The 112,980-nt window shown below is 57.2% G+C and carries 104 protein-coding genes, 3 pseudogenes and 1 riboswitch (1 of these 108 running past the window's edge); of the genes and pseudogenes, 53 read left to right on the forward strand and 54 right to left on the reverse strand.

Annotation, left to right across the window (positions count from 1 at the left end; genetic code table 11):
• The 12 genes from HYPMC_RS00770 to HYPMC_RS00825 all read right to left on the reverse strand — a co-directional run.
• Positions 1 to 403, reverse strand: the beginning of a protein-coding gene (locus HYPMC_RS00770; RefSeq protein WP_013945826.1) for an ABC transporter permease. 587 nt of this gene lie to the left of the window's left edge; 403 of the gene's 990 nt are visible here — the first part of the coding sequence; it begins with the start codon at positions 401 to 403; its stop codon lies beyond the left edge, outside the window.
• 13 nt (positions 404 to 416) lie between these two features.
• On the reverse strand, positions 417 to 2,000 hold the full coding sequence (locus HYPMC_RS00775) for a sugar ABC transporter ATP-binding protein (RefSeq protein WP_013945827.1): 1,584 nt from the start codon (positions 1,998 to 2,000) through the stop codon (positions 417 to 419).
• 10 nt (positions 2,001 to 2,010) lie between these two features.
• Positions 2,011 to 3,087 carry a substrate-binding domain-containing protein gene (locus HYPMC_RS00780; protein WP_013945828.1) on the reverse strand — a complete coding sequence of 359 codons (1,077 nt, stop codon included), beginning with the start codon at positions 3,085 to 3,087 and terminating at the stop codon, positions 2,011 to 2,013.
• Between the two features lie 77 nt (positions 3,088 to 3,164).
• Positions 3,165 to 4,154: an XdhC family protein gene (locus tag HYPMC_RS23025; protein WP_024275216.1), complete on the reverse strand. Its 990-nt coding sequence runs from the start codon at positions 4,152 to 4,154 to the stop codon at positions 3,165 to 3,167.
• 105 nt (positions 4,155 to 4,259) lie between these two features.
• The gene (locus HYPMC_RS00790) at positions 4,260 to 5,270 is read right to left on the reverse strand and encodes an extradiol dioxygenase (protein ID WP_013945830.1); all 1,011 of its coding nucleotides are present in this window, start codon (positions 5,268 to 5,270) and stop codon (positions 4,260 to 4,262) included.
• Positions 5,271 to 5,370: 100 nt separating this feature from the next.
• Positions 5,371 to 6,525, reverse strand: coding sequence for a VWA domain-containing protein (locus tag HYPMC_RS00795; protein ID WP_013945831.1), 1,155 nt, complete (start codon positions 6,523 to 6,525; stop codon positions 5,371 to 5,373).
• A gap of 4 nt (positions 6,526 to 6,529) precedes the next feature.
• A complete protein-coding gene (locus HYPMC_RS00800) occupies positions 6,530 to 7,420 on the reverse strand; it encodes a MoxR family ATPase (protein WP_197022713.1) in 891 nt (296 codons plus the stop codon).
• A 5-nt stretch (positions 7,421 to 7,425) separates the two neighbouring features.
• Positions 7,426 to 8,007, reverse strand: coding sequence for a (2Fe-2S)-binding protein (locus tag HYPMC_RS00805; protein ID WP_013945833.1), 582 nt, complete (start codon positions 8,005 to 8,007; stop codon positions 7,426 to 7,428).
• On the reverse strand, positions 8,004 to 8,873 hold the full coding sequence (locus HYPMC_RS00810; protein WP_013945834.1) for a xanthine dehydrogenase family protein subunit M: 870 nt from the start codon (positions 8,871 to 8,873) through the stop codon (positions 8,004 to 8,006). The genes HYPMC_RS00805 and HYPMC_RS00810 overlap by 4 nt, the downstream gene beginning before the upstream one ends.
• Positions 8,870 to 11,344: a xanthine dehydrogenase family protein molybdopterin-binding subunit gene (locus tag HYPMC_RS00815; protein WP_013945835.1), complete on the reverse strand. Its 2,475-nt coding sequence runs from the start codon at positions 11,342 to 11,344 to the stop codon at positions 8,870 to 8,872. The genes HYPMC_RS00810 and HYPMC_RS00815 overlap by 4 nt, the downstream gene beginning before the upstream one ends.
• 5 nt (positions 11,345 to 11,349) lie before the next feature.
• Positions 11,350 to 11,751 carry a hypothetical protein gene (locus HYPMC_RS00820; protein WP_013945836.1) on the reverse strand — a complete coding sequence of 134 codons (402 nt, stop codon included), beginning with the start codon at positions 11,749 to 11,751 and terminating at the stop codon, positions 11,350 to 11,352.
• A gap of 59 nt (positions 11,752 to 11,810) precedes the next feature.
• Positions 11,811 to 13,217, reverse strand: a complete 1,407-nt coding sequence (locus HYPMC_RS00825; protein WP_013945837.1) for an APC family permease — start codon at positions 13,215 to 13,217, stop codon at positions 11,811 to 11,813.
• Between the two features lie 234 nt (positions 13,218 to 13,451).
• Between HYPMC_RS00825 and HYPMC_RS00830 the strand changes: the two genes are divergently transcribed.
• Positions 13,452 to 14,567, forward strand: a complete 1,116-nt coding sequence (locus HYPMC_RS00830; protein WP_013945838.1) for an NAD(P)/FAD-dependent oxidoreductase — start codon at positions 13,452 to 13,454, stop codon at positions 14,565 to 14,567.
• Between the two features lie 32 nt (positions 14,568 to 14,599).
• On the opposite strand, the gene HYPMC_RS00835 is transcribed toward HYPMC_RS00830, so the two are convergent.
• Together HYPMC_RS00835 and HYPMC_RS00840 are read right to left on the reverse strand one after the other, a co-directional pair.
• The gene (locus HYPMC_RS00835; protein WP_013945839.1) at positions 14,600 to 15,517 is read right to left on the reverse strand and encodes a fumarylacetoacetate hydrolase family protein; all 918 of its coding nucleotides are present in this window, start codon (positions 15,515 to 15,517) and stop codon (positions 14,600 to 14,602) included.
• A 52-nt stretch (positions 15,518 to 15,569) separates the two neighbouring features.
• Complete coding sequence (locus tag HYPMC_RS00840; protein ID WP_024275217.1) at positions 15,570 to 15,977, reverse strand: RidA family protein; 408 nt, start codon at positions 15,975 to 15,977, stop codon at positions 15,570 to 15,572.
• A 265-nt stretch (positions 15,978 to 16,242) separates the two neighbouring features.
• Between HYPMC_RS00840 and HYPMC_RS24955 the strand changes: the two are divergent.
• From HYPMC_RS24955 to HYPMC_RS00850, 3 genes and pseudogenes are all read left to right on the forward strand, one after another.
• Positions 16,243 to 16,464, forward strand: a pseudogene (locus HYPMC_RS24955) (helix-turn-helix domain-containing protein); the annotation flags it as partial.
• 87 nt (positions 16,465 to 16,551) lie between these two features.
• Positions 16,552 to 17,082, forward strand: coding sequence for an IclR family transcriptional regulator (locus tag HYPMC_RS00845; protein ID WP_244420956.1), 531 nt, complete (start codon positions 16,552 to 16,554; stop codon positions 17,080 to 17,082).
• Between the two features lie 155 nt (positions 17,083 to 17,237).
• On the forward strand, positions 17,238 to 18,056 hold the full coding sequence (locus HYPMC_RS00850) for an alpha/beta fold hydrolase (protein ID WP_013945842.1): 819 nt from the start codon (positions 17,238 to 17,240) through the stop codon (positions 18,054 to 18,056).
• A 541-nt stretch (positions 18,057 to 18,597) separates the two neighbouring features.
• Here HYPMC_RS00850 and HYPMC_RS00860 read toward each other — a convergent pair.
• The 6 genes from HYPMC_RS00860 to HYPMC_RS00885 all read right to left on the reverse strand — a co-directional run bounded on the left by HYPMC_RS00860 (position 18,598) and on the right by HYPMC_RS00885 (position 26,900).
• The gene (locus tag HYPMC_RS00860; protein ID WP_155831137.1) at positions 18,598 to 19,509 is read right to left on the reverse strand and encodes an XdhC family protein; all 912 of its coding nucleotides are present in this window, start codon (positions 19,507 to 19,509) and stop codon (positions 18,598 to 18,600) included.
• A 100-nt stretch (positions 19,510 to 19,609) separates the two neighbouring features.
• Complete coding sequence (locus HYPMC_RS00865) at positions 19,610 to 20,695, reverse strand: glycine betaine/L-proline ABC transporter ATP-binding protein (RefSeq protein WP_013945844.1); 1,086 nt, start codon at positions 20,693 to 20,695, stop codon at positions 19,610 to 19,612.
• Complete coding sequence (locus HYPMC_RS00870) at positions 20,695 to 22,662, reverse strand: proline/glycine betaine ABC transporter permease (RefSeq protein ID WP_024275219.1); 1,968 nt, start codon at positions 22,660 to 22,662, stop codon at positions 20,695 to 20,697. The genes HYPMC_RS00865 and HYPMC_RS00870 overlap by 1 nt, the downstream gene beginning before the upstream one ends.
• Positions 22,663 to 22,682: 20 nt before the next feature.
• Complete coding sequence (locus HYPMC_RS00875; protein ID WP_013945846.1) at positions 22,683 to 23,627, reverse strand: ABC transporter substrate-binding protein; 945 nt, start codon at positions 23,625 to 23,627, stop codon at positions 22,683 to 22,685.
• Positions 23,628 to 23,736: 109 nt separating this feature from the next.
• The gene (locus tag HYPMC_RS00880) at positions 23,737 to 25,236 is read right to left on the reverse strand and encodes an aldehyde dehydrogenase (RefSeq protein WP_013945847.1); all 1,500 of its coding nucleotides are present in this window, start codon (positions 25,234 to 25,236) and stop codon (positions 23,737 to 23,739) included.
• Positions 25,237 to 25,259: 23 nt separating this feature from the next.
• A complete protein-coding gene (locus HYPMC_RS00885; protein WP_013945848.1) occupies positions 25,260 to 26,900 on the reverse strand; it encodes a GMC family oxidoreductase in 1,641 nt (546 codons plus the stop codon).
• A 17-nt stretch (positions 26,901 to 26,917) separates the two neighbouring features.
• Here HYPMC_RS00885 and HYPMC_RS00890 point away from each other — a divergent pair, with 17 nt between their 5' ends.
• Positions 26,918 to 27,157 (forward strand): hypothetical protein, encoded by a 240-nt coding sequence (locus tag HYPMC_RS00890; RefSeq protein WP_155831139.1) that lies wholly within the window; start codon positions 26,918 to 26,920, stop codon positions 27,155 to 27,157.
• 198 nt (positions 27,158 to 27,355) lie between these two features.
• On the opposite strand, the gene HYPMC_RS00895 is transcribed toward HYPMC_RS00890, so the two are convergent.
• Positions 27,356 to 30,904 carry a molybdopterin cofactor-binding domain-containing protein gene (locus tag HYPMC_RS00895; protein WP_013945849.1) on the reverse strand — a complete coding sequence of 1,183 codons (3,549 nt, stop codon included), beginning with the start codon at positions 30,902 to 30,904 and terminating at the stop codon, positions 27,356 to 27,358.
• The gene (locus HYPMC_RS23530) at positions 30,888 to 31,454 is read right to left on the reverse strand and encodes a (2Fe-2S)-binding protein (RefSeq protein WP_081740939.1); all 567 of its coding nucleotides are present in this window, start codon (positions 31,452 to 31,454) and stop codon (positions 30,888 to 30,890) included. Before HYPMC_RS23530 ends, HYPMC_RS00895 begins: the two co-directional genes overlap by 17 nt.
• 300 nt (positions 31,455 to 31,754) lie before the next feature.
• Here HYPMC_RS23530 and HYPMC_RS00905 point away from each other — a divergent pair, with 300 nt between their 5' ends.
• The 6 genes from HYPMC_RS00905 to HYPMC_RS00930 all read left to right on the forward strand — a co-directional run bounded on the left by HYPMC_RS00905 (position 31,755) and on the right by HYPMC_RS00930 (position 36,819).
• On the forward strand, positions 31,755 to 32,900 hold the full coding sequence (locus tag HYPMC_RS00905) for an FAD-dependent monooxygenase (protein ID WP_013945851.1): 1,146 nt from the start codon (positions 31,755 to 31,757) through the stop codon (positions 32,898 to 32,900).
• On the forward strand, positions 32,900 to 33,697 hold the full coding sequence (locus HYPMC_RS00910) for an alpha/beta fold hydrolase (protein ID WP_013945852.1): 798 nt from the start codon (positions 32,900 to 32,902) through the stop codon (positions 33,695 to 33,697). The genes HYPMC_RS00905 and HYPMC_RS00910 overlap by 1 nt, the downstream gene beginning before the upstream one ends.
• Before the next feature lie 56 nt (positions 33,698 to 33,753).
• The gene (locus HYPMC_RS00915; protein WP_013945853.1) at positions 33,754 to 34,500 is read left to right on the forward strand and encodes an Asp/Glu racemase; all 747 of its coding nucleotides are present in this window, start codon (positions 33,754 to 33,756) and stop codon (positions 34,498 to 34,500) included.
• Positions 34,500 to 35,150 carry an N-carbamoylsarcosine amidohydrolase gene (locus HYPMC_RS00920; RefSeq protein WP_013945854.1) on the forward strand — a complete coding sequence of 217 codons (651 nt, stop codon included), beginning with the start codon at positions 34,500 to 34,502 and terminating at the stop codon, positions 35,148 to 35,150. Before HYPMC_RS00915 ends, HYPMC_RS00920 begins: the two co-directional genes overlap by 1 nt.
• 44 nt (positions 35,151 to 35,194) lie before the next feature.
• A complete protein-coding gene (locus tag HYPMC_RS00925; RefSeq protein WP_013945855.1) occupies positions 35,195 to 36,223 on the forward strand; it encodes a hypothetical protein in 1,029 nt (342 codons plus the stop codon).
• Between the two features lie 170 nt (positions 36,224 to 36,393).
• Positions 36,394 to 36,819, forward strand: coding sequence for a MarR family winged helix-turn-helix transcriptional regulator (locus tag HYPMC_RS00930; RefSeq protein ID WP_050976846.1), 426 nt, complete (start codon positions 36,394 to 36,396; stop codon positions 36,817 to 36,819).
• Between the two features lie 561 nt (positions 36,820 to 37,380).
• Here the strand turns inward: HYPMC_RS00930 and HYPMC_RS00935 are convergent.
• The gene (locus HYPMC_RS00935) at positions 37,381 to 37,788 is read right to left on the reverse strand and encodes a site-specific DNA-methyltransferase (protein WP_081740940.1); all 408 of its coding nucleotides are present in this window, start codon (positions 37,786 to 37,788) and stop codon (positions 37,381 to 37,383) included.
• A 143-nt stretch (positions 37,789 to 37,931) separates the two neighbouring features.
• Here HYPMC_RS00935 and HYPMC_RS00940 point away from each other — a divergent pair, with 143 nt between their 5' ends.
• Entirely contained in the window at positions 37,932 to 38,489 is a 558-nt protein-coding gene (locus HYPMC_RS00940; RefSeq protein WP_013945860.1) for a hypothetical protein, read from the forward strand.
• Between the two features lie 125 nt (positions 38,490 to 38,614).
• On the opposite strand, the gene HYPMC_RS00945 is transcribed toward HYPMC_RS00940, so the two are convergent.
• The 3 genes from HYPMC_RS00945 to HYPMC_RS00950 form a co-directional block, all read right to left on the reverse strand.
• Positions 38,615 to 39,031 carry a hypothetical protein gene (locus HYPMC_RS00945; RefSeq protein ID WP_013945861.1) on the reverse strand — a complete coding sequence of 139 codons (417 nt, stop codon included), beginning with the start codon at positions 39,029 to 39,031 and terminating at the stop codon, positions 38,615 to 38,617.
• A 318-nt stretch (positions 39,032 to 39,349) separates the two neighbouring features.
• Positions 39,350 to 39,490, reverse strand: a complete 141-nt coding sequence (locus HYPMC_RS24010; protein ID WP_155831141.1) for a hypothetical protein — start codon at positions 39,488 to 39,490, stop codon at positions 39,350 to 39,352.
• A 29-nt stretch (positions 39,491 to 39,519) separates the two neighbouring features.
• The gene (locus HYPMC_RS00950) at positions 39,520 to 40,416 is read right to left on the reverse strand and encodes a LysR family transcriptional regulator (protein WP_013945863.1); all 897 of its coding nucleotides are present in this window, start codon (positions 40,414 to 40,416) and stop codon (positions 39,520 to 39,522) included.
• 290 nt (positions 40,417 to 40,706) lie between these two features.
• Between HYPMC_RS00950 and HYPMC_RS00955 the strand changes: the two genes are divergently transcribed.
• From HYPMC_RS00955 to HYPMC_RS00970, 4 genes are all read left to right on the forward strand, one after another.
• Positions 40,707 to 41,456 carry a glucose 1-dehydrogenase gene (locus HYPMC_RS00955; protein ID WP_013945864.1) on the forward strand — a complete coding sequence of 250 codons (750 nt, stop codon included), beginning with the start codon at positions 40,707 to 40,709 and terminating at the stop codon, positions 41,454 to 41,456.
• 83 nt (positions 41,457 to 41,539) lie between these two features.
• A complete protein-coding gene (locus HYPMC_RS00960; protein ID WP_013945865.1) occupies positions 41,540 to 42,139 on the forward strand; it encodes an NADPH-dependent F420 reductase in 600 nt (199 codons plus the stop codon).
• A 968-nt stretch (positions 42,140 to 43,107) separates the two neighbouring features.
• Positions 43,108 to 45,711: a TonB-dependent receptor gene (locus tag HYPMC_RS00965; protein WP_013945866.1), complete on the forward strand. Its 2,604-nt coding sequence runs from the start codon at positions 43,108 to 43,110 to the stop codon at positions 45,709 to 45,711.
• Positions 45,712 to 46,022: 311 nt separating this feature from the next.
• Positions 46,023 to 46,319, forward strand: a complete 297-nt coding sequence (locus HYPMC_RS00970; RefSeq protein WP_013945867.1) for a hypothetical protein — start codon at positions 46,023 to 46,025, stop codon at positions 46,317 to 46,319.
• A gap of 343 nt (positions 46,320 to 46,662) precedes the next feature.
• Here HYPMC_RS00970 and HYPMC_RS00975 read toward each other — a convergent pair whose 3' ends face one another.
• Together HYPMC_RS00975 and HYPMC_RS00980 are read right to left on the reverse strand one after the other, a co-directional pair.
• Positions 46,663 to 48,663 (reverse strand): DEAD/DEAH box helicase, encoded by a 2,001-nt coding sequence (locus HYPMC_RS00975; protein WP_013945868.1) that lies wholly within the window; start codon positions 48,661 to 48,663, stop codon positions 46,663 to 46,665.
• Positions 48,664 to 48,992: 329 nt separating this feature from the next.
• Positions 48,993 to 49,475, reverse strand: coding sequence for a helix-turn-helix domain-containing protein (locus HYPMC_RS00980; protein ID WP_013945869.1), 483 nt, complete (start codon positions 49,473 to 49,475; stop codon positions 48,993 to 48,995).
• 78 nt (positions 49,476 to 49,553) lie between these two features.
• Between HYPMC_RS00980 and HYPMC_RS00985 the strand changes: the two genes are divergently transcribed.
• From HYPMC_RS00985 to HYPMC_RS23030, 4 genes are all read left to right on the forward strand, one after another.
• Entirely contained in the window at positions 49,554 to 50,225 is a 672-nt protein-coding gene (locus HYPMC_RS00985; RefSeq protein ID WP_013945870.1) for a cation transporter, read from the forward strand.
• Positions 50,226 to 50,240: 15 nt separating this feature from the next.
• Positions 50,241 to 50,834, forward strand: a complete 594-nt coding sequence (locus HYPMC_RS00990) for a Spy/CpxP family protein refolding chaperone (protein WP_013945871.1) — start codon at positions 50,241 to 50,243, stop codon at positions 50,832 to 50,834.
• Between the two features lie 173 nt (positions 50,835 to 51,007).
• Entirely contained in the window at positions 51,008 to 51,136 is a 129-nt protein-coding gene (locus tag HYPMC_RS24595) for an SHOCT domain-containing protein (RefSeq protein ID WP_244421080.1), read from the forward strand.
• The gene (locus HYPMC_RS23030) at positions 51,075 to 51,878 is read left to right on the forward strand and encodes a pentapeptide repeat-containing protein (RefSeq protein WP_013945873.1); all 804 of its coding nucleotides are present in this window, start codon (positions 51,075 to 51,077) and stop codon (positions 51,876 to 51,878) included. Before HYPMC_RS24595 ends, HYPMC_RS23030 begins: the two co-directional genes overlap by 62 nt.
• Before the next feature lie 384 nt (positions 51,879 to 52,262).
• On the opposite strand, the gene HYPMC_RS01005 is transcribed toward HYPMC_RS23030, so the two are convergent.
• The gene (locus HYPMC_RS01005; RefSeq protein ID WP_013945874.1) at positions 52,263 to 53,789 is read right to left on the reverse strand and encodes a hypothetical protein; all 1,527 of its coding nucleotides are present in this window, start codon (positions 53,787 to 53,789) and stop codon (positions 52,263 to 52,265) included.
• Between the two features lie 600 nt (positions 53,790 to 54,389).
• Between HYPMC_RS01005 and HYPMC_RS01010 the strand changes: the two genes are divergently transcribed.
• Complete coding sequence (locus HYPMC_RS01010) at positions 54,390 to 54,983, forward strand: Crp/Fnr family transcriptional regulator (protein ID WP_210160622.1); 594 nt, start codon at positions 54,390 to 54,392, stop codon at positions 54,981 to 54,983.
• 248 nt (positions 54,984 to 55,231) lie between these two features.
• Positions 55,232 to 55,618, forward strand: a complete 387-nt coding sequence (locus HYPMC_RS01015; protein WP_013945877.1) for a group 1 truncated hemoglobin — start codon at positions 55,232 to 55,234, stop codon at positions 55,616 to 55,618.
• 174 nt (positions 55,619 to 55,792) lie between these two features.
• On the opposite strand, the gene HYPMC_RS01020 is transcribed toward HYPMC_RS01015, so the two are convergent.
• The 5 genes and pseudogenes from HYPMC_RS01020 to HYPMC_RS01040 form a co-directional block, all read right to left on the reverse strand.
• On the reverse strand, positions 55,793 to 56,782 hold the full coding sequence (locus tag HYPMC_RS01020) for an acetamidase/formamidase family protein (RefSeq protein ID WP_013945878.1): 990 nt from the start codon (positions 56,780 to 56,782) through the stop codon (positions 55,793 to 55,795).
• A 1,249-nt stretch (positions 56,783 to 58,031) separates the two neighbouring features.
• Positions 58,032 to 58,223, reverse strand: a pseudogene (locus HYPMC_RS01025) (hypothetical protein); the annotation flags it as partial.
• A gap of 59 nt (positions 58,224 to 58,282) precedes the next feature.
• Positions 58,283 to 59,191, reverse strand: a complete 909-nt coding sequence (locus HYPMC_RS01030; protein ID WP_013945882.1) for a dihydrodipicolinate synthase family protein — start codon at positions 59,189 to 59,191, stop codon at positions 58,283 to 58,285.
• Between the two features lie 24 nt (positions 59,192 to 59,215).
• Complete coding sequence (locus HYPMC_RS01035) at positions 59,216 to 60,007, reverse strand: aldolase (RefSeq protein ID WP_013945883.1); 792 nt, start codon at positions 60,005 to 60,007, stop codon at positions 59,216 to 59,218.
• Between the two features lie 66 nt (positions 60,008 to 60,073).
• Positions 60,074 to 61,501 carry an APC family permease gene (locus HYPMC_RS01040; RefSeq protein ID WP_013945884.1) on the reverse strand — a complete coding sequence of 476 codons (1,428 nt, stop codon included), beginning with the start codon at positions 61,499 to 61,501 and terminating at the stop codon, positions 60,074 to 60,076.
• A 154-nt stretch (positions 61,502 to 61,655) separates the two neighbouring features.
• Between HYPMC_RS01040 and HYPMC_RS01045 the strand changes: the two genes are divergently transcribed.
• Both HYPMC_RS01045 and HYPMC_RS01050 read left to right on the forward strand, forming a co-directional pair.
• Positions 61,656 to 63,131, forward strand: a complete 1,476-nt coding sequence (locus tag HYPMC_RS01045; protein WP_013945885.1) for a PLP-dependent aminotransferase family protein — start codon at positions 61,656 to 61,658, stop codon at positions 63,129 to 63,131.
• Between the two features lie 13 nt (positions 63,132 to 63,144).
• Positions 63,145 to 64,833 carry a bifunctional protein-serine/threonine kinase/phosphatase gene (locus HYPMC_RS01050; RefSeq protein ID WP_013945886.1) on the forward strand — a complete coding sequence of 563 codons (1,689 nt, stop codon included), beginning with the start codon at positions 63,145 to 63,147 and terminating at the stop codon, positions 64,831 to 64,833.
• A gap of 120 nt (positions 64,834 to 64,953) precedes the next feature.
• Here HYPMC_RS01050 and HYPMC_RS01055 read toward each other — a convergent pair whose 3' ends face one another.
• Positions 64,954 to 65,652 (reverse strand): GntR family transcriptional regulator, encoded by a 699-nt coding sequence (locus tag HYPMC_RS01055; RefSeq protein WP_013945887.1) that lies wholly within the window; start codon positions 65,650 to 65,652, stop codon positions 64,954 to 64,956.
• 184 nt (positions 65,653 to 65,836) lie between these two features.
• Here HYPMC_RS01055 and HYPMC_RS01060 point away from each other — a divergent pair, with 184 nt between their 5' ends.
• The 14 genes from HYPMC_RS01060 to HYPMC_RS01125 all read left to right on the forward strand — a co-directional run bounded on the left by HYPMC_RS01060 (position 65,837) and on the right by HYPMC_RS01125 (position 80,252).
• Positions 65,837 to 67,549, forward strand: coding sequence for an FAD-binding protein (locus tag HYPMC_RS01060; RefSeq protein WP_013945888.1), 1,713 nt, complete (start codon positions 65,837 to 65,839; stop codon positions 67,547 to 67,549).
• A gap of 13 nt (positions 67,550 to 67,562) precedes the next feature.
• On the forward strand, positions 67,563 to 67,913 hold the full coding sequence (locus HYPMC_RS01065) for a 2Fe-2S iron-sulfur cluster-binding protein (RefSeq protein WP_013945889.1): 351 nt from the start codon (positions 67,563 to 67,565) through the stop codon (positions 67,911 to 67,913).
• 32 nt (positions 67,914 to 67,945) lie between these two features.
• Positions 67,946 to 68,281, forward strand: a complete 336-nt coding sequence (fdxA, locus tag HYPMC_RS01070; RefSeq protein ID WP_013945890.1) for a ferredoxin FdxA — start codon at positions 67,946 to 67,948, stop codon at positions 68,279 to 68,281.
• 33 nt (positions 68,282 to 68,314) lie between these two features.
• Positions 68,315 to 69,133 (forward strand): creatininase family protein, encoded by an 819-nt coding sequence (locus HYPMC_RS01075; RefSeq protein ID WP_013945891.1) that lies wholly within the window; start codon positions 68,315 to 68,317, stop codon positions 69,131 to 69,133.
• 43 nt (positions 69,134 to 69,176) lie between these two features.
• Positions 69,177 to 70,520: an FAD-dependent oxidoreductase gene (locus HYPMC_RS01080; RefSeq protein ID WP_013945892.1), complete on the forward strand. Its 1,344-nt coding sequence runs from the start codon at positions 69,177 to 69,179 to the stop codon at positions 70,518 to 70,520.
• Positions 70,521 to 70,601: 81 nt separating this feature from the next.
• Complete coding sequence (locus HYPMC_RS01085; protein WP_013945893.1) at positions 70,602 to 72,107, forward strand: aminotransferase class V-fold PLP-dependent enzyme; 1,506 nt, start codon at positions 70,602 to 70,604, stop codon at positions 72,105 to 72,107.
• A 93-nt stretch (positions 72,108 to 72,200) separates the two neighbouring features.
• Entirely contained in the window at positions 72,201 to 72,653 is a 453-nt protein-coding gene (locus tag HYPMC_RS01090) for a CoxG family protein (RefSeq protein WP_013945894.1), read from the forward strand.
• A 332-nt stretch (positions 72,654 to 72,985) separates the two neighbouring features.
• The gene (locus HYPMC_RS01095) at positions 72,986 to 75,373 is read left to right on the forward strand and encodes a xanthine dehydrogenase family protein molybdopterin-binding subunit (protein ID WP_013945895.1); all 2,388 of its coding nucleotides are present in this window, start codon (positions 72,986 to 72,988) and stop codon (positions 75,371 to 75,373) included.
• Entirely contained in the window at positions 75,336 to 76,211 is an 876-nt protein-coding gene (locus tag HYPMC_RS01100) for a xanthine dehydrogenase family protein subunit M (protein WP_013945896.1), read from the forward strand. Before HYPMC_RS01095 ends, HYPMC_RS01100 begins: the two co-directional genes overlap by 38 nt.
• Positions 76,204 to 76,704, forward strand: a complete 501-nt coding sequence (locus tag HYPMC_RS01105) for a (2Fe-2S)-binding protein (RefSeq protein ID WP_013945898.1) — start codon at positions 76,204 to 76,206, stop codon at positions 76,702 to 76,704. The genes HYPMC_RS01100 and HYPMC_RS01105 overlap by 8 nt, the downstream gene beginning before the upstream one ends.
• Positions 76,701 to 77,624, forward strand: coding sequence for an ABC transporter substrate-binding protein (locus tag HYPMC_RS01110; RefSeq protein WP_013945899.1), 924 nt, complete (start codon positions 76,701 to 76,703; stop codon positions 77,622 to 77,624). Before HYPMC_RS01105 ends, HYPMC_RS01110 begins: the two co-directional genes overlap by 4 nt.
• Entirely contained in the window at positions 77,621 to 78,418 is a 798-nt protein-coding gene (locus HYPMC_RS01115) for an ABC transporter permease (protein WP_013945900.1), read from the forward strand. Before HYPMC_RS01110 ends, HYPMC_RS01115 begins: the two co-directional genes overlap by 4 nt.
• Before the next feature lie 44 nt (positions 78,419 to 78,462).
• Positions 78,463 to 79,419: an ABC transporter substrate-binding protein gene (locus HYPMC_RS23035; protein ID WP_013945901.1), complete on the forward strand. Its 957-nt coding sequence runs from the start codon at positions 78,463 to 78,465 to the stop codon at positions 79,417 to 79,419.
• Positions 79,420 to 79,499: 80 nt separating this feature from the next.
• A complete protein-coding gene (locus HYPMC_RS01125) occupies positions 79,500 to 80,252 on the forward strand; it encodes an ABC transporter ATP-binding protein (protein ID WP_024275240.1) in 753 nt (250 codons plus the stop codon).
• A gap of 172 nt (positions 80,253 to 80,424) precedes the next feature.
• On the opposite strand, the gene HYPMC_RS01130 is transcribed toward HYPMC_RS01125, so the two are convergent.
• From HYPMC_RS01130 to HYPMC_RS01140, 3 genes are all read right to left on the reverse strand, one after another.
• A complete protein-coding gene (locus tag HYPMC_RS01130) occupies positions 80,425 to 81,843 on the reverse strand; it encodes an aldehyde dehydrogenase family protein (protein WP_013945903.1) in 1,419 nt (472 codons plus the stop codon).
• A 115-nt stretch (positions 81,844 to 81,958) separates the two neighbouring features.
• Positions 81,959 to 82,687, reverse strand: a complete 729-nt coding sequence (locus HYPMC_RS01135) for a GntR family transcriptional regulator (protein WP_013945904.1) — start codon at positions 82,685 to 82,687, stop codon at positions 81,959 to 81,961.
• Positions 82,684 to 83,346 carry a DUF4286 family protein gene (locus HYPMC_RS01140; RefSeq protein WP_013945905.1) on the reverse strand — a complete coding sequence of 221 codons (663 nt, stop codon included), beginning with the start codon at positions 83,344 to 83,346 and terminating at the stop codon, positions 82,684 to 82,686. The genes HYPMC_RS01135 and HYPMC_RS01140 overlap by 4 nt, the downstream gene beginning before the upstream one ends.
• A 118-nt stretch (positions 83,347 to 83,464) precedes the next feature.
• Between HYPMC_RS01140 and HYPMC_RS01145 the strand changes: the two genes are divergently transcribed.
• The 3 genes from HYPMC_RS01145 to HYPMC_RS01155 all read left to right on the forward strand — a co-directional run bounded on the left by HYPMC_RS01145 (position 83,465) and on the right by HYPMC_RS01155 (position 86,479).
• The gene (locus tag HYPMC_RS01145; protein WP_157135379.1) at positions 83,465 to 84,046 is read left to right on the forward strand and encodes an amino acid synthesis family protein; all 582 of its coding nucleotides are present in this window, start codon (positions 83,465 to 83,467) and stop codon (positions 84,044 to 84,046) included.
• Between the two features lie 225 nt (positions 84,047 to 84,271).
• Positions 84,272 to 85,786: a 4-hydroxyphenylacetate 3-hydroxylase family protein gene (locus HYPMC_RS01150; RefSeq protein WP_013945908.1), complete on the forward strand. Its 1,515-nt coding sequence runs from the start codon at positions 84,272 to 84,274 to the stop codon at positions 85,784 to 85,786.
• A gap of 138 nt (positions 85,787 to 85,924) precedes the next feature.
• Positions 85,925 to 86,479, forward strand: a complete 555-nt coding sequence (locus HYPMC_RS01155) for a flavin reductase family protein (RefSeq protein WP_013945909.1) — start codon at positions 85,925 to 85,927, stop codon at positions 86,477 to 86,479.
• A 194-nt stretch (positions 86,480 to 86,673) separates the two neighbouring features.
• Here HYPMC_RS01155 and HYPMC_RS01160 read toward each other — a convergent pair whose 3' ends face one another.
• A complete protein-coding gene (locus tag HYPMC_RS01160; protein ID WP_013945910.1) occupies positions 86,674 to 87,714 on the reverse strand; it encodes an ABC transporter substrate-binding protein in 1,041 nt (346 codons plus the stop codon).
• Positions 87,715 to 88,052: 338 nt separating this feature from the next.
• Between HYPMC_RS01160 and HYPMC_RS01165 the strand changes: the two genes are divergently transcribed.
• Genes HYPMC_RS01165 through HYPMC_RS01180 form a run of 4 tightly spaced genes read left to right on the forward strand, consistent with a single transcriptional unit; the run spans position 88,053 to position 91,692 of the window.
• A complete protein-coding gene (locus HYPMC_RS01165; RefSeq protein WP_013945911.1) occupies positions 88,053 to 89,477 on the forward strand; it encodes a UbiD family decarboxylase in 1,425 nt (474 codons plus the stop codon).
• A gap of 12 nt (positions 89,478 to 89,489) precedes the next feature.
• A complete protein-coding gene (locus tag HYPMC_RS01170; protein ID WP_013945912.1) occupies positions 89,490 to 90,299 on the forward strand; it encodes an ABC transporter ATP-binding protein in 810 nt (269 codons plus the stop codon).
• Positions 90,296 to 91,072 carry an ABC transporter permease gene (locus HYPMC_RS01175; protein WP_013945913.1) on the forward strand — a complete coding sequence of 259 codons (777 nt, stop codon included), beginning with the start codon at positions 90,296 to 90,298 and terminating at the stop codon, positions 91,070 to 91,072. Before HYPMC_RS01170 ends, HYPMC_RS01175 begins: the two co-directional genes overlap by 4 nt.
• Before the next feature lie 41 nt (positions 91,073 to 91,113).
• Complete coding sequence (locus HYPMC_RS01180; RefSeq protein ID WP_013945914.1) at positions 91,114 to 91,692, forward strand: UbiX family flavin prenyltransferase; 579 nt, start codon at positions 91,114 to 91,116, stop codon at positions 91,690 to 91,692.
• On the opposite strand, the gene HYPMC_RS23040 is transcribed toward HYPMC_RS01180, so the two are convergent.
• The 3 genes from HYPMC_RS23040 to HYPMC_RS01195 form a co-directional block, all read right to left on the reverse strand.
• Positions 91,650 to 92,240: a TIGR02444 family protein gene (locus tag HYPMC_RS23040; RefSeq protein WP_013945915.1), complete on the reverse strand. Its 591-nt coding sequence runs from the start codon at positions 92,238 to 92,240 to the stop codon at positions 91,650 to 91,652. The two genes, HYPMC_RS01180 and HYPMC_RS23040, sit on opposite strands and share 43 nt — an antisense overlap.
• Positions 92,241 to 92,252: 12 nt before the next feature.
• Positions 92,253 to 92,864: a MarR family winged helix-turn-helix transcriptional regulator gene (locus HYPMC_RS24840; protein ID WP_013945916.1), complete on the reverse strand. Its 612-nt coding sequence runs from the start codon at positions 92,862 to 92,864 to the stop codon at positions 92,253 to 92,255.
• Positions 92,865 to 93,085: 221 nt separating this feature from the next.
• A complete protein-coding gene (locus HYPMC_RS01195) occupies positions 93,086 to 94,273 on the reverse strand; it encodes an amidohydrolase family protein (protein ID WP_013945918.1) in 1,188 nt (395 codons plus the stop codon).
• Between HYPMC_RS01195 and HYPMC_RS24020 the strand changes: the two genes are divergently transcribed.
• A complete protein-coding gene (locus HYPMC_RS24020) occupies positions 94,272 to 94,421 on the forward strand; it encodes a hypothetical protein (protein ID WP_155831143.1) in 150 nt (49 codons plus the stop codon). The two genes, HYPMC_RS01195 and HYPMC_RS24020, sit on opposite strands and share 2 nt — an antisense overlap.
• 56 nt (positions 94,422 to 94,477) lie before the next feature.
• Here HYPMC_RS24020 and HYPMC_RS23045 read toward each other — a convergent pair whose 3' ends face one another.
• The 3 genes from HYPMC_RS23045 to HYPMC_RS01215 form a co-directional block, all read right to left on the reverse strand.
• Positions 94,478 to 95,353: a transporter gene (locus tag HYPMC_RS23045; RefSeq protein ID WP_013945919.1), complete on the reverse strand. Its 876-nt coding sequence runs from the start codon at positions 95,351 to 95,353 to the stop codon at positions 94,478 to 94,480.
• A 389-nt stretch (positions 95,354 to 95,742) separates the two neighbouring features.
• The gene (locus HYPMC_RS01210; protein WP_050976736.1) at positions 95,743 to 96,960 is read right to left on the reverse strand and encodes an MFS transporter; all 1,218 of its coding nucleotides are present in this window, start codon (positions 96,958 to 96,960) and stop codon (positions 95,743 to 95,745) included.
• 1,135 nt (positions 96,961 to 98,095) lie between these two features.
• The gene (locus HYPMC_RS01215) at positions 98,096 to 98,458 is read right to left on the reverse strand and encodes a VOC family protein (protein ID WP_013945924.1); all 363 of its coding nucleotides are present in this window, start codon (positions 98,456 to 98,458) and stop codon (positions 98,096 to 98,098) included.
• Between the two features lie 67 nt (positions 98,459 to 98,525).
• Between HYPMC_RS01215 and HYPMC_RS01220 the strand changes: the two genes are divergently transcribed.
• From HYPMC_RS01220 to HYPMC_RS01240, 4 genes are all read left to right on the forward strand, one after another.
• Entirely contained in the window at positions 98,526 to 98,954 is a 429-nt protein-coding gene (locus HYPMC_RS01220; protein WP_013945925.1) for a MarR family winged helix-turn-helix transcriptional regulator, read from the forward strand.
• Between the two features lie 103 nt (positions 98,955 to 99,057).
• Entirely contained in the window at positions 99,058 to 100,362 is a 1,305-nt protein-coding gene (pncB, locus tag HYPMC_RS01225; protein WP_013945926.1) for a nicotinate phosphoribosyltransferase, read from the forward strand.
• A gap of 163 nt (positions 100,363 to 100,525) precedes the next feature.
• A riboswitch (cobalamin riboswitch) is annotated at positions 100,526 to 100,753 on the forward strand.
• Positions 100,754 to 101,013: 260 nt separating this feature from the next.
• A complete protein-coding gene (locus tag HYPMC_RS01235; protein ID WP_244420957.1) occupies positions 101,014 to 103,104 on the forward strand; it encodes a TonB-dependent siderophore receptor in 2,091 nt (696 codons plus the stop codon).
• A 95-nt stretch (positions 103,105 to 103,199) separates the two neighbouring features.
• Positions 103,200 to 103,772, forward strand: coding sequence for a hypothetical protein (locus HYPMC_RS01240; protein ID WP_013945929.1), 573 nt, complete (start codon positions 103,200 to 103,202; stop codon positions 103,770 to 103,772).
• Between the two features lie 152 nt (positions 103,773 to 103,924).
• On the opposite strand, the gene HYPMC_RS01245 is transcribed toward HYPMC_RS01240, so the two are convergent.
• The 9 genes and pseudogenes from HYPMC_RS01245 to HYPMC_RS24535 all read right to left on the reverse strand — a co-directional run bounded on the left by HYPMC_RS01245 (position 103,925) and on the right by HYPMC_RS24535 (position 111,508).
• The gene (locus HYPMC_RS01245; protein WP_013945930.1) at positions 103,925 to 104,848 is read right to left on the reverse strand and encodes a hypothetical protein; all 924 of its coding nucleotides are present in this window, start codon (positions 104,846 to 104,848) and stop codon (positions 103,925 to 103,927) included.
• A gap of 134 nt (positions 104,849 to 104,982) precedes the next feature.
• Entirely contained in the window at positions 104,983 to 105,444 is a 462-nt protein-coding gene (locus tag HYPMC_RS24960) for an alpha/beta fold hydrolase (RefSeq protein WP_371199568.1), read from the reverse strand.
• Positions 105,423 to 105,755 (reverse strand): annotated as a pseudogene (locus HYPMC_RS24965) (alpha/beta fold hydrolase); the annotation flags it as partial. The pseudogene HYPMC_RS24965 and the gene HYPMC_RS24960, both read right to left, overlap by 22 nt.
• Positions 105,692 to 105,868 (reverse strand): alpha/beta fold hydrolase, encoded by a 177-nt coding sequence (locus tag HYPMC_RS24605; protein ID WP_244420958.1) that lies wholly within the window; start codon positions 105,866 to 105,868, stop codon positions 105,692 to 105,694. The gene HYPMC_RS24605 and the pseudogene HYPMC_RS24965, both read right to left, overlap by 64 nt.
• A gap of 274 nt (positions 105,869 to 106,142) precedes the next feature.
• The gene (locus tag HYPMC_RS01255; RefSeq protein ID WP_013945931.1) at positions 106,143 to 107,105 is read right to left on the reverse strand and encodes a cation diffusion facilitator family transporter; all 963 of its coding nucleotides are present in this window, start codon (positions 107,103 to 107,105) and stop codon (positions 106,143 to 106,145) included.
• Between the two features lie 63 nt (positions 107,106 to 107,168).
• Positions 107,169 to 109,580, reverse strand: coding sequence for an endopeptidase La (gene lon / locus HYPMC_RS01260; protein WP_013945932.1), 2,412 nt, complete (start codon positions 109,578 to 109,580; stop codon positions 107,169 to 107,171).
• Between the two features lie 10 nt (positions 109,581 to 109,590).
• Positions 109,591 to 109,998, reverse strand: coding sequence for an Hsp20/alpha crystallin family protein (locus HYPMC_RS01265; protein ID WP_013945933.1), 408 nt, complete (start codon positions 109,996 to 109,998; stop codon positions 109,591 to 109,593).
• A 160-nt stretch (positions 109,999 to 110,158) separates the two neighbouring features.
• The gene (locus HYPMC_RS01270; protein WP_013945934.1) at positions 110,159 to 110,557 is read right to left on the reverse strand and encodes a hypothetical protein; all 399 of its coding nucleotides are present in this window, start codon (positions 110,555 to 110,557) and stop codon (positions 110,159 to 110,161) included.
• A gap of 90 nt (positions 110,558 to 110,647) precedes the next feature.
• Positions 110,648 to 111,508 (reverse strand): hypothetical protein, encoded by an 861-nt coding sequence (locus HYPMC_RS24535; RefSeq protein WP_013945935.1) that lies wholly within the window; start codon positions 111,506 to 111,508, stop codon positions 110,648 to 110,650.
• Between the two features lie 291 nt (positions 111,509 to 111,799).
• Between HYPMC_RS24535 and HYPMC_RS01285 the strand changes: the two genes are divergently transcribed.
• The 3 genes from HYPMC_RS01285 (at position 111,800) to HYPMC_RS01290 (ending at position 112,896) form a co-directional block, all read left to right on the forward strand.
• Positions 111,800 to 112,063, forward strand: a complete 264-nt coding sequence (locus HYPMC_RS01285; protein WP_029670784.1) for a hypothetical protein — start codon at positions 111,800 to 111,802, stop codon at positions 112,061 to 112,063.
• A 132-nt stretch (positions 112,064 to 112,195) separates the two neighbouring features.
• Complete coding sequence (locus HYPMC_RS24025; RefSeq protein ID WP_013945938.1) at positions 112,196 to 112,333, forward strand: hypothetical protein; 138 nt, start codon at positions 112,196 to 112,198, stop codon at positions 112,331 to 112,333.
• A gap of 92 nt (positions 112,334 to 112,425) precedes the next feature.
• Entirely contained in the window at positions 112,426 to 112,896 is a 471-nt protein-coding gene (locus HYPMC_RS01290) for a CreA family protein (RefSeq protein WP_013945939.1), read from the forward strand.
• The last annotated feature ends 84 nt before the right edge of the window (positions 112,897 to 112,980 follow it).

The raw sequence follows: 112,980 nt of genomic DNA on the forward strand, positions 1-112,980 counted from the left end.
GCGGTGTCGTTTTGAAATAAGCGATGATAAAACCGCTGGTCAGGCCGGCAAGTCCGCCGGTCAGAAGCATCACCGCAATGCAGCCGCCAATCCCGACGTGCGGTAATGCCGTGATGCCAGCCACGCCGGCCAGCGACATGACTGCGGCGATGGAAAGGTCGAGACCTCCGCTGATAATGGCGAAGGCTTGGCCGGTCGATGCGATCGCCAACGGAGCGACCTGGCGCGCGAGATTTTCGAAATTGCTCCAACTAAAGAAGCGCGGTTCGATGAGGCCGGCCGTAACGGCAAGCAGGACGATAAAGATAGGAAGCGCCAGATCTCTTATCTTGATGGCAGACAGTCCTGGAATTTGGTTGAGGCGCGCCGTCATCATCGATGCATTCGGTTGCGCGATTTTCATGGCTCATCCGGTCCTATCTCAAATGGTGTACGGCTACGTCGGATCGCGCGTCTCCAAGCACGTCGCCTATAATGGCTGCTTCGTCCGCCGAGGTGGGTGCAACGTATTCGTGAACGACCAAACCGTCGAACATCGTGAAAATAACGTCGCAAAGTCTGATGGTTTCGCCGAGGTCACTTGATGCAACCAGAATTGACAGGCCTTCGCGCACACGTTGGCGAAGAAGTTCATGAATGTCGCTCTTCGCGGAGACGTCGATGCCCGCCGTCGGATCTTCAAGAATGAGAAGCTTTTTCGCGTGGTTCAGACACCGGCCGAGCAGCACCTTTTGCTGGTTCCCGCCGCTCAAGCTGGTGATTGCAGCGTCGTCGTCGCCGAAACGTACGCCAAGTTTTCTGAGCTGATGTTGAGCCGCGGCGCGCTCTGCCTTTATCGAAATAACTCCGGCCCTGCTGAAGCTGCGCAGTTGGGTAAGTGTGAGATTCTCGCGCATGGCGCGCGTGGACAGCACGCCATTGCTAGCGCGCCCCGAAGGTAAATATCCGACACCGGCTGCAGCTGCTTCGGCGGCCGAGCGTGGCGCATATTCGCGGCCTTCCAGGCTTGCTTTCGGACCGGAAAACTTCTGAAGACCTGCGAGGCTTGCAACGATTGTTTCGCGTCCGCAGCCGACAACGCCATAGAGCCCTACGATCTCCCCGCGGGCGATGCGGATTTCGGGAGCGCAGCCCTGACGATTGGGCAAGTCGTGCAGAAGCAGCAATTCATCCTTGGGGCGTTTGTGTCGCGTCGGAGTGCTGAGCGGACGGTCCTGCTTTCCCGAAAGCTTCTGCAACACGTAAGCGGCATCGACGCGGTCATCGACTGCAAAAGAGTCGACTAAGGCGCCATCTTTCATAACGCTTACCCGGTCTCCGGCCTCGATAACCTCATCGATATGGTGCGTGACGAGCACGATTGTCATGCCGGATGTCTTTGCCCGTTCCAAGATTTCGAAGAGCTTTCGCTTCTCGACAGCCCCGAGCATTGCTGTCGGCTCATCCAAGATGAGAACGCGTGGGCGCAGCGCGAGCGCCTTGGCGATCTCGATCAACTGTTGCATGGCAATCGGGAGATGCTTGGTTGGTATATCTAGGTCAATGCTCAATCCGAGACCAGTAAGAAGCTCCCGGCAGCGGTGGCTTTCCTTCGCCGTTCTTAGAAGCGAGAATGGATGAGAGCCGCGCTCGTTGCCCAAACATATGTTCTCTCGAACGGTCAGATCCGGCGCGAGCGAGAGTTCTTGGAAGACAAGCACCACTCCACTTTTTCGGGCGTCGGCAATGGATCGAAAGCGTGTTGCCGTGCCATCGAGAAGGATGAAGCCGTCATCGGCGCGATAGAGGCCACCTACGATCTTTCCGACGGTTGATTTTCCTGCTCCGTTTTCACCGAGCAGGCAGTGAATCTCGCCCGGAAGAAACCTCAATGATACGTCGCGTAGTGCTTGCGTCGCACCAAATCGCTTCGAGACATTGCGAATTTCAACGGCCGGTGCGAGAGCGTTTGGCGCGCTTTCTAGCACTCTGTCGCAATCGGATGCTGATTGGTTTGGCATCGAGGCTACTTCACTGCATAGCCTGGACCGACCACGCTTTGGGCGGAAGTTCGTACATATCGAAAGGATAGCTATCTGCGTTCTCTTGCGTGATCATCGTAATGGGGACCATCAATGCAGGATAAGGCGTTCCGGCTTTTGTCAGGTTGGGCGTCGGGAGACCTTCGTTCTCGCGGATCGCATATTGAACGATGAGGCGCCCCATGATGATTCCGGCCTCCGAGCATATGGCGAGAAGGCGTCCGTCCTTCAGCATTGGAATGGCTTCACGTACGACCGAACTCGAAACGACCTTCGTGGTTTTGCCGAGCTGCCTGGCGGCCTGGACGGCACCCATGCCCAAAGAAATTTCCGGCGTGTAGATGAAGTTTGCGTCCGGATTCTTCAAAAGAAGGTCGGCCGCCTGCGAGAGGCCCTGCTCGATTCCGAGACCGCCGCCTACGGCGCCATCAATGACTTTAAGGCCGGTGCATTTCTTGGCTTCCTCTTCGAAGCCGACGTGCCTGAGATGCGCCCATTCGGCGCCAGCCGGACCTGGGATCGCGATGACGGATGCGTCGGCCGCTCCTTTTGTTTTGCAAATGACATCTTCGAGTGCAGACCCAATCGCTTTGTCGTCTTGGCCTACTCCGAAGGCCACCGCAGAGCTGTTCACGGGAATGCCTGCGGCAACGACTTTGACGCCGGAAGACTTCAGATTCCGAAGGATTGCATTGTAGCCATCGAAGGCGGCGGCGCCGATCACGACGACGTCGGCGCCGAGAGACTTCAAGGTTTCAAGCTGAGCGAACTGTTCTTTGACGTTTCCATAGCCTCCGGCGACCGAGACTTGCAGCACCTTGACGTTCGAGCGTTTGGCTTCGTCGACGATGCCGTAGGCGATGCCTTTCCAGAAGTCGTCGTGCAGATGGACCAAGGTAACGCCGATTTTTAGCGGCTTCTTAGCGACGATGGGAGCAACGATGTTGCGGAGGCGGTCTGGTTCGCCGGCATGCGATCCCGTTGCCGCGACGAGCGATAGCCCGAGGGCCATAGTTGAGATCAGTATTTGCCGAGCCGTGAGTGGGATGAGACCGCGAACAGGCAAAGCGCTTCTCCTGATGAGATGACCCAAAACTGCGTTTCATTTCTCCGGTAATGCTAATCGGCTCGATGTCCTCAACATCACAAGACGAAGCCGCGCAGCTTAGCTTCGCTCACGAGTTCCGAGACCACGCTGACTGCGAGGCTAAGGCGGCTTTTCGTTGCGGGAATGAGGCCAATTGGCGCGCGAATGCGCGCCAGGCTCTCGGGGCTCACGCCAGCATTATGAAGCTCTGCAATCCGTTTTGCGGCGACTGCATTGCTTCCAAGCACGCCGACGTAAAAGCAGGCGGAGTGCAGGAGCGTTTGGATGACTGGGATTTCCCAGTGGTGATCGTGGAATATCAATATCGCGGCTGACCAGGCGTCGACATTCGTGTCGATGGCATGGGAGGGATCAGACATTTGGCGTGCCGGAAGGCCAAAGCTCTGGATATCGCGGTAGGTGGACTGATCGGGCGTCGCGATGTCGAGAATGAAGCCGATGGAGGAGAGCAGATGCGCAATCGCCGCCATGCTCGGCCCGGCGCCGATCAGATGCACCTTGACGGTCGGGATAACAGTGCGGCGAAAGAACGGGCCATCCCTTTGGCTTGCTATTTCCAGAGCGCCGGGAAGCCGATCGACTTGGCTTTCGCCTGTTTCCAGATTGGTTACATGGGACACGAACTCGCGATTTCGATTGGCTTCCATCAGGCGTTCGATAATCCGATCGTCGGGTGCCTGATCTATGAATACATCGATGCCGCTTCCGCACGGAAGCTGCACGTCGAAATACGGAGAGCCTCTTCCATATCTTACGAGCTTGTTTTGGCCGTCGCGGATGCATAGCTGCGCTTCCATCGCGACGGCGCTTTCGAGGCAACCGCCGGAGAGATAGCCGACATAATGGCCCTCTGACGAGACCGCCATCATGGAGCCCAGAGCACGTGGTGAACCGCCCTCGATGTTGACCAGTGTAACGAGCGCGCACTTGAGGCCCATACGCCGCCAAGCAAGAAAGCTTGGCAGTACATCTTCGCCCGTGACGAGATTGCGCTCAATCGCCTGCGTCTGAAACTGCGGATTCATGGGTTTCACGAAAGCAGACACCGCGTGCCTCGGAGCGAAGATCAAAATGACGAAAACTGGCGGAGGACTCGCAAAGAGCTGTCCTGACCTAAGAAACCCCCGGTACTACGCGGCCTGAGCAAGAGGCGGATCGTAGGCGATGTAACCCATGCCGCAGATCCACTCCATCACAGGTTCGTAACCGACGATGTGTGCCGGTGCGCCGCCCATGGCGCCCATGACTGCAACCCAATTGAGGATCTCGTGGCCGCCGTGGCCGCCGCCTTCCTCCACTTCCTCGTAGGTCATGCCCCGAAGCTTCTCGGCGTCGCCCTTTGCGAATGCTTCGATGATCTCACGATCCCAATGCGCATTGACCAGAGGGTGCTGAATGCGCAGCGGCCACTGCATTTTTGAAGCCATTTCGATTTCATAGCTTGCAAGATCTGAATAAAGGCTTGGATCTTCGAGCGCGACCTGGCGGCCCTCCGTCTGGTAGCGCTTCATGCGCATCAGGAACTCGTCGTCTTCTGGGGCGCCCTCTGTCCATACGGGCGGCCAATGTGACAGTCCGCCTGTCGCCAGAAACGCGACACGTAAATCGCTTGGCAAGCCATCGACGATTTTACGGACTGCGACGCCGAAATCGTAGGCTCGATTCATCGTCGGCAACGGCGGCGAGAAGACGTTGATGTAAAGCGGCAGCACAGGGACGTCGAAGTTCGGTGTCAAGAATTTGAGGGGGACGAGAAGGTTGTTGCCATACTCGATCTCACCCATGCGCGCGACGTCGAAGCCCAGACCGACAAGACCGCGCAGCATGGCTTCACCGAGTTCCGGCTGCCCATCGATGACGGCCTTCTTATCGAACTTCAGTGCTTCCATCATGTAGTCGGCAGGGCCGCTATGTGTCTGCGCGATCCCGACTGCGAACGTCGGCATCAGGTTACGGAAGTGGTTCTCGAAATGATCGTCCAGGAAGGCGATGATGACGTCGGGCTTGGCCTCCTGGAGTCGGCGCGCGCATTCGGCATGTGCCGCGGCGACGCTATCTTTCATTTCTTGGCTTGGCGCATCAGGCCACCCAAGTACGCCTGGGGCATGCGACATGCTCAGCGCTGTTACGACTTTTGCCATAGGAGACTCCTATCTTTCGTCCTTCAATAAAGCCACGTTCGTCGGGCGGCCCCAGCCGTTGGGTTTAGAGGTAGCTCCTGCCACTTCGAGGCGGAGGGATTTATCGGATGGTGGAATTCTTCACCTCCCGGCCACGTCGGTGCCCAAAATTTTCACCCATCAAGTTGATCAAGCTCGACAATTCTGCAGCCGAGCTGCCGGCAACGAAATCGTCGATCATCGGCAGCGCCGCCTGCATGCCCTTGGTAAGCGGCTCGAATCCGGGCGTAGATTTGTGCGGGTTTGCCCATATGACCCGGTGGCTCAGCGCCTGCAGCCGTAGCATTTGCTCGCGAAGCAGATCGGCGCCGCCACGTTCCCATCCGTCTGAAGCGATTACGACGATCGCGCCGCGCGCCATGCCGCGCTGACCCCAGATGTCGAGAAACGCGCGTAGCTGATCGCCGAGCCGCGTTCCTCCTGACCAGTCAGGAACGGCACGGGAAGCCGCAAGCATCGCGGCCTCGGAATCTTTCGTATCAAGGTGTTTCGTGATGCGTGTGAGCCGTGTCCCTACCGTGAAAACTTCCGTTCTCCGTCGTGCGCACGAATAGGCTGCATAGCCGAAGCGCAGCAGACCGGGCGCAAACGGCGTCATGGAGCCGCTGACATCGAGGAGAAGGATGCGCTTGCGCGGACGAGAGCGCGGCAGGCTCATGAACAGGCGATCGGGCTCGCCGGCACGGGCGTACGCCGCCTTCACCGTTCGTCGGATATCGATAGGTCCACGGTTCGAACTTTTTCGCCGTCGTCCCCGTTGCATCGCCACGTTTGAACGCAATTGGGCAATGAGTTGGAAGATCAATTCCCGTTCTTCTGCCGAGAGCGCCGAAAGTTTCCGCGTGCGCAGAACTTCGACGGCGCTAGCAGCGCCCATCTCGATCTCGCGATCATCATCTTCTTCTTCATCCAAGGTTTTCTTCATGAACCCGGCCGAGCCTGGGATCATCGGCGCGGCATCAGGATCAGGCAGGATCTCTGTTGCGAGCGTATCGTGGCCAAAAAAGTAGCGGGCGAAACACGCGTCGTATCGTGCCACATCTCCCGGCGAACCGCAGAGCGTCGTGCGACCGCATAGGAACAATGCGTAAAGACCGCCATCCTTGATGGCCGTGGTTGCTTCGAACAGCATTTCGATGCGGCTCGCATTGATGTAAAGGCCGGCGTCCCGCAGCGTGTTGATGAAACCGAGAACCGATTCCTGCGCAGCGTGCATCTGGTCAGGCCCCTTGCGGCACCAATAGACTGTATTTGCCTGCGATCACGCGCGCCTGGTCCTCATGGTATTTGAGAACCGTGCCGAGCGTCAGTGCAGCTTCTCGGGGCGTCATTTCGGTCGCGCCGAGCGCAAGAAGCGACCGCGCCCAGTCGAGACTTTCGGCGATACCGGGAGCCTTGAGCATGCCGGCTCCTCTGAGACGCGCGACCGCCGCCAGAATCTGATCCGCGAGGCGAGTTGGGATCGCTGGAAAGCACCGTTCGATAATGGCGCGTTCGCGGGCTATGTTCGGATGCTCGATCCACTGATAAAGGCAGCGGCGCTTCAATGCGTCGTGAACATCGCGCGTTCGGTTCGAGGTGACAATCACGAACGGGGGGATAGCGGCCTTGATCGTCCCGAGTTGGGGAACGGTGATCGCGTATTCCGACAGTGCTTCGAGAAGGAACGCTTCGAACTCATCGTCGGCGCGGTCGACCTCGTCAATGAGAAGTACGCTCGGCGTCGTCTCGAAAGCCTTGAGGATAGCCCGCGGCTGCAGGAATTTCCGGTCGTAAAGCTCGCTTTCGAGGCCGTCCGCATCCTGTCGTCCGACGGTCTCTGCAACCCGCATGTGCAGGAGCTGACGTGAGAAATCCCAGGCGTAGAGCGCGTCGGATTCGTCGAGACCTTCGTAACATTGCAGCCGGAAGAGCGGCCAACCGAAAGCTTCCGAAACGGCGTGCGCAAGCGCGGTCTTGCCAACGCCCGGCTCGCCTTCGCAGAAGAGCGGGCGATGGAGTTGCAGCGCAAGGAAGACGGACGCACTGACGGTTTCCTCGGCGAAATATCCGACCGCTTCAAGTTCGGAACCGAGAGCTTCGTAGTCGGCCGGGATTTGACGTGACGTCATGACCATCACGCCGTCTCGAGCGCGGACGTCGTCTCTGCTTCACCTCTCATAACGCGGGCGGCCTCCATCGCCGCGTCGACGATGTGCTGATAGCCAGTGCAGCGGCAGAGATTTCCGGAAATCGCAACACGAACCTCGGTGCGGGTCGGATTCGGATTTTCTTCCAAGAAATTTTTCAGAACCATCAGCATGCCAGGCGTGCAAAAACCGCACTGCAGCGCGTGGCATCTATGGAAAGCAGCCTGCAGAGGATGGAGGTCGACGGCATGCGAGCTCATTGCATCGAGCGGCTTATACACGCTCGCGAGCGTTTGCGTCGTGATGTGGGTTACGGGCGCGACGCGCTGCTGTGACAGAGATTCCACCGTATAGACGGTCGCTCCCTCGGCCTGCAGTGCCAACAGGTTGCAGGATTTGACCGTTGAGCCGTTGAGATCCACCGCGCAGCAGCCACAACGCGCTTCGTAGCACCCCGCATGTGTGCCGGTCAGGTGTCCGACATCGCGGATGAAATCGATCAGGAGCGTTCGTTCGTCGACATCACCCATTACAGGCTTTCCGTTGATGGTCATGGTTATCTTGGTCATGCTGGAAGGGCTCCCGTAGACAGGCGGGTCAATACTCTTGTCGCGAGCGAAATAGTCAGTTCGGCTTGATACTTTTGAGCACGTGTAACGGCTTTATCCGGTGGCAGCACTTCCGCCGAGACGCGCTGGGCAATTTCGGCCAGCGACAGGGCTGCGAGGTTCTGACCTTTCAGCGTTTCGGTAACGCCAGTGGCGATGCTCGGAGCCTTTGCAACGCCACCGACGACCAGGCGCAGACGCTCGATTGTACCGTCGGCTGCGAGCGCAATGGCACCCGCGACCGTTACGATCGCCGCGTCAAATGTCCGGAACCGGAATTTCTCGAACGCGACTGCGCTCCAATAAGGGAGTGGAGGAACCGTAATTCCGGTCAGGATCTCATCCGGCGCGATGTTGGTCCCGCCCGATGCGTTGAAGAAGGCATCGGCGCTAAGCATGCGGACGCCTTGCACCGAAGTGAGCTTAAACATTGCTTCGATGCCGCTCAGCAATGTCGGGACGTCGAAGCGAATTCCAGCTTCGCAGACAGCGCCGCCGATCGTCCCCATGTTGCGGACGGATCGATCCGCAAGATTCCCGGCGACAGAAGAAATTTCACTTTGCCAGCCTGGGAGCGTCATTTTTGCGAGCTTAGCGTAAGTCGTGCACGGACCGATGTCGCGCGAGCCGTCTTCCAGTTCGGTAGCGCCAGACAGTCCGGGGACGTCAGCTATGGAGATGACGCTGCTCGGCCGCTTCTGACGCTCTTTGAGAGCCAGGAGGAGGCTTTGTCCGCCAGCGATGATCTTTGCATCCGATCCTGCCTGCGCGAGAACGCCAATGGCATCGTCGAGCGTGGCAGGCCGATAAAAATTGAATGGGGTCAAAAGAAGAGCTCCAATTCGCCTTTGGGTTTCGGCCACGACATCGCATCGCGCGGACCTTCGTAGTCCGGCATGTCGTCGGGGTAGCGGAAGTCTGTTTTGCCGCTCCGTTCCTTCTCGCGAAGGGCAAGAAGCACGCGATCCGGTGTAATCGGAAGTTCCGTGAAGCGGACGCCGATTGCGTTGGCGATGGCATTGCCGATAACGGCAGGGACGGGGCCTGTGCCGGATTCGCCTGCACCTTTTTGGCCGCCAGGAATCGTTTTCGATGGCGCCGGTATTTCGAAAAGCTTCGTCAGTTCCGGCATATCGGCAGCTTGCGGCGCCTGATATTCGGCGAACGTTGCGTTCACCATGTGGCCCATCTGATCGTAGACGTAGTCTTCGCCAAGAGCCATGCCGATGCCCATCAGGAAGCCGCCCTGATGCTGGCCTTCGACGATGAGGGGATTGATCACCGTCCCAGTGTCGTGCGCCATGACGTAGTCGAGAACATCGATGTGTCCAGTCTCCGGACATACGCGGATGTGCGCGGCATGCGCTGCGCCTGCGTATGTCACGGAGAAATTGCCGGAACCGTCTGGAGCCTCACGATCGGTCGGCGTGTCGTAAGTCGCGACGGCTTCAAGCGTCGGTTCGAAGCCTGGCGGCAACTGGTGCGTACGATAGGCCGAGAAGCTCGCTAGGTTTTCGAGATAAAGGCCGCTCTCGCTCAAGCCGCGGACATAAACGCGATCCTGTCCGGTTTCGAGATCCTGCGGATCGGCTTCCAAGACGTGCGCAGCGATGGCGACGATCTTTTCGCGCAGCCGCTCGGCCGCTGTGCGGCATGCCGTACCGAGAACGGCCGCGGCGCGACTTGCGTATGTGCCCAAGCCGAACGGTGCGTTGGCGGTGTCCGGCGGCGCAAGGAAGATTTTCTCGAAGCCGACGCCGAGGACGTCGCTGACGATCTGTCCGAGAAACGTCGCGTGGCCTTGGCCGTGCGTGACGTCGCTCGAAAAGATCGTGACCGTACCGTCGGTTTCGAGACGGAGGCGAATGGCAGACAGGTCCGTGTCGAAGGAGGGGTGGCGGCAGCTCGTGTATTTCATCGAGATCGCCATGCCGACGCCTTCGTATGGCTTCGGGTTAGCGCGCTTTTCCTTCCATCCAATCTCGGCCGCAGCAAGCTGCAAGCATTCGTCGATCGACGTCGTATCCACTTCTTGGCCGATGGGCGTGCGCACAGGGCATTGCTCGCCCCTGATCGTGTTGATTGCGCGGACATCGAGCGGATCGAGACCCAGAGCATTGGCGGCCATATCGACGAGCTGTTCTTTGGCCCAGATGATCTGCGGAATTCCAAAGCCGCGCAACGCGCCACCAGGAGCTGTATTGGTGTGGACGATTTCTCCGTCGATATGAAGGTTGGGGATCGGATAGGGCAGCAGACCAACATTTGTGCCGATATGCACGACCTGATTGCCCCAGAACGACAGCGCGCCGGAATTCTGGATGATGTAGTCGCGATAGCCGATGATTTCTCCCGTCTTCCTGAAGAACATCTCGGCGTGCCTGATCTGGGAATTGCGCGCCGTTCCAACGCGAAAGACATCGGCGCGCGACAGCACGAGATGGACCGGGCGCCCGAGCCGCATCGAGAAGATGCACGCAATGACCTCATGCGGAAACATCTGCACTTTGGAGCCGAAGCCCGCTCCGACTTCGGGCGCAACAACACGCACTTTGTTGCGCGGAAGCTGTAAGACGTCGGCGATGCTGTCGCGGAGCATGAAGATCGACTGCGTCGAAGAATAGAGCGTCAACATTCCGGTGAAGGAATCGAAGCTCGCGACGCAGCCGTGTGGATCAAGCGCAGCACCTGCCTGTCTATTTGACGAGAAGCGTTGACGGACGACAAGATCGGCTTCGTCCTCAGCTGCTGAAATATCGCCAATGCGGACACGGTAGCGATCGAAAATGTTGCCTTCGCCGAACTCGTAGTTGATGCCCTCCTGAATGAGCGGAGCGTCATCGGCGAGCGCGCTCTCGGCGTCGACCATGACCGGAAGGTCGTCGTACTCGACGCTGATCTTTTCGAGCGCATCGAGCGCCTGATATTTCGTATCTGCGACGACTGCCGCGATTTCCTGACCTTCGAACAGGACCTTGTCGGTCGCGAACGGAAAATGATCGCCGACGAGCAGGTCCTGCATCAGGTCGCCCCAGGGCTTGACCTTTCCGACAAGCTCCGGTCCGGCCAAGACGCCGTGAACGCCGGGCATCGTTGCCGCGGCAGATGAATTGACCTTGATCCGGGCGTGCGCATGCGTGCTGCGAAGGATCTTAGCGTAAAGCATTCCAGGAAAGCGCAGATCGTCAATGAAACGTGCTGTACCTGTTAGCAGCGCTAAGTCTTCAGTCCGGGGCACGGATGTACCGACGAGCCGGTCCGATTTGTCCAATAGAGTCGCTTCGACTTTTTTGTCCATGAGCGTCACCACGTCAGGTAGGATATTGCGGCGAGCATGCGCCGACGCTCCGTTTCGTTACCGCGCACTTTAATGCGTCCGGCGATCAGCTCGATCGCGGCGGTCGATTCGTCGTAGTAGATGCGCTGCATAGTCTCGGAGAGCATGATGGTGAGGATCCGGGGATTTTCCGCTAGGCCCGGTGTAACGCTCAGAACGCGGCCTTCGTCAATCATCACCGTGAAATCCTTTTGTAGATCCGGCATGCGGACGATCATGGGCCAGTCCCGCCAAGACTTGACCGAAATGACGGTGTCCTTGTTCGGGTTCCATTTCCGCATGTAGTACTGGTCCATCACCTCGCGCATGTAGTCCGCCGTCACATCGGTCGGCTTCGGCAGGTATTCGTAGGCGGCGGATGCTTCCATGGGCGTATCCTCGAGTTGGATCAGAAGGACGGGTGGCAGGGCCACCCGTCGGATATTCGTTAGAGACGTGCGGCACTTGTCCGTTGTCTAAGGACCTGATCGCGATAGAAGCCGCCGCGTTTCGTCCTCGGGACGATGAAGTGATCGTAAGCCATGAAGGCGAGCACCGTTCCGTACCAAGCCAAGCCTGCCTTCCAGTTCGTCATAAAGATCGCGAAGGCGATGATTCCCGAAAGCACGAGAAGGAAGATTGCAACTGGCATGCCGAACGGCACTTTCAGCGGACGATCCATATTTTTGCGCTGGCGCATGCAGATGAAGAACAGCGCGATGATGAAATAGAGGCTCGCTGACCAATTCGAGAGCATCTCGATGATGAAAAGCGTGTCAGTGATATAGGCGCCGACGAGTGCAAGAACCGCGAGGATAAGGATCGCAACCCACGGCACTGCCTTGGAGGAGTATTGTCCGACCGGACGGGGCAGGGCGCCCTGCTGCGAATAGAGCGCCAGCACCTTGCCTTCTGCCATGAAGTAGACGCTCAGGGTCGTATATGTCGCGATGAGCATACTGGCGAGGGCGAGATAGAAGACCGGTCCGTCGCCGAGCTTTTCATGGATGAGGCCGACGGTTGGAACCGGCATTGCAACTAGTGCCGCCACCGGTGCGGCTGCCAGAATGCCGAGTGCTAAAGGAATTTGGCGAACCCAAAGCTGCCAGGCTGCAGACAGAAGCCCCACGTCACGCGAGACGGTGAAGTCGCTCCATTCATCGACGAGCACCTGCTGCACTTCGAGAACAGCAGCCATGATGCCGATCCAGAAGCCGGCAACCGTGAAGGGCGTCAGCCAGTCGACCGTTGTGCCTGCGGGAAGGCCCCAGTTGGCGGCGAAATCGACTTTATTCGCGAGCAGGTACCAGACGCAGACTGCAGCGATGCCGTCACCGATCAAGGTGAGAACGACGAGAAGCGACTGGACTTTACCGGTTACCTGATTGCCCAAGAGGTTCAGGCCAACGACGGGTCCGATGACGACAAATGGCCAGATCCACGTCGCAACGGTTGGAAAAAGACCTTGGAATAGGCCCGAGGCCACTTGCAGCTCAAGCCACATGAAGACGCCGTAAACAGGGGCGTATCCGACGAAGTAGGTCGTTCCGAGAGAGAAGAGACCGGCTTCGCGTCCATACGATTGGATCGAACCCGGTTCTGGAACAGCCGTGATCATCTCACGGTAGAGCCACCAGGCGCAGTGGATCACCACGACGCCAATTGCAAAGCCGATAATACTCCATTTCAGTCCGTAGAGGCTTGCGATGTAAACGATCCATGCAAAGCCTGCAGTGAAAAGCATCTCGCCCGTACCGATGGCCGAGACGTCGAACCAGTTTAGAGCTTTCTCATTCACAAGTTTTATGTCGTCGCTGGATTCATCGAATTCCGAGCGGGTCGTGTCAGCGGCCATCGTGACCTCCTGGCAAATGGAAATTCGCGTCGTGTGTCGCGGTGTCTTTCACGCTTGCGGTCACATTACGAGGCATTCGCGGACTGCTGGCCGAGTTTCCGGATAGCGGAATTCGCCGTGTGCGGCGGTTGCTCGCCGCGGTATGCCACAGCGAAATGAGGATGCGGTGGCGTCACTATTGGCGAGCAAGCGATGGGCGTTTGCGAAGGGCCGCATCCAAGGAGATGGCCGCAAATGGCAAAGACAGTTGAAATCGCCGGCGCCGGGTTAGCTGGTCTATGCGCCGCCGCCCGGTTCTCTCAGCTCGGATGGAAGGTGACACTTCACGAGCGCGCCAAAGACCTTCGCATGTTCGGTGCCGGGATCTGGTTATGGGAAAGCGGCCTCAAAACGCTCTCGATTCTGGGCGCATATGATCAAGCCGTGGCAAGGGCGCGCCGCATCTACGAATGGCGCATCGTCGATTCGCGAGGCCGTACGCTGATGTCCCGCCCGATGCCGGATCATGACCGTATGTTGCTTCCTCCGCGCGCCGATCTCTATCAAGCTCTCATTGATCGTTGCGTGGCTAATGGTGTTGAAATCATAACTTCTTCGATCGTCACGGAAGTTCGTCCGGAAGGTGCTCTGGTGACGGAAGCCGGCGAGCGGCAGGCCGATCTCGTCTTAATCGCAAACGGCGCGTATTCCGTGCTCAGAGAGCAAATTCTCGGCACTGCATGGATGGATTTTGGTGTCGAAGCCGGAATACGTATGATGATTGGCAACCGTCCGGATGATCCGACGGATGTCATCACCGAATATTGGAACGGCCCGTGGCGGCTTCTCTATAACCCTTGCACCGAGGGCGAGAACTATATCTTCCTGAGCGCACCCGTGGACGATGAGCGCGCCCGCGTTCTGCCGGTCGATCGTGCGCTTTGGGCCGAGAAATTTCCCGCCGCGGCCGGCCTCGTTGAGCGTTTTTCAGAAGCCAGCCGCTGGGATCGCCTCGTCAATGTGCGTTGCCGGCGGTGGTCGCAAGGAAAGGTCGCGATTATCGGCGACGCCGCTCATGCTATGCCTCCCAATCTCGGACAGGCTGCGAATACGGCCTTCACGAACGTCATGGCATTGGCGCTCGCGGCCGATAAGGCGAACGATATGCCGTCAGCGCTTGTCGCCTGGGAGCGACATCAGCGCGCACTAACCAATCATGTTCAATGGTGGTCCTATCTCTACGGTTATGTGCTTAACCGATGGCCGAGGAGCTTCGAATCTTTGCGATCGGACGTTCTGAGCGCGATGTCGAAAACGGAATGGTTTGACGAAGCCTTGAACCGCGGTGCGCGCCACATGCCGTTGGCTTGAGGCGCGTCGCCAGCACGTGAAGAGAAGAAAAATCAGGAAGCGCGCCGGTAACAACCGGCGCGTTTTACTGTATTGCGGATCTTTCCGATGCCGGAGATTTCGCATTCCACGACATCGCCATCGCGCAGGAAGCGTGGCGGCGTGAAGCCGATGCCGACGCCCTCGGGCGTGCCCGTCGCGATAATGTCACCTGGCGAAAGTGTCATGACTTTCGAGATCGTTTCAATCAACACCGGAATATCGAAGATCAGATCCCGCGTACTCGCGTTCTGGCGAACCTCACCATTCACACGGCAAATGACGCGCATGTCGCGATAATCAACTTCATCGGCGGTGATGATCCAGGGTCCCATTGGACAGAACCCGTCGGGGCTTTTTCCGAGAAACCATTGCTTGTGGCGCTGTTGAAGATCGCGGGCCGTGACGTCATTGACGATCGTGTAGCCAAATACGTGCGCCATGGCTTCATCGCGAGGTATCGCGCGGCCGCCTTTGCCAATAACGACTGCAAGTTCGCATTCATAGTCGACGGCTTGATCTAGCCCTGGAACTAAAGGGATGTCGCTCGCCGGCCCGCTGATGGTCGTCGATGGCTTCGTGAAGATGATCGGAAATTCCGGCACTGCGTCGGCCGATGAGGTGCTGCTCGAGTCAAAGCCGCTCTTGGCAAACTCGTTGGCATGAGCGCGATAGTTCTTACCCACGCACATGATATTATGCGGAGGGTTCAAGATCGGGGCCACGAGGTCGCCAAAATCAAGCGGTCTGCCCGGAGGCAAATTCGCTATTGGCTCCGCTTCCATAAGAAGCGGAATGGCCGCCGCAAAATCGCTCATAGCGCCCGCAGGCATCCCTTTGAGCACCTCGCCGAGTGGATAGTACGTCTCGGCGGTGGCATCCAAAAGAACTATGACGTCATTCGATTGGCGTTTGATCGTCGCAAATTTCATTTTTCTCTGAAGACCTTATCGCGTCTGATTGAGGCGGGCGGCTCTTGTTGGTTCAAAGCGCGGCAATCGCCGAGACTTCGATCCTGAACTCGGCGTGGACGAGCCGATTGATCATCAGCAGTGTGTTTGGCGGGTAGGCGCCGTTTGCGAAAAACTTCGGAAATTCGCGAAGGCGATAGGCCATGAATTTCGGAATTTCGTTTGGATCGACCATGTAGGTCGTGAACTGCACGACGTTGGACCAATCCGCATCGCAGCTTTGCAGGGCGGCAAAAAGGTTCGCAAAGATCTGTACGCACTGACCATCGAAATCTTCAGGTGGCACCGCTATGCCATCGGTGGAAATGCCAACTTGGCCGGCGATAAAGATGTACTCCGATGCCTTCACCCGCGTGATCTGCGAGTACTGTCCGAGGGGTTTTCCGAGCGTCGGAGGAGTGAAGATTTTGATGTCAGCCATAACGTGTCCTGTGCGCGTGAAGCTATGAACCGCCAACTTAAGTGGCAGCACGGGCATCGATTTGCCTACTGCACAGGCATGCACTGATCTCACCTCGCGGTGGGAACGCTTTCTGCATCCCGGAAATTACCAATGTGCGACTTGATCGCCCCGTCGTTCAATTGACATCATTCCAAATCCACGACATCCTTTTCAAAAATTCAAAGCAGACTGTACGCAGCTAGGTGAGAGGAAGTCGTCGGTATTAGTCCTGGTAGGCAAAGATATGGGGCCTGACGAACTCGAAGACACAGAGCAGCCATTGAGCGCTCGCCCGACTAAGGCGAGGCGCGCTGACGGCGATCTTGTTCAATCGTTGAACCGAGCCATAGCCATTCTCGAAATTTTGTCGGAAGGAGGCTGTCGGCTGAAGGATGTTTCGGCGCGCGCCAACCTCCCACCCTCGACCACTCATCGTTTGCTCACAACGCTTGAGCAGAAACGTCTCGTTCGTTTCGATCGAGAGGAAAACCTTTGGGACATCGGCAGCAATTGTTTCGCCATTGGAGCGGGCTTTTTGCGCCGAAAGCACTTCATGTCCATTGCTGTTCCGAGGATTGAATGCCTGGCGCTGCAAACAGGCGCTACGGTCAGTCTCGGGGTTCTTGAAAGCGGCAGCATTCTTCTTGTGAAGCAGGCGAAGCGCCTGCAGACCACGCCGGCGGTTCCTCCAGGAAGCAGCTTACCTGTCCACGCAACGGCGATGGGAAAGGTTCTGCTCGCAAGTTCATCGGACCTGCGTCCGTCGGCGAGCTTCGGTTTCGGCAATCTGGCGCGATTGACCGACCGTACGATTTGCGATCCGTCCGTTCTCGCAAAAGAGCTTCACACCGTTCGGGCAGGCGGCATCGCGATCGACGATGAAGAGAGCATGATGGGGCGGCGCTGCATCGCCGCCCCAATCCACAATGAACTGGGCGACTGCGTCGCGGCTGTATCGGTCACAGACACAAGCTCGCAGCTGACCGACGAGGCTGTTCGGAATCTGAGTGCGCAGGTTGCGGCTGCTGCTGCGGAAATTACGCGCAGTTCCGGCGGGTATCTCCGTCGAAAGAACAGCTTCTAATATCGCCGAAAATTTGGATGCGAAAAAGCTATCGTACTGCATTCGTGCGCGTGCGACGCTCTTTCACTGAATTTTCCGCAATCTGGGAAAGATGCCACTCCCTAGCGACACGAGGATTTAATGGAAGCTCCAGAGGAATGCGGAGCTGATGTCTCGTGCTATTTTGCCAAGGAATTAAATTCGAGTTCGAAGGTGTTCCCGTTCACGTTGTCACCGGTGGTAGTGGTTTCCCGTTACTACTGATCCATGGCTCAGGCCCAGGAGCTTCGACCTATGCGAATTGGCGTCTCGTACTCGAGCCGCTGATGCGGCGATATCAAATATTTGGAATGGACCTCATCGGATTCGGTGCCTCCGGGCGACGGGCTGCTCCTCCTTATTTCGATATCGATTTCTGGATTCGACAATGCAGAGCGATGATTGATCGCATGCCGGGGGAAAAGATCGGCGTCGTAGGGCATTCGTTATCTGGCGCACTCGCATTGAAGCTCGCTGCCGAGGAACCTCGCATTTCGAAAGTCCTCACAACCGGATCGATGGGAGCCGCATTTGCGATCAACGAAGGCACGATCCGCTGTTGGAGCTTCCCAAATGATCGCGCCGAACTCGTCGCTTTAGCAGAAACGCTAATCTATGACCGGAAGCACATCACTGAAGCCTATATAGATAATAGGATTGAGACGCTGTGGAAGGACAAAGCTTATCGGGACTATTTTATGGCTATGTTTGCAGGCGATCGACAGCGCTTTGTCAACGAGACGCTGCTGTCGTCGAATGAGCTTCGACGGATCAAAATTCCGGTTTCTATGCTGCATGGGAGAAATGACATAGCATTTCCACCTGACGTTACGATGCGGATCGCGGACGCTTTGCCGCAAGCGGATGTGGCATTGCTTGCTCATTGCTCGCACTCCATTGCATTAGAGTTCCCTGAGAAGCTCCTCTCTGCCTGTCACACACTATTCGGAGAATAGGCGCAGAGCGTCGGATTGTTGCAAGATGAGTTCCGTCCGCGTGCTGGGGTGATTCAAATGGCGGCCTGATCGCAATTCTACAGTCTTTCAAACGCTAAACGGTCTCAAAGCATTCGACGGACAGGCCTCACGCCTGAGCACGTTGGCAGGTGGCCAAGGAGGCCACCCTCGGTCGAGCGCACATCTTTCTTGATGCGCTAGGGCGCGGCATGACGTTTCATCAGGCCCTTCTATTTGCTGCGCAAGTAGGGTCCGTCATGTGCCGGCGGATTGAGGCACTGCAAACTCAAGCTTGCGAATTGAGTAATCCAAGCAGCAGGATGTTCATTCTAAGCCAGGGTACCGATAGGCGTGCATCCAAGGCGGCTTCGTAGAGGAAGCGGCCGAGGAGGAGCGAAGGGATAGCGCGCCGCACATGGCCGAAATGTCCCAATAGCTGCCGTCGCGTTCTGCTCGATCGACGCGGGGAACGCCGCCGACCACGTCCGGTGTCGGAGGTAGAGCGTCAGTCGCTCAAGTATCGATATAGTAGCTTCGGATGTCATTCAATAATTGCGTGATCTTTGGCCGCGCTGACGAGCTCGGCAACAACGCTCACGGCAAAGCTAAGCTTGCTCTTCGCACCCTTTATCAAGCCGACCGGCGCACGCAGTCTTGCTAGCTGATACGGAGCTATTCCCCTTTGGCTGAGTTCTGCAACGCGCCTTTCTGCGACTGCCTTGCTGCCCAGAACGCCTATGTAGAAGCAGTCAGAATCAAGCAATCTCTCAAGGAGAGGAATCTCCCAATCGTGCTCGTGGAAAGCGAGAATGGCTGCCGACCAACGATCGCCCTGCAGGCGTTCGATGGCTTTATCGGTGAGGGCATGGCAGTTGAGGCCGATTGAATGGATATCTTCGCGCGTTGCTGCATCGGGGCACGCGATCTCCGTGCCGAAACCTATCGCCGCCAGGAGGTGTGCAACGGCTGCAAGGGATGGGCCTGATCCTACGAGGTGAACTCTCAGCGCGGGTCTGACCACGCGGCGAAAGATATCGCAGTCGAGACGAGTTCGTTCGTCGCAGTCTTCCGTGACTTGGACGTCGTTAGAGCCCGTCACCAAGTTGGTTGTGTGAATAACAGCTTGGCGTTGATGTGAGAGCATGTGAAGGCGGGTCAGAAGGCCGATATCGATCCCCTGATCTATGAACACGTCAATCCCGCTTCCGCATGGAATTTCGATATCGAAATATGGAGAATCCTTGCTGTAGCGGATCAGGCGATTAGTTCCGCGCGCGATGCACATCCGAGCTTCTTCGACGACAGCTTTCTCCAGGCATCCGCCGGAGAGGTAGCCTGCCGAATGCCCGTCGGAAGAGACCGCCATGACGGAGCCGACGGCTCTAGGTGAGCTGCCGACGATATTCACGAGCGTGATGACGGCAAATTTAAGCCCTGTTCGATGCCAAGCCATAATGCTTGGCAAAATATCCTCTGCCGCGGCTAGGTTGCGGATCGTCGGAGCGAACAAATGGGGTTCGAATTTGTTCAACGCGACAACTCGTTATCAGTCCTCACTGTCTCGCAACTTCTGCGGACGCTCGTTGTCCATTGATGGATGCAAGAACTTTTACGATCTCGGTCATGCTGACCGTGCCGATCGGCTGGTTGGCTTCATCTATGACAACGGCATCCTGGTTCGCCGCAAGCACGACGCCTGCGGCGTTTGCCGCGAGCATTGTTCCGGGAATGCTCGGACCCCCGGCGGCGAACGACTGCGACGGCGACATGATCGATTTGACGGTGATGACGCGCCCGCGATTTACGTTGCGCGTAAAGTTCGCCACGTATTCGTTGCTCGGATTGAGAACGATTTCCTCCGGCGTTCCGATCTGCATAACCTTTCCGTCACGCATGATCGCGACGCGGGTCGCAAGTCGAATGGCTTCGTCAAAATCGTGGGTAATAAAGACCACGGTCTTCTGCATGATCTTTTGAAGTCTCAGAACTTCGTCCTGAAGCTCATGACGGATCAGCGGATCCAGAGCGGAGAATGGTTCGTCGAGAAGCCATAACTCAGGATCGACTGCAAGACTGCGCGCAATGCCGACGCGTTGTTGTTGGCCGCCCGATAACTCGTCGGGATAGGCCTTTTCTTTGCCGCTAAGGCCGACAAGCTTAACGAGTTCCCGTGCGCGCTTGGCTGTAAACGCTTGCGGCGCACCTTGGATCTCAAGCGGGAAGGCGACGTTTTCCAAAACTGTCTTGTGCGGAAGAAGCGCATAGTTCTGGAACACCATGCCCATCTGATGCCGGCGCATTTCGCTCAAGCGGTCCTCGGATGCCGTCACAAGATTTTCGCCACGGAATTCGACGCTGCCGTACGTCGGTGGCGCCAGCTGGCAAATCGCGCGGAGCAGAGTGGACTTTCCCGATCCCGACAGCCCCATGATCACGAACGTCTCGCCGACTTCGATATCGAAGCTGACGTCGCGCACGGCTGCGAACAGACCCATCTGCGTCATCGTATCGACGGACGGGGGAGAGGGATATTTGCCAAGAAGGCCCGGCAGGTTCGCGCCGAAGATTTTCCAAACGTTGCGCATGCTGAGTGCCGGCACGCGCTTGGGCTTTTCGACAGTTACAGATTTCGACTGCATCACAGGGGGTCCTTCATTCCGCGATGTCTTTGCGCAAATCCTCTGAGCAGGCGATCGGCGACAACGCCGATGGCTGCGATGCCGAAGCCAGCTGTCAGCGCTTGGCCGGGATTGGCATGTGAAATGGCGAGGATGGTTTCGTGTCCGAGATCGGTCGTGCCAATCAAGGCGGTGACAACGACTGTCGCGAGAGCCATCAGCATCGATTGGCTGACGCCCAGAAGGAATTGCGGGAGGGCCGCTGGCAGTTCGATCGTCCAAAGCAGCTGCCACGGACTACAACCAACCTGACGTCCGACTTCGCGCAACTCCGAGGGGACGCTGCGGAAAGCCGCTTCGGTGTACCGTATGATCGGACAGATCGCGAAGCAGACGATCGCAAAGATCGACGGCACATCACCCGATCCGAACAGCATGACCGCCGGGATCAGATAGATGAAGGGCGGCATTGTCTGCATCGTGTCGACGATGGGCAGGACGGCTTTTGCGGCACGCGCCGAGCGTCCCGCTATGACGCCGAGAGGCGCGCCGATCAGAATCGACAACAGGACTCCGGCTGCGCACAGATAGAAGGTCTGAATCGCTCGGTCCCAAAGGCCGCTGACCGCTAGGAAAGCCGTTAACGATCCAAGAAATGCTGCTTGCCGCCACCCTCCGGTGCGCCATGCTCCTGCGATGACAAGAAGAACAACGAAGCTCCACGGCAGCGACAGCAGCGCCGCACGTACAGGCATTAGGATATCGAGAAGCAGAAACGTCTTGAGTGCGTCGAGCGGGCCGTAAATCAATCCGACGACGTTATCGACGATATTATCGACGTAGCGCGCCGTCGAGATCGTCCAGCTTTCGGGATAGTGCGCGAGCGGCGGGTAGACGAATGATATTAGTGTCGGAACAAGCAGGCACAGACCGATAACGATCCAGAATGATCGCCGCGATGTTTCCTCGCGCCGATGCTTGCGATTGCTGATGGCTTGGAGATAGCGATCGATGAGGATGGCCATGAGTGTGATGCCGGTACCCGCAACGAGACCGGCACCGAGCGCTAGGCGTTGAAGCGCGAGAAGGACATCGTTACCGATACCGCCTGCTCCGATCAGTGCAGCAAGAATGACCGTCGAGAACGATAGCATGACGACCTGATTGACGCCGAGTTGCAACCTCGGCCACGCTGTCGGCACCAGGACTTTCCATAGAAACTGCGAGCGGCTGCAGCCGAGCGAACGGCCGAGTTCGCCAACGCGCGCTTCCGCTTCCTCTAAGCCGAGCGCGGTGCTACGCACCATCGGAGGCGCCCCAAAGATGACGATCGCGATGATCGCCGGTGCACCACCGAGGCCGAAGAAAATGATGAGCGGCACGAGATAGGAGAAAATCGGGATCGTCTGCGCCTGATCGAGCAGGAACAGGATGGTCGCACGGCGCGACGGATGTCGATAAAGATAAAGGCCGCCGAGAAATCCGAGGGCGATGCCAAGCGGGACAGCGACGATCATCTGGCTGAGCGTCACCATCATGCTGTCCCACAGCCCGAATAGAAGCAGGAACGCGCACGTGATCGCGGCGAGGGCAGCAAGTCCGAACCCGCGAGCGTGATAACAAACGACAGTCGCGGCGAATGTTACGCCAAGCCAGGAAAGCGGTGGCAGGATTTGGACGGCTTGATCGCCGTATCCACGGCTCACGCCGGTCTGCAGCACTGCCTGAAGCAGAGAAATCGGGGCATTGAGAAGCGGAACCGACCATCTGAAGATGGATTGAACGGAAATTCCGAGCGCAATCGGAGCAGAGAGTGCGTTGAAGACCGCATTGATCATCCGGTCGAACGGAATGATCCACGCTTCAGGCCAGGAAGCGAGCGCTGTAAAAGCCCAAGACAAGGGAATAGCCGCAAACGCAGCGACAATAACGATCTTGGACACGAGTGAGAGATACGCGCGCAATTTTGCGCGCGTATCCGTGCCCATTCCTACCCCCGTCAGAATGGTCACTGCGTCCACTTCGACCACCGGTCCTTGTTCGCGGCGATCCAGCCATCGACGACAGTATCAAGAGGTTTGCCTTCGTTGGCGATCTCGCCGGTCAGGTGACCGTATTCATCGTTGGTCATCGTGAACGACTTCATCAGAGCATAGGCTTTTGGCCATTTCTTCTCAGCATCTGCGTTTGCAAACTTGACGATAGGAGCGGCTTTCTTCTCGCAGCCAAACCCCTTCTTGGGGCAATCATCGGTGTAGGGCGGCAGATCGACAAACTCGCCCTTGTACGCAAGCGGCGCCCAATGCGGCGTGTAGAGCCAAGCGAGAATTGGTTGCTTGCGCTGGTATGCGGCTTTCACTTGCGCGAGCAGAGCTGCCTCGGAACCGGCGTGAACGATCTGAAAATTCAGGCCGAGTGTTTTGATCCGTTCATCATCGTTTCCGCCCCAATCTTCCGGGTTGAGAAGCAGGCGGCCTTTGTCACCGGTCTCAGGCGTTGCGAAAAGCTTGGCGCACGCGTTGAGCGCCTTCCAGTCTGGTAGGCCAGGGCATTTGGCTTTGACATATTCGGGGTACCAATAGCGATCCCAGCCAACGAGTCCCGTCGGGCCGATTTCGACTGTTTTCCCGGTTTTAAGGGATGCTTCGGCCATGTCGGCCTCGGACGACATCCAGATTTCGGTGACGAACGTAACGTCGCCCGTTTGCAGTCCGGTGAAAACCGCAGTCGCGTCTACCGGAACGACCTTAACGTTGTAGCCCATCTTTTCGAGCAGCTTCTTCACGATGTTGCTCGTGATCGTGCTCCCGGTCCAATCCTGCTGACCAATGACGATCGGGTCGGTGGATTCGGGACCGGCGTTGGCGATTGAACTTCCGGCGAAGCAGCTTGCCACCATGGCGATGGCCGCCACGCCCCCGCGCATGCGGCGAACGACATCTAAGAACGACATTTTCCGTGTGTCTCCTGTTTAGTTGCGAAGATCTCAGGCGTGCCCCATCGTTCCCGCTCAGGTCATATTCCTGAGCGGGCGGTTTTCGTTTCTCAGCTGTGCGTGCGTTTTAGAGCACGGCGCAGACGGACTTCACTTCAGTGAATGTGCGGATGGCTTCGGAGCCTTCTTCGCGGCCCCAACCGGACTGCTTGAAGCCGCCGAAAGGAAGCGCCGGGTCGTAGAAATTGTGCGCATTGATCCACACGCTACCGGCCTTGATCCGTTTCGCCATCTTGTGCGCGACAGAGATGTCTCGCGTCCAAACGCTGGCGGCGAGGCCATAGATCGTGTTGTTCGCCTTAGCCGCAATCGCGTCGAGCTCATCATCGCTGAACGACTGAGCGCACAGCACCGGCCCGAAAATTTCCTCGCGCACGACCGACATGCTGTCCGTCGTGTTGGCGAGGATTGTCGGCTGCATGAAGAAGCCGGCGCTGCCGATGCGTTCTCCGCCTGTTACGACCTCGGCGCCTTCCTGCTTGCCTTGATCGAGGAAGCCCATGACCTTCTGAAGCTGCGCCGAAGAGATCATCGGGCCCATCGTCGTGTCGGGCTCAAGCCCGTGGCCGATCTTCAGTTTTTTGCTTTCCTCGGCGATGCCTTCGAGCACGCGATCGTGGATCGACTTGTGCACATAAAGCCTAGTGCCCGCCGTACAGACCTGGCCCTGATGGAAGAAGATCGCGCTGGCCAGACCCGGAATGGCCTTATCGAGATCGGCATCCGGAAAGACGACCATAGGCGACTTGCCGCCGAGTTCTAGCGTTACACGTTTGAGGTTGCCCGTTGCGGCTTGCGCGATTTTTCTGCCCGTCGCGACGGAGCCAGTGAAGGCGACCTTGTCGACACCTTCATGTTCGACAAGCGCGGAGCCTGCAGGCGAACCATATCCGGTCACAACGTTGATGACGCCGGGCGGGAAGCCGACCTCTTCCGCGATCTCGGCGAACCGCAGTGTGCTCAGAGGCGTCAGCTCAGATGGCTTGACGACGCACGTGCAGCCGACAGCAAGAAGCGGCGCGAGCTTATAGGCGGTCAGAACCAGCGGGAAGTTCCACGGCGTGATCGCAGCAACTACACCGACTGGCTCACGCTGCGTGAAGGCGTGATACTCGCCTGGAGCCGAGAGCGAAACAGTCTCGCCTGAGGCCTTTCCTGCCCACCCTGCCATATAGTGATAGATATTGGCGGTCAGGCCGACGTCGACATATTTCGCATAGGCGAGCGGCTTGCCGCAGTCGATGGCTTCGATTTCCGCCAATTCATCGCCAAGCTCTTCAAGCCTGCGCGCGAGCTTGCTGATCAGCTTACCGCGTTCGAGACCGGGCATATTGGCCCACACGCCGCTTTCGAAAGCCTTCCGAGCGGCTGCGACGGCCTTATCAATATCGGCGGCAACCGCGGCCGTCGCGCTGCTGATAACGTTTCCCGTTCCGGGATCGACGACGTCGATCCTTTCGCCCGAAACGCCTTCCGTCCACGCGCCGTCGATATAGAGTTTGTGCTTGCGCGCGAAGAACTCTTGGGTCTTGGCCGACGGAGTGGGTATCGTGACATTGATATTCATGGCGGCGTTCCTTTGAGTGCCTCTCAGGCTGCGGCGGCGGATTTTGAGCTGGAGAAATTGTATGCGGCAGCGATGATCTCGGCTGCGCGTTCGCCGATGATGACCGTCGGCGCCATGGTGTTTCCTGTCGAGATTGCCGGCATGATCGACGCATCGGCAATGCGCAGACCTTCGATGCCGTAGACTTTGAGATTGCCGTCAACGACCGACATCGCATCCCGTCCCATCTTTGCCGTGCAGCTCTCGTGGAAGTAGGTGCCGGCGGCATTGCGGACGAAGTTCTCCATGTCTGCGCCCTTGAGATCGCCCGGCATGCATTCGCGCTTGCGGTACGGCGCGCAGAATTCCGAATTGCCGATATCGCGGCACATCTCAACGCAGCGAACCATCGCCTTCATATCGGTATCTGTGCTGAGGAAGTTCGCGAAGATGAGAGGTGCGTCGAACGGATTGGAACTTGCGAGCTTGATCTCGCCGCGGCTGTCGGGACGCGCCAGGCCAGGAGCAAGCGTCCATGCCGATGCCGGTCCGATGGGCAAGTCGAAATCCTTCGCCGTCACTTCGCTGCCGAACGGCGTCTCTTCCAGAACCGGCATGAGGTCCGGTGTCTTGAGACCCGAATGCGATTTCGCATAAAAGACGAATTCAGCAGCGTTGTTCCGCGGCGGCTCGGGCACGATGTATTCCCAGCAGCAACCTGCAAGCAGGATGTGATCCTGGAAATTCTTGCCGACGCCCGGTAGGTGCTGACGAACGTCGATGTTGTGCCGTTTCAGTTCGGCTTCATCACCGATGCCGGAGAGCATCAGTATTTTAGGCGTGTTGATCGCGCCAAGCGACAGCACGACTTCTTTGTCTGCCGAAACCGTGAAGCTCTGTCCGCGACGGACGAAATTCACGCCCGTAACGCGTTTTCCGATGAACGTCAGGCCCGTGATTTCCGCGCACATCAGGATGTGAAGATTGGGGCGATCCATATACGGGTGAAGGTAGGTCGCCGACATCGAAACACGCTGATTGCCGTTTTGAACAAGGACGTTCGGCAGGCCGCAACCGCCGTCACCTTCCATCGCTTCGCCGTTGATGTCTTCGACGAAGGGAATACCGATTGCCTCGGCGCCTTTGATAAGACCTGCAACCAACGGAATGGGATCTTCAGGTTGGAGAATGTTGAGCAGGCCATCGGTACCGCGGCGCTTCGCGTCAGCGGGGCCATTCCATTTTTCAATACGGCGGTAGATCGCCAGGATGGATTCATAATTCCAGTCTTGGTCGCCCGCTTCTTCCGCCCAGAATTCAAAGTCGTGCTTGTGCCCGCGCGCCCAGACCGATCCATTGATCGACGAGCCGCCGCCCAACAGCTTGCCCATCGGAAGCAACGGGGTGCGCCCGTTGACAGTCGGCGAGGGTTGCGCCTTGAAGCCCCAATCGCGTTCGGTGCCGATGTTCCACATCCATTGCGTAGAATCGATGACCGACGGCACCCGATCGCTGCCGCCCGCTTCAAGCAGCAGGACATTGACGTTCGGATTTTCAGCGAGACGCCGTGCGACAACGCACCCAGCCGATCCGCCGCCGCAGACGATAAAGTCGTAAGACGATCTGATCGTCTCCGTCATGATCTCGCGGTCGGGAGAAAGTGCGGAAAGGGGTGAGGATGTCATGACAGGAGTTCCCGTTGGTGAGTTGGTCAGATTTTCGATATCGTTTCGGCGTCGCATGCGGGCGCCGTAATTTTCTTGTGGGCTGGGCGCTGTTTGAGCGCGTGGGAAGAGGTGATGCCGATGTCACATCGCTTCCGGACATATCCGGCGAAGTGAGCGATACGCAGCCCGTTTCGGCGATCAGACAAGCTTTCGTCTCTCTTTCTCAAGACCAGGAATTTAGAGAGTGTACGCTATTTCTCTTGTTCTATATCTGACGCTAAAACTTCGTGCAATATAGGGCCCTGCTCAAATAAAATGCATTTGTGCAAGTAAATATTGCAAATGGTAGGGTAAATGACGGATTCGTAAGATGCCGTGGGTCACAACATATCCGTAAACAGAACAAGCGTAGGCACTATACTGGCGCGATCTGCTGCGACGGAATGGGAAGACGCTACGTTATGAACGGAACTCTAATGCGTCGAAACTGCTCGGGCGGCGCCGATGGCTTCGGGCAAATCGCTCCATGCGGCTTTCGATGGCGCAAAACGGGCACGCAAATATGCCAATAGCTCGGCAAGCTGCTCATCGTCGAGCACGGTTTTGAAGGAGGGCATGGACATGATCTCCGTGCCCTTGCGTCCGACTTTTTGAGCGAGAATCTCGGGCGCATCGACGCCATTCAATATCGCCTGCAGGACGTTGTTCGGCTTGTCGGTGTGCAGGTTGCTATTGAGAAACAACGGCGCGAGGATCTCATCCTGCGTGTGGCAGGAGGCGCAGGCGCCCTTGAAAAGACGCTCGCCGCGTGGAGCGATAAGCGCGGCCTGAGCTTCGGCAGCAGAGCTAGCCGACGCTGCCGCTGCGATCTGGGCAGAGGCATCGGCATTTCCAGCCTCGGGCTTTTGCATGCTTGCGAGATAATGCGCCATCGCTCGTATGTCCTGGTCGGGAAGGGGGACAAGCGATGCGACGACGGGAGCCATCGGTCCGGCAGCGCTGCCATGGTGGGGCGTGTGGCCGGAGCGCAGATAGTCGTAGAACGCTGCTTCCGTCCAGCGAACGGGTGAGCGCGCCTCGCCATTGAGCGCGGGTGCTTCCCAGCCATCGGCAAAGCCGCCTGATAAATGCGCTTTGCCGCCTGTTTCGGCCCCAAGAATATTTCGGGGCGAGTGGCACGCTGAGCAATGGCCGAGCGTTTCGACAAGATACGCGCCGCGATTCCACTCTGTCGTTTCTGTGGAATCATAGGGGAAGGGCTTCGCATTTAGGAACAGCGCGTTCCATCCCGCCATTAGCCCTCGCACATTAAATGGAAAGCGGAGCTTTGTTTCGGGAGCTTTCGTTGAAACCGGGGCTTGCGTCATCAAGTAGGCGTAGAGCGCCTGCAGATCCGCCTCGCTGGTGCCTGCGAAGGACGTGTACGGGTGCGCCGGATAGAGATGATGGCCGTCGCGGCTGATGCCATCGCGCATCGCCTGTTCGAATGCCGGATAGGACCAGCTTCCGACGCCGTTTTTCTCATCCGGTGTGATGTTGGTCGCATAGATTGCGCCGAATGGCGTGTCGAGCCGGCGGCCGCCCGCGAATGCTTCGCCGTTGGGCCCGACATGACAAACGTTGCAAGCGCCTGCGGCTGCGGCGAGCCGCCCGCGCTCGATCGTTGCGGCGCTGTACGTTGTCAAATCGGGGCGAGGAATAGGGTCGATTGCCGGACGCCAGGGCGAGCCAATAGTAAGCAGACCCGCCGCGGCTGCTACGAAACTCGACAGTCCGATGTTTCGCAGCCACTTGAGCTTCTTTTTCGGTTGCGGCTCGGCGCGGAGCGGGGTTCCGCCGAGTGCCGCCAAGACCCGTTCCGGAGTAAGCGGCAGCTCGCGAAAGCGAACCCCTGTTGCATCGAAGACGGCATTGCAGATCGCCGCCGCGCTAGGGACGGACGCAGATTCTCCGACGCCAAGCGGCGGTTCCTCTGGCCGCGGGATCATCAGGACATCGATTTCCGGCACTTCAGGGAACGTGATGAGTGGATACCCACCCCACTCCTGGCTTTTGACGGCGGTCGATGAAAATTCGACCTGCTCCTTCAGCACACGACTGGTCGACTGAATGATGTTGCCGTGAATTTGGTGGCGTACACCGGCGGGATTGATCATCATCCCGGAGTCTTGACCGCATATCACGCGTGTTACGGCGATCTCGCCGGTCTTGCGGTTGACGGCGACGTCGGCGACCCAGGCCGCCCATGCGGCTGCAGTGCCCGGAAATTTGCCATGGACGTAGACGGCATAAGCAAAGCCGCGGCCGTAAAGTAAATCGCCTTCTCCACCGAGCGTCTGCGGCTTCGTGTGCGGAACCCATTTCGCGCGTTCCGCTACGGCACGAACGAGGTCGATTGCACGAGGGTCCGTGAGATAGCGCAAACGATATTCGATCGGATCGACAGCCGCCGAAGTCGCAAGCTCGTCGATGAAGGACTCGTGCGCAAACGAATTCGGTAGCGCAGAAACGCCGCGAAACCATGACGCGCGCGCGATGGGCGGCATGTCGTGAACGGTGACGCGCAGGTTGCTGTAAGCGTAGGGCGGGATCGCCGTTCGATCGCCCATCTGCACCGTATCGGCGACCGCCGCGACCTTGCCCGTCAACAGCAGCGATAGCGTCGGGGAAAGATTGGAGGGATAGCGCGTTTCGAAGTCGTAGGCGGCCGGACCGCCTTCGAGATCAAGGCCGCCCCTGACGTCGATGACCTGCGCGGCGCCTTTCGGCTCCCATGCGTGTTCTTGCTCGCGTGTCAGCTGTACGCGAACCGGTTTGCCAACCGCACGCGATAACAGGGCCGCATCGGCCGTGACGTCGTCGGCGCAATTGCGGCCGTAGCAACCGGCGGCCTCTAGGCGCTCGACCGTGATGCGATCTTCGGGCATGTCGAGCAGAAGGCTCAGATCCCGCCGCATTGGAAAAGGGTTCTGCGTCCCAGACCAGACGGTCAACGCATCATCGCGATAATCGGCGACGGCGCAGGAAGGGCCGATAGAACCGTGCATCTGATAGGGCCAGACGTAGGTCCGATTCATCGGTTCCGTCGCGCCTTCGAGGGCTTGATCGACATTGCCGCGATCCGCCAATTTGCGCGGCGTTGCGGGATTTGCGCGAAGCGCATTCTCGGGAAAGTTTAAATCCGGCTGGCCGGGCGGCGAATGCCACACGGTTTTGAGCTGAGCGGCAGCCAACGCCGCGTTCTCTTCGCGTGTCGCGACGATGCCGACGAAATCTCCGATGATGATGACCGAGACGATGCCCGGAATATGAGCGATCGAATTTCTATCGACGGAAATCAGGCTTCGCCCGACATGCTCTCCATGGTCAAACCCGCCGTAAGGCGGACGCACGACGCGGCCGTGGAGCATGCCGGCGACGCGGACGTCGTGGACGTAGGTCCATCGACCCGTTGCCTTGGCTGGGATATCGACGCGCGCTTGCGATGCGCCGACAATGCGATATTGCGAGACGGGTTTCAGAGGTGCATCGGGATCGATATTTAATCGGATGCGCTGACCGGCGATGAGTTCACCGAACGTCGCGCTCTCATTGCTGCCTGTCGTGCTTCGTATCACGCCTTCTTCGACAACGAGGTCGCTGGGTTCGGCGCGAAGATGGCGAGCGGCGGCCTGCAGAAGGTGATGTTTTGCAGTCGCTGCTGCCCGACGGAGCGGATTAGCTGCAACCTGGATTGTCTCGCTGGCTATTGTCGCACCCTGGTCGGGGGTGACGGACGTGGTGCCGAGCACCATCGAGACGTGCTCGAACCGAACGTCGAGTTCTTCCGCAATGATCTGTGCGAGCGATGTTCTTATGCCCGTACCGAGATCGACGTGACCGTTAAACCCGGTAACGCGGCCCATCGCATCGATGGCGATAAAAAGCTCGAGCGGTCCATCCGGCTGCTTGGTGGCAACGACCGTCAACATGTCGCCCTGATCGAGATAGGCCACCGACGTGCTTTCAATGTTGCCCGGCATTGCCACTCTCGTTTTTGTCGTTATCAGCGGTTTGGTGGATGTCGTGCTGTTCGCTTGGCGATCTTGGCTGCTGTTTGCGCTTGGCGGCTGCGTGCCGGACCGCTGCCAGAATTTCGACGTGCGTACCGCAACGGCACAGATTGTGTTTCAGGGCCGTGCGGATATCCTGATCACTGGGATCGTCGTTTCTCTGCAGAAGAGCGACGGACGAGATGATCATCCCGTTAAGGCAATACCCGCACTGCGCTGCCGACTGCTCAATAAAAGCCTGTTGCACGGGGTGAAGTGCATCATTCTCGCCGAGACCTTCCAGCGTAACGATTCGTCGCGCGCCAACCGATCCTAGCGCGATCGTGCACGATCGCACGGCGCGTCCTTCGATCAATACGCTGCACGCGCCGCATTCACCCAGCCCGCACCCGTACTTGGGGCCGTTGAGCTCGAGGTCGTTCCTTAGGATGTAGAGCAGCGGCGTTTGAGGGTCCGCGCAGACGGTGACCTGCTTGTTATTGACGTGAAGCTCGACGGCGCCAGCCTTAGTCGTGCACAAATTCGTGCATCTCCGTTGCGCTCAGACGACCATGCTTCGATGCGCAAGGTCTCAACCTCTTTGATGCCTCGGATAGCATCGAATATCCAAGCGACGCAATAACAAGCGTATACGCTTTTAATGCCGAGATGCCATTAATGGCGCCCGTCGGCAAAAGTGTCTATAAAAGGCTATTTTGCTAAGTTTATGTGCACTAATGCTAATAGTTAGTCACACAAAGCGCTTGCCAACAATAGTGTGTACGCTTAAATGGCGTCATCGAGACGCCCTGTAGGCGCTTGCACATCCTCTTACTCTGCAATGATTGATATGCCAAAGCACAAGAAGACGATCGCGATTATCGGTGCCGGACTCGGAGGTGCTGCAGCTGCCGCGCTGCTTCAGCATGCCGGTTTCGAGGTGCAGCTCTATGAGCAGGCGTTCGGCTTTTCCCGCCTCGGTGCGGGTATCCACATGGGACCGAACGTTCTCAAGATTTTCCGGCGCATCGGCATCGACCAAAAACTCGCCGAGATCAGCAGCAAGCCGAAATTCTGGTTCAGCCGCGACGGTATAACCGGCAAATACCTATCGCGCATTCCGCTTGAGGGTTACGGCGCGACCTATTGCACTGTTCATCGCGGCGATCTTCATAAGTTGCAGATTGCAGCACTTCAGCCTGGAACGTTGCATTTCGATAAGCGCCTCAAGCAGATCGATGATGGCGGGAACGACGTTTATCTCGAGTTCGAGGATGGCACCTCCGCGCGTGCGGATATCGTCATTGGCGCCGACGGGATTAACTCGCGTGTCCGCGAAATTCTACTTGGCGTCGAAAAACCGAATTATAGCGGCTGGGTCGGTCACCGGGCTGTTATCCCCGCGGACAAACTGAAAAAGTACAATCTCGATTTCGAGGAATGCGTGAAGTGGTGGGGCCCGGACCGTCACATGATGGTCTATTTCACGACCGGCGATCGCAGCGAATACTACTACGTGACGGGCGTTCCGCACGACGCCTGGGATTTTAAAGACCCGTTTGTCCAAAGCAGCCGGGAAGAGATGGCGGATGCCTTCAAAGGCTATCATCCCGTTATCGAGGCACTCATCGACGCGACGGACGAAGTTACGAAGTGGCCGCTTTTTAATCGCAATCCGCTACCGCTCTGGAGCAAGGGAAGGCTGGTTCTGCTCGGCGATGCGTGCCACCCGATGAAGCCGCACATGGCGCAAGGTGCCGCCATGGCGATCGAAGACGGAGCGATGCTTGCACGTTGTCTCGGCGAGACGGGCATCGAGAACTATTCGAGCGCATTCAAGCTTTATGAATCCAATCGTCGAGACCGCGCAACGCGTGTCCAGACAGTATCGAACGCCAACACGTTCCTGCTTACGCAGGAAGACCCGGCCTGGGTCTATGGCTACGATCTTTATGCCGAGCCCTTGAAGAGCGAGGCAATTGCGTGATGGCCGGTCCGCTCCACGGCGCGAACGTCTTCGCAAACGGCATTCGTCAGCATTACTTGCGTTACGGCGGCAAGGGGCGCGCGGTCATTCTCATTCCCGGCATTACGAGCCCGGCGATTACATGGGGGTTCGTTGCCGAACGCTTGGCGAAAGATCATGACGTCTACGTTATAGATGCGCGCGGCCGCGGGCTGTCGTCGACCGGGCCGGATCTCGACTACGGCCTTGATGCGATGGCCGCAGACGTTGTCGAACTCGCAAAGGTCTTGAAGCTAGAGAAGCCGGCACTCCTCGGTCATTCCATGGGTGCCCGTGTTGCGGTTCGTGCGGTTGCCGGTGATAAATCCGCCTTTTCACGCGCCGTTTTGGTCGATCCGCCGGTGTCGGGTCCAGGCCGACGGCCCTATCCGAGCAAGCTTGAGTGGTACGTCGATTCCATTCGTCTCGCCGTGAAGGGCATCGACGCCGAGGGCATGCGTGCTTTCTGCCCGACGTGGACGGACGAACAGCGCGCGCTCCGCGCCGAGTGGCTTCATACCTGCTTCGAGCCTGCGATTGTTACGGCATTCGAGGACTTCCACAAAGACGACATCTTTCCCAGCGTTCCGAGTCTTTCGCTGCCCGCAATGCTCATGGTCGCCGGTCGCGGCGGAGTGATTACCCAGCAGGATGTCGATGAGTTCAGGGCGCTGAAACCGGATATCGAAGTCGTCCGCGTGGAGAACGCCGGTCACATGATTCCATGGGATGACTTCGACGGTTTCTTCGACGCGCTTGGAAATTTCCTCGTTCGATAACTCGACAGCCGAAGAACGAGAAGAAGCTAAAAAATTGGAATAAAGGAACGCAAGCCTTGAATTATCGCATCGGTCAGATCGTGCCGAGTTCGAATACGACGATGGAGACGGAAATTCCGGCGATGCTCCTGGCGCGGCAGGCCATTCGTCCTGAGCGCTTTACCTTCCATTCCAGCCGTATGCGCATGCGCACGGTGAAGAAGGAAGAGCTGAAGGCCATGGATTCCGAGTCGGATCGTTGTGCTGTCGAGCTTTCCGATGCTCGTGTCGATGTCCTGGGTTACGCCTGCCTCGTCGCGATCATGGCGCAGGGCTCAGGATACCATCGTGTTTCCGAGCTGAGGCTGCGCAGTCGTGCCTCTGAGAACGGTGCTGATGTTTCTGTCGTGACCAGTGCCGGTGCGCTTATCACAGGCCTGAAGGCGATGAGGGCAAAGCGCCTCGCGATCGTCGCGCCGTATGTGAAATCCCTCACCGAACTTGTCGTCAATTACATTCGCGACGAGGGCTTCGATGTTCAGGATTGGCGCGCTCTCGAAATTCCGGACAACCTCGAAGTCGGTCGTCATAACCCCGATAAATTGCCGGATATCGTTCGCACGCTCGATCTTGGCGGCGTGGATGCCATCGTGCTGTCGGCGTGTGTGCAGATGCCGTCTCTTTCCGCCATCGCCAAGGTGGAAGCGATCACCGGCAAGCCAGTCATCACCGCGGCGGTTGCTACAACTTATTGCATGCTGAAGGCGCTCAAGATCGAGCCTGTCGTACCAGGTGCCGGCGCATTGCTGTCTGGAGCATACTGATGGGTGGGGCTCCGCAAACCGCAGCAGCAAACTATCAAGGCGTCTGGGGTGAACGTATCGGTTTTGGTGATCGTCCGGCGCTGCTCGTCGTCGATTTTCTCAAGGCCTATACGCGGAAAGAGTCGCCGCTTTTCGCGCCGGGCGTGGTCGATGCCGTCGCGAATACGCCGGAGCTTCTCGCCGCTGCGCGGCAGGCCGGGATTCTTGTCGTCCACACCCGCATTCTGTATTCCGCGCCGGACTGCGCCGACGGCGGCATCTGGGTGAAAAAGGCCCCGGTGATGAAGGCGATGGTTGAAGGCAATGTCCTGGCGGAATTCTGCGAGGGTGTTGAGCCGGAAAAAGATGAGCCGGTCATCGTCAAGCAATACGCGAGCTCTTTCTTCGGCACGAGCCTCGCATCACTTCTTCATACGCAAAAGGTCGACACCGTCGTCATTGCGGGCTGCTCGACGAGCGGCTGTGTTCGCGCCACGGCCGTCGATGCAGTTCAATACGGTTTCCGCACGATAGTCGTCCGCGATTGCGTGGGCGATCGTCATCCTGAACCGCATGCTGCCAATCTCTTCGATATCGACAGCAAGTACGGGGACGTCGTCAGCAAGGCTGACGCGATCGCGGCGATCAAGGCCGCGCAGACAACTCGCTAATATCGATCACAAGTAACCGCAGAGCGCTGAAGGGAGATAAGTCGATGGACCGGAATGTCTTGACGGAAATGTGCCTCGAGCAGCTGACGCTCAGCGGCGTGCATGAAGGTGAGAAAGTCATCGTTTTGTCCCAGGGCGAGGAACGCCTGGATTACGCCGATGCGTTTCTGGCTGCGGGTCAGCGGCTCGGTTGCCAGATGTATCATATGCGTCTCCCCGCTCCGATGCCTGAGACCGGGGCTTGGGCCGTCGGTAAGACTGGGCTTGCCGCCATGCCCGACGCGGTCGAGGCATTGAAGCAGGCCGACATGGTCGTCGATCTGATTTTCTTGTTGTTCAGCGATGAACAGATGGCGATTCAGGCCTCGGGCACGCGCGTGTTGACGGCTGTCGAACCCGCCCCGTTGCTCGCGCGCCTAATGCCGACGAAGCAACTGCGCGAACGCGTCGAAGTCGGAGCCGAACTCCTGGCCAAAGCCAAGACGATGCGGATTACGAGCAAGCACGGCACCGACGTCGTCTATAAGCTCGGCGTATATCCGACGATGAGCGAATATGGCTACACCGATCAACCCGGCCGGTGGGATCACTGGCCGGCGGCTTTCGTCTTTACCGGTGGCGCGGACGATGGCGTTGACGGCACGATCGTTTTGGCGCCGGGCGACGTCCTTCTTCCTTTTAACACGTATGTTCGTGAGCCCGTGACCTACACGATCGAAAAGGGCTTTATTCAGGATATTCGCGGTGGTCTCGACGCTGAGCTGATCAAATCCTATATGGCGACATTCAACGACCCGCGCGGATTCGGTATGTCTCATGTCGGCTGGGGCTTGGATCATCGCGCGCACTGGCATGGATTGACGCAATTCCCTGGCGGTATGGGTATGGAGCTGCGGTCGTTCTACGGAAACGTTATGTTCTCGACCGGCCCGAATAACGAACTCGGCGGCCCGAACAATACCGCGTGCCACCTCGACATCCCGATGCGGAACTGCAGCCTCTTCCTTGACGACCAGCCGATGGTCCTCGACGGCCAGATTGCCGTGAAAGAGATGCTGCACGTTTTCGGCTAGACAGTGAGCGGTGCATGCAGCGCCGCGGCCATCGCCGTCATCGTGGATGTGCCATCAGCTCCTTGTTTGCATCGCTTCAGTTGCGACGTTCTGCAAAGAGCGCTATCGCAAAGGAGAAAACGAGCGGGAGGCTGTGAGTGACGAAAGAGAAGCCTGGCACGCAACGGCGAATGCCGGGAACGTATAAGGTCACCGAGCAGGTGGGGCACCTGATGCGCAAAGCGTATCAGCGTCACCTTGCGATTTTTCAGGAGAACGCCAGCGATCCCGATTTGACGGCCGTGCAATTCACGACGCTCTGTGCGCTTCGGGACAACGGCCCAAGTTCTCAAGCCGAACTCGTTAAAGTGACAGCCATTGATCAGGCAACCATCCGCGGCATCATCGAACGGCTAAAAACACGCGGCCTCATAAAGGTGACGAAAGATGCACAGGACGGCCGCAAGGTCATAATGTCGTTGCTGCCCGCGGGGGAGACCGTTTTGGATGACATGTATCCAAGGGCGTTTCACATCAGCGAATTGACAGTGGCGAACCTTAATCCGGCGGAGCGCATGGCGTTCACATATCTTCTTCAAAAAATCATCGATGGATGAGCCTTACCCGGGATGCTTGCGACTAAACTTCGGCTGCCGGCGCTGAGGGCAAGCTTTGCTGGCCGTAAAGGTCGCGACCGAAAACGGACATCTTTCCGTTCAGACGGCGTCGTCGATCTATGCTAACTGCTAATGTCTGGAATAAGCTCAATCGACATTCGCGATGCTGAACTGCTCGATTTAATGCGCCGACTGCTAATGGCCTGAAGCGTCATTTAGCCGTCGTCCGCTTTCTCGGCAAAGCCGCTGTCCGTCACCGGAGCATGCTGCATTCGCTCAGGTCAGCTTCTGGGGTAAAGCCGATATCGCGTCAGTGCCCAATGGCGGCATTAGTGCTTCTTCATCCTCGAACTACCCCTCGCGCTCCTCGGGACAGGTGTGGTTTGAAGTCGTTGACGATTTAAGCGTCAAGCATCTCGGTTCTGGTAAGGATAACTCGCCATTGATATTGGCGACTATAGGGTTGGGTTATTTTCCTTCGAGGCAGAAGTCGAGGTCCGTTTTTTGCCTAACGTCGAGGTTTAGTTTACGTCGCCCTGACCGGACGATAGCGTGCGCTTATCACTCTGCAGGCCTTGTTTCCTGCATCCGCCGTTCCGCCAGCTCCAAGGCCGTCTCCCCGGTCTCGCGCAGAATTCTTTGCTCACCGGTGACTTCGTGGTAACGACGCAGGATGACATCGACGTAGAGCGGATCGAGCTCGAGGCCATAGCAACAGCGACCGGTCTTTTCGGCGGCGATCAGCGTCGAACCTGAGCCCAGGAACGGGTCAAGCACGATATCATCGCGGTTGGTCATGTCGAGCAATGCGTCTTCGAGCATCGCAACTGGCTTAACGGTCGGATGGTCCTGCAGTCCGCGGCGCGCATCGGAGCCCATGCTGGATGCGCCGGGATAGGTCCAGGTATTCGAGCGCCAGCGGCCGTGCTTACGGAGTTCGATGTTATAGATGTGTGGCGCGGTGCCGATTTAGGAATTCCGTTCGGAAGCGATCACCCATTCACCTACCATGAGGGCAAGAGAATTCTGAGTTTGGCTATGAGTGAGTTGCGACAACGGGGTGATCTCCAGGGGGAACTCGGCATGAACCCGTCAACGCCCGGACGACCATCATGGGAAGGAGCGAAAACTGGGTATGGGATTTTCTTACTCTCGGCACCGCGAATGAAAATGATGCCTTTACGAATAATCCTCATCTCACACTGGGCATCTTGCCAGATACTATTGACGCGATGGTCACTGTTCCGAATGCGGTGAACCGCGCTATGAGAAGTAGGTTGATCGATTTGGGAGAGTCAGGTTTTCGACAGCTCACGAGCCAGATCGTTGCAAACCTGAAGCCTTTGCTCAATGAGCATCCCGGAGCGACCCCGCGCTTCCGCGGCGTTCAGCGACGGCATCCTTCGCAAAGGTCCACGCCCTTCATCGATGCTTTGATAGAGTTTGATCTGCGAACTGCAGTTGATAGCGATGATGCCCCCAAAAGCCAGCCGCGCTGGCTGGCCGCCGGCTACAATTCCTTTGTCAACAAGGAAGGTTCAAATTACCAGATCCAGATGGGCGTACTTTTCCCCTATGAGTATTGTCCCGAGCTAAGCGAACCTGGGGCGATCGAAATGATCGCTAAGGCGTGGCTCTACTGCAAGCCATTGGTCGATTTGGCCCGATAGAGCAGTCAGCAAGCTTGTGCGTTTCACAACTGTCGCGCTTTGACAAGGATAAGCGCGTGCCTGCGTGAATAGCAATGTCATCGGGATACCGATAATGGCGGGCGAACAACATGCAACGGCGACCGCTAACCTATCGAGAATTGGGCTTTGAGACCGGCGATCAAGCTGTCGGCGAAGCGCTGTGCCTTAGCCGGTGTCGGCTTATGAACGGATAGCACATTGACCGCACCACCAAGCTTGATCTTCAAGGCCTTGATCTGAGGAAACTCGGCCGCGGGCAGCGCATCGATGGTACTCGACAGGCTCAAGGACCATTCTGCGGGCGACAGGGACGTTGGGTACGCGCACTCGATCGCGATCATACCGACCAAGCTGCCCATGACTAGATTGAGCGCTATGACCTTTTCGTTCTCGGGGAGACCGGCGAGGCTGAGGGCATAGAGGACACGCTCGACGAGGAGGGGATTCAGATAGTAGTTTGCCGCTATCTCGCGCCCGAACAGCAGAGCGACTTTCCGGTGCTTATAGAAGGCGGAGAACACGGCATCGAATAGGTCCCGAAGGTACCCCTCGCAGGTCTCGTTCGGTTTGGGGGGCGTGCCACATCCGCGAGTACGGTCCGGATCGCTTCGGTATGGATCTCGGCGAGCCTACCCGGAAAATGCGCATATATGGCGGACGGGGCGACGCCGAGTCCCTTGGCAATCCCGGCTATGCCAAGGTCAGGATTGTCATCAAGGAGTGAAAGAGCTTTAGCCGCGCGCTGCGCTCGGGGTGATCTCTGGCGAAAACGCTCTTGGCGATCCCTTCAGGCTGTGCAAGGACCCGGCCGGCGCTGCAACGCGATGCGAGGTTGCGGCTCAGCCCGGCGTGATCGCCGTGGCGCCGAAGGCGTTTACGAGGATGTTGAAGACGAAGATCGAGAGTGCGGCTTTGGCTTTCACCACCTGAGGCCCCCTGGTTAGGACGCCGAGGATGTCCGCTTGCAGGCACTTGTCCACTGCAAGCGTCGCCGGCGACCTGCGGCGCGTCAGTCGCGCGATACGGATAGTCCCGCCAAAAGCGGCGCGTACGCGGCGAGCCTGCGGGATACGAACTCGGTGAAGAGCCGCACGCGCTTCGTCTTGCGTGTCTCCCCTTGCGTGAGAAGCCAGAGCGTTCCGTACATGTGCAGGTCGGTACCCGGCACCCTCACCAGTAGAGGGTCAACGTCTCCGACGAAGCAAGGCAGTGTCGTGATCCCGAGCCCTTGCCGTGCCGCCATGAGCTGCGCCTCGGCGTCGGTGACCCTGAACGGAACCCCCGTGGTGCGAACCTCGCCCTCGCCGGCCCAGTCCGGAATTCCATGAACGCTTATGACGATCCACCGCATGGGATCGGGCGCGCCCGCACGCCACGCGGCTAGGCGACCGCGGGACATGTAGACGGCGCCGAACACCTCCGGTCCCTTCAGACCGTGAAGATTGAGCGGCAGGGTTTTGCGGTCGTAGACGACCCTGATCGCGACGTCGGCCTCTCGGTTGGTCAGATTCGCCAGCTCGCCGGACGACAAGATTTCCATTTCGATGTCCGGATGCAGACGCGCGAAATCGGCGAAGTCCGGCATGAGCAGGTGTGTCGCGAGGGGTGGCGCCAGCGTCACCCGCAGAAGGCCGCGCACGCTCTGGTCGCGCCCGAAGATACGCGTTTCTAGTTGGTGCGATGATTCTTCCATCTGTTTTGCGAGCTCGAGGACCTCCTCGCCCGCGGTCGTTGGGCGGTATCCCGAAGGCAGCTTTTCGAACATGTGCGCCCCAAGACGTTCCTCGAGCTGGGCGATGCGTCGTAGCACGGTCGAGTGATTCACTCCGAGGCGCTCGGCGGCAGCCCGCACCGAGCCTTCGCGCGCGACGGCAAGAAAGTAGCGAACATCGTCCCAGTCGATCATGGTGCATTCTGGCACCGGATGGCGCCCCTTCCAAGCTTATAGCAAACCGTTCGACCGGCTGGTGGGATATGGCCGCTACGGATGATTGTCATAGCCTATGCCGCGAAATGCGGCCCGATTTTCCACCGCGGAGACGTGTGGTCCCCGTCGGCGCCCGCCGTCAACCCGGATCGATTCTGCACCACCGATGTGCGTGCTTCCGCACTCCATGCCCGACGCCAGACAACGTATGTCGAGGTCCTCCGGGGCCTCCCCGGACACGCGAAAAACACAGCTTCGAAGGAGACGTCGTGGGAAAGCTTGAGGGTAAGGTTGCAGTTATTACGGGTGGCAACAGCGGGATTGGCTTCGCTACGGCGAAGCGCTTCGTCGAAGAAGGCGCGCACGTCGTCATCACTGGCCGACGGGACAAAGAGTTAAAAGAGGCCGCATCCTTTATCGGGGGAAACGTCACGACGGTCGCGGGCGACGTAACGCGCCTGGAGGATTTGGACCGGCTCTATGCCGTTGTGAAAGAGAAACACGGTCATATCGACGTGCTATTCGTAAATGCAGGCTGGGGCGAAGTCGCTCCGCTCGCGGCGGCTACCGAAGCTCATTTTGACAAAATCTTCGACTTAAACGCGAAGGGACAGTTCTTCACAGTGCAGAAAGCCCTTCCCCTCTTCAAAGATGGTGGCTCGATTATCCTGAACTCTTCAGTCGCGAACGTGCTGGGAGTGCCAGCGTTTACCGTCTATGCCGCGGCCAAGGCAGCTGTGCGTAGCTTCGCACGTGGCTGGACCATGGAGCTGAAAGACCGCAAAATTCGTGTGAATGCTGTAAGCCCAGGGCCAATCGAGACTCCAGCACTTGAGAAAGCTGGCCTCACTCCTGAACAAGCCCAGCAAGCTGCCGAGCAATTCGTCTCGCAGGTTCCACTCGGTCGCAGAGGTAAGCCTGAGGAAATCGCGGCCGCCGTAGTGTTCCTCGCCTCCGATGAAAGTTCTTACATTGCCGGCGTGGATCTAGCCGTCGATGGGGGCATGGCGCAGGTCTAATCACGGTGTGGTCCTGCGATTGGCCTTCCAGCCCGCCAGTCGTGGGACCACCTTTAATTTTAACATAAGATCAGAGAAGCATTATGAGTTACGCAATTATCGGCTTCGGCAAGATTGGTCACGCTCTTGCCAAGGCATTTGCCCGTAACGGCATTGAAGTGTCTGTTGCAACCACGCGAGACCCGGCAAGCTTTGCGTCCGATGCGGCCATGATCGGACCCACAATCATTCCCCAGAAATTGGCGGATGCTGTCAAGGCGGACGTTATCTTTTTAGCTGTCCGTTTCGAGTCACACCCAGAGGTCGCGAAGGTGCTGTCCAACTGGAGAGGAAAGACTATCGTTGATACGATGAACTCGCAGCTACCCCTCGAAGAAATGGACGGCCTCCTGTCTTCCGCTTTCGTCGCAAAGTCGTTCACCGGGGCCAAGCTCGTGAAAGGGTTCAATCACCTCATTGCAAGCACGCTGGCTACCGATCCGACCATCGAAGGTGGCCACCGGGTCGTCTTTCTGTCGAGCGACGACGAGGACGCGATCGCTCCCGTGGCGGATTTGGCCAAACAACTCGGGTTCGCACCCGTTAAACTGGGCAAGCTCAACGAGGGTGGCGCGCTGGTGCACGCACGCGGCCGCACTTGGGGCCAGCTGATCTTCCAGGACCTGTTCAAGAAGGAACCGTGACCGATTTCGACCATGTGATCTGGCCCGGGCGGGATGATCCGAAGACCTCGGGCATCTCTCGTCGGCCGCAATGAAATGTCCGCCTCCCACCCCGAACCGAATTTCGGAAGGTCGGCTTAACGGACAGCGGCCGTGGCGGCACCATCTCCCTAATCAGGGTTTTTGCACGGCCTGCCTCGAAACGCCCCGCCATTTCCCTGCTGGTGCAGTCGTTGTCCCTGCGGCAGCAGATACGAATTCGCCGCGCGCCGACATCTTGTGATGTCCGCTAACCTGCAGTGAATATTGAGATTTCTCGCGCTTCGCGTCCGTGCAAGGGCGGCGAAATACGCGAAATTCGCTGCTTTTGTTGTGTGAGCAGGGAATGAGTGGTTATGGAGACGGGTTCGCGTCAGACTGCAAGCACCGCCATAAATCACTGAATGCAAATAGAAAAATTCGTATCTCTACGGTCGTCGCAAATTCCTGGGCGCCGTCCGAGACTTAGCGCATGCGGGCCGTCAACGTGTGACCGCGAGACGGGTTTCGGGCCGGAATTGTGAGGCCGTCGTGCCGACAGTCTCTTGTCGGCTGTCAGGTGGTACCGCTGAGTGTCGAAAAGGAGTGGGTCTTAGATGCCAGAATCCACAGGCTCAGCGTAGCCGATTTCCCCACTCTGAGGGTGGGACGTCTCCGTTTTGGAGCAGATCATTTTCTCGTTCGCCCGGCGCACCGGTCCGACAAGCCGGTCAAGAAACACGCAGTGTGCATATCGAATCATATCGAGACCACTGCTTAACTCGGGATAATTTGAATTCGACATTCTCCTTTTCTCGATCGAACGGTTGCGTCCTTACAACCTCCATCAGGAAAAAGATGCAATTTCTGCCAGATCATTTGACCGCTTTCAGGAAGGAAGATTTCCTCCGACGAGGGGTGAATCGGTGGGGAAAAGCCGACTCTAAGAGATCGCACCGGGGGAAATTGGAATGCTGCCGATCTATCGTCTGGCCGCGCTCGCAGCTGCTGTTCTGTTGACGGGGGGCGTCGACAGTGTCTTCGCGCAGCAGACCGGCGGCAGCACGGATATTGCCCCAACCACACCCCCCGCCACGACGACGCAAGCGCCCACCACGCAGCCCCCACCCGCCGCGAGCGGGGCCACGACCACGCCTCCGGCCGCGAATACGCAGCTGCTTCCGGAAGTGGAGGTCATCCAGCAGCAGGCAAAAGCTCCCCCACCGCGAAAGGTCCGGCAGACTGCGAAGCTGAAGAAAGCTCCCGTTGCCCTGGCCCCGGTGACGCCGCCGACGGCACCGGTTGAAAAGGACTTCTCGGTCGCCGAGCCCACGCAGGTGAAGATGTCGCCCGTGGGCGGCAGCGAACTTCCGATCGCGAAGGTTCCGGGGTCGGTCGGTACGGTTTCATCCTCCGACGTGACGCGCAGCGGCGCGATGGCAGTGCAGGACGTGCTCCAATCGCGCATCCCCGGCGTCATCGTGAATGACTTGCAGGGCAATGAGTTCCAGACGAATGTCCAATTCCACGGCTTCGATGCGTCGCCTCTTGACGGCGTTCCCCAGGGCTTAGCCGTCTACGAGAACGGCGTCCGCATCAACGAAGCCTTTGGCGACGTCGTCAACTGGGACTTCCTGCCCTCGATAGCCATCTCTGATATCGCCGTGATGAGCAACAATCCGGCGTTCGGCCTCAATGCGCTCGGTGGCTCGATCAGCATATCGATGAAGGATGGATTTAATTTCCAGGGCGTCGAGACCGACATCCGCGGCGGTTCGTTCGGACGCATACAAGGGTCGGTACAGGCAGGGCAGCAAGTCGGCAATTACGCAGCCTATATCGCGGTCGAAGATATTCACGACGGCGGTTGGCGGCAGTTCTCGCCATCCGATATTCGCCGCACGTTCGCCGATATCGGGTTCAAGAACCATGACGCCGAGTTCCATGCCAACTTCACTGGCGCCGATAACTTCGTCGGGGCCGTTACGGCCTCTCCGGTCCAGCTGCTGGATGAAAGCTACAGCGCCGTCTACACAAATCCGCAAACGACCCAGAACGACATGGCAATGGGATCCGTCAATGGCTCTGTCAATGTCACGGATACATTTAAGGTCTCGGGCGTCAGCTACTATCGCCGGTTTAATCAACATCACGTCGATGCCAACGGCTCCGAAGCGGCGCCCTGCGCGGGCGATACAAGTGTGCTCTGCTTTGACAATCTCGACGGCACGACCGTTCAGCTCGTCGATCAAAATGGCAACTCGGTATTAACGCCGCCTGGCGGCGACAATTACGTCGGCGAAATCGATCGTACCTCGCAGCAGGCCGAAAGTTACGGGGCGTCATTGCAGGGCGTGCAGAAGGCGAAGATCTTCGGCCATACGAACCAATTCTTGTTAGGCGGCAGCATCGATCATGGCCGCGTCGGCTATCAGACCAACGCCGAGATCGGAAGCATCGGTCCCAATTTCACGATAACCGGCGACGGTCAGATCGTCGCCAACTCGGATATCGCTCCGGTCGATATCACGACGACCAACACCTATTACGGCGTCTTCTTTTCCGACACCTTTGATGTAACTGACCGGCTCTCGCTGACGGCCGGCGGCCGTTTCAATTACGCCGATATCCGTCTCAAGGACAACACGGGGCTAGCTCCCGATCTCAATGGCAACAATGTCTATCAGCGTTTCAATCCGATGGCTGGAGGCACCTATCAACTTCTTCCGGGGCTCTCGCTCTACAGCGGATATTCAGAAGCCAACCGCGCGCCGGTCGCGGCTGAGCTTGCCTGCGCAGATCCCAACAATCCCTGTCTCATTTCGAGCTTCCTGACCTCAGACCCTCCATTGAAGCAGGTCGTCTCTCGCACCGCAGAGGCGGGCCTCCGCGGTGAGATCACCAGCTTCGGCGATCATCAAAAGGTCACTTGGACACTTGGCTTCTTTCACGCCATGAATAGCGACGACATTATAAATGTGGCGTCGTCGATCGCCGGCCGAAGCTACTTTCAGAACGCGGGCAACACGCTTCGAGAAGGGCTCGATGCCAGCATCGATTACCGCAACGATCGTCTGTATCTCTTCGCCAATTATAACTTCACCGATGCACGCTTCGAGAGCACATTCGACGTTAATTCGCCGAATAACCCTCAAAACCCATCGAACGGCAATGATTTTATCACCACCGTGCATCCGGGTGATCGCATGCCGGGTATTCCGCAGCACAGGTTCAAGGCGGGTTTCGACTACTGGCTGACGCACCAATGGAAGTTCGGCGGCGATTTGACCGCCGCTTCCGATCAGATTTTCTTCGGCGACGAGGCGAACCTGAATAAGCCGTTAGCCGGATATGGCGTCGTCAATCTTCATACATCCTACGACGTCACTCAAAACGTGCAGCTCTACGCGATCGTGAATAACATTTTCGATCATCAATACGGAACGTATGGCAACTACTTCACGCTTGACGACGCAACCGCAGCATCGCTCGGAACCATAGATTTCACGGATCCGCGCACGATCGTCCCGGCGACACCGCTTGCGGCTTACGGTGGAATGAAGGTCAGATTCTAAGTAATCGTACTCGGGTCACTGGCTTTCGGGTATGTTCCTGTTCCATGATTTGTCTCATTTCTCGATAGACAAACGAACATGGTCCGCGGCAACACCTACGCCTTACTCGACGGCCGGATTCGGGCTAAAACTTCCGTAGCTTGGTTAGTGGTCAACGCTTTTGACCCAAATCGGACACGCATGGATGGTCATGGCGTGTGTGTGGAGAGTCGCATTGCGGAAAATATCTGTGACAGCAACAGTCCTTTACTTGGCAACTGCCAAGCACTCGACTAGCGTTAAACGTGATTTGTCCGCACCGGGGGGTTGCAATGCAGGTTTTCAAGTCAGGCTTCGTGGCCGCGATTATGGTGTGCGCGCTTTCGGCGACGGCTCATGCGGCCGAATGTACGAGGGTCGCCGCCATTGGCGATAACTTCACCCACGATTTGGCGGTGCTGTTCTCCCACAACGCACTTAAGAATACGATCGCCGGGAAAGGGCTTATACCGAAGGGGCCAGTGAAAACCACCTGCAAATCAGGGGCGATGATTGAGTGTTACTCCTCGCAGATGGCCTGTAAGGGCGGGACGCCTGCGGCCTGCTTAGGCCCCTGGCTTTGCTTCTGAACCAGGCACTAGACGTACCCTCAGTTTGATCTGTTCTTGCGGCTCGAACCTCGCAGTTATGCCGAGCACTATCCGAAAAGATGCATCGGGCGCTTTTTGCCCGTAACGGCGCCGCCCGAGTGAAGCTAACGGGATCGCTTCACCTCCGGGAAAGCAGAGCCAGGAGGCGTCGGCGTCTCGGCGGAGCCGACGGTCGGTCCCAATAGCTGTCGCGTGGAGTAGCAGCGATCGGCGATGCGGGAGCCCCGCCGATCATGTCCGCTGTGAGACGAGATAGGTCGAATCTTCGGATGCTCGATCACGTGTTCAAGCCCTGAGTGGACTTGTTCACGTTCGGAAATCGCTATGAGGTCGGGCGATGCTTCTTCTGCTGCTTCTTCCCATGAGCGTATTTTGACACAGGCTTATATTCGCCGCTTGATTTTGATGAACCTGGGCGAGGCCCGGTGCCCTTGGGATGAGTTTTCTGCGCGTCACGCTTTCGATGAGGATGCGCGCCGGCTTTTTCTTTGCTTCGATCCCGCCATGGCGTCTTCGCGTGCCGACCCGTTTGGAGATCAGACAAGGTTGCGGCTTTGGCCTCGTCGTCTTTCTGCTGCCGGGCAGCGAGGGTCGGATTGCCGTGCGTACCAGCGTCGTCACCCATGGAGGCGCCAATGCGCGAAATCCGCCCCTCGTTAGGCTTCATGGAGCGCGCGGTATCCGCGAACGTGTCTGCGGATTCGGCGGCGATCTGGAAGCGCGTGTCGCGGTCGAAGATCTTGATGGAACCGATTTCGGCTTTCGTCACATTGCCGGCGCGGCAGAGAAGCGGCAGCAGCCAGCGGGGCTCGGCGTTACGCTCGCGGCCGATATCGATGCGGAACCAGACCATCTCACGGCCCTGATCACGAACGGCGTGCGTGGAGCGGCCGTCTCTCGGGCGCGCGCTCGCACGCTCGTCTCGGCCTTGCGGCCCTTGGCTGCGTACTTGTCTATGCTCGACCCGCTCCCGAGGTGCTCGCGCATGATCATCGCGCCGCCGCGGCGAGCCCGTATCCTCAGTAAGATCTTCCGGCGCGGGCAGCTGGGCTCGGTGGATCCGGACCAACGCGAGAGCAATCTCTTCTGCCGTGCGGCTGGACTGAAGGGATTGCGCAAGCTTCAGGTCCTCGTCCGTCGCGGGAGCGGTGAAGATAGAGCTGGCCAGAAAGCGCTCCTGATCGCGTGCGCGGATCTCGTCAGCGGTCGGTGCCGGGCCCCACGTGACCTTAAGCTTCGCACCGGCCAGCAACGCATCGGCCTTACGCCGGCGGTTGAAGGGGACAATCAACACACACAGGCCCTTGTTGCCGGCCCGCCCCGTGCGACCCGAGCGGTGAAGGAGTGTCTCTGCATCATTGGGCAGATCGGCGTGAATGACGAGCGAGAGAGCCGGCAAGTCGAGTCCGCGCGCCGCCACATCCGTCGCGACGAGAACGCGCGCGCGGCCATCACGAAGTGCTTGAAGTGCATGCGTGCGCTCGTTCTGCGTCAACTCTCCGGAGAGGGCCACCGCAGAGAAGCCTCGTTCCAAGAGACGCGCGTGCGTCCGCTTTACGGCTTCGCGCGTCGAACAGAACACAATCGCGGCGCCGGCCTCGTGAAACCGAAGCACGTTGACGATGGCGTTTTCAGTATCGCTCGGAACGACGCGAATGGCGCGATAGTCGATGTCGGCATGCTGCTCGTTGCGCTTCACCGTTTCGATGCGAACAGCGTCGCGCTGGTAGCGGCGCGCCAGTGCTTCGATCTCGCGCGGCATGGTGGCCGAGAACAGGAGCGTCTGGCGGCCTTCAGGGGTCGCGTCGAGAATGAATTCCAGATCCTCGCGAAATCCGAGATCGAGCATCTCATCGGCCTCGTCGAGCACAACGGCTGCGAGTTTTGTCAGGTCAAGCCGCCGTCGTTCCAAATGGTCCCGCAGACGTCCGGGCGTGCCGACAACGATATGAGCGCCGAAGCCGAGTTGGCGGGCCTCCGCGCGTGCGTCCATGCCCCCGACGCAGGTCACAACACGCGCCCCGGTGTCTGCATAGAGCCAGTCGAGTTCGCGCTGCACTTGCATCGCAAGCTCACGCGTGGGTGCGATGATCAGCGCCAGCGGTTCAGCGGCTTGCGAGAAACGTTCCGCTTCTCCAAGAAGCGTCGATGCCATCGCAAGTCCGAAGGCGACCGTTTTCCCGGAGCCGGTTTGAGCCGAGACCAGCAAATCACGCCCTACCGTGTTGGCTTCGAGAACCGCTAATTGCACGGCAGTAGGCGCAGAGTAGCCGCGCGCAGAAAGAGCGCGCCCGAGTGCGGGATGAACCGACGGGAAGGTCATGATTGTGAAGACTTTTCGAATGGAGAAGGCCCACCCGGCTCTATTCGAGTGGCAGGCGCACTTCGTCAAGATTATCGTTATTTAGCGTGCGTAGCTGGTATTCGGCGTAAACGCCAGCGGGCAGGTTGGCGCGCTTCGAATGTTGGTTAGCCTGCCGCAAACCCTGCCACGTAAGACTTTCGGCCGGAAGGTCTCAATAGCTGACATTTGGTTGATGCTTGACGAGGTGGCATACACACGATGACGGATGTCTGCTTTAGAGAGCAAAACGGAAGTACTTCAGGCCGCGCCGACGCTCGCTCGTGACCCTAAGCAGAAATCGCTTTGGGTTAAATTCGAAGGATTTTCTTCCCTTTTATTGCAGTTTCTGACGTTCGTGCCGGCGATCGCGCTTTGCCGCCATTTGACTTGGAGGAAGCGCCTGACAAAGCCTCTATGATACGGCAGTCTTTAACGCGCGCGGCGTGGCATGTAGAAATTACAGTTCTAAGTTCGCGACGCACAGCTTGCAGGCGCTTTATCTTGCCGTCGATATGCGCGACCTGACGACGAGCAATCGCATCAACGCGTTGGCAGGGAGCATCCGGACGATCTGCTAGCGTGAGGAGTTCGCGCACTTCATCCATGTCAAAACCGAGATCGCGGGCATGACGGATGAAAGCCAGCCGCGCGACCGCACGGTCATCGTATCGCCGTTGCCCTCCGCTCGTGCGGTCCGGCGTTACCAATAGCCCGATTTGCTCATAAAAGCGGATGGTCGGTACTTTAACGCCGGTCAGTTCCGCGAGCCCGCCAATTCCGATTTCGCCCATGCCCACATACCTCTTGAACCTCTAGCCACTAGAGATCCTATACTACATCCTGGATGTTGCAAATTGCGGCATGAGAAGATGACCGATTGCGTTAAGAGCGGGTGTGGCTGCTCCCAAAATCTGGCCTTCAACGGTCTAGCTCCCGGCTATCAGCGCCGCCTTTGGGCGGTGATCGCAATCAACGCGGTCATGTTTGCCGTCGAGATGGGAGCCGGAGCGATGTCGGGTTCCCAGGCGTTGAAAACAGACGCTCTCGATTTCTTCGGCGACACGCTGACCTACGGTCTCAGTCTCGCCGTCATCGGCCTGCCATTGCGCGTGCGGGCCACAACCGCAGTGGTTAAAGGGATTACTCTCGGGCTCATGGGGCTTTGGATTTTCGGCTCGACAGTTTGGCACGCCTTTGCGCCGGGCGTTCCTGTCGCCGAGATCATGGGATCAATCGGCTTTCTCGCACTCGCAGCCAACTTGGCGAGCGTCTTGATTCTCCTCAAGTACAAGGACGGTGACGCCAACGTACGCTCTGTGTGGCTGTGCTCACGAAACGACGCCGTCGGCAACGTGGCCGTCATCTTGTCAGCATACGTCGTATGGGGCACAGCGAGCGGCTGGCCGGATATACTCGTGGCGGCAATCCTTGCGTCCATATTCTTGCATTCGGCGACCAAGATATTGGGACAGGCGCTCGATGAATGGCGAAGGCAGTCCGATGGCCCCGCTGAAATGATCGCTGTGGTTGGCCGAACCTGAGGAGGAGTATTTAAAATGAGTTTCCGCAAACATCTTATCGCAGGAGCGCTGCTGGCGATGCTGGCGGCACCTTCAATCGCATTCGCGCAAAGTTCGAGCCAGCAGCCCCCTACGACGGGCTACGGAATGATGGGTCACGGGATGATGGGCTACGGCAACGGGATGATGGGGCCAGGAATGATGGGACAGGGCTACGGCATGATGGGTCCAGGCATGATGGGCTATGGCGGCATGGGTCCGGGAATGATGGGTTATGGTATGATGGGCCCCGGCATGATGATGGGCTATGGTCCAATGATGCAAGGGCAGCTCGCCTACCTTAAAGCCGAGCTCGGCATAACGGACGCTCAGAAGGCTGCTTGGCAGGATTATGTTGACGCGGTGCAAGCACGAGTCGCCGCCATGCAGGGAATGCACGCAACGATGATGCAGGCTTGGCAGTCCGGTACCGCGACGGATCGCCTGGACGCACATATCCAGGCGATGCAGAGCATGCTGGACAGCATGAAGGCGATGAAGCCGGCGACCGAAGCCCTCTACAAGACATTAGCCGACGATCAGAAAAAGAAGGCCGACCTGCTGCTTGGTAATGGCTGTTGCATGATGTGAGGTCGCGTGTCGTGCAGACTTTTGGTGCATTCGTAGCGCCATCCGTGTTGGCGCAAATCGGTCCTGTGCAAGGTCCCATGCATGGGTGGTCATTTGGCTGGTGGCCGATGGGCGGTATCTTTTGGATTGCGTTTCTGGTGATTGCCTTTTTTGGCGTCGCCGCGATCATTCGGATGCTGTCCGGCGACGGAAGTCCCCGGCGACACTCGTCATCGGCTCTGGCAATTCTTGAGGAGCGGTATGCGCGAGGAGAGATCGACCGCGAGGAGTACGAACAACGCCGCCGCCATCATGGTGGCTAGGGGTAGTCGTGCTGCTCTTCTGAGCATCCTTGCGGCAGCGAGTTACTACGTCGCTTGGCCCGTTCAGGCCTTCGACACCACGCTTCATGATATTGTCACGGCCTTGCACAACGCGGATCCGTCGCATCCGCTTAACCTTTCGGGCAGAAATCTCCGCTTTTTTGATCTGAGCGGACTTGACTTCAAGCACGCCGATCTCGCCGGGGCAAATCTGCTTGGTGCTGACCTCACGGACGCAAATCTGTCCCATGTCAACTTGAGCGGCGCGAGCCTCGATCGGGCAATCATTGTTCGCACCAATTTCATGGATGCAGATCTATCAGGTGCCAGTCTTTTCACGCCCGTCGCTTACTTGTCGCTCGAAAAGGCCAGGGCGGAAGCCCCGAACTTCACGGGCGCAAACTTCTCCGGAGCGCGGATAGTCGCGCACTTCAGTCAAACAAGCTTTCGGGGGGCGAACTTTACCAACGCGCAGATGCAATGGAAACGAAGGGACCAGCTCAAGACACCTGAGCGCACGCAAATATCGTGGTCCGACCTTAGCGGGGCGACGTTCACCGCAGCGAACCTCGAAAATATCATGATCACGTCGTGCAACCTCAGCAATGCCGACTTTTCAAGGGCCAGCTTGGCGCATGCTGACTTGTCGGATTCGAACATGACTAGAGCCAAATTGGATCGAGCCGATATTGACGGCACCTTGTTTAACGGAGTGGAAGGGCTGGCGAGTGTTCACCGCTAAGTGTCGAGCTGCGGTGCGGGACTTCCGGATTTGGCCCTTAGCCGACAAAGTCATGACGTCTGCATTTAGGGTAAGCAGCAGACGTTCGCGGATGACTGGCAAACGACCAGGTCGGACGTTCTGCCGATATCCGCTATCTCGGCAAAGCTGACTTACGAGGCGCCCCCGAGGTTTCGTACAAATTTCACATGAGCCGTTTTGCAGCTATCTTCGAGCCGAGTGCGGCTTCGCAGAGAAAGCGGACTTGAGTGTTTAACGGCTGGCTCTCGTGCTCTCCTGTCCGCTCCACTCACCGAAGGAGACGTGAGTTACTGAAAAAGCGTCTCCGGCCGATTATCATCCTTTGACTTGAGGAAGCCCCGGAGAATCGGCGCTTATCTATGGTCACTTCGGAGTGATCGGTGCGCCGCCCGGTCCAGGCGTCCCAAACACGCTCACACTGTCGATGGCCTTGCGCTGCAGCCGCGTCCAATCAGCGAGTTGTCCGCAAAGCGAGGGGCGCGGGGATGGCGCGTCCTTTGCACAGCGGAGCGAGACGAAATTCTGCAAGCCCATTGCAAGCTGCAGGGAATAATCGCTCGAATAGAGCTGAGTATCACTGAAGACCGCGCCGCCCGGGACGTTGCCGAAGTACATCATGCGAAGGCCCTGCGCCGTTTCGGGATGCTTTTCCGCGTCGAGCCCGAGGACAGCTCCATTAGGCGCAAATTCCGCGAGGATAGGCACCATCGGAAAGCCGGCTGTCTGATGGCAGCCCATGCACGAACTTTTCGGATTATCTACGGGGCCGGCGAGGCGGCCGCCGAAGCCCAGATGATTGAAGCTCAGTGGTGGAGTGGCCAGGTCCTTGACGGCTTGACGATTGATCCACTGTTCGGTGAGTGGTTTATAATCGCACGGCCCGTTCCGACCTTTGCAAGTTTCGGCGTAGGTCACCTTAGGGTTGTTTCCCCACTGTAGGCCGAGCGGCGTCATGCGTGCCCAAGGTGTTTCGCCTTTGGCGTTCCCGTCATAGCCATAAGTCCCCAGCAACCAGCCCGTAGGGCTGCGCTCGTCGCGCACTTGCAGATCGATCTGAATGAGGCGCACCTTGCCAATACGACGCTCGTACCGTGACAACGGCCCCTCGTTGCGAAAGCGCGGGCTCTTGTTGACGAAGATATCGGCATCCCACTCCAGTGCGCCTTTCACCGTCGGCAATTCCGCTTCGGTCACCGTCGAAAACAGAAGTTTGATGACAAACGCGCCGTCCGGCATGCTGTTCAAACCTGTTGGATCAGGATTGAGCGCGCCAGGCTTCGGGTCATCGGGATCGCAGTAGACTTGGCCTAACGCGAAGGCGTATCGATCGTTGACGTAAGCCTGAGCCCAGGTGTCGACGAACTCAAGCTGCCGCTCACCGAACGTGTTGCCGGCAGAGTCGAATTCATGGGTCAAACCGTGCACGAATTCGCGGCCGTCGGTCCCCGGCCAGTCGGAAGCGACTTCGGTATTCCAGTCCATCCAAGGCGAGCCGTACCATTTACGGATTTTATTGTCTTCGACGTAGAAGTCGACCGCGACGTTGCCTTCCAGCCCGTAGTCCAGGAGCGCGCGCAGATAAGCCTCTGGATCTACCGGACCGCCGTCTCTAAATGGAATTTTTAGCCACGGATATTCTTCCTTCACCGGAAGCTCCGAGGGATAATCTTGGCTGAGCTTGTAAACGCGACCCTTGTAGCTCGACGGAGGATCGCCGCCGTTGCCCTGAAGGTAATAGTCCTTGAACGTGCCCCGACGACAATTCTTCTGCGCGAGCGAATTGCGCAGCGAGTCGCTGGTCGCAGAAGCAGGCGTGGACAACACTCCCTCGCTCGCGCACGTCAATGCGAGCATGGCGCTTATTGCCGACAATCGAGCGAGCATTTGCATTACCAAAACAATCCTTATGCGATTCAAGGCGTACGCTGATCATCAGGCGGCGCGACTGCGAACCGTAATGGATGTTTTTCTAAAATATACTCCAAGCCGTCAGGTAGCTTGGGAACGGGGTTAGAAAAGCGTAAAGGCTGTGCCTGCTGCACGAATCCCAACTGCAACGGTTCCCCGCCACATCGATCCGGCACTTTTTTAGAGGTGACGTTTCGGGATAGGTTGTAGCAGGTGAAGAGACGACAGCATCTCGCTCTTTCAGAAAGCGATAGATATCTTCAACTCGAATGGACCAGCGATTTTGGTAGCCAGAATTAGCGCAAAGGACTCTGGCGTCCGGACGCTAACAGTAACACTGACAGGATTTTCCGTCCGCTTCTGTAGTCAGCGCTACAAGAGCGTAGTCGGTTTTTATTTTACTTTCCCCGCCGCGCTATGGACCAGCGCGTGGTCTGTCGGCAGAGACGAATGATGAACAAAACATGTGCGGCTGGCTCTTGTAAGTGTATGGAACTCGCCGGGCCCGGTGCAGGCCTACATCCGCGTTGTTTCGAACAAATCTGGCTGTTCGATGGAGCGCCACAGGAAACGCTTTGTACTGTGGCCGACGAGCTCGTCCGAAGGAAACTCGATGCCGGTGAGGATCTCTTCCATCAAGGCGAAAGCGCCGACAGCATTCACCTCATCAAAATGGGCTCGGTGAAACTCACGAAGATAAGCGCGGATGGACGTATTATTACCTTAGACATTCGCAAAGCGGGTGCTTTGATTGGTGAAAGCGCACTGCTGGAGGAGGGCGTTTATCCGGTTGGTGCTACTTGCCTCGAAACCACGGTGACCTGCGGGATAGACAAGAAGACATTTGAAGGATTGGTAACAAATCATTCCGATATTGGCCTCGTCGTCATCCGCAATCTATCACGGCGAATTCAACAACTTTCGAGCCGGGTTGGCGCGTTGTCCGAACCCAATCTCGAGGACCGGCTTTACGAGGTGTTGGTCAACGTCGCCCTAGAAGTTGGCGCGCGTGGTGCTGGTGGCTGGACAATCGCATTTCCCTTAACGCATGAAGAAATCAGTTTTCTGGTGGGAGCACACCGTGTCAGCGTCACTCGTGCGTTGTCTCGGCTAAGGGACACCGGAAGAGTTCGCATGTCGGGCAAACAGCTGTTCATCAGCGATAAGGTGATTTAAGCGGGCCGACATCAAACGTTGCAGTAATTTATAAATCGCCCTGCAACCACTCGGCAGATTAGTGCTCATTGAAGAACGCCCGAGGCGACATTCGCATTTCAAAAGATAAATTCCGGTCCTCGTAGCGCCTGCTACGACATTATCCGCGTACTCCTTGCAGAGTGACTGCCATCAGCACGGATCAGCCGTCGATGGTCATTTCCCCAATTGCGGCGGGTGATTGAAAAAAGTTACTGAGCGAGGATGAGATGACGGATAAGACGCTTTATGAACGACTTGGGGGAGCATATGCCATTGCAACGGCGGCCGATTACCTGATCGATCGCTTGCACACCAACGCTACGATCAACAACCTCAATCCGAAGGTCAAAGACTTCCACAGCGCGCAATACAAAGCTGGCTATAAGTTCATGGTCACCGCGTGGTGTATTGAGGCGACCGGCGGACCCAAGTGCTATCCGGGAAGGGACATGTTCGAGTCTCACAAGCATCTGAGCTTGACGGACTATGAGTTCGACGTCACTGCGCACGAAATCCGTAACACGCTCTACCAGCTTGGCGTTCCGCCGCAGGAGATCAGTGAGTTTATGGATATCATTGAGAGGTATCGCGGTAAGGTCCTCTCTCGAGTCTGACAGGGGACGATAACACCATCGGTTTCGCCATGTTGGATCGATGTGATTAGGAAATCAAACTTCGCGGCCCCGTTTGTGCAACCTAGCGGTCTCTTATTTGCAGGCTTCTGAAACGCGAACGGGGCCACATAGGTATGGAGCAGCAGCCCCGTTTCTTCTTAAGTTTAATACCATTTAAGTGAGGAGAGACTTCGCAATCGAGGCCCCCAGCGTATATTTGGGATCGACCATGTTGCCGACGCGAAGCTTGCCCACCTGCGTCAGAAGCATGTATGCCTCAATGGCATCGAAGCCGTAATCCTCCGCCATCCAGTACACGAGCTCTCGATAAGCGATGCGAGCAGCATCCTCCATTGGTTTCGCTGATCCGATCGTCATAATGCGCTCAGCCGTTTCGAGACGTGGCCAGCGGAATTTCCAATTTTTGATGAGATCGATTTGAATCGTGGTGGTCGTTGGATGTTCCAATGCGAAGCCGCAAAGTTCTCCATCGCCCTGAATGGCATGGCAGTCCCCGAGGTAAAGCAAAGCCCCTTCTTTCTGAACGGGCAGATAAATGATGGAGCCCGGAGCGACATCGGGCAGATCCATGTTGCCACCATAGTAATCGGGAACAAGCGATGAAATGGCTTCAATTTCGGGCGATGTGCCGATCGTCCCGATAAAGGGCTGATAGGGTAGTGTGAGCTTATCGCTCCATCGCACTCCTTTAATTGGGTCGACCTCGATCTTTTTCACGATCTCCGGCAGATAGGGCTGCAAATTCGCCGTATCGCCGGTGCCCACGAGCGCACCAAACTCCGGCATGATGCAGGTTGTGCCTACTGGCTGGGGTCCGCGAGGTACGATTTCTTCGATGTATACGGCGAGGCAGTCCCCTTTCTCAGCACCGTTTACATAGATCGGACCATTCTGCGGATTGAGAAACGGGAAATTGAGAATTTGGCTTGGCTTGTCGTCGGTGGACTTAATCTGTCCTTCCATCGCGTCGTGCGTTTCCGCAGAAACGACCGCGCCCGGATCAACTTTCAAAACGGGAGACGCATAGGGACCGTAGACATAGTGATACGTCCCTTGAGAATCTTCTGTAATGGCATGGCTGGTGCCGCGCTTTCCCTTCGCGACGCCGCGCTTCGCCATGATGGAATTTTTTAGCCAAGTCATCGTATTTTTACTCCCCAGTGTCTTTGCGCCATCGCATCAGTCCGTGTGGAATTATCCAAATGGAAAGTCGAAGACCGCGGCGACGATCGTGTCCGCCGATCAAAAGCTCAGGGTCCTGAATAAGCAGCCACGGCTGGGGAACGCTTGGGATTGACGATCAAATCCGAACCCCCCGTGTTTGCCTTCTGCACACATTGCGGTAGAATACAGACCGTTCTGCACACCAATACATAACGGTCTGCATGCAAAGTCTAGGGGGAGCTTTTCGGCCCTTTCAGTCAACATTGACGCAGTCGGGTGCCATTACTTACCGCCGGACTACTCAATGGTTTGAGGGCACAGTCGGCGTAGGACTGCTGTACATGTTGCCTGCATAATTGCGCCCGCTTGGGCAGTAGTCTCGCCCCTAAGCGGCAGAGCGGGATAGGCACGATCGAGATAGAGCATAAGCGACTATGATCTCGTATGTCTGAATTTGGTCCAACGGCGTTATCTCAATGGTCTCATTAGGACAGGCGGTGAATTTCCTCATAAGTTCACACCTTCTGATGCTCCTGTCGTCGCGATCCAGAGCAGGGGGATATCATGTCATCGGACGGTTGCGTTGGCTCAAGGCGCCTCGTCCCTGTCTCGAAAGCATACGCCACCTGAATGACTCGACATATTGCCGACGAGGGTCTCACTGCGATTGGAAACCTTAGCCCGCGCCGCAAATCGCAATTGCTTCATCTCTGTCGAGGATCGTCTCAGCGCAGCACCGAGGCTGCATCCAAACGGCGCTTGCATCTCCACCATCGAAGGCCGTGACTCCAGAAAGCCACGGGGTGACGGTATCGGGATTTTTCTTGAGCTAGGCGCGCGCCGTAGCTTTCGGATCGGCGCCGCTTTTGAGGACGGGCTCCATCATCGCGCCTTTCATGGCGAGCGGAGAACTTCAGGTTCGTGAGAAGCTTACCCAAGTTCGCGCACGCATTGACATAACCAGAGCGAACGACCGTGTTGACCACGGCTGCACCGAAACCCGAGTCGCCCATGCCATCGAGGTAGTGAATTGAAGCGCAAGTCTGGCCGCCCGATAAGCAGGCGTCCGCTCAATAGTTAGAAATTCAGCAAAAGAAGCTCGATAAAAGGCTGGGCTCTTTTGCTCCGCGGTTCGATCTTTTTAGACGTCACACCTGCGGATCTCCGCCGTGCCAACGCGCATCATGGCGTGCGTGCGTTGGGAAGGGCATCGCGTCAACATCACATAGAGATCGCGGTAGCTCAGAACGCCGGCAAGATCATTCCCTGGCGCCGGCAGGACGAATGGCGATGAGCCCGTCGCAATGACAAGTTTATCATAGGACTCGATAATGCCGTGATCCGAGGTAACGGTCTTCGTCACGGCATAACGATCCTGCGCGGCTTCGAGCAAATGCTCGAGCATCCGCCCCGGCGCCATGCCGTTGCCGATGATGATGAGTTTTTCGATCGTCGGATCTTTCTCACAAACTCAGCCGCCTACGCCGCCGCCTTGTAAGGCTCGGCGCTGAGCGTGCGCATGAGATTCGAAAGGATCGCTACGTTTTCGTCCGAAAGAGGCTTCAACGGGCTCCTCGGCTTGCCTGCATCGAGACCTTTGATCTTGAGGCCCGCTTTGATCGTCGGCGGCAACCCTCCGTTGCCGACAATAAACTCAAGCAACGGCAACTGGTCGTAAAACACCTTGCGCGCGCCCAGGAGATCGCCCGCCTCTATCGCACTGAAAAGTTCGATATTGAGCTTTGGAATGAGATTGGGTGCCGCGGTACACCAACCGGTAGCTCCGGCAACGAAAGCTTCGAACGCAAGCGGATTACTACCATTGTAAAATGGGATCTGACCGTCGGAGAGCTTGTAGAGCTGATGCATCCGTTGGATGTCGCCGGTGCTTTCTTTGACCATCGTGATATTGTCGATCTCCTTCACCATTTTCGCGATAAAGTGCGGCCGCATATCGATGCCGCTGGTCGCTGGATTGTTGTAAAGCATGATCGGTATGTTGATGCTCTGCGCAATCGCGGCGTAATGCGCGAAGATCTCTTGCTCGTTGAGCTTCCAATAGGAAATCGGAAGCACCATCACCGCGTCGGCGCCCGCTTGCTCGGCAAATTTCGCCCGGCGGACGGCGTTGCGCGTCGTAAGATCGGAAATGCCGACAACAACCGGAACTCTCTTTCCCACCTGATTGATCGCCGTCTCAGCCGTCTCGTCCCATTCACCGTCGTTGAGATAGGCACTTTCGCCGGTGCTCCCCAATGGCGCAATCGCGTGCACGCCATCGGCGATCATCATGTCGATCGATGCCTTGAGCGCCGCAACGTCGATGCCTTCATTGCTCGTGAAAGGCGTAATCGGATAAGCGATGATGCCCTTAAATTTCGGTGTCATGATGAACCTCTTTTTGACGGTGATTTAGGCTGCGTCTCGGATGGCGTCCGCGTGACTCTTGAGGGCGCGGCGGACGTAATAGTTGAAAGCGACGGAATAGCGCTTGGGCGTCGAAATCCAGTCATGCGCCTCGCGGGCCAAAAGCTCGGGGACAGGCTTGATGTCCGAGACTGGCATGGCAGTTAGCTGAAGCTTTGCTGCTCGCTCCATCAGCAACGCGAGCACACAAGCTTCCTCGACTGTGGAGCCGGTAACGAGCATTCCATGGTGAGAAAGCAAGATGGCGCGCTTTTCCCCCAACGCTCCCGATATGATGATCCCTTCTTCATTACCCACAGGGATACCCGGCCACTTCTCGAGAAACGCGCAGTCCTCATAGAGCGGACACGTATCCATGTGCGAAATAGCCAAAGGAATTTCGAGCATGGAAAGCGCGGAGCAATAGAACGGGTGCGTGTGGATGATGCAGTTGATGCGCGGATGCTCGCGATAAATCCAGGTATGGAACCGATTGGCTGGATTTGGCATCCCTCGACCGTCGACGGTCTCGAGATTCTCATTGACCCGAAGAAGATTGTCTTCGGTGATCTCGTCGAAGCCGTGCCCGAAGGGCTGTGTGTAATAAGTGCCGGGCTCCTCGGCTCGGGCAGTGATCTGGCCAGCAAGGCCTAAATCGTGGCCGCCGTCAAAAAGAATGCGGCAGGTAAGCGCGAGCTTTTGCCTCGTCGAGTAATCGCCATCGGCCAGTTCGGTGCCCATTCTTTGGTGGGCTATCGAGACCAACTCGCTTTTTGAAAGTGTAAGTGTATCGGACATTTATTTCTCTCCTTTGATCGCGCGGTAAAGTGAGAGAGGCCGGTGGCTCGGCCTCTCACGTCGGCGTCAGGGAGCATTGAGGGCCGGGCCGCTCCCAGGAACGAAGCGGTCATGACTGCTCTTGAGGTCGCTGATGATATCTGCAGCGGCCGAGGGTTTGCGGCGGTGGAAGGCCAGGATCCAGACGAGGCCGATCGCGAGATATGCGAGGAAGAGATAGGGGAAGCTGTCTACGGGCGCGGCCGGCACAGGATAGACACTTCCGACAGTCGGGATCGCGAGCAGCATCAACGCGACTATACAAACTGCCACATCTTTCGTTTGAAGTTGGCCGATGGCTTTCAGATAGACGGGTGCAGCGATCGTTATCAACGCGTACGGGACGAGGAAGCCAAACGCTGCGCAGGTGCCCGCATAGTTAAAGAGATCAAGCATCGCGATTCCGCCAGCCGTCGCCGCGATCGGGATGAGAAAGGCTATCGCAGCGAGCACGGTTACGGCCACATGCGGTGTTTCATTCGTTTTGTGCGACGTCGCGGTAACGGGCGGGAGGATGCCGTGACGGCCCATTGTGTAGAGGATGCGTGATCCGGCATTGAGGCAGGATAGTGCGAGCGCGAAGAAGCTGATCATCGCGCCCAGAGAAAGCGGAACTTGAAGAATGCCGACGTGTGCGAGATTGGCGAGAACGTTCAGCGGCGCATCGAGTTTATCAAGAGACGTAGAGTATCCACGCGTTCCGAGGACCATGACATAGGTCACGAAGACAAAGAAGGCGCCGGAAATCAGCAAGCTCATGACGACCGCGCGAGGGATCGTTTTCAGCGGATCTTTGGCTTCATCGCCAAAAGCCGTTGCACACTCGAAGCCGACAAGGCTGAAGATCGCCACTACCACGCCGAGGCCCATGCTAGATGCTGGGAAGGTCGACGTCGCGAACTGAGCGCTGTCGATTGCAAAGTGATGCCGGAAGAGGACAATGAAGCAGAGCAAGCCGATCAGGGCCATCGAGGCGCCTTCGCAGACGAGCATCATGATCGCCGAAAGCTGCACGTTCTTCCATGCCAGGAACCAGGCGGTGGCGACGCAAACGGCGGAAAGCAGCAGCGGCGGCGCACTGATTCCAGCCATCGCCAGAAGTTTGCCCGAGAAGATCGTGAAGCCTGTCACACCTGCGGTGGTGATGCCCATGTACGCCCAGAGCAGCGACCATCCCCCGACGGCGCCAGCATTAAGGCCAAGGCCGCGGCAGATGTAAGCGTACATCGAACCAGAGCCTGTCGATCGGCGCGCGAACTGATTGAGATTGAAGGCGACGAACAGCAGCATGACCGTGCCAAGAGCATAGGACAGCCAACTCCAGTCGCCGGTGTTCGAGTACATGACGGGAATGATTAGCGCTGCCGTCATGGTGGGTGAAATCAAGGCCACAGCTTGGGCCAATAGTTCCGTGAAGCTGAGGCAGTTCGACTTCAGCTGGTTGGTGGTTTGCATCCCATATCTCCTGTTGAGCGCGAGGGGCATCGTTCGGTGCCGCGCGTTTTCTCGCGGCCCGTAATTCGGCTCTTTCCTGCTGCATCTGCGAAAAGGATATGCTAGCAACTGGCCCTATCAACACAGCCAGATCTTAAAAAGCGAGTGGACCAGAATGTTGCGCCCCTGGCACCTCTCTCTAGCTCTCACGCGGGGAAAGAAATCCGTCTCTCAACAGATTGTTCACGCAGTCATCGAGGACGTGAGACGCGGAAGGCTCGCGCCGGGGTTCCCATTGCCAGGAAGCCGTGAACTCGGTGAGACGCTGGGTATCAATCGAAAAACTGTGATGGACGCCTACGCCGAGCTAGAGGCGCAAGGCTGGGTTTCGACGCAAACGCGTCGTGGAACATTCGTCGCGGAAAATCTTCCGCAACTGGAAAATGTCAGCGTTGACAAGCGGTCGCGCTCCAGAACCATTCCGCTGGAGCCATCTTTCAAGCTCTCGCGGCCTGAGGTCACGCTTGCTGCCGATCTGCCGCCATCGAAATGGCTAAGCTTCAATGACGGCGCACCCGAAATACGTCACGTGCCAATCGAGGCCGTAGCGCGCGCCTACAGAAACGGCTTGCGCTCGACACTGCAACTCCGCCGGTTGGGCTATGGCGATCCGCGCGGATCGGAGGGCCTTAGATCTGCGCTCGCGGCGATGTTGACGGCGGACCGGGGCTTGGCTGCCGGCGCCGACAACATCTGTCTGACGCGAGGAAGTCAGATGGGCATTTTTCTCGCAGCGCAGACGCTCATTAACCCTGGAGATACGGTCGTCGTTGAGACGTTGAGCTATCCGCCCGCTCGAGAAGCGTTTCGGCGCGTGGGCGCGGAAATCGCGACGGTTCATGTTGATGACGATGGCATCAATGTCGAGGATCTTGAGCGGGTGTGCCGCAGGAAGCGTGTGCGCGCGGTCTACGTGACGCCGCACCACCACTTTCCAACGACCGTTTGCATGACGCCCGAGCGGCGGATGCGGCTTATTCTGTTGGCGGCTCAGTTCGGCTTCGCGATCATCGAAGATGACTATGAGCATGAATTTCATTTCAGCCATCAACCGATGCTGCCGCTGGCAAGCTTCGATACCGCCGGGCATGTCATTTATGTCGGCTCGCTTTCGAAGCTCCTGAGCCCAAGTTTGCGGCTCGGATACGTTTGTGCGCCGAAGTCACTTATCGATCGGATGGCAGGAGAAGTCATGATGATCGACCGGCAGGGCGATCCGGCGATGGAGGCAGCAATCACGGAGCTGATCGAAGCGGGCGAAATCCATCGCCACACGCGCAAAATGCTTCGCCATTATATCGAGCGGCGGGCGAAGTTTGCTGACGGGCTGAATGCGGTACTTCGAGGGCGAGCAAGATTTAACGTGCCTGACGGTGGTCTCGCCTTTTGGGTTCGCTTTGATGGCATTGACTTGAAGCGTCTGGTCGCGAGGTGCCGGGAGAAGCAGCTCCATATTCAAATGCCGGATGCATTCTCGTCCTCCGGACAAGCGGTCGGCGCGCTTCGGTTGGGTTTTGCGAGCCTCGACGTCAAGGAACTGGCCGCCGCGACAGCGCGATTGGGTGCGGCACTCGCCGAAACGAAACGTTAATTGGGAAATTGTGATGGCGCGCCGCACGAGCATAGAGGTCAGCATAGGTTTCTCCAGCCACTGCGGTGCCCGCCTCGATAATCAGGATTTTGCCGCTGCCGATCTCGGTTCTGAGGAGGAGCGTGCACTTCAGGGCGTGCTCGTGGCTCTCGCCGATGGCGTCGGCGGCAGCAAAGGCGGCCGTATCGCAGCCGAACTTGCAGTCCAAAATTTCTTCGATGGGTATCGTTCGCAAAATCCTCTGGGCAGTGTGGCTTCGGCGGCGACAAAGACCATGGATGGCTTCAATCGATGGCTGAACGCTCAGGCTCGAACACCCACTATGAAGGGCGCCGCAACGACCTTCACGGGCGTCGTCCTTCGCGGTCGAGAGGCACTTGTTTTGCATATCGGCGATAGTCGGGCTTGGCATTTGCGTGGTGCTGCGTTGGCGCTCTTGACCGAAGATCATGTTTCGATCAGTAGCGATGATAGGGCAGTTCTGTTGCGCGCGCTGGGGCTTGAACCGGTGTTGCGGCTAGACTTCATTCGGCAGTCACTTGACGATCACGATCGGCTCCTCCTCACGAGCGACGGCGTACACGGGGTCCTCACGCAGCAAGAGATCGCTCGATTGCTTTGCGCTCGAAAAAGTTCCCAGGCTGACGCGGATGCGATTACAGCCGCAGCGCTCGCTGCCGGATCGCAGGACAATGTGACCGCATTGGTCGTCGATTTCATTGCGCTGCCATCGGTTGATTTTGATGCGTTGGCGGCGGAAATGGATAGCCTCGCGCTTCTGCCGCCTCCGGAAGAAGGAGAAACAATCGACGGCTACCGTCTCGAACATCTTCTCTCCGACGCGGCGTACGCTCGTATCTTCGTCGCTAGAGATCGGGAAAATCGGATCGTCTTGAAATTTCCAAAAACGATGTTGCTGTCGGAGGATGGTGCAAGGCTTGCCTTCCTGCGCGAAGGCTTTCTTGGGCGGCAAGTCGAAAGTCCCTATGTGGGACGGACTCTAGCTTTGCCCGAAGGCAGTCAAAGCCGGCTCTATATTGCGATGCCCTTCTATGCGGGCGAAAGCCTCGAGACTAAAATTTCCGAAGAACAGGTGCCCCTCCGCGATGCGGTTGCGATCGCACTAAAATTATCCCGCGGCGTTGCCTCGCTTCACCGCCGTGGCATCGCACATCGCGATATCAAGCCTGGAAACGTCATTTTGACGAGTGACGGAGGGCTCAAACTCATCGACCTCGGCATCGCACGCGTACCAAATTTTAAAGAGCTTCCCGAGAAGGAAGTGCCCGGAACCGCAAGTTATATGGCTCCCGAACTCTTCAAAGGAGAGCTTGGCGATGCCATCTCCGACCAATTTTCTTTGGGCGTCACGATCTATCGCCTCTTCACGGGGCATTATCCGTATGGAGAGACTGCACCATTTACTACGCCTCTTTTTGGTCCACCCATTCCCGCTTCCCAGTACCGTCCTGAGATGCCGGCGCGATTGGAGGCCGCAATCATGAAAGCCATTTCCCTGCGCCGAGACGACCGCTTTGCAGACGTGGAAGAGTTGATCTACCAGCTTGAAACAGGGATGCTGAATGTATTGCCGCCACGAAATGCGGTGCCGCTGTTGAGGCGCAATCCGGTTCTTTTTTGGAAGAGCATTTCCGCATTGCTTATCGCTGTCGTGATCGTCGAGTTCCTCCTTATGAGATAAGGTGAGGTGCGCTTGGCCCCACCATGGGGATGTCTGATCGACCCCGGATGATTTTCCTCGGGACGAATGACCATCGACGATGGACGCTCAAAAAGCTTCCCTATCTGACGCTAAGCCGATCTAGCGACCTCGGACGAGCGCTATATTGGTCCCGTTCAAGTTCGTATGGTTCAGTATCCCTTCGATGACCAGTGCGCGAACGGTTTGAATGTGGGTCACTGTAATCTGCCTTGCTAGAGCCTTATCGTTTTTGACCAGGGCATCGATGAGGCTTTTGTGCTCGCTTCGCATCTCCTTCGGCCGCTCCCGCATGACGAAGCCGAGGTGAAGCAGGCGCGTCATTTCCTCCATCGTTTGCGACAGCGCCGCGGTCATACGAGAATTGCCGCAGCAGCGCGCAATCTCCATGTGAAAATTGTAGTTCGCAGTCATGAAAGCGCTTTCGCTCGCTCTATCGCCGGGAGTGTAGCCGCGAGTGCATTCTGCATTTAGCTTACGCAGTCGTTGCGCATCGACGTTGCCGCAAGCCCTTTCCATGATTTCAGGCTCGAGAAGAAGGCGAAAATCAAAGATCTCCTTGACCGACTGCAAGGTGACCGGCGCGATGACATGTCCGCTTCGCGGCACGGCAATGACGTAGCCGTCTTGGGTAAGTTTCGAGAGCGCATGACGGATCGGCGCTTTGCCGAGATTATAAATCGCAGAAAGTTTAGCTTCGCTGATTTCTTCGCCGGGCGCGAGTTCGCACCAGACAATATCTCTCTTGATCTGATCGAAGGCCCGCTCGCTGAGGCTCCGACGGCGTGGGTCCGTTTTCATTGATCGGTTCTGAACGTTTCCAGGATTTCTTCTCGCGGATTGATTCCCGTGCTTACTGAATAATTAAGCTGACATAACAGATCAGGTCCATTGAAATATCGTGTTGGTTCCGGCGCGCGTCCCGCGATTGACATGTCAGAATGACGAAGATAACATTGCATATTCAGATTGCTTTGAGGTCTTGATGCCCCATCTTGAATCCGACGTTCTCGTCATAGGTGCAGGTGCTGCGGGCATGACCGCGGCGATGGCGGCAGCGCGAGGCGGCGCATCCGTACTTCTCGTCGACAAAAGTTTAATCGGGCGAGGCGGCGCGACGATCATGGCTCAAATGACCGTGGCCGCAGCATTGGGCGAACAAGAGCCGGACGACTGGAAGAAGCATCTCGAAGATACGTTGAAAGCCGGGCGTGGTGTGTGCAACGAGGTGCTTTCGGAGATCTTGTGCCGCGAGGCGCCAGATCGGATCCGTGAGCTCGACGGCTGGAATGTTGGCTGGGCGCGCGATGCCGACGGTCGCATCGCCGGTGTCATGGCGCCGGGACACAGCGTACGTCGCTGCGTTTACGTCGACTTTCTCAATACCGGCCCTGCTATAGCCCAGACGCTTCGCACCCAAGTCTCGCGAGTGAAGGCGGTTAAGCGCGTTAGCGGACTGTCGATTCGAGATCTCGTTGTGAGCGACGGACGCGTCATAGGTGCAGTAGGTGTGCATGCCGACGATGGGGCGATCGTTACGATCGCGGCGAAGGCAACTGTCATGGCAGCGGGAGGCCTGACAAAGCTTTTTCAGCGCAACAGCGCCTCAGCAAATATGGGCGGCGACGCATACGCGATCGCGCTAAGGGCAGGCGCCGAGCTGATCGATATGGAGTTTCCGCAATTTTTCCCGATAGGCCATCTGGCGCCGAGGCTCGTCGGAATGGACCCGATCATGTGGGATCCCTTCCGCTACAAGCTCGGAGGACGACTGCTCAACGGTCGAATGGAGGAGTTCCTGGAGACCTACGGAGTGGTCGATCGTGGCAACTATACGTCGCCGCGTGATATCACCGCCTACGCCATCGTGAAAGAAAACGAGGCGGGACGAGGCTCTCCTGCGGGCGGCGCCTACCTCAGTTTCATGCACGTTCCAGAAGAAAAATTGCGCGCGGCGTTCGGTCCAGCGATCGAATTGCTTGCAAAGAACGGCATTGATCTCACAAAGCAGCCTATCGAAGTAGCTCCTATCGCTCATTATCACATGGGCGGCATTCGAGTGAATGAGAAGATGGAGACAGGCTGTCTCGGACTTTACGGCGCCGGCGAAGCCGTTGGTGGACCGAATGGCGCAAATAGGCTGTCCGGCAATGCCCTGCCGGAGGCACTGGTTTTCGGCGAAAGAGCCGGACGGTTCGCAGCCCAGTTCATCGAAGGCGCGAGCGTCGTTTGGTCAGAAGAAGCCGCGCAGCCGATCATTTCCTTGATCGAGTCCGTGAACGAGCGCGCCAACAACACGGCGAAGACAATAAAGGCAGGTACTTCCGCGCTGTGGAGCGAACTCCAGGAGTTGATGTGGAAGAAGGTTGGCCTCATGCGCACCGAAGCCTCGCTCTCCGAGGCATTGCAGCGGCTGTCCGAAATGCGCGCCGGTCTTGGTGACATCCCCCTCAGCTCCGGGATGGTGTTCAACACCACCGTCGAAGAATGGTTCGAGCTGCGTAATTCTCTCCAGATCGCCGAGGCAATCACGCTTGCTGCGCTCAACCGCAAGGAAAGTCGCGGTGCGCATCAGCGTCTCGATTATCCCGAGACGAAAGATGACTACAAGCGCAATCAGGTTTTGCGCATCGAGGAGGGGGTCGTCAGCTCTCGCTGGGTTCCTTTAACGCAGCAGGTTCTCGCGACCACATTGTGAGCAAGTCAGTCTGATGACAACCAACGTCACCATATCGATCACGCGCGGCACTGAAGAAAACGGCCTATATCAGCAGGATTTTACTGTCCCCTTCATCGAAGGAATGTCGGTGCTCGATGCGCTTCTCTGGATTCGAGCGAATGAGGATCCGACGCTCGCGGTGCGTTACAGCTGCATCAACGCAAACGCCTGCAAGGAATGCTCGGTGATGATCAACGGTCAGGTCGAATACGCATGCACCGCGAAGCTTCCGATAAAGGGCGTCAAGGTCGAGCCGCTGGAAAACAAAACGGTGATCCGAGATCTCGTAACAGACATCCTGCCGTCGAAAGAACATCTGTCGACCTTGATGAAGCAGCGCTGAACAATGCGCCAATATCGCGTCGGGATTATCTCATGACTTTCGTCGTTACGGAATCGTGCATCAGATGCAAGTTTCAGGATTGCCTGCAATCGTGTCCGGCCACTTGCTTTTACGAAGGCAAGAACATGCTCGTGATCAATCCTGCGGAATGCATAGATTGCGGAGCCTGTGAGCCGGAGTGTCCCGCTGAAGCAATCGTGCGCGATACCGCTCCGGGTGCGGAAAAATGGGTCGAATTCAATCGGAAGTACGCTGCTCTTTGGCCGAACATACGTAAGCCGACTGTTGTGCCCGACGACGCTGAGGATTGGATCGAGGTCGAGAACAAATTGGAGACGGAATTCGATCCGGACCCCGCGGCCCCTTAAACACGCGATGCAACTTCTATCCAGGAATGAGACATGAAAAGCGTATGGCTACACGAGCTGCGATGGCCGGACATAGAGGCTTATCTTGAAGATCAGGATGTAGCGTTGGTTCCGATTGGCGCCACGGAGCAGCACGGTAGGCATACGCCGCTCTTGGTCGACACCGCTTGGGCCAGCGATGTGTCCGAAGCTGTTGCGAAGAAGGAAGGTGTCCTCGTTGCGCCGCCGATGCATTTTGGCTGGTCTCCGCATCATCTCGCATATCCCGGTGGAATCACGCTGCGTCCTGAAACGCTGATGCAAGTCGCGATAGACATCGCTGAAAGTCTGATCTCTCATGGCTTCCGAAAGATCATTTTCGTCAACGGCAACCGCGTTGCGAACCTCCCACCGCTTCAGGTCGCAATGGCCAAGTTACGCTTCAAGACTGGCGCTTTCGTCGCGATCATCGATACGCATCTCATAGCCCGTAAGGAAGTATGTGAGGCGGCGGGGAACGCGCGCGATGCTTCGCATCACGCGGGAAATGTCGAAACCTCATTCATGATGCATGCCCATCCCGATCTGGTGAAGACCGATGAGATTATAGCGCTGCCAGATCATCCTCTCGCGGTCTTCGCCAGTAATACGCCGATGGATCCGCCGCTCGATCAAAGTGTGGCGTTTGTCCAGCCGACCGCCGAGGAATTCTACAATCGGACTGGCGGGCAAGGGACATATTCAAATCCAGCCTCGGCGACAGCCGCAATCGGAAAGGCCGTGCTTGACGTGACCATCGCTAGGGCAGCGGAATTTGTTGCGCACGTCAAGACGCTGGACGTCCGCTGTGAGCGCTGTCCCATCCCGATCTAACTTCCAGACCCATATTAGTTTGCGGATTCGCGAGAGAGATTTGATGCTCCAACAGAATGCGGCTTCTGGATTGAAGATTGCCATTGTCGGCGCGGGGCCTGCAGGATTTTACGCGGCGGAGGCGCTTGCCGCGGCATGTCCCGATTGCGAGATCACTTTGATCGAGCGGCTGCCGACGCCCTATGGGCTAATCCGGTCCGGTGTCGCACCAGACCATCAGACGACAAAGTCCATTCAAAACACGTTCGAGCGAATTGCGCGGCTGGATAACATACGTTTCGTCGGAAATGTCGAGATTGGCGGTGACGTTTCGCTCGACGAGTTGCGTCGTTTCTACGACGGAGTGGTCCTTGCGTGCGGCGCGCCCCTCGATGCACCGCTCGGCATTCCTGGCGACAATCTTCCGGAGGTGTACGGTGCCGCGCAATTCGTGGGTTGGTATAATGGCCATCCGGATTTCGCCGAACTCAATCCCCGTCTCGACGGCGGTGGCGTGGTTGTCATCGGTAACGGCAACGTTGCGATCGATATTGCTCGCGTTCTGTCGAAGTCGCCCGACGAACTGGCAAACAGTGACATCGCACATCATGCCCTTCAGCGACTCTCTGTAGCAGACTTGTCTGACGTTCACATTGTTGGGCGAAGAGGCCCTGTCGAGGCCAAGTTCACAACAGCCGAGCTGCAAGAACTGGGAGAACTTCAAACGACTGTAGCGCTCGCGGACGCCGCTGAACTTCCGGAAACGATCGGCGAAGAGTTTTCGCTGCGGGATCGCAGGTTAAAGAACAAGAACCTCGAATGCTTCAAGGCTTTCGCGCAGGCCGATTCAATGTCGCGCGCGCGCAGATTACGATTTCAGTTCAACGCCCGCCCAGTTCAAGTGCTCGGCGACGACCGTGTCGAGGCAGTGCGTTTCGAGCGCACGCGCGTTGTCGGCGAAGCAGTCGAAGGCACCGGCGAGATCTTCGAGATACCCTGCAGCCTTGTCGTCTATGCAATTGGATACAGGCCGTCCCCAATGCTCGGTGTGAATCTCCGGGGGACAGACAATCGCCTGCAGAGTGATGCCGGAAGAGTTGCGCCGGGGCTCTATGTCGTTGGCTGGCTAAAGCGCGGTCCTTCCGGAAAGATAGGTACCAATCGTATCGATGGCGAAGAGATCGCAAAAAAGATCATCGCTGAAGTCGATGCTTCCGGCCGGACGGGGTTTTCGGGACTCGAAAAGCTATTCCAAGAGAGAAGCTTGCGATGGACCGACTTCGATGACTGGAAGGCCATCGAAGCCGCCGAGGTAGCTGCGGCACTGATGGGCGCACCGCGACGTAAGTTCGTCCGGGTGGATCACATGCTCGAAGTTTGTCGCAAGATACCGGCGACGCCCGCCTAGAAACGCAGCAATGCGAACTACCGAATTGGCTCTCTCGTTGCGCAGTTCAGTTGGTCGCCGAGAGCCGTCCGAGGGAACCACATGGGACACACAGCGGACATTCCTAATTCTACAGAGGATTTTTTTTCGTCCTTCAAAAAGGATCTGGCCCGCCCGGATAGGCTAAATTTCCTTGCGTCAGAATTGATCGGCAGGGATGCCGAAATTCTGGGTCCATTCGGAGCAAAACCGCTCATCTATGCTGACTACGTTGCATCTGGTCGAGCCCTCGCATTGGTTGAGCGTTTCGTAATTGACAAGATACTCCCCTTTTACGCCAACAGTCACACTGAGGCCTCGTTCTGTGGCGGGCTGATGACTCGATTTCGCAGGGCGGCGCGAGCGGCGATCGCTGAATGCTGTAACGCTGACAGCCGTTACGCCGTCATTTTTGCTGGTTCAGGCGCCACAGCTGGATTGAACCGTCTAGTGAGTTTGTTTGGGATACGTGAGCACGTGACGCATGGTGTCGTGCCGCGCGTGATCATTGGCCCTTACGAGCACCATTCGAATATTCTGCCTTGGCGAGAAAGCGGCGCTGAGATTGTCGAGATCGCGGAGGCAGCGACGGGTGGGCCAGATTGGGATCAACTCCATGCAGCGCTGATTGTCGCGGACGATCGCCCAGTCCTTTGTGCGTTTTCCGCGGCATCCAACGTCACCGGGATCGTGTCCGACGTAGCCGGAATTACGCGAATGGCAAAAGCCAAGAATGCAAAAATTGTGTGGGACTACGCTGGTGCAGGACCATATTTGCCGATCAACATGCAGCCAGCCAATGACGCTGCAATCGATGCCGTCGTCATCTCTCCCCATAAGTTCATCGGAGGACCAGCGGCATCAGGCATCCTGATTGTCCGCAAGGACGCGGTGGTGACCGAGAAGCCGACGTGGCCGGGCGGCGGCACTGTCAAGTTCGTGACGCCGACTGCTCAGGACTACAGCGATAGTCTCGAAGTGCGCGAGGAAAGCGGAACGCCAAACGTTGTTGGGGATATTCGTGCGGCCCTGGCTTTTCTCGTAAAGGAAGCTATCGGCATCGACGCAATCACCAAGCGGAACGCGGATTTGCGTGCGCGGGCCTTAGCAGCCTGGGGCGTAAGCGAGCGCATCGAGCTTCTCGGCCATCGACAAGCTGAAAGTCTGCCAATTTTCTCGTTCCGGATCAGAGACGGCAAAGGCGGCTACATCCATCAACAACTGATCACGCGCATGCTGAGCGACCGGTTCGGCATCCAGGCGCGAGGTGGATGCGCATGCGCTGGACCATATGTTCACCGATTGCTCAGGATTGACGAGGACGAGTCCGCAGATCTGCGGCGCGCAATTGCTGAAGGAGATGAAATTCGCAAGCCGGGCTTTGTCCGTCTTAACTTTAGCGTCCTGCTTTCCGACGATAAGGCGGACTACATCCTGAACTCCGTCACCCAACTAGCGCAAGACGCTACAGCTTATGCCCAACACTACGACGTAGATCCTCGCCGCGCGATTTTTCATCCCAAGTCTGAACTCTCTCAATCTGATCACGCTCTCTCAAAAACGATTTGAGTTCGCGGATGATAAGATGACCGTAAGTCGACGATAAACACGAGCGCTCAGTAACCGAAGTTTTCTGCAATCAAACTCTTAGGAAGAAAGATCATGGAATTAAATGGCACTCGCGCCATTCCCGCAAATCGGGATCTTGTCTGGGTATGTCTCAACGATCCTGAAGTTTTGCGCGTCTGTATTCCTGGATGTGAAGAACTCTCGGGAAACGCCGAGGAAGGGTTTGAAGCGATCGTAAAGCAGAAAATCGGACCGGTGCAGGCTACCTTTCGCGCGAATGTTCGCTTGTCCGACGTCAACCCGCCGGAAGGCTATGTCATCAGCGGCGAAGGCAAGGGTGGCATGGCCGGTTTCGCGAATGGCAACGCCAGAGTGTCGCTTGTTGACGTCGGCGAAACGACGGAACTCAGTTTCACCGTGAATGCGCAGGTCGGCGGAAAGATTGCGCAGCTCGGAAGTCGTCTGATCGATGGATTTGCTCGCAAGCTGTCTGATCAGTTCTTCGACAGTTTTCAGGTTCAGGTCGAAAATCGGGTTCATGCCTGATGCCGGTTCGTGGTTTTGTCACGCCAGCCGCTGGTCCTCTCCCCGTCCTGAGGGAGTTGCTTTTGATTACGTGTTAAGCTTCGCATGCCCAGCACTTGTTCATTCGGCCCACTCCCTTTGCAAATTTTGCGTATAAAGACAGAATTTTATCGATGCCTGGCATTTGTTTTTGACATGTTAGAATTGGCTTCTTAGCATGACAGTTATCCGGTGAGCTGCACGACAAGGAGCCGTTTCATGTTTGACATTCCGCCAAGCGGCAACTTGAAAACAATCCCGGTTGGTAACGCCGCATCGCGTGGTTCTCATATCATTTCCTTCAGGCGGGCGGGATGACGGTAGTCTCCGCAAGCGCCAGCCAGTCCGATGGACTCGGCAGCTCCGCCGCCCGTCTGGAGCACGGACCTCTTATTCGAGGGAAGGGGCGCTTCATCGATGACATCTCAATCGAAGGCCAGACCTACGCGGCGTTCCTGCGCAGTCCAATAGCGCACGGTCGGATCGTCGGGATTGATGTAAGCACGGCGAAAGCTTTGCCTGGCGTTCGCAGTGTTTTGCTTTACTCCGATCTTCGTGCAGTTATGACCTGCGATCGAATACCTGTTTCCATGCCGTCCGGCGCTATCCGCTTCGACGTCGACCCTTACGTCTTGAGCAAGGACGAAGTCTGTCATGTTGGAGAGCCGATTGCGCTCGTACTCGCTGAGAGCCGTCATATCGCCGAAGACGCACTCGCGCTCATTGATGTCGACCTTGAACCTCTCGACGTAATCGTTGATCCGCGCGAGGGGCTTGCAGAAGATGCGCCCAAGGCTCGACAAGACTGCCCGGACAATCTGGTGGCGCAGATGCAGGCGGAATATGGAGACATCGAGACTGCCTTCGCCGGTGCTGTGCACGTGGTCAAAGATAAATTCCACCTACATAAAGGCGGTGGCCATTCGATCGAGCCTCGCGGTGTGATTGCCCAGTGGGACCCCGCCGCTCGGCACCTGACGGTGTGGGACAGCACCCAGATGCCGCATCGCGCTAAGCGCATCTTGATCTCGGTTCTGGGCCTCGGCGAATCCGATGTGCGTGTCATCGCGCCCGACGTGGGAGGTGGCTTCGGTCCAAAATTCGTTTTCCATCCCGAAGAACTGGCCGTAGCGGCCGCTTCATTGCTGACGGGAATGCCGGTCAAGTGGATCGAGGATCGCTTCGAGAATTTCGTTGCTACGGTTCAGGAGCGGGATCAGTTCTGGACCGTCGAGATGGCGGCGGACGCGGACGGAAAGCTGCGTGGGATTCGCGGGACCTTGATCCACGATCACGGTGCTTACTCGCCATATGGGGCTTCTCTGCCTCAAAACTCAGCGACCAACTTGCTCGGTCCATACGTTCTTCCGGCCTATAAACTCGATATCTCGCTGTGCTTGACCAACCTCATTCCTTCCACTCCCACGCGCGGAGCCGGCCGCCCTCAGGGAACGTTCGTGATGGAGCGTCTTCTTGACCGGCTCGCGGAGCGTACGGGGCTCGCTCGGGAAGAGGTGCGCCGAAGAAATCTCATCCGTCCCGAACAGCTACCCTATCCGACAGGTCTGTTCACGCGCGACGGCGGCGAGATGACCTATGACAGCGGCGATTATGTTGAATCGCAACGTCTCGCATTGGAACTGTCCGATTGGGAAGGCTTCGAAGCTCGCCGTCAGAAAGCACGATGTGATGGACGTTTCCTTGGCATCGGCCTCGCCAATTATGTTGAAGGATCCGGCCGCGGTCCCTTTGAGAGCGCTTCGGTCAGTATCGGCCCATCAGGTACCGTGCTCGTAACGACAGGCGCATGCGCGCAGGGGCAAGGCACAGTTACTATGCTCGCGCAACTTGCGGCCGCGGAACTTGGTACCCAACCCGAACTTATCCGCGTCATTGCAGGCGACACCGCGGCCAGTCCGCTTGGTCTCGGCGCCTTTGCAAGCCGTCAAGCAGTCACGGCTGGGAATGCCGTGTTCCTTGCCGCCGGACAAGTCAGAGCAAAAATTTTTCGTGTTGCGTCCGCTTGGCTCAATGCGTCGTCTGATGAATTGACGTTGCAGGACGGGGTGGTGTTCGTCACTGCTGATCCTGATCGTTCATGTCGAGTAGCGCAAATAGCTGGAGCACTCGCGGGAAGTCCGGGCTATTCACTTCCGGCTGGACTCGAGCCGGGGCTGTCGGCCGCTGTGGATTTCAAACCGCCCGCTCTGACCTATTGCAACGGCACACACGTCGCCGAAGTTGAAGTCGATCCGGAAACCGGCATCGTTACAATACAGCGTTATCTCGTCGTGCATGATTGCGGCCGGCTCATTCATCCGCGCATGGTTGAAGGGCAGATTTGTGGTGGCGTCGTTCATGGCATTAGCAGCGCATTGTATGAGTGGATGCGTTATGATTGCGACGGACAGCCTCTGACCTGCACCTATGCTGACTATCTGTTGTGTACCGCCGACGTTGCGCCACGTATCGAAATTCATCATATGGAATCGCCGACTTCTCTGAACCCGCTCGGCATAAAGGGGGCAGGAGAAAGTGGTACGATTGCTGCTCCCGCTGTGATCGCATCGGCGATCGAAGACGCGTTACGGCCGTTCTGCGTTACATACGCGACCTGCCCATCACGACGACACGGCTGCACGACCTTTTGCATGGTGGGGCAGCATGAAGGCGTCGCAATTTGTATATCACGCGCCGCGTGAGCGCGTGGAACTTTTGAAGCTGCTCAACGAACTTGAGGATGCTCGAGTTATCGCCGGCGGCCAGTCGTTGATGCCGATGATGAACCTGCGTCTTGCTGCGCCAAGCAATCTGATTGACTTGAACAGCGTCGCCGATCTCAGCGGAATCTCGATCGAAGGAGACAGGCTCGTTATCGGCGCGATGACACGCCAGCGCAGTGCAGAACGGTCCCCTCTCGTCTCGCAATACTGTCCGTTGCTGGTGGAGGCGCTCAAGCATGTTGGCTTTCAACAAACGCGCAATCGCGGCACTGTGGGCGGAAGTGTCGCGCACATGGATCCAACGGCCGAGATCGTTGTCGCATGTTATGCACTTGGGGCCGATGTCGTGCTGGAAAGCGTCCGGGGGGAGCGCCGCTGCGCGATAGCGGATTTCCCTACGGGGTATCTGACAACTCAGATCGAACCTGATGAAGTTCTCGTGCGGATCGAGATACCTCTCTGGGCGCCGGGACATGGTGCCGCTTTCCAAGAAGTGACAAGACGCGGTGAGAGCTTTTCCGTGGTTTCTGTTGCGGCGCTGGTGGATGTCACTCCCGACGGATTCATTACACGCACGGCTCTTGCAGTTGGCGGTTTAGGGGCAACCCCTATTTGTCTGGATGAGATGCATGCCCTTGTCGGCCAGCATGCCAGCGTCGCTTCGATAGAGAGTTTATCGATGATTGCTGCAGCGCTGCCGGCTGAAGGCGATATGGTCGTCTCTTCCAAATACAAGCAGTATCTCGCAGGCGTGCTTACGAGACGCGTGATACGGAGCGCGATATCCAGGGCTTGGGGGCGCGATCTCCATGGTTGACCATCTCGATGTCGTTGTCACCGTCAACGGCAAAGTCCACCGGACCAAGGTTGAGCCACGGCTCAATTTGGCAGATTTTCTGCGTCATAAGCTGAATCTCACGGGAACACATGTCGGCTGCGAGCACGGAGTGTGCGGGGCTTGCACCGTTTTGGTCGATGGAGCCTCCGTACGTTCGTGCTTGATGCTGGCAGTGCAGGCATCGGGTTCGGAGATACGCACGATTGAGGGGCTGGCCTCTGCCGACGGCACGCTTGATCCGCTTCAGGCTGCATTGTCCGAGCATTTTGGGTTGCAGTGCGGCTATTGCACGCCGGGCATTTTGATGACCCTGGTCGAACTGCGCCAGGAGCTCGCAGGGCAAACGATCAGCGAAGAAGAAGTGCGCCACAAGCTTTCTGGAAACCTGTGCCGCTGCACGGGCTATCAGGGAATAGTAGACGCTGCGCTTGCCGGGTTGAACGGCCCTGACGCCCTTAAGAGCGAACAATGAAGATTGCAGTACCAGACTTGGTATCTAATTCCTACTTTCCGGTTCTTGCAGCTGTGGAGTTGGGTTGCTTTCGCGCCGAAGGAATCGATGCTGAAATCGAGGTAATCTTTCCGCCGAACCGTACCTATCAGGCACTTCGCGAAGGCGCTGTCGATCTCGTAGCGGGGTCTGCCCACGCCGCCGTTAGCGCGTTTCCAGATTGGGAAGGTGTGCGCCTCCTCTGTGCGCAATCAAGTTCGATGTACTGGTTCCTCGTGATGCATAACGATTTCGCCGCTAAACGCGGTGACTTATCCGTCATCAAGGGCCGTCGGATCGGCGCTGCGCCATGGGTTGAGATGGGATTGCGCGGCATCCTTGAAGTGGCAGGATACGATGCGGAACGGGATGGCATAACGGTCGGGCCGGTTCCGAAATCGTCCGAAGCAGGATTGAATTTCGGGCTGTCGGCTTTTCGTGCGCTTGAAAGCCGTCAGGTTGATGGCTTCTGGGCGAACGGATTGGCAGCCGAGCTGTCAGAGCAGCACGGTGTCGGGACTATCGTGCTTGACGCGCGACGCGGCGATGGCCCGGCGGGAAGTACGGAGTTCACCTTCGCGGGCGTAGCAGCGACGAGCCGCACGATCGGTGCCAATCCAGATCTCGGCGGGGCCGTTACGCGTGCGATCCGGCGCGCGCACGCGTTGCTTAAAGAGGATGTCAGTCGCGCGGCTGCAGTGGGCTCGAAGCTCTTTCCGGCCGAAGAAGCTGCCCTGATCGGCACTTTGGTTGCGCGCGATCTGCCCTGGTACGACACGACGATCACCCCCCACCAATTTGCTGCCATGAATGAGTTTCTCCGCAGGCAGGCGGCGATTGCAAATATCGCACGCTTTGAAGACGTCGTCATTGTCGAAGACCGACGGGGAGACGTTCAGTGACGGATAACACGAGAGCCTACACGTCAGGTGAGAACCCTGCATCCGGGAGGGCGAAACTTCGGCTCTGGACCGACCGCGCGACGCTCTTCATCTTGGGAATATTGGCCTGGCAGGCGCTGTCTTCGTTTTTTCTGAATCCGTTTTGGGTATCAAGTCCCGAGCTAGTGGCCATACGTCTGAAGGATATCACGCTCAGCGGCGAGATCTTTCGGCATGCCAGCGCTACCGTCCTTCAGGCCGTCCTCGGTCTTCTTCTCGGCGCGGTCGTTGGTTCGCTGCTCGGCCTGTTTCTTTATCTTCGCCCACGGCTCGCGGCGGCGGCTGATCCCTACATCATGGGCTTCTACAGTATGCCGCGCATCGCGCTCGGACCGCTGTTCGTCCTCTACTTCGGAATCGGAATGACATCGAAAGTCATGATGGCTTTCTCATTCGTTGTTTTCATTTTTCTGCTGAATGTCATGCAAGGTCTGCAGGCTGTCGACAAGGACCACATCGACATGCTCCGTTCCATGCGTGCGACTCCGCTTTATATCGCTCGCCGTGTCCAGATTCCTTCGATGCTTCCCTGGCTGTTCAGCGCCGCGCGAATAAGCGTCGGCCTGGCCCTCATCGGCTCTGTGTTGGGAGAGTTGCTCGGAGCCAATCGCGGTCTCGGCTGGTACGTCGAGAACGCCGCGGGCCGTCTCGATACGACCGGACTTTTTGCCGGACTGGCAGCGCTGATGATCGTCGCAGTCATTCTCAACTACATCGTCAACCTGCTCGAACGCGTTATGGTCCGGGCTCGATGACGAGCTCATTCCTTTTATTCGAAGCAAGAAGGGGAAGTCACGGAATGATGAAGTATCTGATGGCTGCTTTAGGGATGCTCATGGCATTCTCGCCTGCACCAAGTTATGCGGAAAAGGTCAAGATTGTCGCCGGTCTGGCTGCGATCGATCAGGCTCTTGCGCCACTCTATGCTGCGCAATCGAAGGGCTATTTCGATCAGGCGAACCTCTCGGTGGACATTGTCGATTTCAAGGGTGGAGCCCCGGCTGTGAATGCCTTGGTCGGAGGAAGCATTCAGCTGTGCATTTGCGCTGCGGATCACGTCATTCGCCTGACCAATAAAGGCATGCCGACAACGATCCTTGCCGGACTCGATGGATTTCATTCGTACGCGCTAATGGCCCTGGCTTCATCGCCTTACAAAGACCTCGCCAGTCTGAAAGGGAAGCGCATCGCCATCACGTCGCCGGGCAGTCTGACAGACAACACCCTTCGTTACATGATTAAGAAACTCGGGATGAATCCCGACACCGACTACGAGATCATTGCCACGGGTGGCGGAGCTGCCATGCAGGCTGCCATCGATACCAAACAGGTCGAGGCGGGAATGTTGATCAATACCGACGTTCTCCGAATGATGAACGACACGCCAGGTAAATATAAAGCCGTCCATGATTTCCGTAAGATGCCCTATGCCTCGTTCGACGTTCTCGCGCTGAAATCTTGGGTCGCGAGCAATCCGGCGGAAGCGAAAGCCCTGGCGATGAGCATTTCCAAGGCGATTCACGATCTTCGTACCGATCCGGAGTTCGCCAAACAGACCATCGCGAAAATCTTTCCGAACTTCAGCCCGGCCCTTGTGGCTATCGTTGCCAAAAGCATGACCGAACGTTTGCCTGAGGGTGGCGTAGTCAGCAAGGACTCGTTCGAAAATATGAGCAACATCTCGCTGTCGGAAAGCAAATCGATGAAGCCGGTGCCCTTTTCTGAAGGCTTTGATCCGTCTTTGCTGAAACCATGACCATAATCGATATTCACAGAACGAGAGCTAGGGCAGTCTCCGTGAACTCCAATACGTCTTCGGTTCGAGCGCGTATTCAGATGAAGGGCGCGTCCAAAGCGTACCCACGTCCGGGAGGCGCGCCCAATCTCGTTCTCGACAATATCAACTTCACGGTGGACGATGGCGAGTTTCTCGCCATCGTCGGGCCGAGCGGCTGCGGAAAATCCACTGTCTTGCGGCTGATTTCAGGCTTGTCGCCAGCGACGGGTGGGCGCGTTCTCGTCAGCGGCGAGGAAGTGACGGAGCCACCCGCTGATATTGGCTTCATGTTTCAACGCGACACCCTTTTGCCCTGGGCGACCGTATCGCAAAACATTCGGATAGCGCTGGAGTTGAATGGCACCCCAACTTCCGCGCAAGATGCTCGCATCCAGGAATTGCTCGCACTTCTTGGACTCAAAAAACACGGCGATTATTTGCCGAGTGCGATTTCCGGCGGGATGCGCCAGCGCGCGGCACTTGGTCGACTGCTGGCTTATGCGCCAAAGATTTATCTGATGGACGAACCTTTTGGCGCGCTCGACGCAATGACCAAGATGATGCTGGGACGCGAGCTGTTGCGGGTATGGAGTCAAGACCAGAAATCAGTGGTCTTCGTCACGCACGACATTGAAGAGGCGGTTGGCTTGTCTGATCGCGTGATCGTCATGGAAGGGCCTCCAGGCCGGATCAAAAGCGAATACAAGGTGCACCTGCCGCGTCCGCGCGATTTTAGAGAAGTGCGTTTGCTGCCCGAGTTTCGCGATTTGTGCGAGCGCATCTGGTGGGACATCGGACATCACGACGGCTGACGTTTCCCGCTTTTAGAATCTTCGCCTTAAGGCTCCATAAGATTTCTGGCGGGTTGGGCACTGGCCCGATTTTGGTTGACAGGAGCTTCTTGGACTTCGCCTGACTGTTGAGAGACCAAAGTCTTTGGTCTACCAAATCCGACTTCCGTATTTCGTTCAGGTAAGATTGAAATCAACCGATGATGGCCTTCACTTCCAAAAATGCTTCCAGACCGAAAACACCCGCTTCTCGTCCATTGCCTGATTGTTTGTAGCCTCCAAAAGGTGCAGTCGCGTTGCTCGGCGCGCCGTTCACAAAAATACGGCCGGCTTTGAGTTTTTCTCCGACGCGCTTGGCATTCTCAACACTGCTAGAAAAGACATATCCGGCAAGTCCGAAAGACGTATTGTTCGCAATTTGGATCGCATCTTCTTCATCGTGATAGGACAGGATGCTTAGCACAGGTCCGAAGATTTCTTCGGCGGCGATTTTCATCTTCGGCGTTACATTCTTGAAGATGGTCGGCTGCACGAAATAGCCTCTGTCTATTCCGCTGCTGAATCCTGGTCCCCCGCAGACGAGCCTCGCCCCTTCTGCGAGTCCGGCTCCGATCATCGAGTTGACCTTCAGAAATTGGGCACGATTTGCAAGGGGTCCAAGCGTGGTGGTCGGATCAAAAGGATCTCCGATTTTGAACGCCTCCGCGGTTCTCTTCGCAATCTCCGCGGCGCGTTCGACTTGGTCAGCATGGATTAGGAGCCGGGTGGGCGCGATGCAGCTTTGGCCGCAATTAATGAAAGCCCGTCTGACCGCATCCGGAATCGCAGTTTTTAAGTCGGCATCGGGCAGTATGATATTTGCGGATTTTCCGCCGAGCTCCTGGTGTACTGCCTTAACGGTCTCCGCTGCATCTCGCGCAATCGCGATACCAGTTTGGACAGATCCGGTAAACGAAACGAGGGCGATGTCGGGATGTGTTGCGATGGAGCGGCCAACTGTCGGGCCATCGCCATAGATCATATTGAAGACGCCAGGCGGCAGTCTGGCCGCATCGATGATCTCAGCAAATATGCGCGCTGCAACGGGCGAATATTCGCTTGGCTTTAATACGATCGTGCACCCGGCCGCCAACGCCCCGCAAACTTTCGATGCGATCAGTGCGACAGGCCAATTCCAGGCGGTTATCAGACCCACGACGCCGAACGGCTCTCTACGAACCACGTCATTGGCGATCTTGAATTCAAAAGGATATGATTTGAGAACTTCGCGAGTCGCGAGGAAATGGTTGAGAGCCATTTCGACCTGCACGTTCATCGAGAATGAAATGGGTGATCCTATCTCGAGCGTAATCGCTTCTGCGAGATCCTTTTTGCGCGCTTCGTATGCCGAGATAATCTTGTCGAAATAGGTGAGGCGTAGTTCTCGTGATGATGTCTCATAAGCGGCCAACGCGCGTTTTGCCGCCGCCACAGCCGCATCCACGTCCTGCTGGCAACCGAGTACGACGCGTCCGAATTTTTCCGTCGTCGCGGGATTGATCAAATCCATGAAGCTGCGGGTCGCCGGCTTGATCCATTGACCATCTATATAGAAGCGAGAGCAGTCGATCATTTTGGTAGGGTCCTAGATACGGAATAAAGCTATGTTATATAGATTTGTGTTGTATGTTTTTACGTAAGCATGCTCGCTGCGGCGTTTGCGGTACCAATGCGAGGCGATGGAAGTCCTAAGTCTTCTTGAGTGCTTTCTTGGGCTTCGGCCGAGGCGACTTGCTCTCTTCGCCGAAGAACGCCGCTTTTGCCGCGAGAGCGGCATTCACCACATGCCTAACGGCGGCTTGCCGTGCTTTATGTGGGCTACCATGCTCGATCTCCTCAAGGATGGCAGTCATTTCAGCGAGAGAGTGCCGTGACCGACCCGGCTGGGACATCGACCGCGCGCGCAGAAAATTAATACGAGCGTTCAGCCCAGCGAGGACTTCTCCTATGACTGGGTTGCCGCAAGATCGAATAATCGTTGCATAGAATTCTTTGGTGGACTCCAGCAGTTGTGTGATGTCTTTCTTCGGAATAGCACGCTGGAAGTTTTGCAGTGATCGCCGCATCGCGTTGATGTTTTCAACTGTCGCCCGCGATGTAAAATTCGAGATAGCTTCAGCTTCAATGAGCGCTCGCAACTCATAGATGTTTTGAGCCTCACTCCAGCCGATTGCCGCGACCGCAGGTCCGCGATTCGGTGTTATCGTGACCAACTTTTCAGCGGCCAGTTGAGTCAAAGCTTCGCGCAGGGATGGGCGACTGACGCCCATCCGCTTTGCGAGAGTGGCTTCCACCAAGCGTTCTCCTGGTTTCAGGATCCCTTTGAGGATTGCATTGCGAATAGTGTCAGCCGCCAATTGCCGAACCAGTGTCGGCGACTGAACGAGTTGCAAGCTGTCCGCCTCGACGTCGCTCATGCTTTGCCCTGAAACCTGTTTCCCAGTCGATCAAAAACCAGATAGTGACCTTTGAACCATGGCTCGGCTGCAAGCTTTGCCCGCCAAGGCGTCGCACGCGCCCGTGCCCTGGCATCCGATTCCAGCACGGCTCGATCTGATAAGTAGTGCAGTGCAAGCCTCGTGAAGCTGTTGGGTTCGCCATCGTAGATATCAAATCTGCGTACGCCGAGCCAACGCGGATCTTCCATCAGAATGGGAAGGTGATCTTCCTCGTTCCAAGCATCAAATTCGTCTTGACGATCCTTCGGAACCTCAAAAAAAACCGGATAGATCACCGGCGCGTCGATGAAATTATTCTGATTTGCGCGTTCAGATATCTGTGTGCCGAGATAACGCGTGAAGCCGCTTACGCTACCCAGCATCTCTTTCGTTAAAGGGGATGGATTGCCCTTGATGGCTTGGTAGGCGTCGCTTCGCAATACATCGGCATCCACCATTTCATAGATCGCGAGATAGTTCCGCTCGCTCCTCATCTGATACCGCTGCGCACTGACAAAACCTGCCGTCTCCATCCGGATAGGAATGTGATGCTCATTATACCAAGCGTTGAAACGATCCTCCATGTCAGCGGGCGGTGTCATTTCAGAAAAGAGGATCGTCGGCAATTTGGCGGACATAGCGCACTCCTAATAGTTCTTGACAGGCGGATGCCTTGACTGGAAATTCCGCCGAACCGACAAGATTGTCAAACAATCTTTCAATCAGACGATCCAGAAGGAATCCAGAGAGATGCAGATGAACGTGCGCCGTATCAGCACGATCGTGGAGGACAAGTTCGAGGAAGCAGGGTATGTGGCGGATCCCCTCCTCCGGCGTGCCGCTATCGTGGCGGTCGTGCAGAATCCTTACGTGCATGGCTATGTCGAAGACTTGAAGCCGCTCGTAGACGCCAGCCCCAATGTCGGCGCGCAAATGGCACAGCGCCTCAGGGCGATCTTCGGAGACCTTGAGATCCAAGCCTATGGCAAGGGCGGGGTGGTTGGCCTCGCGGGCGAGCAGGAGCATGCCAACGCGCTTCTAACCACGGCCTTCGCCACGCCGTTCCGTGACGAAATCCCTGGGTCCGCCGCCTGGATATCGTCATTTACGAAAGTCGGCGCGCCGGGTTCTTCAATCGACATCCCGATGAATGCGGTCACGGACGTTTATGTACGTTCCCATTACAATGGGTTCACCGTTGTTCTGCCGGATTCGCCGATGCCTGACGAGATCGCGCTCATTTTCTGCGTTGCAAATCGTGGCAGACTCAACGCGCGCGTCGGGGGTATGAGTTTCGATGAGAGTCGGATTTCAGTCACAAGCGCGCAGCCTGCCTGATAGCTAGGCAAAAGCGTGATTCAATTTAAGCCCGCCGGCAGATTTCGGCGGGCTTTTTTCTTTTTCCATGCGGCGTTATCGCCTCCGGTCTGGGTGCGACGGATCGGCGATGCAGGGAATGCATCCTCGCGATTGACATCGAACTTTTTGCGTACAATAAAAAGCTACAGATTGTAGCTATAGGCAGTCGCCTTTTCGCGTATGCCATGCAGGGAGCTCATGAATATGTCCATCGAAATCGCAGCGCGATCGGCGAGCGGCGAAATGTCGGAAACAGCCAGCTGCTCGCCTTCGTTGCGGACCGGTGCCGACTACCTTCGGTCTCTGGACGACGGACGGGCGGTCTACGTCGACGGAGAGAAAGTCAAGGATGTTACGAAGCATCCGGCTTTTGCGGAAGCTGCCAAGTCGTGTGCCCGCCTTTACGACATTGCCGCCGATCCGGCGATGCGCGACCGCATGACATATACTTCGCCTTCGTCGGGAAAACCTGTGTTGCGGGCATTTCAAATTCCGAGATCGCATGAAGATCTGCGTTTGAAGCGACTAGCTTCCGAGACATGGTCTGAAGCGACATTCGGAATGATCGGAAGAACGCCTGACCATGTTGCTGGTTTCTTCTGCGGTTATGCTGCGGTACCTGAGGTGTTCGCGGCAGGTGGGCAGCAATATGCAGACAATGTCGTTCGATTTTACGAGCATATTCGCGAGAACCATCTTTGGACTACCTACGCAATCGTGCCTCCACAGATTGATCGCTCGAAGCCCGCGCACAAACAAAGCGATCCGACTCTCTACGCCGGGGTCGTGAAGGAAACCGACGGTGGGATTGTCGTCTCGGGCGCTCAGCAGCTGGCGACCGCCGGCGTCTTCTCCGACTATCTTTATCTGAGCTGCATTCATCCGTTGCAGCCGGGCGATGAGAATTATGCAATTGGCGTCGCTATTCCGATGAATGCGCCGGGCTTGAAACTTTATCCGCGACGGCCGTTCGCCATGCAGGCGGGCAACTCGTTCGATTACCCTTTGACGTCGCGTTTCGATGAAAGCGACTGTTTTGTCGTTCTCGACAACGTCACTGTCCCTTGGGAGGACGTCTTCATCTATCGCAATCCCGCTGTTTGCAGGGACCAATGGTGGAAGACGCCGTCGCATTCCTACGGCAACCTGCAGGCGCAAGCCCGATATGCGACGAAGCTCCGGTTCATGATGGGGCTCGCGAAGCGTATGAACGAGATGACCGGCAACGATGCCGTGCCGCCCGTTCAGGTTCAAATGGGTGAACTTGCGGCACTCGTGCAGATCGTCGAAACCGCGCTCGAAGCGCAAGAAACGTCAGCAACCATCGATGCCAACGGCGTGGTGTGGCCTTCCAAACCAGCACTCTATTCGGTGATGGCGCTTCAGTCGGAAATCAATCCTCGGATGATCGACATCGTTCGCGAGTTGACAGGCGCTGCGATGATCAGCTTGCCGTCGTCGGTCAAGGATATCGAAAGCGCGGTAACTGGGCCTGATGTTGAGCGATACATGCAGTCCGGAGTTTCCAACGCAAAGGAGCGCATCGCGCTTATGCGACTGGCTTGGGATTTTATTGGGTCGGAATTTGGGAACCGTCACCAGCAATATGAAAAATTTTACGGCGGTGCTTCGTTCCTGGTGAAGCAGAATATGTATCGCTCCTACGATTTTGCCCGTGCTGCGAGCCTCGTTGATAAGGCTCTCGCACTACCGGAGTGATGGCCACGCTGCCGGGGCCGATGCGATCGGCTCGGCGCGGCCGTGTAGGGGGGAGGCTTCGGATCGAGGATTGCGCGTTCGGCGTATTCTCGATCCGAAGTCTGATAAGACTTCAACGGCTCAGTATGAAGGTACGCGATGGACAGCTGGTCTGCCCCCTTTTCGCCGCGCGATCTGAGAGATGCGTTCGGCTTATTTCCGACTGGGGTTGCGGTTATCACCGCAAATTCGGCCAATAGCGAGCGGCTCGGGCTGACGGTCAGCTCATTCAATTCTGTTTCGGTCGATCCACCGCTCGTTCAATTCAGCATTGCGAAAACCGCCAAGTCGCTTCCTGCCTGGGAGGCCGTGTCCGATTTTGCGGTGAATATTCTCGCAGAACACCAGAGCGAAATCTCGACGCGCTTCGCAAAGGCGCTGTCGGACAAGTGGGAAGGCGTTCATTCCGTTGCTGCAACTATGATCGACGCGCACCTTATCCACGACGTGTTGGCTGCGATGGAATGCAAGGTGTGGGCGCGGTACGACGGCGGCGATCACATCATCCTGCTCGGCGAGGTCGTGCATTTTCTGAAAACGAAGAAAGAGCGCCCACGACCGTTGGTTTTCGCCAACGGGCGGTACCGCAAGCTCGATTCCGGCGAGGTGATCGAGACACCGTACGACGTCTCGCATCTGCTTCACGGCTGGTAGCCGACAGTCATCTTACGTCGCTTCCATTTCCAACGTATATATTCGCCCTCCAGTAGCAGCGAGCGATTAGACTGCGCCTGGGATACCGCTTGGTGTTTTTCGGCGGTTCTGAATGATGAGTAACGAAAAGCCAAATTTGCATGAAAAAACGCGGTCGAAGACGACCGCGTTTTTTGTTTACATCAATGCAGTTTTCATTCGAACGGATTGCTTTTTTTCAACCTTTCCGCAGCTTCCTTCACGATCGAAAGATCGAACAGATCTTCCTTCGAGACTTTATTCTTCAGCAGGCTAAACGGCTTTTCCGCCCAGAAGTCCTGCATAGCCATGATCGAGTCCACGTTAGGAAGGCCATCTTCGTTGATGTAGGTCCAATGCGGCGCGATGGCCGTGACCATTTCCGGCTTGTTGAGGACGGTGTTCTTGGCGAGGATTTCGATAATATCCCGGTGTGCGGAAGGCGCCTTCGCAGCGGCGTCGAATTCCTTGATCCCTTCCAGATAGGCCATGGCGAAGCGGATCATGACGTCGCGGTTCTTAGCGATGAAATCCTTCCGCGCCGCATAGGTCGCAATCTGGACACCTGGCTCGATATCGTATCCCGTCGCGACGATCGGACCCCAACCGGATTTCTTCGCGAAGAGGCTGAACTGATAAGAAATGGCTGCAACGTCGATATTCTTCTGGCCCAGCATTTTCATCAAGTCGGGCTGACCGATATTGACGACCCAGGAGACGTCCGAGACGGGGTTGAGACCGGCCTTCTGAAGGGCCTTCGCCATCAAATACTGGTTGATGCTGCCGACGGAATTGACGCCGACCCGGGCACCCTTCAGCAGACGGAAATCAGCGATCGACTTTACTCCTTTCGCGGCCATGTCATTCGTGATGCTGATCGTCGTGTAGGCTTGGTCCTTGCTGTCGTTGCCACGGTCGAGAATTATGACGAGCGGCGCGCCTTTTGAAACGGCGTTGAAAAGACCTGCCGAGGCGGGCATCGTGCTGACGTCGATTTCGCCAGCGATCATTGCCGGGATGGCAAGCGCACCATCTGCAAATTTGCGGGTCTCGATATCGATGCCGACCTTCTTGAAATACCCTTTGTCGCGCGCAATGAAGAATGCCCCTCCTGAGACGAACGGGCCCTCCGCGACTCGAACCACGTCACCGGCAAAAGAGGGAGCGCCCGGTGTCACGAGTAGAGACAGGGCAAGCGCCCATGCTTTGGCTTTCATCTAATTCTGTCCTTCAATCACTGTAGCTGCCCGGACACTGTTTCTTACGAAAGCATCTCACTCTCGCTTCCGCATTTCCGAGAGAATTCAACTCCGTCGAGGGAGCATTTGGTAAATTGCAAATTACATACATTTTGTACGTTTGTTTTGGATGTAATACAAGAATAGAAACTAGGCGGCGAAGTTCGAATTACAGGCAGAATTTGCTGAATATTTGTGCGTGGATGTGGTCGTCTGCACGAGTGGACGAGGGAAGCGCTCCTTGACCTTATATATTATATATGTACATTTGTTATGTACGTATTATTTTGGGAAGCGCTTTGGCGCGGGGAACTTCGATGTACGCCGACCTTCGTGAATTCATTGGCCTCGTCGAGGCTGTCGGCGCTTTGCGTCACGTTAATGGGGCAAATGCGAAATTCGAACTGGGCGCAATCACTGAGGTTGCCGCAGGCTCACCCGAATGCCCCGCGCTTTTGTTTGATAATATCTCAGGATTTCGCCCAGGATTTCGTGTTTTTTCAAATGCGACAACAAGTCCGCAGCGGGCTGCTATCGCGTTAGGATTGGATTCGGATCATTCGCCAATCGAACTTTTGAAACTGTGGAAGGACAGGCGCACAAAACTCGCGGCGATCCAACCAGCGCTCGTCGATAACGCTCAATTCTTCGAGAACGAGTTTCATGGCGACGACGTGGATCTTTATCGTTTCCCGGTTCCCACATGGCATGAGTACGATGGCGGACCGTATATCGGATCTGGAAGTCTTGTCGTGACCGGCGATCCCGACAGTGATTGGGTCAACGCTTCGATTTATCGCGTGCAGGTTCATGAGAAGAACTTGGTTACAGTCCAGTTCGATCATCAGGGGCGGCATGGGGCGATCATCGCAAGGAAATATTGGAACGCTGGCAAGCCTTGCCCTATCGTCATCGTCAACGGCCAGGATCCGGCTCTCTTTGTCGCGGGATTTGAATATTTGCCCGAAGGGCATTCCGAGTATGCTTTCGCCGGTGCAATCAAAGGGCGCCCCATCGACATCGTCAAGGGTCCGACGACTGGGTTGCCTATTCCGTCGCGTGCGGAAATCATCATGGAAGGCGTTCTTCTTCCGCCAAGTGAAATGACTTTGCCGGAAGGGCCGTTCGGGGAGTTTACCGGCTACTACGCGGCCGATACACGGCCTGCCGCGGTGATGCGGGTGGATTCGCTGTATCACCGTAACGATCCCATCCTCTTCGGGTCGCCGCCGCTGAAGCCACCGCGCTTTCACTTTGGCCTGCCGTTTCGAGCTGTTGGAATCTGGAGCAATCTCGAAGCGTGTGGCGTGACCGATGTTGTCGGAACGTGGCAGCACGTCTCGCAGCTGATGACGGTGATCGCTTTGAAGCAGCGCTATGCGGGACACGCCAAGCGCGCGGGACTGATAGCAGCCGGCAACAGCTATATGGGACGCATCGTCGTTACGGTCGATGAAGATATCGATCCTTCGAATTTGGCCGACGTGATGTGGGCGGTGACGACGCGATGCGAACCATCTGAGGCGGTCGATATTGTTCGCGACGCATGGAGTTCGTCGCTCGATCCGAGAATTCCTCCATCGGCGCGACAAGCCGGAATGACATCGCATTCGAAAATGATCATCGATGCTTGCAAGCCGTTCGGTTGGCGGGATGCATTTCCAAAATCATCAGCGCTTTCACCCGAACGGGCCGCCGAAGTCGCAGCAAAATGGAGGGACGCGCTTTCGAAGAAAGCGTGACGGGGAAGACGTATGAACATTTACGCGCAAGACGTTCGGAAGGCTTTCTCGGCTCGGGACGGATCCACTTTCATCGCTCTTGAGAACTTTTCTCATTGCTTCAAGTCTGGGCAGTTCACCTGCATTCTCGGACCGAGCGGGTGCGGTAAGAGCACCATGGCCCAGATCGTCGGAGGTATCGAACCAGCGGATGGAGGTACCGTCCAGATTGAACGCTCGGACGGCGCGCCTGCCGGTATGAAGCTCGGTTCGGCTTCCGTTATGGTTTGGCAGAACCAGAATCTTTTTCCATGGCGGACAATTCTCGAGAATGTCGCGTTCGGCCCTGAGATGGCCGGCGTGCCGCGAGCCGAACGAGAAGGTAAGGCGTTGGGGCTGATCAATTCGGTGGGGCTGCGCGGCTTCGAAAGGCATTATCCGCGGCAGCTTTCTGGCGGCATGCGCCAGCGTGCGGCTCTTGCCCGGGCATTGATGATGGATCGCCCGATTCTTCTTATGGACGAGCCATTCGGGGCTTTGGACGCTCAAACAAAAATCGTGATGCAAGAAGAGCTTCTCAGGATTTTCGAAGAGACGCGCAAGACCGTAATTTTCGTCACGCACTCGATCGACGAAGCAATTCTGCTTGGCGACGAAGTTATCGTCATGACCGCGCGCCCAGGTAAAATCAAAGAAGTCATTCCAATCGATCTTCCACGACCGCGATCGTTCGATCTGGTCAACACGCAGGAATTCGGACGGCTATTCGACCGGGCGTTTCATCTGATCCGCGACGAGGTTACCAAAGCTATGGCCGAAATGAACCAAGTGAGCCGCTCATGACACGAACTATGACACGCACCTGGTTAGAGCGGATCTTGCCTGCGCTTAGCGTAATCGGATTTTTGGTTGCTTGGCAGATTTTTGTCGATGTAAGGCACATTCCCTCGATTTACTTGCCGTCGCCCCTCGCGGTCGCCAAAGCGCTGGTAGTGATGGCTAAGGACGGCTCGCTCGTCGCCAATCTCAGCATGACGCTTCTCAGAATTTTTTCGGGCTTTTTGATCGCCGCCTTGTCGGGCATCGTCGTCGGGCTTCTGATGGGAATGTCGCGCCTGTTCGAGCGCGTGGTCGATCCTTGGATCGCAGCGCTCTATCCGCTGCCAAAGATTTCACTCATCCCGCTTCTGGTGATTTGGCTCGGCACGGGAGAATCCTATAAAATTATTATCAGCGCGATCACGGCGTTCTTTCCGATTGCGATGAGCACGTACGCCGGTGTGCGGCAGGTTGATTCCGGGCTGATAAAGGCTGCCAAGGATCTAGGCGCAAGCTGGAGCCAGGTTCAGCTCCATGTCGTTTTGCCGGCGTCCATTCCCAGCATTTTTTCCGGGCTTCAACTCGGCATGGGAGTTGCGATCATCCTCGTGGTCGCGGCCGAAATGATCGGAAGCTCTGGAGAGGGAGGAATGGGTTATCTTCTCATTAATGCGGGGCAGGTTTTGGATACCGAACGCGTCTTCGCGTCTCTTGTTGTTTTGACGATCATGGGCGCGTGCATCATCAAAGGCCAGCAATGGCTCGAACGTAAGCTCGCGCCGTGGGCGACTTTGTGAGAAATATCGGGGCTGTGCGCAGCTCCATTTGGCTGGCGTAAATGTCGAAGAAAAAGCTTATCGTAGGGATCAGTGGCGCGTCAGGTGCCATCTACGGGGTCCGTCTACTCGATGCGTTGGGCGCTCTTGGAATCGAGACGCATCTGGTGATGTCCAAGTCGGCTAAGATGACCTTGGCTTCCGAAACCGATCTTAAGGTTTCGGATGTTAATGCAAAGGCGAGCGTTGTCTACCAGATCGACGACGTCGGTGCGGCGATTGCCAGCGGCTCTTTCATCACCGCCGGAATGATCGTGGCGCCATGCTCGATCCGGACGTTGAGCGAGATCGCGTGGGGGACCACGTCGAATTTGCTGACCCGAGCTGCCGACGTCACGCTTAAAGACAGGCGGCGCTTGGTCTTAATGGTGCGCGAAACGCCGCTGCATCTCGGGCATATTCGATCAATGGCACAGGCGACAGAGGCCGGAGCTATTATCGCGCCGCCGGTTCCGGCCTTCTACGCCAGGCCGCAATCTATCGATGACATGATTGATCATTCGATTGGGCGCATGCTCGATTTATTCGAGATCGAAAATCATCTTGCACTGCGCTGGCCTGAACCGGGAGAGGACAGATAGGTCGGCGGCCTTTTCATGGAAGAAATGGCGTCCGGAAAAACTGCGAGACACGCCAGAGCCTTTTGTCTGATCTCTTCTTCTACGGAATATTTGTGGAAGTAAAAATCGCAAACAAGTTTGAGTGTGTCGTTAATTGTCGTCTCTTCGGAGTTTTGCGTCTTCTGGAAGAGACAACGACTTAAGAGCACCATCTGTTCACGTTCAGCCAGAAGCTCTGCTTCCAAAATTTTCTCTCTCAATGCTTTCAGCTGAGAGCCTCCGAACTGAGAGATGGCAGCTTTAAGCTCGGTCCGCATGGCGCGCAGCGGAAGGACGTATTCTTTCCGAAGTGGCTCGACCAAGTGGTCCATTTCTCCAATGGTCTGCAGGTCGAGCGCGGTATTTTGCGTGATCGTGGCGTATAGGGCGGCAAGAAGAACCGGGATGTCTACGCGGCCATCATTCTGCAAAGCTAAGCAGCTATCTCGAACCCCAGGCTTTGCATACAGAGCAACAACAAAATCCCATTGCGCGGCTTCCAGCTCATCAGCCTCACCACCAGCGGGCATCGAATGTGCTTCCTAACTCTGCTTTTGACGACGTGAGGTGCTGGCGGACGAGGTCTTCTTCGCCGCCTCAGCGATGCGAATTTCGACCAGAGCATATTCGGAATTTCTGAGCAGATTTTCGGCGAAGGTCTTAACTGTTTCGATCTCCGACCTCTCGATCCCGGCAAACAGGAAGTCGTTAATGTGGCGGACGAACGGAGCAATCTCCTGGATGGCGCGCTCCCCTTCAGGAGAAAGAGTGATCAACACGCTACGTCCATCGCGCCCATTCGGACGTTTCGTGAGAAAACCTTTACGGGTCAGCCGGCCGACCTCGGTCGTTACGTGTGTTGCAGCCAGACCAATATAACCCGCCAAATTTGCGATCGGTATGCCTTCGTCGCCCTGCCGGTAGGCGACGCCCATCAGGACCGTAAATTGGCTGCTTGTCAGATCAAGCTGCTTGCCGAAGGCTTCGCGACACGTCGTGAGGCGGCCTAAAGCCTGCACCAGACGATAGATGACATCGCGGAGCCAATCGTCGGAACCGGCTTTGAGGAGGTCCTTCCGGGATATCGTCAGCGGCGAAACGAATCTGCTTCGGGTTACGATTTGAGACTGTGAAATTCTCGGTTTGGATGCCATCGATTATGGGTTCAACGCTGAATGAAATTCGGCTGCGATACCTCCTGATGGAGGTCGCCCCAGGAAGGAAGCACGAATCTTTGTCCCGATAGATACTACAGCATGAACATACCACATAGTGATATTAAGGACATAGCTCGACAATCCCCAAGGGTTTGCGTTCGCTAGGGCAATGCGACCTCGCGAATGCCGAAGGGAGATGCAGACCCGTGCCCGGGCAATCAATGGTCAGAGCTGAAATCCTGGACGACGCGTGAGCGCGCTATCTTAGCTGTCCGAACAGTCTCGGGCGTATTGCGGCTACGTCCAACAAACCGGGGAATGCCGTTCGTGATGACGGCGCCGATGCCCGGAATATCGCCGTTCCTCAGTGCGGCCAACGCGTCATCCTGCGATCCGCCACGACACGCATCGATGAGGACGATGTCGGCGTCGCGACCCGTTTGGAGAGTGCCTGCATTCAGTCGGTACACACGTGCATTGTTTCCCGTTGCCATTGCGATGGCGATCTCGGGGGCAACACCGCCGAGAGATGCGAGATGGCTCATCGTATAGAGAATACCCAGGGGCATGATGCCGCTACCCGTAGGGGTGTCGGTTGCTATCAAAAGGCGTTTGTCTTGGTCAGCATCTCGCAGAAGCTTAGCCACCAGTAGGGTCGTTCGCAGGTTGCCTGCCGTGCAAACCTGCAAAGCGATATCGGTTTCATTCACTAGCCGTTCGAAGTCGGCATCGGGTATCGCGATCGGGCCGCCATTGACGTGGTATGATACGTGCGGATTGATCTTGATGACGTGATCTCCCCAAATCCCACTCGAACCCGGGATAGATGATCCGCCAGTGTGAACCATTGTAATCATACCGTGACGCTTCGCCATTTCGACGAACGGTGCGTACTCATAGGGTGAGGAAAATGCGCCAAAACCTGCCTTCGCAAGCCATACCCCATTGGCGGCGAGGTCAGCGAAGTCGTCGTCGGTCAAACCTGGTTCGATGATGACGGATCCGGCGTGGACGTGCATGCCGCCGGGTCGATAGCTTTGGAACGATTTGCGAGCGGCGATAGCAAGGGCTTTGACGCCAGCTGGATCCTTTGGACGCCCCGGCACGTGAACTTCGGACGCGCTGATCGAAGTCGTGATCCCGCCGTGAATGTAGCTCTCCAGAAAGCCGACGGTTTTCTGGCGGGGCGTATAATCGCCGAAAGTTATGTGGACGTGAGAATCGATCAGGCCCGGCATGGCCATCATTCCCGCAGCGTCGATGCAGACGTCGAAGTCATCCTCCGAGAAGTCGCCGCCGACCGCAACGATCTTGCCGTTATCCGTCAGCACGGTATTTCCCTCAGCAATGGGTGAGGCGAGGTCGCCGCTCAGAATTTTCGAAATATTGAAGATTGCAACGCGCATGTTGGGTCTTTCTGTCGTTCCGGTTGCGCTTCGCGCTTTCGCTGTCGAGGAACACCGGATTGTTTTCATCGTGGAAGACGTTTCGGGTGGAAGTGTCAGAGGAGCCGAGACGCCTACGCCGACGCATGAAAGCGCCGGCGTCGACTGAGGTCTAAGGGTGTCTAAAGGGTCTTTGGGCGACCTACCCGCGATATTCCGCTGCGGCTATTTCAGAGAAGCGGTCGCCGCGGGTTCAGGCTGCCAGATCGGAAACGAAATACGTCCGAAAACGTGGTTATCGTTCTTTTGGTAGTTGGTGAAGCCAGCCTGATCAACTGCATGCGTCGCTTCGATGAGCAGCTTCGGACCGCCGAAGTCGTAGCCAATAAGACCGCCGACGCCGATGGACCGGCCGGCGCCCAAGAACGCGTTGGCTTCCGTCTTCTCGATGTCCCATGCGCCGTAACCGACAACACCAACCTGCCATTTGCCGATCTTGCGGGCGACGCTCCAGTCGATATTGAAGTAATTCGGTTGTTTAGAGCCGGCAGAATCTTCCGTCACGGTCCCGAGGATCGTATTTGCCGACATGATCCAATCTTTGCTGAGATAGCTCAGCGCGAAGCGCGTCTCGACGCCGGTGCCGCTGGTCTTGCCATCAGTCGAAAAGGCGACATCGCTTTCGATGGGCAGATAGACGCCCTCGCTCCAAGAAAAGAAGAAACCCTGGCCGAGGTTCCATGACAACTGGGCCGGAATGAGTAATACGTTGAACAATCCGTTTTTGTGCATCGACTTCGGGATCGTAAAATCCAGTTCCAATGCTTCGAGGACGAGCGAGGCAGAATACTTAGCGCCGAAGATTTCTTTTCCGGACGACCACGTGATCGACGGGACGTCGGCGGTGATGGATTTGCCGTCTCCCTGACCGTAGTGGGTAAGGTTGGAGACATAAATTCCCGGCGGCAGCGCGGCGCCGAGCGGCATACCCATGGTAACACCGGGAGGTGTCCAGGAGGCGGCAAAGGTAGGGGCTACAGAAGCCGAGAGGGCGGCGAGGGCCAGAATGCCGGATTTAAGTTTGTTACTCGTGCTGGTCATCGTGATCTCCATTGAAATCGAGCGCCAAGAATTTCGACATGCGCCATCTGGCGCGGAGGCGATCCGTCGCGGCGGGCATGTGCCCGGTGAGGTGAGAGGAGGAAGCGGCGGCGCGTTTCTAAGAGCCTGCCGTGGCGAGTGTGCCAGGAACGCTGGCGGACCTGATCTCAGCTTTTCATATTTCTATCTCCCGTCGCCTCCACACCTTGGCGGTCCGGGGGAAAAACCGCCGAATATAATCTGGGCTGCTCGTGTGTGTGCCTTCGCGGTAGTCAACGTCGGCAGACGACCGTCGCGAAATGCTTTGATGCAAACGGGGGGTGAGCATCGCTGCGATCGACGGATCGTCGGTGGTGTTTGAGGTCGCGGTAACCACTGCAAGGATGTTCTCAAGCACTAGGAAGACTCCCTTCGAGCGAGTCGACAGTGCCAGCGCGGCTATTCTTGAACATGAGGGGCAGCATCGAGACGGAGCCGAGTATGGCTGCGCCGACAATCACGAGCAGCCCCGCGTCGTAGTCGCCCGTTTTTGCGATGATGAGGCCCATCGCGAGGGGGGCGAATGCCCCGATAAGGTTGCCAACGCCATTGTAGACACCGACGCCCGCTCCGACGGCACGTGCGGGTAGAATTTCCAGTCCCAAGGCGAACAGCGATGGCAGAGCGCTACCCCAGAAGAAGGCGCTTACTGCGATCATGAAGGCGGCCGTGTAGTTGTCCTCGATCGTTGAGACGAGATACATCGAAATGCCAGCGCCAAATAGCGATAGGAAGCAGACGGTAGCGCGGCGGCCGATGCGATCGGAGAGAATGGCGGACAGAACTTCGCCTGCGAACATGAAGATGAATGGCAACGAAGAGTAGATACCGGCTTGCTTCAAATCAAAGTGCCGGACTTTGATCAGATAACTCGGTAGCCAGCCATTGAGGCCCCAGAGATAGACGAGCGCCGAGGAGTTGAAGATGACGAGCATCCAAAAGCGCCAATCGTAGAAGAAGAGGCGAACCTGATCGAGATAGCTCGTCGTCTCTGCGATCTTTACAACCGGTGCTACGGGCGTGTCCGGTCTGTCGCGGACAAGCAGCAACACGAGCGGCAAGACGATAAGAAGGTTGAGGGCCGCGAGGACGTAGAATGATGTGCGCCAGCCATAGTTTGCCGCGAGATAGATCGTGATTGGAAAGCCGATGGCGGAACCTAGCGGGCTCCCCATCATCCATATCGAATTCGCACGCGCCTGCTCTCGCGCCGGAAACCAACGCTTGATGAGTGTGTTGATCAGAGCGAATTGGGGGCCTTCGGTAATGCCTAAGATGATGCGATAGACGAGCATCGAAGCGAAGCTTCCCGCGGAGCCCATCAAGAGCATCGAGACGCCCCAAAGCGCGCTACCCCAGGCCAGTCCACGCCGAGGACCGTAGAGGTCTCCCACGAAGCTGAGGAAGAGGCCGGAAAGTCCGTATGCGAATACGAAGGATGTCATCAGCAATCCGAGGAGCGCGGGATTGTAGCCAATGCCCATATCGTTCTGGAAGCTAACGTTGGTAAATAAGACCGCGATGCTAATCCGGTCGAAGAATGCCGAGATCACGGCAAGGAAGAGCACGAAGGAAATTGCCCACCGTATGCGTTGAGGCTTCGAAACGGAGGTAGATTCCGTGTTCCCCGTTGTCGACGCCATCCTCGATTTCCCTTCGTTAACCTGCCGAAAACTTCGCGTTCTCGCCGATTTGCCAGCGCAATATAGCTACATAATGTATGAAACTAATTAATCTTCAAGATTAAAATATATTCGCTCCGTGGTCGTTTTTCTTGCATGGGAGGTTTTTGAAGAGTTCGCTTATTTCTGCGGTTTTCAGGCCATAAGTCCTGCTAACCGACATGGTCAGGCGTCGCGAAAACAGCGTTTTGGCTTGATCGACGAACTTTTAATCAGTGGCTTCCGAATTTAATCTCGACCTAGAAGTGGTCAAAGCTCGCGTTTGACGCCGCTCCGCCCGAGTCGCTCCGCACCGCGAGTGCTGTAAACTTCGGTGACGTCTGTGGGCATGTTTCCGGCGGTCTGTAAGTTTTGAAGAAATCGATGGGACAACGAAGCGATAGTTGCCCTTTCCGTTTTGCCGACAGACCTTAGTAGCTATCACGACAGATAGTCGGGAGCTGTCCGCTTCTTCCTCTCCCGAAGATTTTAGGAAGTGCCACTCCGAGGATTCGGAGACCTCCGCTGCGGTGCCAGGAGCGCCGTCTGGCACGGTGGCTGTCTGCTCATCGGATGAACCAGGAGCTAATCCGGATGGCGCTGCCGTCGGGCGCACCCCGGATCAGTCGACAGAAAGTGGTTCGCCGACTAGGCCTCGGGGCATCCCTGTTATTCTGTGTTACGAGGTATAGGTATTACGATCGCCTATCGGTCAAAAATACCCGCGAATTTAGGGTCAAAGCCGCGACAGCAGATTGCTTAGCCAACCTATTTCCACCAATCTCCCTGATATTTTACTGTTTGCAGGGATTTCTCTGTCAGAGACGAGTTCGCGTCAGACCGTCCGCACCGCCAGTTTTGACTACCCTTGCGAACGACTGATGCTTGTGCCGCAGATTTCCCTCTTTAATCGATTGGGTATGGGCTGGGGCCGGTGGAAATTGCTTTCCGCTGCATCTGGAATCTTGAGATCACGTTTCCGCCGCGCCTCGAATTTGTCGAAGTCTGCTTTCGCGATTTGCAATGCCTATCCATTAGCGTGTTATGCGGTATGCGCCGTGATCGTGTAGCCAAATGGATCGCGGAACGCGAAATACCTTCCGAATGGGCCGTCCTTCGGCGAGAAGATGATGGGTGTTCCTGCTGCCTCTAATTCTTCGTGCAGCGCGTCGGCATCATCGCAGGCGAACCATAGCGCAATGCCCCAGCCCAATTTTCCTTGAGCGGCTTCCAGATCCATCAGCGGCTTTCGGACCGCAAACGGAACAGGCTTGCTGTTGAAGACGACCGCTTCGGGCGTCTCTTGCAACAGGGGCAGGCCCAACTTGTCGCCATAGAAGGCTCGGGCAGCTTGAAGGTCTTCGGTTTGGATGGCGATAAAATCGGGTCCAGTCAGTCTGCTCATCGTTGCCTCCTTGGCGTGCGGTGATAATATCAGTCACCTGATATAATATAAGGCGGCTGATATTGCAATGAACAAGGACATGACCCCGCTGCTGGGTTACCGGCTGAAGCTTGCTCAGCATGCGCTGCATCGCCGTTTGGAGGAGGCTTTAAAGCCCCTTGGGCTCAATCCTGCGCAATATGCGGTGCTCGCCCAATTGAATGCGAGGCCGGACCAGACCAACGCTGATCTTGCAGAGCGCGCATTCATAACGCCGCAATCGATGCAGGGCGTTTTGGCGAAGCTGGAAGGATGGAAGCTCGTGGAGCGCCGACAGGACGCTCATCATGGTCGCCGGCAGCTTGCGCGTTTAACGCCCAAAGGGCGTCTGAAGGCCGAGGCGGCAAATGCTGAGGTGATGCGGATTGAGGAGGTTCTTGAGGCTGCAGTCTCTCCAGATACCGTGACGGATGCCGTAGATCTGATGAACCGGCTTCACAATGCCATGTGCAAATAGGACTGTTGGAGGTATGGCGCTTCAGGGCTTATCCACTATTGCTGCTGATAACTTTGGCGTTTGCTGTAGCTCATCATTTAGCGCATCATCTTAGATTGACATCATGACCGTCACCGACATTGCGACGCGTACCTACAATCACAATTTTCGGCTCGATCCGATCATCCGCAGTTTGCTCGATACCGATTTCTACAAATTGCTGATGCTGCAAATGATCCGCAAGGTCCACCCGGACGTGCGGGTGACTTTCTCGCTCATAAACCGCTCGAAGGATGTGCGTCTTGCCGACATCATCGATGAGGGCGAGTTGCGTGCTCAGCTCGATCATGCGCGTGCTCTACGTTTTACCAAGAAGGAGCTGATCTGGCTCGCCGGTAACAGCTTTTACGGCGAAACGCAGATGTTCGGTGCCGACTTTATCGCATGGCTCGCCGATTTTCAGTTGCCGGATTATGAGCTTCGCAAAGTCGATGGTCAGTATGAACTCGATTTCGCGGGGCCTTGGACCCATACGACCATGTGGGAAATTCCGGCGTTGGCGATCGTCAACGAACTCAGGTCGCGCGCCGCGATGCGCGCCAAGGGTCGCTTTGCGCTCGACGTGCTCTACGCGCGCGCCAAGGCGAAGCTCTGGCAGAAGGTGGAGCGGCTGCGCGCTCTGCCGGACGTTGTCGTTTCCGACTTCGGCACGCGGCGTCGGCACGGATTTCTATGGCAACGTTGGTGCGTCGAAGCACTGAAAGAAGGGCTGGACGGACACTTTATCGGAACGTCGAATGTGCTGCTCGCAATGGACGCCGATTTAGAAGCTATCGGCACCAACGCTCACGAATTGCCGATGGTGGAAGCCGCTCTTGCCGATAGTGACGAGGATTTGGCGAAGGCGCCCTATCGTGTCTTGGAGCAATGGCGGCAGGAATACCGCGGAAATCTGCTGATCGCGTTGCCCGATACTTTCGGGACCAAAGCCTTTCTGGCGCGCGCGCCCGATTGGCTTGCAGGATGGACTGGCTTTCGCCCGGACAGCGCGCCTCCGATCGAGGGTGGAGAACAGATTATCGCTTGGTGGAAGGCGCACGGTGTCGATCCGCGCGGAAAACTACTAATCTTCTCCGACGGTATGGATATCGACAGTATCGAAGACACGTATCGTCATTTTCACGGGCGGGTGCGAACCAGCTTTGGCTGGGGCACCAATCTCACCAATGATTTTCGCGGCTGCGATCCGGACGGCGCTCCTGGTCTTGATGCGATCTCGCTTGTCTGCAAGGTCACGCGCGTCAATGGCAAACCGGCGGTCAAGCTGTCTGACAATTCCGCGAAAGCCACAGGGGAGTCTGCGGAAATGAAACGCTACGAGCGTGTCTTTGGAGTGGAGGGTCGTGCCCGTCATGCGGTGCGCGTGTGACGTCTGACGTTGCGGTTAAGGGGAAGCGTTCGCGTGCGGAGGAACGCACGTCATGGCATATCGGAGCGGCCCCGTTGAGCGGGAGTGTTAATTAGGCATCGTCGCTTGCGACCTTTAAGTCCGGGCCGAGCTAAGCCCAATTGACAGCCCGGCGAACTTATTTCTTTAATGTTGGCGTGACGGTTGGCCCTCGGCGAAAGCTGAGTGGTCATGAAAAGGGAACGCGGTGCGGCGCTTCTTGCGCCAATGCCGAGACTGCCCTCGCAACTGTAAGCGGCGAGTCGGCTCCGACTAAAAGCCACTGAAGATCTCGCAATAGAGATATTCGGGAAGGCCGGAGAAGACGCCTGAGCCGCAAGTCAGGAGACCTGCCGGCACAAGCTGCCCATCTCCCGTGCGCAGGGCGCGGTAGAGCGGAAACCCGTAGCGGCGGCTGTATGTCAACCGGTGGGCAACCACTTCGGTCGTGCAGGTCGTTATGCTGAGCGGATAAGAACTTTCAAGTGTGCAGATATTCATGGGACGCAGCTTTCAAGAGCCGCGTCGCAGCGTCTGCGCGCTCGTATCCCGCACATCTGCAGATCGAATTGGAAACTCACCCCGATTCAGCGCCTCGGGGGTCTCATGCTGCGCGTGTCAAGACGGCGAAAAATGCGGATAGCATTAGCCTTTGCAACAGTTGGAATTTCAGCTCAGGAAGCGAGCGCGCAAGTTCCAGCTTCGCCGAATACCAAGTTGCCGGCGGTCAACGTCATGGCAGACGACGACAGCGATGCGCCGTCCAAAAAGGTCAAGGCGCCGGCAGCGGCCCAACAGATTTCAACGCCGGCCGCTTCGAATTCCAGCGATTCTTCGGCGACCGTCGATTCCTCTGACATCGCGGTGTCTCCAACGGGTACGCCCGAGTCCGTCGATCAGATCGGAAGTTCTGTCACCGTTATCACCGCAAAAGAAATCGCGGCTCAACAGCGCCGCACGCTGCCTGACGTTTTGAAGATGGTTCCCGGCCTCAACATTGTGCAGACCGGCGGTCCTGGCGGTCAGACGTCGGTATTCATGCGCGGAACGAACTCCAATCACACGAAGATTCTGATCGACGGCATCGACGTCAGCGATCCGACCACACCCAATCGTACGTTCGATCTGGGCCAGATGCTCGCCATGGATATCGAACGCGTCGAAGTTTTGCGTGGTCCGCAGAGTGGTCTTTACGGCGCCGATGCGCTCGGTGGCGTGATCCTGATTTACACGAAGAGGGGCTATGGTCCGCCGAAGGCGACTGCCATGGTCGAGGGTGGCTCATTTGGAACGTTCAATCAGGCTGCGAGCATCAGCGGCGGCACGAACAAGTACAACTACTACTTCAATGTCTCGCATTTTCGCGCCGACGACATCCCCGTGACACCCGAGAATTTACTTCTTCCGGGAGAGCAGCGTCATTCGAACCGATACGATAACCGGACCTACTCATCGAAAGTCGGTGTCGATATCACCAAGGATGTGACGGTCAATCTCGTCGCCCGATACACCGACGGCACGCTGCATTACACGGGTGACGCTTACGATCCGTTCACAAACACATCTTATCCGGCGCCATATCAATCGGGTTCCGACGTCGATGATTTTTACTCGCGCAGCGAAGTAGTCTGGCGCACGTTCAGCAATCTGACGAACTATTTCGGCATCAATTATTCCAACTCTCAGACCGATAATATCGACCACGTCAACCTCACTGGCAACAGCTACTATCAAGGCGACCGGGTTAAGTACGATTGGCGCAATGTTTGGAACCTCGCGCCGGGCTATACGCTGGTTACAGGCGCCGAACATCAGATCGAGCAATTTGATGGCCGCCAGATCAATGAGGTCTTTTCCGGTGGCGGTTCTTTCTATGAGGGCCAGCACACATTCGCAGAGGAGTGGAACAACGGTGTCTATACGGAGCTTCAGGCTGAGGTCATTCGCAATCTCTTCGTCGCGGCGAACGTGCGCTACGATGATAACGAGAACTTCGGCGGTCATACGACTTGGCGCGTTGCGCCCGCGTATGTAATCGAGAGCACGGGAACCAAGATCAAAGGCAGCATTGGCACGGGCTTCAAAGCCCCAAGCCTCAGCCAGCGGTTTCAGGATTATCCCGCTTACTTTTTCTATGGAAACCCTGATCTCAAACCGGAGGAAAATACCGGTTACGATGTCGGCTTCGAGCAAGCAATTTTCGGTGGCCGTGCACAGTTTGGCGCCACCTACTTCCGGAACGATATTACCGATCTGATCGAGAGCACTTACGATCCAACGACCTTCGTTTCAACGTATGCCAATGTCGGTAAGGCGAAAACGGATGGCGTCGAAGCGTTTATTTCAGCGGATTTGACGAAGGATCTTCGTATCCGTGCGGATTATACCTACACGCAGGCAACCAACGAAGATACGGGCGGATGGCTTCTGCGCCGCCCGCACAACAAGGCGAGCGTCACTCTCGGGTGGACGCCGACGGAGAAGCTGCTCCTGACGGGTGCGGTGCTCTACTACGGTGACTCGCTCGACATCAATCGCGCGACATTCGAGAACGAGTTCTTGCCGAGCTTCACGGTGGTCAACGTCGCGGCCGACTACAAGCTGACCGACAATATGAGCATCTACGGCCGCATCGATAACCTTTTCGACGAGCACTACGAGATTCCTGACGGCTTCCTGGCGACCGGCATCGGCGCCTATGGCGGCATCAGGTTTACGAACTAAGGGCTTCTCTGGCGGGCGACGGCTATGGTATTTACGGATAGCCTCCCGTCCCGGCGCTTTCGTCCGCCAGGGAACGATTTCAGAAGGACATGACAATGAAATTTGGTTCCCGATTTGACGATCAAACGTTTTCCTCCTCGCTTGCCATGAGTGCCATTTGGGTGGCCCTCATCGCAGCTTTGAGCGTTGGCGGCAGCTTCGTGTTCGCCTGCGCAGCGCCGCTCGCCGCTATTGCAGCGCTGGCGGCGACACGAATGGATGCTCGCACGGGATTGGCGCTCGTCGTCACGGCGTGGCTCACCAACCAGATCGTCGGTTATGCGTTCCTGAGCTATCCGCACACGTTCGAGTCGTATGCCTGGGGCGCGGCGATCGGCGTCGCAACGATCGCTGCATTCGCTGCTGCTCGGCTTGCAACTGGGATGACCCGCGCTTGGCCGGTGCTTCTGACCGTCTCGTTCGTGCTGGCTTTCGCAGCCTATGAACTGGCGCTCTACGTCGCAGGCATCCCGCTTGGAAGCTCGGATGATGCCTTCTCGGTCGCAACCGTCGCCAGAGTGTTTGAAGTCAACGCCGTTTCGTTTGCTGGGTTGTTGATTCTGTCCGTCATCGCGAGCCGTTTCGCTCGCCCGTCGGTTTCTGCGCAGCAAGCTCCGCGCACGGCGTGAACCATCTCGACTTCTGTTGACCGCGGGACGACGATGCCGTCATCCCGCGTGCAGCTTATAGGGCGAATTCGCCGGCGTGGCCGGTAACGGGGCTCACGCGCGGCGAAGTGCAGGAGTGTCAGAGGCCCCGGGGTCTCCGCATTCTTGTCACGTCAAGGGGTGACGAAAACGATCGGGCAATTGACGTTTGCGACCCCTGGGCCGAGCAACTTGGCGTTCTGCGCGGTATCGAGATTGCTGACTTTCGACCAATCGGCATTGTCGTAGACGTTGACCGACCACAGCGGCGAATAACCTTCTTCGCCAGGAAGCGTGGCTGGGACGTTGTGGGTTTGCGGGGAGTTGGGTTCGCTGCGGAAACCCGAACCTGGACCGCCCTTCGGCTCATTGGGATTGACATTGAAAGTTACGTAGATCGGCGAAATGGGGACGTCCGCCCCAGCCACAGAAAGCGGCGCTTCGTTGAAAGCGAAATACTTCGCAACTTTGCCCTTGTACCAGGCGCGCTGCAGTTCGGCGCTCTCACCGTTCAGACGTTGTCGCGCAACCGATTTGTCGGGAACCACAGGCATGTTGAGCAGGGTGTCGGTTTTCTCGATCGCGTAACCGGACTGGCGCAATTGAGTTTTATCGGTGATTGAGTTCACCACATAATCGGATGGAACCGAGACTTTGTAGACTTGGCGGAAATCGTTATAGCCCTTTTCTCCCGGCAGATTGTCGATGATGTCGAGCTGACCTGAGATCGGGCTTTTCTCACCCTTGCGATAGAAGACATAAACGGGAGCAGGGGTCAGATTCTGGACATCGAAATTGTAATAGCGCACCGGCTTGCCCGTGGTCGGTGACAGCCCGGTGGTAATGAAAGGGCCTTTGTCGAAATCGACGGGCTTATTGGGGCCTGGGATGCCATTGGTTGAGGTGCGCAATTGTAAATGCGCCGCCTTGGCGCTGAAGCGATCTACGGCGACGATCTGTGCCTTATCGGGATTCTTGGCGTGAGGCTTTGCCTGCGCGACGCTGCTTCCTGCGGCGATCAAGACGCCGGTTAATATGATTGCGATGCGGGGGGCCATCGGATGCTCCGGGTTGAATTTTTGGAAAGTTGAGCGAACATGAGAGATCGCGGCAAGCATGACTGCGTTGCTATCGAGCACTACGTGTGTTGCGATCGGTTCGTTACTTTCCGCCCGGAGGGTGCCGCCGCTTCTTAGGGCGCGGCCCGGTCGACATGTTTCGCCAGGAATTGGAGTATCAGACGAGCGATGTCGTCATTTTTCTCGTCCAGCGCGAAGTGTCCTGCATCAAGCAAATGTATTTCGGCATCGGGTAGGTCGCGCTTGAATGCTTCGGCACCCGGCGCAATGAACGAGGGATCATTCCGTCCCCACACCACCAGCGTCGGCGGCTTGTGCGCCCGCAGCCACGCTTGCCATTCCGGATAGGATGCGACGTTCGTGCGATAATCGTAGAGAAGCGCGGATTGTATGGCGTGCTGTCCGGGTTTTGAGAGATGAGCGTACTCGTCCGTCCACGTATCCGGATTGTAACGCTCCGGATGCGATGTGCCCAAGGTGTGGCGCTGCTCGGTCGCTGTCCGCGAAACAAATGCTTCAAATACTTCGGGGGGGGGGCCTTCGGATCGGACCAGTACTTCGCGATAGCCGCCCACTTCGTTCCCAGACCTTCCTTGTAGACGTTCGCGTTCTGGATGATGAGCGACTGAACGCGCTCCGGATGCGCGAGCATGATGCGGAATCCGACAGGTCCACCGTAATCGTGCAGATAGAACGAGTACGTCTTGATATCGAGTTGGTCGAGAAGAACGTTCATCGTCTTCGCGAGATGATCGAATGTGTAAGCATAGGATGATGGAGAGGGCGCATCGCTCTGGCCGAATCCTGGAAAGTCCGGCGCTATCACATGATAGCGCGTCGCGAGCAGAGGAATGAGCGTGTCGAACTCGCGAGAGGCGGACGGAATCCATGCAGCAGAACGATCGCCGGTGCGTTCTTCGGGCCGGCCTCGCGATAAAAAATGCCGACGCCGTCGACCGCAACGCGGTGATAAGTCGTCGAAGCGGACGTCGATTCCAAGGGAGCCCCCTGCGCGGCATGGGCCGCCAAGAAAGAGACTGCGAGGGCGAGGATAATAGAAGCTTTCACGGTTCGTGTCCTCGTTTCATGAAGGAGGCGGATTGGCTGGACCGGTAGCTTGGCGGGCACATGCGAAGGGTTGGGATCACTGGGAACATACAGAAGCGTTACGTTGCCGCTTCGATTCGCGTTACGCACATCGCACGCAACCCCGCGATCGCAAGGTTTTGGTCGCTGATAGGTCGATGTCGACGACGTTTCCGCTGTTGCGTCGTCAGCCGGTTTCCTCGCTATCGCCATAGAATTCGGCGCGCATTTTTTCGAACGTGCGGCGCGTTTGCGGTTTGATGAAGAGCGATATGACCTCCGGGTGCTTGGCGCGAATTCGCTCTTCGAGACGGACGACAGCGGCTTCAATTTGCGGCGTGCGAAGTTCATCGGAGAATTCTAGGCTCAGTGCGACCAGAATCTGATCGGGCGCCAAATGCAGCGCGAAGACGTTATTGGCGCCGTCAACGCTCTGTTCACTGATCGCGAGGGAGAGGATCGAACTGATCACTTCATCGCTGGCACGTTCGCCGATAAGGAGCGCCTTGTTCTCGCGTGCAAGGACGGTGGCGGCGATGGCGAGAACGATGCCGATGAGAATCGACGCTGCGCCATCGACCCAGGAAATATCCCAATGCTGTGCGGCGAAGTTTCCGGCCGCCGCAATTGCAATACCGATGAGCGCTGCAGTGTCTTCGAACAGCACCATGAACGAGGGCGGATCTTTGCTGTCGCGCACCGTTTCCCAGTATCCGCGCCGGCCCTTCAGCTTACCGAAGCGCTTCAGCGCAATCCACCAAGACGTTCCCTCGAAGACCGCCGACATCGCCAATACGATATAGTTGACGCCTGGATTGGTGATGGGATTCGGCTCGATGATATGATCGATGCCTTCGTAGATGGACACGCCAGCGCCGATCGCGAACAGCAGCAACGAGACGATGAAGCTCCAGAAATACAGTTCGCGGCCATACCCCAGAGGATGTGTGTCGTCGGGGCGGCGGCTGGAGCGGAAATAGCCATAGAGCAGCAGAGCTTCGTTGCCGGTGTCGACCAGCGAATGCACCGCCTCGCTCAGCATCGACGAGCTTCCGGTCGCCGCCGCGGCGACAAATTTAGTGGCGGCGACGAGCAGATTGCCGATGAGGGCGGCGTAGACGACTCTTTTGGAAAGTGCGGTTTCGCTCATCTACCGTATGATTGCTAGGGCTTGGCCGCAATTGCAATTCCATATCGCACGGCGAGCGCGAGATCACGTCTCCACTTTTTCGGCAGGCGCACTTTCGAGGGCGGCCGCGACGGCATCATCGACGCGTTCGAGCCAGACAAACTCCAGGCGGTTGCGTGCATCCTCGGGGATGTCGTCGTAGTCGCGGCGGTTACGGGCGGGCAGCATCACGCGGGTTATGCCGGCCGCGGCTGCTGCAACAACTTTTTCCTTGATGCCGCCGACCGGCAACACGAGGCCGCGCAGCGAGATTTCGCCGGTCATTGCGGTGTCGCTGCGGATCGTGCGGTTCGTCAGCAGCGAGACGAGCGCCATGAACATCGCGACGCCCGCGCTCGGGCCGTCCTTTGGCGTAGCCCCGGCGGGGACGTGCACATGGATATCGTTTCGTTCGAAAATGGCGGGATCGATACCGAGCGAGGTCGCGCGGCTCTTGACGAGCGTCATCGCCGCCTGGGCGCTTTCACGCATGACGTCTCCGAGCTGGCCGGTCAGGATCAGGCCGCCTTTGCCGGGTGCGCGGGTCGCTTCGATGAACAGGATGTCGCCGCCGACGGGTGTCCAGGCGAGGCCGGTCGCGACGCCCGGGACGCTCGTGCGCATGGCGACTTCGTTCTCGAAGCGTGGCTGTCCAAGCGTCGCGCTGACGTCCGCGACGCCGATATGGACATGCTGGGTGCTGCCTTCCGCGATCTGCACGGCGGCGTGGCGGAAGACCTGACCGATATCGCGTTCGAGATTGCGGACGCCGGCCTCACGGGTGTAACCCCGAATGATCGCGGCGATTGCTTCGTCGTCAATATCGGCTTGCTCGGGCTTCAGGCCGTTGGCCTCGAGCTGGCGTTTGACGAGATAGCGGCGCGCGATCTGCAACTTTTCCGTTTCCGTATAGCCCGCAAGGCTGATGATCTCCATGCGGTCGCGCAGCGGGCCAGGAATTGTGTCCAGCATGTTCGCCGTCGCAATGAAAACGACGCGGCTCAAGTCGAACGGCACGCCGAGATAGTTGTCGCGGAAGGTGCTGTTCTGTTCAGGATCGAGGACTTCCAGCATTGCGGCCGATGGATCGCCCTGGATGCCGCGGCCCATCTTGTCGATTTCGTCAAGCATCATGACGCAATTACGCGCCCCGGCTTTCTTGATGCCTTGAATGATGTTGCCCGGCAGCGCGCCGACATACGTGCGGCGATGGCCGCGGATTTCGGCTTCATCGTGAACGCCGCCGAGGCTTACGCGTACGAACGGACGGCCCATGGCGCGCGCGATCGACTGGCCGAGTGACGTCTTGCCGACGCCTGGAGGACCAACGAAGCACAGGATCGGAGCCTTGCCCTGAGGGGCCAGCTTGCGCACCGCGAGGTATTCGATGATGCGCGTCTTGATCTTTTCGAGGCCGAAGTGATCCTGATCGAGGATGCGCCGGGCTTCGGCGATGTCGATCGGCTTTGCTTCCGGCAAGCTCCACGGCAATTCGATCAGCCAGTCGAGATAGGTGCGGATCATGCCTGCTTCGCCTGCCGCTTCCGGCATGCGCTGATAGCGTGCGAGTTCCTTCTTGGCCTGGCTCTCGACCTCGGGCGGCATTTTCGCTTTGGCGATGGCCTCCGTCAGCTCGGCGACCTCCTGCGATTTGCCGTCGCCTTCGCCAAGCTGGCGCTGAATGGCGGCCATCTGCTCGCGCAGCACGGCTTCGCGCTGACGCTCGTCGAAGGCGGCCTTGGTCTGTCGGCCGATTTCCTGGGTGAGACGCATGACTTCGATGCGCTCGGCAAGGAGCGCCGAGACGCGGTCTATGCGCGTCGAGAGGTCGACGGTTTCGAGGATCGACTGCTTCTGCTCGGACGGGATATCCATGTAGCCTGCCGCGAGATCGGCGAGGGTGGCTGGAGATGTCGCGTTCTGGATCGTCGTGATCAGTTCCGGCGGAGCTTGCGGCAGAAGCTGAACGGCTTCGAGCGCCTGGGCCTGCAGATTGCGGAAGCGCGCTTCAATTTCCGTCGAGCGCGTTTCGGGCTCGGGAATATTGACGACGCGAGCCACTGGGAACGGGGTGCCGGGAAGGAAATCCAGAATGCGAATGCGCTGCACGCCCTGGACGACGATGTGATGCGTTCCGTCGGGTGCCGCGATGTAGCGGATGATGTTGGCAAGTGTGCCGACGCGGTGCAGATCGTCGGGGCCGGGATCGTCATTTTCCGGATCGCGTTGCAGGACGATGCCGATCTGGCGTTCCTCACGCACGGCCTGCTGAACTGCGGAAATGGATTTCGCGCGGCCGACGGTGATCGGCAGAATGAGGCCGGGAAAAAGCACAAGCTTGCGAACCGGCACGAGGATCAGTGCGTCCGACGGCAGTGCAATGTTCGGCGTAGCGCCCTGACTCGAAGGCGCAGAGCCTTCCGACGTTGGTGGGTTCGTCTCACCGAGTGTCTTCATCTGGAATTCCTCAACCGGCCTTTGTCAGCGAAAAGACAAGGCAGCCATTTTGTACGAACTGCCGCACGGCGTAGCGGCCCGCCGGCAATTGAAGGCGGCGCTCGAAGCGGCCCTGCGGCAGCTCGAGGCGGTGGATGATTGCGTCGCGAAGCTCGCGCGGCAGGACACGGCGCCCCGAGACGACAAGAACGCCGTTGTCAATGGCGGCTGTGACGTTGTCGGGATCGACGCCCGGCAACGCCACGAACACCAGGATTTCGGTTTCGGTCTCCAGAACGTCAATAGGCGGTTCCCACGAAGGTTCGTTCGCTGGCCCCGAAGGCTGCAGCCGGAAAAACTGGCGATGCATGCGTTCGGCGCGGGCGAGGGATTCGACGGCCTCGGACAACATCCAGCTCATCGGGTCTTTGTTCGACATAGATACTTTTTCCCTTGGGGATCGGTCCGTCGACGTTTTTGCTCGTTGGAGGGGAAATCTAGCGCGCCATCCGCGATCTGTCGCTATCCGCGCCGCCGTTAATCGGGCGTTTTAGCAATGCCGCGAAGCAAGCCGCTATAGGAGGCTCGACCCATCGTGGTTAGCTGACACGGGGCGGTTCCTGGTGGTCTTCCCAGAAGAATTTGCGTGCCAACGCCAGCACCTCACCGTCCGTCGGATGGCCGAGCGTTTCGACGCCTTGGATCTTTGCCTTCAGCGCAGGTGCGTGCTGTGCGATATGGTTTACAAGGACGTTCTTTTCGTTGGCCGGGCCGGTGACGAGAATGGCTCCGGCATCTGCGAGCGCATTCGTGACATTTTGCAGAAATTCCTGATCTTCGCTCGCGTGGCCGCTGCCGATGGAATTCGCCTTGTGATGGATGTGGCGGACAGGATCCTTGGGATGGACAACGATGGTATCGGCCTCTGAAGCGCTGAAGTGGAAAACGCGGGCTTCGTGGTGATCGATCCAAACGACAGCGTGGAAATGGCCTGACATGAATTCTCCCATTGGGCTGGCCTGAAGGGCGGAGTGCCTGACTACGATCGCCTGTCCTGCGCGGCGGTCGTTTGCGCTTTGTCAAAATCCTTAAGGCGCCGTCGCGTCAACAGGTTTTGTTGCGTGTTTGGCCGTGCTCTTTTTCTTTGAGGTTTTCTTGGCTTTAACGGCTGTCCCGGCGCTGCTCGCCGTCTTTGCGGACTTGGTTTTGGCATGAGCGGTCTTGGCGGTCTTTTTGGAGTGCGAAGCCTTTTTGGCGGCGGTCGTCGCGGCAGTTTTCGCCTTCGCGGTTGCGGTGGGCTTTGCAGGTTTAGCCGAGGTGGCCTTCGCCTTTTTGCCAGAGATCGGTTTTTTAGCGGTCGTCTTGGCTGCCTTCGTCGATTTCGCCGATTTGGTTTTCTTCCCGGAGTGGTGGGTTTTGACCGACGTCACGGCTGGCTCAGTTGCGCTCTTTGGTTTCGCGGCGCTCTCTGCGTCCGTCTTCTTGGCAAGTTTTTTCTTGCCGGTCGTCTTATGCGATTTCACGGTCTGAGGGGCTGTCGCCTTGGCCGCCGCGGCCTTGGGGTCTTCCATCGCATCGTTTGCAGCCTGGCCGACCCTGGTCTTTTTGGTTGGCCCAGTCTTCGCTGTTCCGGTCTTCTCGACCGCAGTCTTCGCAGCGTTGTGGCGTTCAACGTCCTGCTTGGTGATCTCGCCGTCCTGAACCAGGGCTACAAGGCATGGTGTCGAGAGGTCTTCGCCGACCTTGCGCATGCATTGGCGAAGCTCTTCACTGCCGACCATGTATTGGCTGCAATGTTGAAAATAGTCGTTTCGGCAGGCACTTTTGACGCGATCGCTAACGGCATAGGCGGCGGAATTCGAAAGTAGCGACATAGCCAATACGGCGCTGCCGCAGATGCCGCTGCGTAGCGATTTCCAACGCCAACCAACGCTCAGTCCATCCGTCATTGCGACCCTGTCCCGAAGATTTGCGAACCAAATCCGGTGCAACCGCACATGCCAGCGACATTAAGGGCTTTCTGGCGGCCAGCAAACGCGAAGGTTCATCGCGGCAAAAATATGGTTATCTTGAAATGGGTTGCAAGATGCCGCGGAGACAACGCGGGTTCATCGCAGGTTCATAGCGCGAAGTGCCACATTAGGCTCTATCCGTGCAAAATGCGTGGCGTGGAAACCAATGTCGTGGCATTGGCAATTCGGGTTAAGAAAGTTGAGGGGCAAGTTGTTGGGAAGGACGCAATGAAGAAAAGTAAAATCGCGCTGAACCTTGTAATTGCCGCAGGTGCGGTCGGCCTCGTGAGCACATCGGCCCTGGCCTATTCACAGAAGGTCAAGGATGCCTGTTCGGCAGACTATGGAAGCCTCTGCGCGAAGTACAAGCAGGGAAGCGCAGAGCTTCGCCGTTGCTTCGAGAGCAATCGCCGCGTGCTCTCCACCGAATGCGTGCAGGCGCTGGTCGATGCGGGCGAAGTTCCGGCGCGCTATCTCAAGCAACGAAAGTAGCGGTATCAGGCGCGTATCCGCGTTTAGAGCGAATCGACAATCCACAACATAAATCCTGCATGCTCTGCGCTTGTCTTCGCGCAGAGCATGGTTCGGTGTAGCCTTTTTGGGGAAGCGACCATGGAGGCGGGAATGGGATTGCTGGATCTGCTCAGGCTGCAAAAGGCTGAGGCCGAAGAGCGGCTTCACAGTGAAGACCTGACGAGCGAAATGCGTGAGGTCGATCAGGTTTATCTTGCCGAGCTTGAGCGTTTGATCGCTGCGGGCTGACGGCGCGCACAAGCGTGCCTCGGCCTTGCACGTTTCTTGGGCAATGGCCACTTTCTCCATTCTTCGACGAACAATCGGAATGGAGATATTCGATGCGATATACTTGGTTGGCAGCGGCTCTCGGGCTTTGGATGGCCGACGCTCCGGGCGCCAGGGCGGATGACATCGGCTGCATCAGCACGACGTTCCGGCTGATCGGTGCCAACGACAAGGTCTGCATCAGCGCTTTTGACGATCCTAAAGTTCCTGGCGTAGCCTGCCACATCAGTCAGGCTAGGACGGGCGGTCTCAAGGGCACGTTCGGAATCGCTGAAGATCCGTCGAGATTTTCTATTGCTTGTCGCCAAGTCGGTCCGATCACCGTCGACATTGCGAAGCTCGCCGACGAAGAGAAAGTCTATTCGGAAAGCACGTCGCTGTTCTTCAAGCACACGCACGTTTACCGAGCCATCGACAAAAAGCGCAACACGCTGGTTTACGTCGCGATCAGCGACCGGTTGGTCGACGGCTCGCCCTACAACGCCATTTCGACGGTTCCGATCATGCCGTGGAGCGGGCACTGAGCCCGGCTCAGTTCGAAATCATCCAATTCGTTCGACCGTGATGATTTGGCGCGCTCTGGAGCAGCGTGGCAAATATTGAAAGCG

It is taken from the genome of Hyphomicrobium sp. MC1, from assembly GCF_000253295.1.
Lineage (GTDB): Bacteria > Pseudomonadota > Alphaproteobacteria > Rhizobiales > Hyphomicrobiaceae > Hyphomicrobium_B.

Excerpts from the sequence above, each read along its gene's own strand:
- HYPMC_RS00775 (WP_013945827.1), bottom strand. The coding sequence starts at position 2,000 with ATGCCAAACCAATCAGCATCCGATTGCGACAGAGTGCTAGAAAGCGCG.
- HYPMC_RS23025 (WP_024275216.1), bottom strand. The coding sequence starts at position 4,154 with ATGAATCCGCAGTTTCAGACGCAGGCGATTGAGCGCAATCTCGTCACG.
- HYPMC_RS00790 (WP_013945830.1), bottom strand. The coding sequence starts at position 5,270 with ATGGCAAAAGTCGTAACAGCGCTGAGCATGTCGCATGCCCCAGGCGTA.
- HYPMC_RS00795 (WP_013945831.1), bottom strand. The coding sequence starts at position 6,525 with ATGCACGCTGCGCAGGAATCGGTTCTCGGTTTCATCAACACGCTGCGG.
- HYPMC_RS00800 (WP_197022713.1), bottom strand. The coding sequence starts at position 7,420 with ATGACGTCACGTCAAATCCCGGCCGACTACGAAGCTCTCGGTTCCGAA.
- HYPMC_RS00805 (WP_013945833.1), bottom strand. The coding sequence starts at position 8,007 with ATGACCAAGATAACCATGACCATCAACGGAAAGCCTGTAATGGGTGAT.
- HYPMC_RS00815 (WP_013945835.1), bottom strand. The coding sequence starts at position 11,344 with ATGGACAAAAAAGTCGAAGCGACTCTATTGGACAAATCGGACCGGCTC.
- HYPMC_RS00820 (WP_013945836.1), bottom strand. The coding sequence starts at position 11,751 with ATGGAAGCATCCGCCGCCTACGAATACCTGCCGAAGCCGACCGATGTG.
- HYPMC_RS00825 (WP_013945837.1), bottom strand. The coding sequence starts at position 13,217 with ATGGCCGCTGACACGACCCGCTCGGAATTCGATGAATCCAGCGACGAC.
- HYPMC_RS00830 (WP_013945838.1), top strand. The coding sequence starts at position 13,452 with ATGGCAAAGACAGTTGAAATCGCCGGCGCCGGGTTAGCTGGTCTATGC.
- HYPMC_RS00835 (WP_013945839.1), bottom strand. The coding sequence starts at position 15,517 with ATGAAATTTGCGACGATCAAACGCCAATCGAATGACGTCATAGTTCTT.
- HYPMC_RS00840 (WP_024275217.1), bottom strand. The coding sequence starts at position 15,977 with ATGGCTGACATCAAAATCTTCACTCCTCCGACGCTCGGAAAACCCCTC.
- HYPMC_RS00845 (WP_244420956.1), top strand. The coding sequence starts at position 16,552 with ATGTCCATTGCTGTTCCGAGGATTGAATGCCTGGCGCTGCAAACAGGC.
- HYPMC_RS00860 (WP_155831137.1), bottom strand. The coding sequence starts at position 19,509 with ATGGCTTGGCATCGAACAGGGCTTAAATTTGCCGTCATCACGCTCGTG.
- HYPMC_RS00865 (WP_013945844.1), bottom strand. The coding sequence starts at position 20,695 with ATGCAGTCGAAATCTGTAACTGTCGAAAAGCCCAAGCGCGTGCCGGCA.
- HYPMC_RS00870 (WP_024275219.1), bottom strand. The coding sequence starts at position 22,662 with ATGGGCACGGATACGCGCGCAAAATTGCGCGCGTATCTCTCACTCGTG.
- HYPMC_RS00875 (WP_013945846.1), bottom strand. The coding sequence starts at position 23,627 with ATGTCGTTCTTAGATGTCGTTCGCCGCATGCGCGGGGGCGTGGCGGCC.
- HYPMC_RS00880 (WP_013945847.1), bottom strand. The coding sequence starts at position 25,236 with ATGAATATCAATGTCACGATACCCACTCCGTCGGCCAAGACCCAAGAG.
- HYPMC_RS00885 (WP_013945848.1), bottom strand. The coding sequence starts at position 26,900 with ATGACATCCTCACCCCTTTCCGCACTTTCTCCCGACCGCGAGATCATG.
- HYPMC_RS00895 (WP_013945849.1), bottom strand. The coding sequence starts at position 30,904 with ATGCCGGGCAACATTGAAAGCACGTCGGTGGCCTATCTCGATCAGGGC.
- HYPMC_RS00905 (WP_013945851.1), top strand. The coding sequence starts at position 31,755 with ATGATTGATATGCCAAAGCACAAGAAGACGATCGCGATTATCGGTGCC.
- HYPMC_RS00910 (WP_013945852.1), top strand. The coding sequence starts at position 32,900 with ATGGCCGGTCCGCTCCACGGCGCGAACGTCTTCGCAAACGGCATTCGT.
- HYPMC_RS00920 (WP_013945854.1), top strand. The coding sequence starts at position 34,500 with ATGGGTGGGGCTCCGCAAACCGCAGCAGCAAACTATCAAGGCGTCTGG.
- HYPMC_RS00925 (WP_013945855.1), top strand. The coding sequence starts at position 35,195 with ATGGACCGGAATGTCTTGACGGAAATGTGCCTCGAGCAGCTGACGCTC.
- HYPMC_RS00930 (WP_050976846.1), top strand. The coding sequence starts at position 36,394 with ATGCCGGGAACGTATAAGGTCACCGAGCAGGTGGGGCACCTGATGCGC.
- HYPMC_RS00940 (WP_013945860.1), top strand. The coding sequence starts at position 37,932 with ATGGGAAGGAGCGAAAACTGGGTATGGGATTTTCTTACTCTCGGCACC.
- HYPMC_RS00950 (WP_013945863.1), bottom strand. The coding sequence starts at position 40,416 with ATGATCGACTGGGACGATGTTCGCTACTTTCTTGCCGTCGCGCGCGAA.
- HYPMC_RS00960 (WP_013945865.1), top strand. The coding sequence starts at position 41,540 with ATGAGTTACGCAATTATCGGCTTCGGCAAGATTGGTCACGCTCTTGCC.
- HYPMC_RS00965 (WP_013945866.1), top strand. The coding sequence starts at position 43,108 with ATGCTGCCGATCTATCGTCTGGCCGCGCTCGCAGCTGCTGTTCTGTTG.
- HYPMC_RS00970 (WP_013945867.1), top strand. The coding sequence starts at position 46,023 with ATGCAGGTTTTCAAGTCAGGCTTCGTGGCCGCGATTATGGTGTGCGCG.
- HYPMC_RS00975 (WP_013945868.1), bottom strand. The coding sequence starts at position 48,663 with ATGACCTTCCCGTCGGTTCATCCCGCACTCGGGCGCGCTCTTTCTGCG.
- HYPMC_RS00980 (WP_013945869.1), bottom strand. The coding sequence starts at position 49,475 with ATGGGCGAAATCGGAATTGGCGGGCTCGCGGAACTGACCGGCGTTAAA.
- HYPMC_RS00985 (WP_013945870.1), top strand. The coding sequence starts at position 49,554 with ATGACCGATTGCGTTAAGAGCGGGTGTGGCTGCTCCCAAAATCTGGCC.
- HYPMC_RS00990 (WP_013945871.1), top strand. The coding sequence starts at position 50,241 with ATGAGTTTCCGCAAACATCTTATCGCAGGAGCGCTGCTGGCGATGCTG.
- HYPMC_RS24595 (WP_244421080.1), top strand. The coding sequence starts at position 51,008 with ATGCTGTCCGGCGACGGAAGTCCCCGGCGACACTCGTCATCGGCTCTG.
- HYPMC_RS23030 (WP_013945873.1), top strand. The coding sequence starts at position 51,075 with ATGCGCGAGGAGAGATCGACCGCGAGGAGTACGAACAACGCCGCCGCC.
- HYPMC_RS01005 (WP_013945874.1), bottom strand. The coding sequence starts at position 53,789 with ATGCAAATGCTCGCTCGATTGTCGGCAATAAGCGCCATGCTCGCATTG.
- HYPMC_RS01015 (WP_013945877.1), top strand. The coding sequence starts at position 55,232 with ATGACGGATAAGACGCTTTATGAACGACTTGGGGGAGCATATGCCATT.
- HYPMC_RS01020 (WP_013945878.1), bottom strand. The coding sequence starts at position 56,782 with ATGACTTGGCTAAAAAATTCCATCATGGCGAAGCGCGGCGTCGCGAAG.
- HYPMC_RS01030 (WP_013945882.1), bottom strand. The coding sequence starts at position 59,191 with ATGACACCGAAATTTAAGGGCATCATCGCTTATCCGATTACGCCTTTC.
- HYPMC_RS01035 (WP_013945883.1), bottom strand. The coding sequence starts at position 60,007 with ATGTCCGATACACTTACACTTTCAAAAAGCGAGTTGGTCTCGATAGCC.
- HYPMC_RS01040 (WP_013945884.1), bottom strand. The coding sequence starts at position 61,501 with ATGCAAACCACCAACCAGCTGAAGTCGAACTGCCTCAGCTTCACGGAA.
- HYPMC_RS01045 (WP_013945885.1), top strand. The coding sequence starts at position 61,656 with ATGTTGCGCCCCTGGCACCTCTCTCTAGCTCTCACGCGGGGAAAGAAA.
- HYPMC_RS01050 (WP_013945886.1), top strand. The coding sequence starts at position 63,145 with ATGGCGCGCCGCACGAGCATAGAGGTCAGCATAGGTTTCTCCAGCCAC.
- HYPMC_RS01055 (WP_013945887.1), bottom strand. The coding sequence starts at position 65,652 with ATGAAAACGGACCCACGCCGTCGGAGCCTCAGCGAGCGGGCCTTCGAT.
- HYPMC_RS01060 (WP_013945888.1), top strand. The coding sequence starts at position 65,837 with ATGCCCCATCTTGAATCCGACGTTCTCGTCATAGGTGCAGGTGCTGCG.
- HYPMC_RS01065 (WP_013945889.1), top strand. The coding sequence starts at position 67,563 with ATGACAACCAACGTCACCATATCGATCACGCGCGGCACTGAAGAAAAC.
- fdxA (WP_013945890.1), top strand. The coding sequence starts at position 67,946 with ATGACTTTCGTCGTTACGGAATCGTGCATCAGATGCAAGTTTCAGGAT.
- HYPMC_RS01075 (WP_013945891.1), top strand. The coding sequence starts at position 68,315 with ATGAAAAGCGTATGGCTACACGAGCTGCGATGGCCGGACATAGAGGCT.
- HYPMC_RS01080 (WP_013945892.1), top strand. The coding sequence starts at position 69,177 with ATGCTCCAACAGAATGCGGCTTCTGGATTGAAGATTGCCATTGTCGGC.
- HYPMC_RS01085 (WP_013945893.1), top strand. The coding sequence starts at position 70,602 with ATGGGACACACAGCGGACATTCCTAATTCTACAGAGGATTTTTTTTCG.
- HYPMC_RS01090 (WP_013945894.1), top strand. The coding sequence starts at position 72,201 with ATGGAATTAAATGGCACTCGCGCCATTCCCGCAAATCGGGATCTTGTC.
- HYPMC_RS01095 (WP_013945895.1), top strand. The coding sequence starts at position 72,986 with ATGACGGTAGTCTCCGCAAGCGCCAGCCAGTCCGATGGACTCGGCAGC.
- HYPMC_RS01100 (WP_013945896.1), top strand. The coding sequence starts at position 75,336 with ATGAAGGCGTCGCAATTTGTATATCACGCGCCGCGTGAGCGCGTGGAA.
- HYPMC_RS01105 (WP_013945898.1), top strand. The coding sequence starts at position 76,204 with ATGGTTGACCATCTCGATGTCGTTGTCACCGTCAACGGCAAAGTCCAC.
- HYPMC_RS01110 (WP_013945899.1), top strand. The coding sequence starts at position 76,701 with ATGAAGATTGCAGTACCAGACTTGGTATCTAATTCCTACTTTCCGGTT.
- HYPMC_RS23035 (WP_013945901.1), top strand. The coding sequence starts at position 78,463 with ATGATGAAGTATCTGATGGCTGCTTTAGGGATGCTCATGGCATTCTCG.
- HYPMC_RS01125 (WP_024275240.1), top strand. The coding sequence starts at position 79,500 with ATGAAGGGCGCGTCCAAAGCGTACCCACGTCCGGGAGGCGCGCCCAAT.
- HYPMC_RS01130 (WP_013945903.1), bottom strand. The coding sequence starts at position 81,843 with ATGATCGACTGCTCTCGCTTCTATATAGATGGTCAATGGATCAAGCCG.
- HYPMC_RS01135 (WP_013945904.1), bottom strand. The coding sequence starts at position 82,687 with ATGAGCGACGTCGAGGCGGACAGCTTGCAACTCGTTCAGTCGCCGACA.
- HYPMC_RS01140 (WP_013945905.1), bottom strand. The coding sequence starts at position 83,346 with ATGTCCGCCAAATTGCCGACGATCCTCTTTTCTGAAATGACACCGCCC.
- HYPMC_RS01145 (WP_157135379.1), top strand. The coding sequence starts at position 83,465 with ATGAACGTGCGCCGTATCAGCACGATCGTGGAGGACAAGTTCGAGGAA.
- HYPMC_RS01150 (WP_013945908.1), top strand. The coding sequence starts at position 84,272 with ATGTCCATCGAAATCGCAGCGCGATCGGCGAGCGGCGAAATGTCGGAA.
- HYPMC_RS01155 (WP_013945909.1), top strand. The coding sequence starts at position 85,925 with ATGGACAGCTGGTCTGCCCCCTTTTCGCCGCGCGATCTGAGAGATGCG.
- HYPMC_RS01160 (WP_013945910.1), bottom strand. The coding sequence starts at position 87,714 with ATGAAAGCCAAAGCATGGGCGCTTGCCCTGTCTCTACTCGTGACACCG.
- HYPMC_RS01165 (WP_013945911.1), top strand. The coding sequence starts at position 88,053 with ATGTACGCCGACCTTCGTGAATTCATTGGCCTCGTCGAGGCTGTCGGC.
- HYPMC_RS01170 (WP_013945912.1), top strand. The coding sequence starts at position 89,490 with ATGAACATTTACGCGCAAGACGTTCGGAAGGCTTTCTCGGCTCGGGAC.
- HYPMC_RS01175 (WP_013945913.1), top strand. The coding sequence starts at position 90,296 with ATGACACGAACTATGACACGCACCTGGTTAGAGCGGATCTTGCCTGCG.
- HYPMC_RS01180 (WP_013945914.1), top strand. The coding sequence starts at position 91,114 with ATGTCGAAGAAAAAGCTTATCGTAGGGATCAGTGGCGCGTCAGGTGCC.
- HYPMC_RS23040 (WP_013945915.1), bottom strand. The coding sequence starts at position 92,240 with ATGCCCGCTGGTGGTGAGGCTGATGAGCTGGAAGCCGCGCAATGGGAT.
- HYPMC_RS24840 (WP_013945916.1), bottom strand. The coding sequence starts at position 92,864 with ATGGCATCCAAACCGAGAATTTCACAGTCTCAAATCGTAACCCGAAGC.
- HYPMC_RS24020 (WP_155831143.1), top strand. The coding sequence starts at position 94,272 with ATGTTGGGTCTTTCTGTCGTTCCGGTTGCGCTTCGCGCTTTCGCTGTC.
- HYPMC_RS01195 (WP_013945918.1), bottom strand. The coding sequence starts at position 94,273 with ATGCGCGTTGCAATCTTCAATATTTCGAAAATTCTGAGCGGCGACCTC.
- HYPMC_RS23045 (WP_013945919.1), bottom strand. The coding sequence starts at position 95,353 with ATGACCAGCACGAGTAACAAACTTAAATCCGGCATTCTGGCCCTCGCC.
- HYPMC_RS01215 (WP_013945924.1), bottom strand. The coding sequence starts at position 98,458 with ATGAGCAGACTGACTGGACCCGATTTTATCGCCATCCAAACCGAAGAC.
- HYPMC_RS01220 (WP_013945925.1), top strand. The coding sequence starts at position 98,526 with ATGAACAAGGACATGACCCCGCTGCTGGGTTACCGGCTGAAGCTTGCT.
- pncB (WP_013945926.1), top strand. The coding sequence starts at position 99,058 with ATGACCGTCACCGACATTGCGACGCGTACCTACAATCACAATTTTCGG.
- HYPMC_RS01235 (WP_244420957.1), top strand. The coding sequence starts at position 101,014 with ATGCGGATAGCATTAGCCTTTGCAACAGTTGGAATTTCAGCTCAGGAA.
- HYPMC_RS01240 (WP_013945929.1), top strand. The coding sequence starts at position 103,200 with ATGAAATTTGGTTCCCGATTTGACGATCAAACGTTTTCCTCCTCGCTT.
- HYPMC_RS01245 (WP_013945930.1), bottom strand. The coding sequence starts at position 104,848 with ATGGCCCCCCGCATCGCAATCATATTAACCGGCGTCTTGATCGCCGCA.
- HYPMC_RS01255 (WP_013945931.1), bottom strand. The coding sequence starts at position 107,105 with ATGAGCGAAACCGCACTTTCCAAAAGAGTCGTCTACGCCGCCCTCATC.
- lon (WP_013945932.1), bottom strand. The coding sequence starts at position 109,580 with ATGAAGACACTCGGTGAGACGAACCCACCAACGTCGGAAGGCTCTGCG.
- HYPMC_RS01265 (WP_013945933.1), bottom strand. The coding sequence starts at position 109,998 with ATGTCGAACAAAGACCCGATGAGCTGGATGTTGTCCGAGGCCGTCGAA.
- HYPMC_RS01270 (WP_013945934.1), bottom strand. The coding sequence starts at position 110,557 with ATGTCAGGCCATTTCCACGCTGTCGTTTGGATCGATCACCACGAAGCC.
- HYPMC_RS24535 (WP_013945935.1), bottom strand. The coding sequence starts at position 111,508 with ATGACGGATGGACTGAGCGTTGGTTGGCGTTGGAAATCGCTACGCAGC.
- HYPMC_RS01285 (WP_029670784.1), top strand. The coding sequence starts at position 111,800 with ATGAAGAAAAGTAAAATCGCGCTGAACCTTGTAATTGCCGCAGGTGCG.
- HYPMC_RS24025 (WP_013945938.1), top strand. The coding sequence starts at position 112,196 with ATGGGATTGCTGGATCTGCTCAGGCTGCAAAAGGCTGAGGCCGAAGAG.
- HYPMC_RS01290 (WP_013945939.1), top strand. The coding sequence starts at position 112,426 with ATGCGATATACTTGGTTGGCAGCGGCTCTCGGGCTTTGGATGGCCGAC.